101 protein-coding genes, 1 tRNA gene and 1 other annotated feature (1 of these 103 running past the window's edge) are annotated in these 115,343 nt (G+C 39.1%); of the genes, 56 read left to right on the forward strand and 46 right to left on the reverse strand.

The features are described 5' to 3' along the window. Nucleotides 1-501: 501 nt before the first annotated feature. The 4 genes from SJ312_RS04650 (at nucleotide 502) to SJ312_RS04665 (ending at nucleotide 2,504) form a co-directional block, all read left to right on the forward strand. A complete protein-coding gene (locus SJ312_RS04650) occupies nucleotides 502-780 on the forward strand; it encodes a hypothetical protein (protein ID WP_319867069.1) in 279 nt (92 codons plus the stop codon). Between the two features lie 241 nt (nucleotides 781-1,021). Next, the gene (gene ydfG, locus SJ312_RS04655; protein ID WP_110591739.1) at nucleotides 1,022-1,771 is read left to right on the forward strand and encodes a bifunctional NADP-dependent 3-hydroxy acid dehydrogenase/3-hydroxypropionate dehydrogenase YdfG; all 750 of its coding nucleotides are present in this window, start codon (nucleotides 1,022-1,024) and stop codon (nucleotides 1,769-1,771) included. 82 nt (nucleotides 1,772-1,853) lie between these two features. Next, nucleotides 1,854-2,225, forward strand: a complete 372-nt coding sequence (locus SJ312_RS04660) for a DUF1283 family protein (protein ID WP_036957730.1) — start codon at nucleotides 1,854-1,856, stop codon at nucleotides 2,223-2,225. Nucleotides 2,226-2,270: 45 nt separating this feature from the next. Further along, the gene (locus SJ312_RS04665) at nucleotides 2,271-2,504 is read left to right on the forward strand and encodes a DUF1161 domain-containing protein (RefSeq protein ID WP_036957728.1); all 234 of its coding nucleotides are present in this window, start codon (nucleotides 2,271-2,273) and stop codon (nucleotides 2,502-2,504) included. A gap of 71 nt (nucleotides 2,505-2,575) precedes the next feature. Here SJ312_RS04665 and bioD read toward each other — a convergent pair whose 3' ends face one another. The 3 genes from bioD to SJ312_RS04680 all read right to left on the reverse strand — a co-directional run bounded on the left by bioD (nucleotide 2,576) and on the right by SJ312_RS04680 (nucleotide 5,607). Then, complete coding sequence (gene bioD, locus SJ312_RS04670) at nucleotides 2,576-3,250, reverse strand: dethiobiotin synthase (protein WP_004254308.1); 675 nt, start codon at nucleotides 3,248-3,250, stop codon at nucleotides 2,576-2,578. Between the two features lie 142 nt (nucleotides 3,251-3,392). Beyond that, complete coding sequence (locus SJ312_RS04675; protein WP_319867071.1) at nucleotides 3,393-4,604, reverse strand: ROK family protein; 1,212 nt, start codon at nucleotides 4,602-4,604, stop codon at nucleotides 3,393-3,395. 91 nt (nucleotides 4,605-4,695) lie between these two features. Next, complete coding sequence (locus SJ312_RS04680; protein ID WP_036957727.1) at nucleotides 4,696-5,607, reverse strand: LysR family transcriptional regulator; 912 nt, start codon at nucleotides 5,605-5,607, stop codon at nucleotides 4,696-4,698. Between the two features lie 125 nt (nucleotides 5,608-5,732). Between SJ312_RS04680 and SJ312_RS04685 the strand changes: the two genes are divergently transcribed. From SJ312_RS04685 to tus, 3 genes are all read left to right on the forward strand, one after another. Continuing rightward, entirely contained in the window at nucleotides 5,733-7,004 is a 1,272-nt protein-coding gene (locus tag SJ312_RS04685) for an MFS transporter (protein ID WP_004254299.1), read from the forward strand. Between the two features lie 84 nt (nucleotides 7,005-7,088). Next, the gene (locus tag SJ312_RS04690) at nucleotides 7,089-7,667 is read left to right on the forward strand and encodes a lytic polysaccharide monooxygenase (protein ID WP_153673386.1); all 579 of its coding nucleotides are present in this window, start codon (nucleotides 7,089-7,091) and stop codon (nucleotides 7,665-7,667) included. Between the two features lie 142 nt (nucleotides 7,668-7,809). Continuing rightward, nucleotides 7,810-8,724, forward strand: a complete 915-nt coding sequence (gene tus, locus SJ312_RS04695) for a DNA replication terminus site-binding protein (RefSeq protein WP_319867073.1) — start codon at nucleotides 7,810-7,812, stop codon at nucleotides 8,722-8,724. Nucleotides 8,725-8,783: 59 nt separating this feature from the next. Here the strand turns inward: tus and fumC are convergent, their stop codons facing one another. Next, the gene (gene fumC / locus SJ312_RS04700; RefSeq protein ID WP_036957725.1) at nucleotides 8,784-10,181 is read right to left on the reverse strand and encodes a class II fumarate hydratase; all 1,398 of its coding nucleotides are present in this window, start codon (nucleotides 10,179-10,181) and stop codon (nucleotides 8,784-8,786) included. A 179-nt stretch (nucleotides 10,182-10,360) separates the two neighbouring features. Between fumC and manA the strand changes: the two genes are divergently transcribed. From manA to add, 3 genes are all read left to right on the forward strand, one after another. Next, entirely contained in the window at nucleotides 10,361-11,536 is a 1,176-nt protein-coding gene (gene manA / locus SJ312_RS04705; protein ID WP_096863809.1) for a mannose-6-phosphate isomerase, read from the forward strand. Nucleotides 11,537-11,642: 106 nt separating this feature from the next. Then, nucleotides 11,643-13,289 (forward strand): YdgA family protein, encoded by a 1,647-nt coding sequence (locus SJ312_RS04710; RefSeq protein WP_319867076.1) that lies wholly within the window; start codon nucleotides 11,643-11,645, stop codon nucleotides 13,287-13,289. Between the two features lie 211 nt (nucleotides 13,290-13,500). Continuing rightward, nucleotides 13,501-14,502 (forward strand): adenosine deaminase, encoded by a 1,002-nt coding sequence (gene add, locus SJ312_RS04715; protein WP_004254279.1) that lies wholly within the window; start codon nucleotides 13,501-13,503, stop codon nucleotides 14,500-14,502. A 252-nt stretch (nucleotides 14,503-14,754) separates the two neighbouring features. Here the strand turns inward: add and SJ312_RS04720 are convergent, their stop codons facing one another. After that, a complete protein-coding gene (locus SJ312_RS04720) occupies nucleotides 14,755-15,732 on the reverse strand; it encodes a bile acid:sodium symporter family protein (RefSeq protein ID WP_094960550.1) in 978 nt (325 codons plus the stop codon). Nucleotides 15,733-15,792: 60 nt separating this feature from the next. Beyond that, on the reverse strand, nucleotides 15,793-16,836 hold the full coding sequence (locus SJ312_RS04725) for an oxidoreductase (protein ID WP_153673384.1): 1,044 nt from the start codon (nucleotides 16,834-16,836) through the stop codon (nucleotides 15,793-15,795). A gap of 127 nt (nucleotides 16,837-16,963) precedes the next feature. Here SJ312_RS04725 and SJ312_RS04730 point away from each other — a divergent pair, with 127 nt between their 5' ends. The 12 genes from SJ312_RS04730 to nadS all read left to right on the forward strand — a co-directional run bounded on the left by SJ312_RS04730 (nucleotide 16,964) and on the right by nadS (nucleotide 27,181). After that, nucleotides 16,964-17,404 (forward strand): DUF2569 domain-containing protein, encoded by a 441-nt coding sequence (locus SJ312_RS04730; RefSeq protein ID WP_094960548.1) that lies wholly within the window; start codon nucleotides 16,964-16,966, stop codon nucleotides 17,402-17,404. 84 nt (nucleotides 17,405-17,488) lie between these two features. Continuing rightward, nucleotides 17,489-18,070 carry an electron transport complex subunit RsxA gene (gene rsxA / locus SJ312_RS04735; RefSeq protein ID WP_004254254.1) on the forward strand — a complete coding sequence of 194 codons (582 nt, stop codon included), beginning with the start codon at nucleotides 17,489-17,491 and terminating at the stop codon, nucleotides 18,068-18,070. Next, entirely contained in the window at nucleotides 18,070-18,684 is a 615-nt protein-coding gene (gene rsxB, locus SJ312_RS04740; protein WP_004254251.1) for an electron transport complex subunit RsxB, read from the forward strand. Before rsxA ends, rsxB begins: the two co-directional genes overlap by 1 nt. Then, nucleotides 18,677-20,794, forward strand: a complete 2,118-nt coding sequence (gene rsxC, locus SJ312_RS04745; RefSeq protein WP_319867079.1) for an electron transport complex subunit RsxC — start codon at nucleotides 18,677-18,679, stop codon at nucleotides 20,792-20,794. The genes rsxB and rsxC overlap by 8 nt, the downstream gene beginning before the upstream one ends. Before the next feature lie 11 nt (nucleotides 20,795-20,805). Further along, nucleotides 20,806-21,891 (forward strand): electron transport complex subunit RsxD, encoded by a 1,086-nt coding sequence (rsxD, locus tag SJ312_RS04750; RefSeq protein WP_004254245.1) that lies wholly within the window; start codon nucleotides 20,806-20,808, stop codon nucleotides 21,889-21,891. Between the two features lie 10 nt (nucleotides 21,892-21,901). Beyond that, on the forward strand, nucleotides 21,902-22,531 hold the full coding sequence (gene rsxG / locus SJ312_RS04755; RefSeq protein WP_036957719.1) for an electron transport complex subunit RsxG: 630 nt from the start codon (nucleotides 21,902-21,904) through the stop codon (nucleotides 22,529-22,531). Further along, entirely contained in the window at nucleotides 22,531-23,247 is a 717-nt protein-coding gene (locus SJ312_RS04760) for an electron transport complex subunit E (RefSeq protein ID WP_319867080.1), read from the forward strand. The genes rsxG and SJ312_RS04760 overlap by 1 nt, the downstream gene beginning before the upstream one ends. A 19-nt stretch (nucleotides 23,248-23,266) precedes the next feature. Continuing rightward, nucleotides 23,267-23,908 carry an endonuclease III gene (gene nth / locus SJ312_RS04765; RefSeq protein WP_004254236.1) on the forward strand — a complete coding sequence of 214 codons (642 nt, stop codon included), beginning with the start codon at nucleotides 23,267-23,269 and terminating at the stop codon, nucleotides 23,906-23,908. A gap of 139 nt (nucleotides 23,909-24,047) precedes the next feature. Next, nucleotides 24,048-25,991 carry an exoribonuclease II gene (locus SJ312_RS04770; RefSeq protein WP_004254232.1) on the forward strand — a complete coding sequence of 648 codons (1,944 nt, stop codon included), beginning with the start codon at nucleotides 24,048-24,050 and terminating at the stop codon, nucleotides 25,989-25,991. 201 nt (nucleotides 25,992-26,192) lie between these two features. Further along, complete coding sequence (gene osmB / locus SJ312_RS04775; protein WP_036957717.1) at nucleotides 26,193-26,411, forward strand: osmotically-inducible lipoprotein OsmB; 219 nt, start codon at nucleotides 26,193-26,195, stop codon at nucleotides 26,409-26,411. Nucleotides 26,412-26,562: 151 nt separating this feature from the next. Beyond that, nucleotides 26,563-26,895 (forward strand): type II toxin-antitoxin system RelE/ParE family toxin, encoded by a 333-nt coding sequence (locus SJ312_RS04780; protein WP_036957715.1) that lies wholly within the window; start codon nucleotides 26,563-26,565, stop codon nucleotides 26,893-26,895. A 1-nt stretch (nucleotide 26,896) separates the two neighbouring features. Then, nucleotides 26,897-27,181: a NadS family protein gene (nadS, locus tag SJ312_RS04785; RefSeq protein WP_036957713.1), complete on the forward strand. Its 285-nt coding sequence runs from the start codon at nucleotides 26,897-26,899 to the stop codon at nucleotides 27,179-27,181. 72 nt (nucleotides 27,182-27,253) lie between these two features. On the opposite strand, the gene yciH is transcribed toward nadS, so the two are convergent. The 5 genes from yciH to SJ312_RS04810 form a co-directional block, all read right to left on the reverse strand. Further along, on the reverse strand, nucleotides 27,254-27,580 hold the full coding sequence (gene yciH, locus SJ312_RS04790; RefSeq protein ID WP_187710350.1) for a stress response translation initiation inhibitor YciH: 327 nt from the start codon (nucleotides 27,578-27,580) through the stop codon (nucleotides 27,254-27,256). Continuing rightward, a complete protein-coding gene (gene pyrF / locus SJ312_RS04795; protein ID WP_153673381.1) occupies nucleotides 27,577-28,302 on the reverse strand; it encodes an orotidine-5'-phosphate decarboxylase in 726 nt (241 codons plus the stop codon). The genes yciH and pyrF overlap by 4 nt, the downstream gene beginning before the upstream one ends. Before the next feature lie 44 nt (nucleotides 28,303-28,346). Then, nucleotides 28,347-29,519, reverse strand: coding sequence for a lipopolysaccharide assembly protein LapB (gene lapB / locus SJ312_RS04800; protein ID WP_004254221.1), 1,173 nt, complete (start codon nucleotides 29,517-29,519; stop codon nucleotides 28,347-28,349). Between the two features lie 6 nt (nucleotides 29,520-29,525). Then, nucleotides 29,526-29,843, reverse strand: a complete 318-nt coding sequence (locus SJ312_RS04805; protein WP_004254219.1) for a LapA family protein — start codon at nucleotides 29,841-29,843, stop codon at nucleotides 29,526-29,528. Nucleotides 29,844-29,988: 145 nt separating this feature from the next. Next, nucleotides 29,989-30,711, reverse strand: coding sequence for a phosphatase PAP2 family protein (locus SJ312_RS04810; protein ID WP_110591751.1), 723 nt, complete (start codon nucleotides 30,709-30,711; stop codon nucleotides 29,989-29,991). 213 nt (nucleotides 30,712-30,924) lie between these two features. Here SJ312_RS04810 and ribA point away from each other — a divergent pair, with 213 nt between their 5' ends. Both ribA and hemB read left to right on the forward strand, forming a co-directional pair. Further along, a complete protein-coding gene (gene ribA, locus SJ312_RS04815; RefSeq protein WP_094960627.1) occupies nucleotides 30,925-31,521 on the forward strand; it encodes a GTP cyclohydrolase II in 597 nt (198 codons plus the stop codon). Between the two features lie 189 nt (nucleotides 31,522-31,710). After that, complete coding sequence (gene hemB, locus SJ312_RS04820; RefSeq protein ID WP_036957706.1) at nucleotides 31,711-32,688, forward strand: porphobilinogen synthase; 978 nt, start codon at nucleotides 31,711-31,713, stop codon at nucleotides 32,686-32,688. A 110-nt stretch (nucleotides 32,689-32,798) separates the two neighbouring features. Here the strand turns inward: hemB and SJ312_RS04825 are convergent, their stop codons facing one another. The 3 genes from SJ312_RS04825 to cysB all read right to left on the reverse strand — a co-directional run bounded on the left by SJ312_RS04825 (nucleotide 32,799) and on the right by cysB (nucleotide 37,460). Then, a complete protein-coding gene (locus SJ312_RS04825) occupies nucleotides 32,799-33,242 on the reverse strand; it encodes a hypothetical protein (protein WP_036957705.1) in 444 nt (147 codons plus the stop codon). A 295-nt stretch (nucleotides 33,243-33,537) separates the two neighbouring features. Beyond that, nucleotides 33,538-36,210: an aconitate hydratase AcnA gene (gene acnA, locus SJ312_RS04830; protein WP_319867087.1), complete on the reverse strand. Its 2,673-nt coding sequence runs from the start codon at nucleotides 36,208-36,210 to the stop codon at nucleotides 33,538-33,540. Nucleotides 36,211-36,485: 275 nt separating this feature from the next. Continuing rightward, complete coding sequence (cysB, locus tag SJ312_RS04835; protein ID WP_004254202.1) at nucleotides 36,486-37,460, reverse strand: HTH-type transcriptional regulator CysB; 975 nt, start codon at nucleotides 37,458-37,460, stop codon at nucleotides 36,486-36,488. Nucleotides 37,461-37,775: 315 nt separating this feature from the next. Here cysB and SJ312_RS04840 point away from each other — a divergent pair, with 315 nt between their 5' ends. Further along, nucleotides 37,776-39,809, forward strand: coding sequence for a M13 family metallopeptidase (locus SJ312_RS04840; protein ID WP_110591753.1), 2,034 nt, complete (start codon nucleotides 37,776-37,778; stop codon nucleotides 39,807-39,809). A gap of 319 nt (nucleotides 39,810-40,128) precedes the next feature. Here SJ312_RS04840 and sodC read toward each other — a convergent pair whose 3' ends face one another. Both sodC and topA read right to left on the reverse strand, forming a co-directional pair. Then, complete coding sequence (sodC, locus tag SJ312_RS04845; protein WP_004254197.1) at nucleotides 40,129-40,653, reverse strand: superoxide dismutase family protein; 525 nt, start codon at nucleotides 40,651-40,653, stop codon at nucleotides 40,129-40,131. A 315-nt stretch (nucleotides 40,654-40,968) separates the two neighbouring features. After that, nucleotides 40,969-43,575: a type I DNA topoisomerase gene (gene topA, locus SJ312_RS04850; RefSeq protein ID WP_004254195.1), complete on the reverse strand. Its 2,607-nt coding sequence runs from the start codon at nucleotides 43,573-43,575 to the stop codon at nucleotides 40,969-40,971. 290 nt (nucleotides 43,576-43,865) lie between these two features. On the opposite strand from topA, the gene SJ312_RS04855 reads away from it, so the two are divergent. After that, nucleotides 43,866-44,123, forward strand: a complete 258-nt coding sequence (locus tag SJ312_RS04855) for a DUF2498 family protein (protein ID WP_094960535.1) — start codon at nucleotides 43,866-43,868, stop codon at nucleotides 44,121-44,123. 96 nt (nucleotides 44,124-44,219) lie between these two features. Here SJ312_RS04855 and sohB read toward each other — a convergent pair whose 3' ends face one another. Further along, entirely contained in the window at nucleotides 44,220-45,266 is a 1,047-nt protein-coding gene (gene sohB / locus SJ312_RS04860; RefSeq protein ID WP_165879319.1) for a protease SohB, read from the reverse strand. Between the two features lie 177 nt (nucleotides 45,267-45,443). Here sohB and SJ312_RS04865 point away from each other — a divergent pair, with 177 nt between their 5' ends. The 4 genes from SJ312_RS04865 (at nucleotide 45,444) to SJ312_RS04880 (ending at nucleotide 52,115) form a co-directional block, all read left to right on the forward strand. After that, nucleotides 45,444-46,208, forward strand: coding sequence for a YciK family oxidoreductase (locus SJ312_RS04865; RefSeq protein ID WP_110591757.1), 765 nt, complete (start codon nucleotides 45,444-45,446; stop codon nucleotides 46,206-46,208). 5 nt (nucleotides 46,209-46,213) lie between these two features. After that, nucleotides 46,214-46,804 (forward strand): cob(I)yrinic acid a,c-diamide adenosyltransferase, encoded by a 591-nt coding sequence (gene cobO / locus SJ312_RS04870; protein ID WP_165879384.1) that lies wholly within the window; start codon nucleotides 46,214-46,216, stop codon nucleotides 46,802-46,804. 556 nt (nucleotides 46,805-47,360) lie between these two features. Further along, nucleotides 47,361-49,508: a filamentous hemagglutinin N-terminal domain-containing protein gene (locus tag SJ312_RS04875; RefSeq protein WP_165879315.1), complete on the forward strand. Its 2,148-nt coding sequence runs from the start codon at nucleotides 47,361-47,363 to the stop codon at nucleotides 49,506-49,508. 498 nt (nucleotides 49,509-50,006) lie between these two features. Further along, nucleotides 50,007-52,115: a filamentous hemagglutinin N-terminal domain-containing protein gene (locus SJ312_RS04880; RefSeq protein WP_319867092.1), complete on the forward strand. Its 2,109-nt coding sequence runs from the start codon at nucleotides 50,007-50,009 to the stop codon at nucleotides 52,113-52,115. Nucleotides 52,116-52,609: 494 nt separating this feature from the next. Here the strand turns inward: SJ312_RS04880 and aphA are convergent, their stop codons facing one another. The 4 genes from aphA to rnm all read right to left on the reverse strand — a co-directional run bounded on the left by aphA (nucleotide 52,610) and on the right by rnm (nucleotide 56,501). Further along, complete coding sequence (gene aphA / locus SJ312_RS04885; protein ID WP_004254174.1) at nucleotides 52,610-53,323, reverse strand: acid phosphatase AphA; 714 nt, start codon at nucleotides 53,321-53,323, stop codon at nucleotides 52,610-52,612. 393 nt (nucleotides 53,324-53,716) lie between these two features. After that, nucleotides 53,717-54,634 (reverse strand): 23S rRNA pseudouridine(2605) synthase RluB, encoded by a 918-nt coding sequence (gene rluB / locus SJ312_RS04890; RefSeq protein ID WP_036958116.1) that lies wholly within the window; start codon nucleotides 54,632-54,634, stop codon nucleotides 53,717-53,719. 200 nt (nucleotides 54,635-54,834) lie between these two features. Beyond that, nucleotides 54,835-55,455 carry an L-threonylcarbamoyladenylate synthase gene (locus SJ312_RS04895; RefSeq protein ID WP_036957701.1) on the reverse strand — a complete coding sequence of 207 codons (621 nt, stop codon included), beginning with the start codon at nucleotides 55,453-55,455 and terminating at the stop codon, nucleotides 54,835-54,837. 146 nt (nucleotides 55,456-55,601) lie between these two features. Continuing rightward, nucleotides 55,602-56,501, reverse strand: coding sequence for an RNase RNM (rnm, locus tag SJ312_RS04900; RefSeq protein ID WP_405127817.1), 900 nt, complete (start codon nucleotides 56,499-56,501; stop codon nucleotides 55,602-55,604). Between the two features lie 139 nt (nucleotides 56,502-56,640). After that, nucleotides 56,641-56,742: a sequence feature (Trp leader region), on the forward strand. A gap of 26 nt (nucleotides 56,743-56,768) precedes the next feature. Between rnm and SJ312_RS04905 the strand changes: the two genes are divergently transcribed. The 8 genes from SJ312_RS04905 (at nucleotide 56,769) to SJ312_RS04940 (ending at nucleotide 68,272) form a co-directional block, all read left to right on the forward strand. Further along, nucleotides 56,769-58,343 (forward strand): anthranilate synthase component 1, encoded by a 1,575-nt coding sequence (locus SJ312_RS04905; protein WP_096863782.1) that lies wholly within the window; start codon nucleotides 56,769-56,771, stop codon nucleotides 58,341-58,343. Further along, entirely contained in the window at nucleotides 58,343-58,954 is a 612-nt protein-coding gene (locus SJ312_RS04910) for a glutamine amidotransferase-related protein (protein ID WP_153673376.1), read from the forward strand. The genes SJ312_RS04905 and SJ312_RS04910 overlap by 1 nt, the downstream gene beginning before the upstream one ends. 21 nt (nucleotides 58,955-58,975) lie before the next feature. Beyond that, nucleotides 58,976-59,977, forward strand: coding sequence for an anthranilate phosphoribosyltransferase (gene trpD / locus SJ312_RS04915; RefSeq protein ID WP_004254164.1), 1,002 nt, complete (start codon nucleotides 58,976-58,978; stop codon nucleotides 59,975-59,977). 1 nt (nucleotide 59,978) lies between these two features. Next, nucleotides 59,979-61,370, forward strand: a complete 1,392-nt coding sequence (gene trpCF / locus SJ312_RS04920; protein ID WP_165879311.1) for a bifunctional indole-3-glycerol-phosphate synthase TrpC/phosphoribosylanthranilate isomerase TrpF — start codon at nucleotides 59,979-59,981, stop codon at nucleotides 61,368-61,370. A 47-nt stretch (nucleotides 61,371-61,417) separates the two neighbouring features. Next, a complete protein-coding gene (trpB, locus tag SJ312_RS04925; protein WP_094960531.1) occupies nucleotides 61,418-62,608 on the forward strand; it encodes a tryptophan synthase subunit beta in 1,191 nt (396 codons plus the stop codon). Next, the gene (gene trpA / locus SJ312_RS04930; RefSeq protein ID WP_094960530.1) at nucleotides 62,608-63,414 is read left to right on the forward strand and encodes a tryptophan synthase subunit alpha; all 807 of its coding nucleotides are present in this window, start codon (nucleotides 62,608-62,610) and stop codon (nucleotides 63,412-63,414) included. Before trpB ends, trpA begins: the two co-directional genes overlap by 1 nt. A 493-nt stretch (nucleotides 63,415-63,907) precedes the next feature. Next, on the forward strand, nucleotides 63,908-66,055 hold the full coding sequence (locus SJ312_RS04935) for a filamentous hemagglutinin N-terminal domain-containing protein (RefSeq protein WP_319867095.1): 2,148 nt from the start codon (nucleotides 63,908-63,910) through the stop codon (nucleotides 66,053-66,055). A 534-nt stretch (nucleotides 66,056-66,589) separates the two neighbouring features. Beyond that, nucleotides 66,590-68,272, forward strand: a complete 1,683-nt coding sequence (locus tag SJ312_RS04940; RefSeq protein WP_004254154.1) for a ShlB/FhaC/HecB family hemolysin secretion/activation protein — start codon at nucleotides 66,590-66,592, stop codon at nucleotides 68,270-68,272. Nucleotides 68,273-68,604: 332 nt separating this feature from the next. On the opposite strand, the gene ompW is transcribed toward SJ312_RS04940, so the two are convergent. Next, complete coding sequence (gene ompW, locus SJ312_RS04945) at nucleotides 68,605-69,255, reverse strand: outer membrane protein OmpW (protein ID WP_094960528.1); 651 nt, start codon at nucleotides 69,253-69,255, stop codon at nucleotides 68,605-68,607. A gap of 404 nt (nucleotides 69,256-69,659) precedes the next feature. Between ompW and SJ312_RS04950 the strand changes: the two genes are divergently transcribed. Beyond that, nucleotides 69,660-70,412: a YciC family protein gene (locus SJ312_RS04950; protein WP_153673370.1), complete on the forward strand. Its 753-nt coding sequence runs from the start codon at nucleotides 69,660-69,662 to the stop codon at nucleotides 70,410-70,412. Between the two features lie 91 nt (nucleotides 70,413-70,503). Here the strand turns inward: SJ312_RS04950 and SJ312_RS04955 are convergent, their stop codons facing one another. Next, complete coding sequence (locus SJ312_RS04955; protein WP_319867096.1) at nucleotides 70,504-72,264, reverse strand: SulP family inorganic anion transporter; 1,761 nt, start codon at nucleotides 72,262-72,264, stop codon at nucleotides 70,504-70,506. A 225-nt stretch (nucleotides 72,265-72,489) separates the two neighbouring features. Between SJ312_RS04955 and SJ312_RS04960 the strand changes: the two genes are divergently transcribed. After that, the gene (locus SJ312_RS04960; RefSeq protein WP_004254142.1) at nucleotides 72,490-73,047 is read left to right on the forward strand and encodes a septation protein A; all 558 of its coding nucleotides are present in this window, start codon (nucleotides 72,490-72,492) and stop codon (nucleotides 73,045-73,047) included. A 59-nt stretch (nucleotides 73,048-73,106) separates the two neighbouring features. Here the strand turns inward: SJ312_RS04960 and SJ312_RS04965 are convergent, their stop codons facing one another. Continuing rightward, nucleotides 73,107-73,304 (reverse strand): YqaE/Pmp3 family membrane protein, encoded by a 198-nt coding sequence (locus SJ312_RS04965; RefSeq protein WP_004911118.1) that lies wholly within the window; start codon nucleotides 73,302-73,304, stop codon nucleotides 73,107-73,109. A gap of 290 nt (nucleotides 73,305-73,594) precedes the next feature. Between SJ312_RS04965 and yciA the strand changes: the two genes are divergently transcribed. Continuing rightward, nucleotides 73,595-74,029, forward strand: a complete 435-nt coding sequence (gene yciA, locus SJ312_RS04970) for an acyl-CoA thioester hydrolase YciA (protein ID WP_004254136.1) — start codon at nucleotides 73,595-73,597, stop codon at nucleotides 74,027-74,029. An 82-nt stretch (nucleotides 74,030-74,111) separates the two neighbouring features. On the opposite strand, the gene SJ312_RS04975 is transcribed toward yciA, so the two are convergent. Beyond that, nucleotides 74,112-74,819 (reverse strand): TonB family protein, encoded by a 708-nt coding sequence (locus SJ312_RS04975; RefSeq protein ID WP_319867098.1) that lies wholly within the window; start codon nucleotides 74,817-74,819, stop codon nucleotides 74,112-74,114. A gap of 127 nt (nucleotides 74,820-74,946) precedes the next feature. Continuing rightward, a complete protein-coding gene (locus SJ312_RS04980) occupies nucleotides 74,947-75,120 on the reverse strand; it encodes a YciY family protein (protein WP_004254127.1) in 174 nt (57 codons plus the stop codon). 287 nt (nucleotides 75,121-75,407) lie between these two features. On the opposite strand from SJ312_RS04980, the gene cls reads away from it, so the two are divergent. Both cls and SJ312_RS04990 read left to right on the forward strand, forming a co-directional pair. Further along, nucleotides 75,408-76,868, forward strand: coding sequence for a cardiolipin synthase (gene cls, locus SJ312_RS04985; RefSeq protein WP_319867100.1), 1,461 nt, complete (start codon nucleotides 75,408-75,410; stop codon nucleotides 76,866-76,868). 22 nt (nucleotides 76,869-76,890) lie between these two features. After that, nucleotides 76,891-77,223: an HI1450 family dsDNA-mimic protein gene (locus tag SJ312_RS04990; RefSeq protein WP_004254123.1), complete on the forward strand. Its 333-nt coding sequence runs from the start codon at nucleotides 76,891-76,893 to the stop codon at nucleotides 77,221-77,223. 90 nt (nucleotides 77,224-77,313) lie between these two features. Here the strand turns inward: SJ312_RS04990 and oppF are convergent, their stop codons facing one another. From oppF to SJ312_RS05025, 7 genes are all read right to left on the reverse strand, one after another. Beyond that, nucleotides 77,314-78,315: a murein tripeptide/oligopeptide ABC transporter ATP binding protein OppF gene (oppF, locus tag SJ312_RS04995; RefSeq protein WP_004254119.1), complete on the reverse strand. Its 1,002-nt coding sequence runs from the start codon at nucleotides 78,313-78,315 to the stop codon at nucleotides 77,314-77,316. Next, nucleotides 78,312-79,301, reverse strand: coding sequence for an ABC transporter ATP-binding protein (locus SJ312_RS05000; protein WP_036957694.1), 990 nt, complete (start codon nucleotides 79,299-79,301; stop codon nucleotides 78,312-78,314). Before SJ312_RS05000 ends, oppF begins: the two co-directional genes overlap by 4 nt. A gap of 10 nt (nucleotides 79,302-79,311) precedes the next feature. Continuing rightward, nucleotides 79,312-80,220 (reverse strand): oligopeptide ABC transporter permease OppC, encoded by a 909-nt coding sequence (gene oppC, locus SJ312_RS05005; RefSeq protein WP_004254117.1) that lies wholly within the window; start codon nucleotides 80,218-80,220, stop codon nucleotides 79,312-79,314. Nucleotides 80,221-80,234: 14 nt separating this feature from the next. After that, the gene (gene oppB, locus SJ312_RS05010; protein WP_094960523.1) at nucleotides 80,235-81,155 is read right to left on the reverse strand and encodes an oligopeptide ABC transporter permease OppB; all 921 of its coding nucleotides are present in this window, start codon (nucleotides 81,153-81,155) and stop codon (nucleotides 80,235-80,237) included. A 71-nt stretch (nucleotides 81,156-81,226) separates the two neighbouring features. Then, the gene (gene oppA / locus SJ312_RS05015) at nucleotides 81,227-82,867 is read right to left on the reverse strand and encodes an oligopeptide ABC transporter substrate-binding protein OppA (protein WP_036957693.1); all 1,641 of its coding nucleotides are present in this window, start codon (nucleotides 82,865-82,867) and stop codon (nucleotides 81,227-81,229) included. 93 nt (nucleotides 82,868-82,960) lie between these two features. Further along, entirely contained in the window at nucleotides 82,961-84,574 is a 1,614-nt protein-coding gene (locus SJ312_RS05020; RefSeq protein ID WP_413776480.1) for an ABC transporter substrate-binding protein, read from the reverse strand. A gap of 531 nt (nucleotides 84,575-85,105) precedes the next feature. Continuing rightward, entirely contained in the window at nucleotides 85,106-85,750 is a 645-nt protein-coding gene (locus tag SJ312_RS05025; RefSeq protein WP_004254112.1) for a YchE family NAAT transporter, read from the reverse strand. Between the two features lie 482 nt (nucleotides 85,751-86,232). On the opposite strand from SJ312_RS05025, the gene adhE reads away from it, so the two are divergent. Continuing rightward, a complete protein-coding gene (gene adhE / locus SJ312_RS05030) occupies nucleotides 86,233-88,938 on the forward strand; it encodes a bifunctional acetaldehyde-CoA/alcohol dehydrogenase (protein WP_004254110.1) in 2,706 nt (901 codons plus the stop codon). Between the two features lie 196 nt (nucleotides 88,939-89,134). On the opposite strand, the gene SJ312_RS05035 is transcribed toward adhE, so the two are convergent. Beyond that, nucleotides 89,135-89,764, reverse strand: coding sequence for a thymidine kinase (locus tag SJ312_RS05035; RefSeq protein WP_004254108.1), 630 nt, complete (start codon nucleotides 89,762-89,764; stop codon nucleotides 89,135-89,137). Nucleotides 89,765-90,306: 542 nt separating this feature from the next. On the opposite strand from SJ312_RS05035, the gene hns reads away from it, so the two are divergent. Next, on the forward strand, nucleotides 90,307-90,717 hold the full coding sequence (hns, locus tag SJ312_RS05040) for a histone-like nucleoid-structuring protein H-NS (RefSeq protein ID WP_004254106.1): 411 nt from the start codon (nucleotides 90,307-90,309) through the stop codon (nucleotides 90,715-90,717). Nucleotides 90,718-91,183: 466 nt separating this feature from the next. On the opposite strand, the gene galU is transcribed toward hns, so the two are convergent. Together galU and rssB are read right to left on the reverse strand one after the other, a co-directional pair. Continuing rightward, nucleotides 91,184-92,104 (reverse strand): UTP--glucose-1-phosphate uridylyltransferase GalU, encoded by a 921-nt coding sequence (galU, locus tag SJ312_RS05045; RefSeq protein WP_036957689.1) that lies wholly within the window; start codon nucleotides 92,102-92,104, stop codon nucleotides 91,184-91,186. A 159-nt stretch (nucleotides 92,105-92,263) separates the two neighbouring features. Beyond that, nucleotides 92,264-93,274, reverse strand: coding sequence for a two-component system response regulator RssB (gene rssB, locus SJ312_RS05050; protein ID WP_110591769.1), 1,011 nt, complete (start codon nucleotides 93,272-93,274; stop codon nucleotides 92,264-92,266). Between the two features lie 125 nt (nucleotides 93,275-93,399). Here rssB and SJ312_RS05055 point away from each other — a divergent pair, with 125 nt between their 5' ends. The 3 genes from SJ312_RS05055 (at nucleotide 93,400) to SJ312_RS05065 (ending at nucleotide 95,070) form a co-directional block, all read left to right on the forward strand. Next, complete coding sequence (locus SJ312_RS05055) at nucleotides 93,400-93,879, forward strand: YchJ family protein (RefSeq protein ID WP_004254092.1); 480 nt, start codon at nucleotides 93,400-93,402, stop codon at nucleotides 93,877-93,879. Nucleotides 93,880-93,974: 95 nt separating this feature from the next. Continuing rightward, nucleotides 93,975-94,823, forward strand: coding sequence for a formyltetrahydrofolate deformylase (purU, locus tag SJ312_RS05060; RefSeq protein WP_004254090.1), 849 nt, complete (start codon nucleotides 93,975-93,977; stop codon nucleotides 94,821-94,823). Nucleotides 94,824-94,985: 162 nt separating this feature from the next. Next, a tRNA-Tyr gene (locus SJ312_RS05065) sits at nucleotides 94,986-95,070 on the forward strand. A 1-nt stretch (nucleotide 95,071) separates the two neighbouring features. Here the strand turns inward: SJ312_RS05065 and SJ312_RS05070 are convergent. Then, the gene (locus SJ312_RS05070) at nucleotides 95,072-95,947 is read right to left on the reverse strand and encodes a LysR family transcriptional regulator (protein ID WP_094960519.1); all 876 of its coding nucleotides are present in this window, start codon (nucleotides 95,945-95,947) and stop codon (nucleotides 95,072-95,074) included. Between the two features lie 565 nt (nucleotides 95,948-96,512). On the opposite strand from SJ312_RS05070, the gene xthA reads away from it, so the two are divergent. Further along, on the forward strand, nucleotides 96,513-97,325 hold the full coding sequence (gene xthA / locus SJ312_RS05075; RefSeq protein ID WP_004254084.1) for an exodeoxyribonuclease III: 813 nt from the start codon (nucleotides 96,513-96,515) through the stop codon (nucleotides 97,323-97,325). Nucleotides 97,326-97,390: 65 nt separating this feature from the next. Here xthA and SJ312_RS05080 read toward each other — a convergent pair whose 3' ends face one another. From SJ312_RS05080 to SJ312_RS05090, 3 genes are read right to left on the reverse strand one after another with little or no spacing between them, the layout of a single operon-like run. After that, the gene (locus SJ312_RS05080; protein WP_110591770.1) at nucleotides 97,391-99,316 is read right to left on the reverse strand and encodes a DNA topoisomerase III; all 1,926 of its coding nucleotides are present in this window, start codon (nucleotides 99,314-99,316) and stop codon (nucleotides 97,391-97,393) included. 3 nt (nucleotides 99,317-99,319) lie between these two features. Further along, on the reverse strand, nucleotides 99,320-100,363 hold the full coding sequence (selD, locus tag SJ312_RS05085) for a selenide, water dikinase SelD (RefSeq protein ID WP_004254077.1): 1,044 nt from the start codon (nucleotides 100,361-100,363) through the stop codon (nucleotides 99,320-99,322). An 11-nt stretch (nucleotides 100,364-100,374) separates the two neighbouring features. Beyond that, nucleotides 100,375-100,926 (reverse strand): NAD(P)H nitroreductase, encoded by a 552-nt coding sequence (locus tag SJ312_RS05090; protein WP_004254072.1) that lies wholly within the window; start codon nucleotides 100,924-100,926, stop codon nucleotides 100,375-100,377. Between the two features lie 471 nt (nucleotides 100,927-101,397). Between SJ312_RS05090 and sppA the strand changes: the two genes are divergently transcribed. The 3 genes from sppA (at nucleotide 101,398) to pncA (ending at nucleotide 105,090) form a co-directional block, all read left to right on the forward strand. Further along, nucleotides 101,398-103,254, forward strand: a complete 1,857-nt coding sequence (sppA, locus tag SJ312_RS05095) for a signal peptide peptidase SppA (RefSeq protein ID WP_319867108.1) — start codon at nucleotides 101,398-101,400, stop codon at nucleotides 103,252-103,254. A 167-nt stretch (nucleotides 103,255-103,421) separates the two neighbouring features. Further along, nucleotides 103,422-104,441 carry an asparaginase gene (gene ansA, locus SJ312_RS05100; protein WP_004254063.1) on the forward strand — a complete coding sequence of 340 codons (1,020 nt, stop codon included), beginning with the start codon at nucleotides 103,422-103,424 and terminating at the stop codon, nucleotides 104,439-104,441. Nucleotides 104,442-104,463: 22 nt separating this feature from the next. Then, nucleotides 104,464-105,090: a bifunctional nicotinamidase/pyrazinamidase gene (gene pncA / locus SJ312_RS05105; protein WP_004254059.1), complete on the forward strand. Its 627-nt coding sequence runs from the start codon at nucleotides 104,464-104,466 to the stop codon at nucleotides 105,088-105,090. A gap of 127 nt (nucleotides 105,091-105,217) precedes the next feature. Here the strand turns inward: pncA and SJ312_RS05110 are convergent, their stop codons facing one another. Both SJ312_RS05110 and msrB read right to left on the reverse strand, forming a co-directional pair. Beyond that, nucleotides 105,218-105,523, reverse strand: a complete 306-nt coding sequence (locus SJ312_RS05110) for a YeaC family protein (protein WP_004254056.1) — start codon at nucleotides 105,521-105,523, stop codon at nucleotides 105,218-105,220. Between the two features lie 114 nt (nucleotides 105,524-105,637). Beyond that, a complete protein-coding gene (gene msrB, locus SJ312_RS05115) occupies nucleotides 105,638-106,051 on the reverse strand; it encodes a peptide-methionine (R)-S-oxide reductase MsrB (RefSeq protein WP_004254053.1) in 414 nt (137 codons plus the stop codon). 355 nt (nucleotides 106,052-106,406) lie between these two features. On the opposite strand from msrB, the gene gapA reads away from it, so the two are divergent. Together gapA and SJ312_RS05125 are read left to right on the forward strand one after the other, a co-directional pair. Continuing rightward, nucleotides 106,407-107,402: a glyceraldehyde-3-phosphate dehydrogenase gene (gene gapA / locus SJ312_RS05120; RefSeq protein ID WP_319867110.1), complete on the forward strand. Its 996-nt coding sequence runs from the start codon at nucleotides 106,407-106,409 to the stop codon at nucleotides 107,400-107,402. Nucleotides 107,403-107,632: 230 nt separating this feature from the next. Further along, nucleotides 107,633-108,514, forward strand: a complete 882-nt coding sequence (locus SJ312_RS05125; RefSeq protein WP_004254046.1) for a D-hexose-6-phosphate mutarotase — start codon at nucleotides 107,633-107,635, stop codon at nucleotides 108,512-108,514. A gap of 112 nt (nucleotides 108,515-108,626) precedes the next feature. Here the strand turns inward: SJ312_RS05125 and SJ312_RS05130 are convergent, their stop codons facing one another. The 4 genes from SJ312_RS05130 to fadR form a co-directional block, all read right to left on the reverse strand. Then, nucleotides 108,627-109,379, reverse strand: coding sequence for a MipA/OmpV family protein (locus SJ312_RS05130; RefSeq protein WP_004254041.1), 753 nt, complete (start codon nucleotides 109,377-109,379; stop codon nucleotides 108,627-108,629). 133 nt (nucleotides 109,380-109,512) lie between these two features. Continuing rightward, nucleotides 109,513-110,592 carry an alanine racemase gene (alr, locus tag SJ312_RS05135; protein WP_110591773.1) on the reverse strand — a complete coding sequence of 360 codons (1,080 nt, stop codon included), beginning with the start codon at nucleotides 110,590-110,592 and terminating at the stop codon, nucleotides 109,513-109,515. A gap of 61 nt (nucleotides 110,593-110,653) precedes the next feature. Next, nucleotides 110,654-111,955, reverse strand: coding sequence for a D-amino acid dehydrogenase (locus tag SJ312_RS05140; protein WP_110591774.1), 1,302 nt, complete (start codon nucleotides 111,953-111,955; stop codon nucleotides 110,654-110,656). Between the two features lie 462 nt (nucleotides 111,956-112,417). Further along, nucleotides 112,418-113,134, reverse strand: a complete 717-nt coding sequence (gene fadR / locus SJ312_RS05145; protein ID WP_094960513.1) for a fatty acid metabolism transcriptional regulator FadR — start codon at nucleotides 113,132-113,134, stop codon at nucleotides 112,418-112,420. Nucleotides 113,135-113,355: 221 nt separating this feature from the next. Here fadR and nhaB point away from each other — a divergent pair, with 221 nt between their 5' ends. Together nhaB and dsbB are read left to right on the forward strand one after the other, a co-directional pair. Further along, nucleotides 113,356-114,906: a sodium/proton antiporter NhaB gene (gene nhaB / locus SJ312_RS05150; protein WP_004254031.1), complete on the forward strand. Its 1,551-nt coding sequence runs from the start codon at nucleotides 113,356-113,358 to the stop codon at nucleotides 114,904-114,906. A gap of 151 nt (nucleotides 114,907-115,057) precedes the next feature. Continuing rightward, a protein-coding gene (gene dsbB, locus SJ312_RS05155; RefSeq protein WP_004254030.1) for a disulfide bond formation protein DsbB crosses the window boundary here: on the forward strand, nucleotides 115,058-115,343 show its 5' portion. The gene runs 230 nt beyond the window's last position; the window shows 286 of its 516 coding nt (coding positions 1-286); its start codon is at nucleotides 115,058-115,060; the stop codon falls past the right edge of the window.

A 115,343-nucleotide genomic window follows, 5' to 3' on the forward strand; every position in this document is an offset into this window, starting at 1 on the left:
TAAATATATTCACCCACATGAAAATTTCCAAGAACATTAAGCTTATCATTGCCTTAAAAAAATCAGCCATGCTACTTACCTGATACCATTAGTTATTTTAATTAATATATTAAAAACCAAGTATAAATCATCTGAAAATACCATATAAGGAGCCTGAAACCCAACCGTACGAAAACGTACGACAAGTACAAAAACATAATCTCTGACTATATTGCAGGTGGCTTTAGATGCATTCCAAACGAAATTAAGAAAGAATATCGTTCATGCATTGTAAAATTAGATGATATTCTTGGGAAAGATAGCCCCACAAGAAAGATAAATATTAAGATACTTTCAAAAGCAATGTCTTAAATAACAGCCATATAAAATGCTTATGTCTTCATTTATAGGCATTTTTCAAATAAAAAATATATCCAATTTAAGTTTATTGAAAGACCACCGCTTTTTTGGGGAAAACACAAAGCAAACACTCGAAGAATCAGCCCAAATATTCGTCAGCAGATGTCTAATATTTTACAAGAGCAACAAAAACACCAGCTGGAATTAGTTGAACTGCAAGAAAAAGCCACGTTATTGCAGACAAAAATTGAGGAAAATATGCCCTCTTCAATTGGCGAACAAAGCCAAATTGTCTTATCTATCGATGCGAAAAAGCCAGTTAGTGAAAAGAAGAAGACAATCAATTCAGGTATAGCAGACTTTGTTACAACGTCTAATAACAGTATCAATTTAAATTACCAAATCGCCCTACCTTACTCACTAAAAAGCACGAGTAAGTGAGGATAGCGATATAAAAGTGTCTGCAATAGAGGATAAAATGCGGTCACCAACAAAAGCACCGGTGAAATAACATGGGATATCACCTTAGAACCTAATGAAGAAAAGCAAATCTCATTCAGTTATACATTGAGCTACCCAAAAGACAAACAAATATTGGGGTTGTAACAATTTTTGTGGTTCCCAATAGATAGCGTTAAAATGAAATCACGCTAGCACGACAATAACAACTATGAGGTTTTCAATGATTATTTTAGTAACGGGTGCTTCTTCTGGTTTTGGTGAATCAATTGCCCGTCGATTTATCAAACATAATTACACTGTTATTGGTACAGGACGTAGAACAGAGCGTTTAGAAGCCCTCCATAAAGAGTTAGGTGATAAATTTTATCCGTTAACTTTAGATATCCAAGATAGAAAAGCCATCCATAATGCGATTGCAAATTTACCTGCACACCTCAAAAAAATCGATGTTTTAGTGAATAATGCAGGTTTAGCGTTAGGTTTAGAACCCGCATTTGACGCCAATCCTGATGATTGGGACGTTATGATTAATACAAATACTAAAGGTTTAGTGAATATGACTTATGAAGTGCTGCAAAACATGGTAGCCGAAAATCATGGCCATATTATTAATATTGGCTCTACGGCGGCGAGCTGGCCTTACAAAGGTGGCAATGTTTACGGTGCAACCAAAGCCTTTGTTAAACAGTTTTCACTTGGTTTGCGTGCTGATTTACAGGGGAAAAAAATCCGAGTGACTGATATTGAACCAGGCCTAGTCGGTGGAACAGAATTCTCAAATATTCGCTTTAAAGGAGATGATGATAAAGCGGCTAGTACTTATCAAGGCGCTGACGCTCTAACCCCTGAAGATATCGCGGAAACGGTATACTGGGTTGCCACATTACCTGCACACATGAATGTAAATACATTAGAATTGATGCCTGTTTGCCAAACTTTTGCAGGTTTAACAGTACATAAACAGATTTAATTTTTAGTACTATTCTATACAGACGCACTGACACTTTTTTAGCTATACTCAGGTTATCGGTCCTGTTTAGTAAGGAATTTACATGAGTTCACACAAAATGTTGAAAACTGGCTTAACTGCGATTTGTTTATGTCTCCCTTTACTTTGGGCTACATCGTCTTCTGCGGCACAATCCACGACATCATGCACTGCAGGCAGTACTTGCGTTTCTGTGGGCAAAGGCGATGACTCTCTTAATAAAGAGCAAGCGCGTCAAGAAAAGGAACAATGGGATGATACCCGTATGTTGCGCAAAAAGGTTAATACTCGTACCGAAAAAGAGTTTGATAAAGTAGATCAGGCTTTTGATGCAAAAGATAAATGCGAAAAAAGCCTCAATCTAAATGCTTACTGGGAACCGAGCACTAAACGTTGCCTTGATGTAAGTAATGGCCGTCCAATTAATAATCCATAACCTTATAATAGGTTGTCTTATGGAGCTGTTGATCAAGGAGAGAAGATGAAAAAGAAATTGTTGTTACCCTTATTTGCACTGGTGCTAGTGCCAGTTTTTGCCCAAGCTTCATGTGAAAGTGTGATTGAGGAAATCAAACAAAAGATTATCAATAATGGCGTTCCTGCTGATAACTTTAGTTTGGTTGCAGTGCCTAATGATGAAGTTGACTCGTCTAAAGGCCAAGTTGTCGGGCACTGCCAAAATGATTCTTATAAAATCATTTATACTCGTCACTAGGTTACAATTTAGATAGAATCAAGGGCGCTATTTGATGATGGCGCCCTTTTTCTTTATTGCTTATTAAGCAATTAGTTAGGAATAGCGATAAGTTCTTGCAGTTTATCTGTATTGAGGTAATGCCCTAACTCTTTTTCTTCAGGGCGCAATAAATATGGAATTTCTCCAATTAATGGAGCCTTAATATGATGTTGCAACCGGTCAATTATTTGGGCGTAGTGTGCCAACCCTGGGTTGATGCGGTTTGCCATCCAACCTATTAATGGTAACCCATCGGCTCGAATTGCATCAGCGGTTAATAATGCATGATTAACACAGCCATGTTGAATACCGACGACTAAGATAACACCGACCGGCTGATCTTTTAACCAGTCCGCATAAAAAGTATTATCATCAAGTAGATAGCGCCATCCCCCATTACCTTCGATAACAACCATATCGCATTGATGATGTAAATGGTCTAACCCATGCTTTATTTTATTAAAATCAATGCTATTTTCATGACTGTAATTATCTGTGATACGTACAGGATTAACTTCATCATAGGAAACAAGGTCTTGAGAAACACTGTGGATTAGCAATGCATCTTTATTTCTGATTCCTTCAGGGGTATCAATGCATTGATCCGCAATAGGTTTATAGCCCACGGCTTTAATTCCTTGGCTATTTAGTGCTTGCAGGATGGCAAGCGTCGATACTGTCTTCCCGACATCTGTATCTGTCCCGGTAACAAATAGATTGATCATGGTCTTTTTCTATCCTGAAGTGACAGACTTATACAGCAATAAGCTGCAAAAATGATATGGATTCAGTTTATTGGAATGGGTAAGTGAGAAGTTTGCGTTAGCTCAATTTTGTGTACGATAGTATAAATATTATCGAATTGTTTTAGCCTTGTAATAGTTGTAGTAGTAGAGAACCATCATATAACGCTCTCTGTATTAATGACGTTTCACTATCCTTAACGGTAAATATGGATTTTTCTATTACTAAATTAGATGAATATAGAGGGATCGTATGTTTGTTTATATGATTATGTAAACATTCTAAAAATAACTCAGAATCTTGATTCAATGGGGAGTTTACCAAAATTAGCTCGCTCCCCAATAAATTCACCATCAATCCTAATGGTTTTGCCAACCGTTGAGCAACCTGATTAATAAGATAAACACAAAGGCTATCGTTTGATATTGCTCCAGAGCAAATGTTATCAATTGAGATATTTTTCTGATGAAAATGCGAATCAGGGTAGTTTATTAGCAAACTTTCAGCTAGGTGTAATATTGCAGGAATAGAAGTTTGGGTTTCTAAGCAACCATCGCTACCACAATAGCAAAAGTTATGGTTACAAGGTTCACATTGGGTATGGCCGAATAAAATAGGCCGATGGGTATTTGTATCTAATGTTGTTCCATGGCTTAGCACCATGACATTAACAACATCTTGTAGCTGTAAGTAAATAATATTTTTTTCTTTTCTTTTCTCTTGATGAGAGAAATGATCCATTAACGCTAAAGCATCCACAGGAGGGTGTAAATAAACAGGTAAACCGGTTTGCTTGGTAAGAGATTCCGCTATGGCCAGTTGGTGGATTTTAAAAGATGGATGCTGATAAATAACACCTGTATGAGGATCTAATATACCATCAATAAGAATGCTAATTGCAGTGACTCTTTCTAATATTTTTTGATGGCTAGCAAAAAATTGACTGATTAATTCAGTAAGCGAATCCATGAATTCACTATTGCCTAACGGTGTGAATGGATATTCTGTTTGAGCCAAGGTAACTGCGTTAATTTCTTTCAAGGAAATAATCAGTTTCTGGCCTTCAATACGGATCGCTAGAAATTGCCACCCTTCACTTTCAATTACCAGCCCTACTGCTGGACGCCCACGTAAACCAAGCACTGGAAACTCTAACTCTTTGATTAAGTGAGCATCCATAAGTTCACGTGTAATTTTAGTGATACTGGCAGGCGCAAGCTGAGCCTGTTTTGACAAGGCAATACGCGAAATTGGACCATGTTGATCAATGATACGATATACAATACCCGTATTTAACTGTTTGATTTGGTCAATGTGACCAGTTTGATTCACCATGGTAATAATTCAATTCCTTTATAAAGCAATGAGTTATTATGCCTTAATCTGTGTATGAATGATTTCGTTTACATTGAAAATGTGAACTAGCTCACTCTTGGTTGCCAACAATGTTGGCCATCAAAAGATTTGTTAATTTTTTGGCTACGGCAGGTAACGTTCTACGAGTATTGTAGACTAACCAAACTTCAGATGAAGCATTAATATTAGTGAGTTTTAAGTATTTTACACCATCAATTTTCATTCGTGTGAAGGATTCTGTTATCACAGAAATTCCCATTCCCGCGGAAACTAATCCTAAAATGGTCATGGCTTCCCCCGCTTCTTGAGAAATGGTGGGTACCACTCCCGCAGATGTTAACAATTGATTTATTTCATCATATAGTGCGGTACCAACATCACGTTCAAAGAAAATGAATGGATAATCAGCAAGTTGTTGAATATCAACACCAACATCAATAAATTCTAATAATGGATGGCCTTCATAGACGGCAACCATAAATGGTTCTTTAAATAATAGTTGGTAATCCAATTGTTCTGGTAACACTGTATTTCTCATAATACCAATATCAATTCGCCCCGTAATTAATGGCGCTATCTGTTGTTTGGTATTCATCTGATGCATATGAATAGAGACTTCAGGGTAAGCTTCCCGATACTGCCGTAAACTCATGGTAACTTTGTGCATAAATGGCGTAGTTGACGTAAATCCAATAGATAACTCCCCAAGTTCGCCTTTTTCCATGCGAGCTGCTTTTGTCGCAGCCGCATCGACTTGAGCTAAAATTTGATATGCCTCTTTTAAGAACATTGCCCCCGCGGGCGTTAACGCAACGTTTCGATTATTCCTTTCTAACAATTTTGCATTAACTTTCTCTTCAAGCATTTGTATTTGCTGGCTTAAAGGGGGCTGTGAAATATGCAGACGTTCAGCTGCCTTGCCAAAATGAAGCTCTTCAGCGACAGCAATAAAGTATCGAAGATGTCTAAGTTCTATACTCATCTTTTGGTTAATACCCATTAATATGTTTAAAGTATTATTATTAATAATTAATATATTAGACAAAAAACTAGAAAGTTTCTATTCTTTGATCGAAATCAAACGTGTTGGTATGACAAGGAATAAACATGGAACACTCACAAAATAGCCTCACATCTGAGCGGCCTAATGAAGGAATAAGAACACCCTTGCAGGGAAATACCACACCCAAAAAACATTATATACAAAGAGATGATGCGCTGTATTTACGTGTAACCTTATCTTTTTTTACGGTGGGCTTTGCCACATTCGCTTTGCTATATTTTGTTCAGCCAATATTACCTATGCTGTCAGAGGATTTTAATATTTCCCCTGCAACTGCAAGCTTATCATTATCACTGAGTACTGGCTTGATGGCATTAGGTTTACTGATTACCGGGCCAATTTCAGATGCAATAGGTCGCAAAAATGTGATGGTTATTGCATTGGCTTGTGCTGCACTATTTACTCTGCTCAGTTCAGTCATGCAGAGTTGGCAAGGGATCTTAATTGCGAGGGCATTAGTTGGTTTATCGTTAAGTGGCGTTGCTGCTGTCGCTATGACTTATTTGAGTGAAGAGATCCATCCAAGTTATGTTGCGTTATCCATGGGGTTATATATTAGTGGTAATTCATTGGGTGGAATGAGCGGCCGTTTGGTGACGGGAGTGATTGCTGATTTTTATTCATGGCGTGTTGCCGTTGTGATTTTAGGTTCGTTAGCTTTGATCGCGGCTATTGGTTTTTGGCGCTTATTGCCCCCTTCTCAGCATTTTCGTGCGAGTTCTTTAAAACCTAAGAATCTATGGGTTAATTTGCATCTACACTTTAGAGACAAAGGCTTACCTTTTCTATTTATTGAAGGCTTTGTTTTGATGGGTGGTTTTGTCACAATGTATAACTACATTGGATATCGTTTACTTGAAGCGCCTTACTCTTTTTCTCAGTCTACTGTTGGCTTGTTATCCGTTATTTATTTAACAGGGACTTACAGTGCGACTAAAACGGGAAGTTTAATTCACAAGTATGGACTTGGACGAGTGCTCATAGCGTCTATTACTATGATGTTAGTTGGTATTTTAATCACACTATATTCAAATGTTTGGTTAGTGCTGCTAGGAATGACAATACTAACAACGGGCTTTTTTGCAGCGCACTCTGTAGCGAGTAGCTGGGTGGGACGCAGAGCTAAACGAGCACGTGGACAAGCGTCTTCTCTGTATTTATTTAGTTATTACGCTGGGTCAAGTATTGCAGGTACGGTTGGTGGCTTATTTTGGCAACACTTTGGCTGGAATGGCGTTGCGCTATTTATTGCTGGAATATTATTTATCGGCATAGTCATTGCTTACCGTTTGAAATCAATTTGTTATAACCAGTAGATTAGGAACTAATAAAGGTTAAACTACCATACCTTCTCGTGATTAGTAGATGATAAAAAAGTCTATTAATTACGAGGAAACCCAATGAAACCATTCTCTATAAAACCATTTTTAATTGCCCCATTACTCCTATGCTGTAGTTCTTTTGTTTGGTCCCATGGCTATGTCGAATCCCCTGAAAGTCGTTCATATTACTGCAAGCAAGGGGTAAATACCCACTGCGGAGCGGTGCAATATGAACCGCAATCTATTGAAGGCCAAAAAGGTTTTCCTCAATATGGCCCAGTTGATGGAAAAATTGCTAGCGCCGGTATTGCTGCTTTTTCTCCCTTAGACATACAAACTGCGAATCGATGGCAACGGGTTATCTTAAATTCACCTGATGTTAGGTTTAAATGGCGCATCACGGCAAAACATAAAACGACAAAATGGGAATATTTCATAACTAAGCCAGACTGGCAGCCAAACGCCTTGCTATCTCGTAATCAATTTACACTAACGCCATTTTGTAAATTTGAACGCGTAGAGTTTCCAGAAGAGACTGTTGAGCACAAGTGTGTATTGCCAAAAAATCAAAAAGGTTACCATGTCATTTTAGCCATTTGGACGATAGATGATACGCAAAATGCGTTTTATCAAGTTATTGATACAGAAATAAATTAACGTCAAAGGAAAGCTTATATAAGAAAGGGGCAAGTGTTAAAATACCCCCACTTGCCCTTTTTGACTCTGATTTTCTTATAGATAAACACGAGAGTTTATGTTATTTATTGTTTATTACCCTCTTGAATGTTGTAACTAAATTATGAAAAAACAAGATTTAATTAATACGTTCAATGAATTGGAATCACAAATAAACCAATTTAGCCTCTTGTTATTAGAACAATCAAAACAAGTTCCATTTACAGCGCATGTCTTCCAGTTACCCTCAGTAATTAAAGGTGAAGAGAATAACAAGATAGAACAAGTCCCAGTACAAACATTAGTTGGCTATGATGCAATAAGTGAAACAATGAAGTTAATTAACCTATTGTTTTTACAAGACAAACCTGATGAGGTCAGCAACAAAGCCGCTATCCGTTTACCGGGTGTTATATGTATACAAACTAATGTGCAAACTTATCGTGACTTTAATTCCTTAATTTTAAAGGTCAATGCATTAAAAATTCGAATAAAAGAGATTGTTACGCAAGTTAACGAACCTCATCGATTCGAATTTATCCGTGATAGTTTACATGGTCTGCTTACATTGAATACCTACCGAACCCTCACCTCATTGATTGATGTCGATACGATAAATTTTGGCTGGGCGAATAAAAAAGTTATCAATAAAGTCACAAAAGAAGCAATGCTAGACCGCTTGCAAGCAAGTTTAGAAAGTGGCCGCTGCCCTATTCATTTACCGAGAGAACACTGGCGCTTACAATTGGAAAATGAAATTCGCTTAATTGACTCCCTACCTCACAATGCAGTTTTGAAAACTCAGCGCCCAGTCAAAGTTCAGCCAATCGCTCGTGTGTGGGATAAAGAACAACAGAAACAAACTCAGTTTGCTTGTGCAACTCCGTTATTTGTTTTTGCGCTCGAAAAAGTGGTGTCAGAAATTAAAGTCGGTGAACTTCCCGATTACCATGCCAATAACATTGCTATCCGTAATCGGCCCAAAGCAAAAGCAGTTGAACTATTAATACCACGTTTAAATTTGTATATTGAACGCTAAAAAAACACCCATCTGTAAAACAGTATGGGTGTTATATAAAACCAGTTTAATAAGCTAGCTTAAGATTTCATGCTGCCAACCATATCTTCTGGACGAACCCAATCATTGAACTGTTCTTCTGTTAAATAGTTTAATTTCAATGCGGATTCTTTCAGCGTCAGTCCTTCTTTATGCGCTTTTTTAGCGATTTCTGCGGCTTTATCGTACCCAATATGAGTATTTAAAGCTGTCACTAACATTAGCGATTCATGAAGTAATTTTTCAATACGCTCACGATTTGGTTCAATTCCAATCGCACAATGCTCATTAAAGCTACGCATACCATCAGCTAATAAGCGAACAGACTGTAAGAAATTATCAATTAGCATTGGGCGGAATACATTCAGCTCAAAATTACCGGATGCCCCACCAATGTTAACAGCAACATCATTCCCCATAACTTGTGCACATAACATAGTCAGTGCTTCACACTGTGTCGGGTTTACTTTACCTGGCATGATTGAACTGCCTGGCTCATTTTCTGGGATAGATATTTCACCAATACCGCAGCGAGGACCAGATGCTAACCACCTAACATCATTGGCAATTTTCATTAAAGAGGCAGCTAAGCCCTTTAAAGCACCATGTGCATGTACAAGGCTATCGCAAGTTGCTAATGCTTCAAATTTATTAGGTGCAGTAACAAAAGGTTGGCCAGTTAATTCTGCGATTTTTTTCGCAACACGTACCGCATATTCAGGATGCGTATTTAAACCAGTCCCTACTGCTGTACCACCTAGCGCTAATTCACACACATGAGGAACAGAATTTTCAATGTGTTTTTCATTATGCGCTAACATTGCAGCCCAACCTGAAATTTCTTGGCCTAGCGTCAACGGGGTTGCATCTTGCAAGTGAGTACGACCGATTTTTACAATATCTTTAAATTCTTTCGCTTTTGCATCTAATGTTTGATGCAAAATTTTCAGTTCAGGGAGAAGATGTTCGCGGATTGCGACGACCGCAGCAACGTGCATTGCCGTTGGGAAAACATCATTTGAACTTTGACTTTTATTCACATCATCATTAGGGTGAATAAGACGATCATTACCACGTTGACCACCGAGAATTTCGCTACCACGGTTAGCTAAAACCTCGTTCATGTTCATGTTACTTTGCGTACCAGAACCGGTTTGCCAAATAGCTAGAGGAAATTCCGTTGGATGTTTACCAGCTAAAACTTCGTCAGCAGCAGCAATGATTGCATCGCCGCGCTCTTTAGCTAATAATCCAAGATCCATATTAACACTAGCAGCGGCTTTTTTAGTGATAGCGAGTGCGTGAATTAACGCAACAGGCATTTTTTCTACAGATATACGGAAATGTTCTAAAGAACGCTGCGTTTGCGCGCCCCACAATTGGTCAGCAGGTACTTCAATTGGTCCCATTGAGTCTTTTTCAATGCGAGTGGCTGCCATTACTATCTCCTTAGGTACATACACAGAATAATTGATTTTAGAATCATCTGCTTGCAGGTAAGCAAATAACCGAGCAGTATAATGCCACAAATTGAATTTCATTTATGAGACTTGGTCGAGCTTATTGTATTGTAGTGAAAAGGAAATCAGTTGATTTTTATGAAAAAGAGAATTTTGCTATGCTTAAAATGATAAACAAAGTCCAAAACTATGACTGGGGCAGTAAAACGGCCCTGACTAAGTTATATGGGATTTCAAACCCTGGTAGCTTACCTATGGCTGAACTTTGGATGGGTGCTCATCCAAAAGCAAGCTCCGAAGTTCTCGATGCGGAAAAAAATCAAAGTATTCCACTTAACGCCTTAATTGAAAGTGATCCTGAAGCCTACTTAGGTCAGCATGTCGCACAAACTTATCATCGTTTACCTTATTTATTTAAAGTGTTATGTGCTGCTCAACCGTTGTCTGTTCAAGTACATCCAAACAAAACTTATGCTGAAGTTGGTTTTGCTAAAGAAAATTCGGCTGGCATCCCACTAGATTCCCCAATACGCAATTATAAAGATGACAACCATAAACCTGAATTAATCTTTGCGTTAACACCTTTTAAGGCAATGAACGCGTTTCGCCCACTGAATGAAATCGCGCAATTACTGGATTTTGTTTCAGCTGCACATCCTGATATCCAATTATTTGTTCAAGACCCAACAAAAGAAAAGTTATCTCGTTTATTTGCACAAATTCTTAATTTAACAGGTGAACAAAAAGATTTAGCACTTGGCGTATTGAAAGCCGCTTTAAACAGCCGACAAGGCGAGCCATGGAACTCAATAAAGCAAATGGTTAGCCTATATCCTGAAGATAATGGGCTATTTACCCCTCTTCTTCTTAACATCGTTGAATTAGAACCTGGTGAAGCGATGTTTTTATATGCCAGAACGCCACATGCATATCTAGAAGGTGTTGGGTTAGAGGTGATGGCAAACTCAGATAATGTACTGCGTGCTGGGTTAACAAATAAGCACATAGATATCCCAGAGCTGATTGCTAACATTGACTTTAAGCCTACGTTTGCAAAGGATTTATTAAGTATTCCCGAAAAATCTGGAAATATCTGGAAATATAATATTCCAGTAGAAGATTTTGCATTTAATATATATTCTATAACCCACTCGGAAGTTGCGCTATCTAACAATAGTGCCTCAATTTTGTTCTGTATTGAAGGCCAGTTAGTTTTACATTCAAGTAATGATGAAATATGCATTAATTCAGGTGAATCTGTTTTCTTACCTGCTTATGAGAAAAGCATAACCATCAATGGCAGTGGCAAACTAGCCCGGGTATTTAACAAATAGTGTCATATTCTGTATTTAACCGTCTTCATTGTATGAAGACGATTATATAAAACTTTTATAAATTTATAAGTACGGCAATAACGTGCTGAAAGGATGGATGTTTATAATGAAAAAGTCATTAGTCGCGGTTGGTGTTATTGTTGCTCTGGGGGCAGTGTGGACTGGAGCTTCATGGTATACAGGTTCTAAAGTAAAAGATGAACTTGATAGAGTAATTCTCAAAACCAACGATTTTTTTGCTGTAAATGTGCCTGAGTCAGGTTTGAATTTTAAAGTAGAAAATTATGAAAAAGGTGTTTTTTCATCTAAAGCAGATATCGTAATCACCTCTGCGGATTCAGTATCACCAGAAGACTCAATTGTATTCAAAACGAATATTGACCACGGTCCATTCCCATTATCACAAGTCGCTAAGTTTAATTTATTACCAAAATTAGCAGCGACGCAAATTGAATTAGCTAACAACGCGACGACAAAAGAATTATTCGAAGCGACTCAAGGTAAACCATTTATTCATGGTTCTGCTGTCATTGGCTATAGCAAAAGTATTGATACCAATTTAGAGCTGATCCCTGTCGAGTATAAGAAAGATGACGTTTCATTATCTTTCAGTGGTTCTAAGTTTGATGTATCAACAACTTCTGATCTTGCTGCCGTTGATGCAACTTTAGTCACTGATAATTTAGTTATTGGTAAAAAAGATAACTCTGAATCTATGACATTAAAAGGCTTAAAATTAGTCTCTAATGTAACAAAATCACAATATGGCTTCTACACTGGAACCCAGTCATTTGTTATTGCTGATACAGATTTCAACATTCCTGAAACTAAATTTTCTTTTAAAGATTTCAAAATTTCAAGCGACACCTCTATTACTGGCGAAGATGTGAAAGGGAATATTTCTTATAGCATCTCTGACTTAAAGGCATTAGAGCAAAACTTAGGTTCTGGCGAACTGACTGTTGCTATTGAAAAATTAGATGCTAAAGCATTAGGTAAATTCGTTGAACAATATAATGAAGCATTAGCTCAAGGCTTAGCTAATGGTGACCCAACTGAAGCAACAGAGCGTTTAGCGATGGAAATGATGTCTACAACATTGCCAGAGCTAATGAAAAGCAAGCCTGTATTCACTGTTAGCCCCTTCTACTGGAAAAATGAAGCTGGCCAAAGTTCAGTTGACCTAAACATCACATTTAATAAATGGAACCAAGATGAAATTACTGCGTTAGCAATGTCTAACAAAGTTGATGAAGCTATCAAGCAACTCATTACTTCTTTTGATTTCAATTTAAAACTGAACAAGCCAATGATGATCGAATCAATGACTCAAGCAATGATTTTAGATCAAGGTGTTCCAGTTAATGCTGATACTAAGAAAGAAATGAAAGGTATGGTTACTTCTGAATTTGAAGGTGTTCAGCAAATGCTGACTTCAGATATGTTCTCTTCTCCATTTGAAGAAATGTTTATGACAGATGAAGAACGTGCTGAAAAAGCTAAACAGAAAAAATCACCTTGGATGATTGATAGCGAAAATGATTTAACTATGACTATCAAATTTGCAGGTAATGACCTGACATTCAATAATGACAAATATACCTTAGCTGAGTTCCTCACTAAGATGAAAGTGATGTCTAACCCAGAAGATGCATTAGAATATGAAGCTGTACCTGCTCCAGATGCAGAACCAGCACCAGAAATGGAAATTGAGCCTGAATTAGCACCACAAGATGCAGCGCCAGCTAACTAATTAATCTAATCGATACAATTTAGTCACAAAAGCCAGTTAATATGAAGTGAACCCATATAGCTGGCTTTTTTATTTGACACCCATTTAAGTGTGAGATACATCACACTTAAAATGTAATTATTGATCACGTTTCACATTTTTCGTGATTTGGAATTGCATTTGGAAAAATAAAAGCCAAAATGAGGATAGAAAATAGATAAAGGATCATTCCGTGATTAAAACACATTTACCTTTAACCGATTTACACCGCCACCTTGATGGCAATATCCGCCCAGAAACGATTCTTTCCTTAGCAGAACAGCATCACATTCAATTACCAGCGACAGAACTTGAAGCTTTGCGCCCTCACGTCCAAATTATAGGACAAGAAGCTGATTTAGTCGGTTTCTTAGCAAAACTCGATTGGGGAGTCGCTGTTTTAGCAGATTTAGAAGCATGCCGCCGTGTGGCATTTGAAAATGTCGAAGATGCTTTTAATGCTGGTATCGATTACGCAGAGCTACGCTTCTCTCCATACTATATGGCCATGAAACACCAGCTACCTGTAGAAGGTGTCGTTGAAGCTATTATTGATGGCGTGCGTGCTGGGTGCCAACAATTCGACATTAAAATTAATTTAATTGGAATTTTGAGCCGTACTTTTGGCCAACAAGCCTGTACAACTGAATTACAAGGACTATTAGCTCATCGTCATCACTTATGTGCTTTAGATTTAGCTGGAGATGAACTAGGTTTCCCTGGAGAGTTATTTGAGTCACACTTTATCAAAGCTAGAGATACAGGGTTAAATATCACTGTTCATGCAGGTGAAGCGGCTGGAGCGAACAGTATTTGGCATGCTATCAATGTATTAGGTGCACAACGAATTGGCCATGGTGTAAAGGCAATAGAAGACCCTGCTTTAATTGAATATTTAGTAAAACATCAAATTGGTATGGAAAGCTGTTTAACATCAAATATTCAAACAAGCACTGTGCCATCCCTTGCTCAACACCCATTAAAAACCTTTTTGCAACAAGGTGTATTGGCTTCAATTAATACAGATGACCCAGCAGTTCAAGGTATTGAGTTACGCTATGAGTATGAAGTTGCAGCCCCGCAAGCAGGTTTAACTTCAGCAGAAATAGAACAAGCGCAACGTAATGGCCTAAGTATGGCATTTTTATCTGAAAGTGAGAAAAAAGCGCTCTTACATAAAGCCGCTACCCGTTAATTTAAATGTTATCAGGGTATTTATTATAACCCTGATAACTCTCTCAAACATTTCACATCTCTTTACACACCAATAGACCGTCATCATTAACCAATCATTTCCCCCTCTAGTTAGCTTTTTTATACTTAACGTATAAACACTGTTGTTAATGTATCAATTATAAAGCTCTATTGTATGTTGTAACTAAATAAGTACCCTTATAAATAAACAGCAAAAAACATGAGGGGTTACTAATCCCCTCAATATTTGTGCTTATTTGGTCGATAATCGTTTAGCATAACGCTGTGCAAGTACAGCACTGACCATAAGTTGTATTTGATGGAAAATCATCAGTGGCAATAAGATGACCCCTACTGTCGCAGCAGGAAACAAGACGTTCGCCATTGGGACTCCGTTAGCTAGGCTCTTTTTCGAGCCACAAAACACGATAGTAATCTCATCTTCTTTGCTAAAACCTAGCAACCGTGCAGCCAATGTATTGAATACAATGATAATAAATAAAATAACGCAAGTGACAACCACAATCATAAAGAGTGAAAATGCGTCTATTTTCTGCCAAATCCCCTCGACAACCGCTTCACTAAATGCCACATAAACAACCAATAATATTGAAGACCGGTCAGTCATATTAACTAATTTTCTATTCCGGTTTATCCAATTGGCAATCAATGGTCGAGACAAATGCCCCACAACAAATGGCAGCATCAATTGCATTAAAATAGACCCTATTGCATTGAGCGTATCCATGGCTTGGCTGCCATCAGCATCCATCAATAAACCAACTAAGATTGGTGAAAGAAAAACCCCAAGAATGCTTGACGCTGATGCACTACAAATAGCCGCGGCAATATTTCCCCCGGCCACCGAGGTGAAAGCAATTGCTGATTGTACAGTTGCAGGTAAAGCACACAGGTATAAAAACCCCATATATACTGTAGGTGACATCCATTTAGGTACAATCACCGCAAGTCCTAAGCCTACGATAGGAAATACAATAAATGTACTCGCAAAAACCAAGAGGTGGAGACGCCAATGCCCTATTCCTGCCATTATTGATTCACGAGATAACTTAGCCCCATGCATAAAGAACAATAATGCAATTGCAGCAGTAGTTAAATATTGAAACCCCGTTTTTATATCGCCTTCACAAGGAAAAAGGCTGGCTAGAATGACAACGCCAATCATGATAAGTAAAAATGGGTCGATTCTCAGTTTAGCTAGCAAATTCATTCGATTATCCATAATAAAAGCCAGTTATGTTAACTGGCCTTATAGTGTGCGTTAATGACGTTAAAATATTGCTTCGATTGTGCGTTTTTCTTTTGCCGAACGTATACCTGCTTCAATAAGCTTCATAATATCTATTGCTTCACTCGGTGTGACGGGGTTTGGTTTACCATGGCGAATCGCATCATATATCCCTTGATAATAACCACCATAATTACCATGTTGGTTTGGCCACGATTGTGTTATAAGCTCATCACCTTGTGACAACGTCACGTTACCCATATTGGTATCAACTCCCCAATCAGCCCCTTCTGGTCGTTTGCCAGCTTTTAAACAGTCTTCTTGGGTATCTAAACCATATTTAACATAGCTACCATTCATTCCATGAATAACATATATCGGTGTTGGTGCAGCAGCTAATGTTGTTGCATGCAATACAACCTTCTTATCTGCATATTGCAAAACGGCATGAAAGTAATCCACTGCCTGTGCATTAGGGCGGATCATGGCAAGATCAACGTTGATCCCTAAAGGCCTACCAAAATACTGCAGGACTTGATCCAACAAGTGCGGCCCTAAGTCGTACCAAATACCTGCTCCAGGAATATCAGCTTCACGCCAACGTTGCCTAACTAACGGGCGATAACGGTCAAAATGTGATTCATAATATTTAATATCGCCTAGATTACCTTCTTCTAATATTTTTTTAACTGTTAAAAAACCTGAATCCCATCGGCGGTTATGATAAACCGACAATAATTTTCCTGCTTGCTCCGCTTGTTGTTTTAATTGTTCTGCTTGTGAGACATCTAATGTAAATGGTTTATCGACAACGACGTGCTTCCCTGCTGCTAATGCCGCTTGAGCAAGAGGAAAGTGAGTATCATTAGGCGTAGGAATAACGACTAGTTCGATATCTTTATCAGCAAAAACAGCTTCCGGAGAGGCGGCAACATGAATATTTGGCCAATCTGCCTTAACCTTACTCGGGTCACTGCTAGAAATCGTTGTTAAATCATACCCTTCTAAAATACCAAGGAAGGGAGCATGAAATGTTTTACTGGCATAGCCATATCCGATGATCGCGACTTTAATTGGTTTAGACATTTAGACCTCATACAACGATAAACTCAGGTAGAGATAAAAAGTACCATCAGAAGGAATGAAATGGCAAATAAATCTATGATAGGATTGTAGATTGTCCAGCGAATTTGCCAAAATGGTTTGATTAATTATGACTTCAGTTTATGACGCTAACCGCATCACTGGCTGGCTATTAGTTCCAGCGATCTATTTGTTATTAACCTTTTTAGCTGTTTGCAGTATGACTGTTATGTATTGCATTAAATTTTATGAGATTGTCACGACTGTTGATCATTGGACAAGTTTTATTCCTGCCGCTTGGTATCTGTCATTTGCCATCGCTGTTGGGATGACTATTTTCAGTATTCATGTACTGCAACTGATGTTTTCCCGCTCAAAGCATTTCCCCCGCCGTTTTATTATTTGGCTACTCATTTTGTTATTATTAGGTATAAAAACCTTCGCATTTTCACCTATTGACGATGAAACCGCTTTGCAGGTCTTAGCATGGCCTTTAATTGGCGCGGGTTTCTTTGTCCCTTATCTAAAACGCTCTCAACGTGTGAAAATGACTTTCACACAAGATCGATAAGCATCACATAAATTGCTTGATATCATAATGATAGTTTAACTGGCTTCGGCCAGTTTTTGTTCTTTTTTCATTTCAGGCAATAGCATGACTGATTATCTATTACTCTTTGTTGGAACAGTGCTGGTTAACAACTTCGTTCTCGTTAAATTCCTTGGCTTATGCCCTTTTATGGGCGTCTCAAAAAAACTCGAACCGGCCATTGGAATGGGCTTAGCAACGACGTTTGTTATGACATTAGCATCAATCAGTTCTTGGTTGATTGACACACTTGTCCTTATTCCTCTCGATCTTGTCTATCTGCGGACGCTAAGCTTTATTTTAGCGATTGCTGTTGTTGTACAGTTTACTGAAATGGTAGTCAGGAAAACGAGCCCAACGCTTTACCGTTTACTCGGTATTTTTCTGCCTTTAATTACCACCAACTGTGCGGTTCTTGGTGTTGCCTTATTAAATATTAATATGTCTCATACTTTTATGCAGTCTGCCGTGTACGGTTTTGGCGCTGCTGTGGGTTTTTCATTAGTTATGGTTTTATTTGCCGCTATTCGCGAACGTTTAGCTGTTGCCAATGTTCCTGCCCCTTTTAAAGGGTCATCAATTGGGTTAATTACAGCTGGCTTAATGTCTCTCGCGTTTATGGGCTTTAGTGGTTTGGTGAAATTCTAATGATGTCTGTATGGATTGCTATCGGTATATTAGCCGTTTTTGGCCTGATATTTGGGCTGATGTTAGGTTACGCCTCATTACGCTTTAAAGTTGAAGCAGACCCTATTGTCGAACAAGTTGAAGCAATATTGCCTCAAAGCCAGTGCGGTCAATGCAGTTATCCTGGCTGTCGCCCTTACGCCGAAGCGGTTGCAAATAATGGGGAAATGATCAACAAATGCGCCCCTGGTGGCGAGCAAGTCATGCTAAAAATCGCTGAGTTGCTTAATGTCGACCCTCAGCCGATTGATGGCGATGAAGCCGCGCAAAACCCCGTTCGTAAAGTGGCTATTATCGACGAAGAAAACTGCATTGGTTGTACTAAATGCATTCAAGCTTGCCCTGTTGATGCCATTGTTGGCGCAACCCGCGCCATGCATACTGTGATTGAAGACTTGTGCACAGGCTGCGACTTATGCGTCGCCCCTTGTCCTACAGATTGTATTGAGCTTGTTCCTGTGAAAACGACTACAGCCAATTGGAAATGGGATTTAAACACTATCCCAGTAAAAAATATTAGTGTTGAACCCAATGAACAGCTTGTCACTAAAGCAAGAGGTGAAACTCATGCTTAAGCTCTTTAATTGGTTGAAAAAAGATAATATTTGGGATTTTAAAGGTGGGATCCATCCGCCTGAAATGAAGCTACAATCTAGCCAAACACCGATGCGTATTGCATCAGTGCCCAATGAGCTGATTATCCCATTACAACAACATTTGGGCCCTGAGGGAGAGCTAATTGTTCAGGTTGGCGACTCCGTATTAAAAGGCCAGCCATTGACTAAAGGGCTTGGGCGTACTGTACCTGTTCATGCATCAACTTCAGGGGTGATCACTGCAATTGAACCTATGGTAACGGCACACCCTTCAGGCTTAAAAGAATTGTGTGTGCGTATTGCAGCCGATGGCCATGATACATGGTGTACTTTGTCCCCAGAGCCTAATTACGTTCAACTAACCCGTGCTGAATTACTGCAAAAAATTGAACAAGCTGGGATAGCCGGCCTCGGTGGTGCAGGTTTCCCAACCGCATCAAAATTGGCCGGTGGTCAAGATGCGATTAAAACATTAATCATTAATGCAGCTGAATGTGAGCCTTATATCACAGCTGATGATAGGTTAATGCAAGAACACGCACAGGAAGTCATTGAAGGCTGTCGTGTTTTACAGCATTTATTGAACCCTGACCAAATATTAATTGGTATTGAAGACAATAAACCCGAGGCTATCCGTGCCCTAAAAGATGCTGTCACCTCGCAAGACAAACAAATATTCATCCGAGTTATACCAACAAAATACCCATCAGGTGGTGCCAAACAGCTGACAAAAATTTTGACGGGAAAAGAAGTGCCATCCGGTGCGCGTTCTTCACAAATTGGTGTGTTGATGCAAAACGTCGGTACTGTCGTCGCCATTAAACGCGCGGTTGTTGATGGCCAGCCATTGATTGAGCGTGTGGTAACCGTTACTGGTGAAGCCATCAGTAAACCGGGTAATTTTTGGGCGCGTTTAGGCACTCCGGTTAAACATCTATTACAGCAATCAGGTTTTAACCCAGAGCCAGAACAAATGGTGATTATGGGGGGGCCTTTAATGGGCTTTACCCTACCCGACCTGAATGTCCCTGTCGTAAAAATTTGTAACTGTTTACTGGTTCCCACAATGGAAGAAATGGGACCTAAAGCACTAGAAGAAGCGTGTATTCGTTGTGGGTTGTGTGTCGATGCCTGCCCAGCCGGGTTACTTCCTCAGCAACTTTACTGGTTCAGTAAAGGAGATGAACACGAAAAAGCGCAAAAACATAATTTATTTGACTGCATAGAGTGTGGTGCATGTGCTTATGTGTGCCCAAGTAATATTCCGCTAGTGCAATATTATCGTCAAGAAAAAGCAGAAATTCGTGAAATAGCTCAAGAAGAGCGCCGTGCCGCTGAAGCAAAATTGCGTTTTGAAGCAAAACAGTTGCGTATGGAACGTGATAAGCAAGCGCGGGAAGAACGTCATAAAAAAGCTGCTGTACAGGTAGATAGCGCTGATAAAGATGCCGTTAATGCAGCTTTAGCCCGGGTTAAAGCCAAACAAAGTGCGACAACCGAACCAATTAAGATTGTTTCCGGTGAATTACCAGACAATAGTGCTGTGATTGCTGCTCGCGAAGCCCGTAAAGCACAAGCACGTGCTAAACAGGCGGAAAAACTGGCCAATACACCAGTAGAACCTACTGATATAGAGGCCACGGATGATCCTCGCAAAGCAGCTGTCGCAGCTGCCATTGCACGAGCGAAGGCCAAAAAAGCCGCACAAGCGCAATCTGCAACTGAGCCAGTTGCTGAAACGGTCACTAACGCTGAGGTTGACCCACGTAAAGCGGCTGTCGCAGCTGCCATTGCACGAGCGAAGGCCAAAAAAGCCGCACAAGCGCAATCTGCAACTGAGCCAGTTGCTGAAACGGTCACTGACGCTGAGGTTGACCCACGTAAAGCGGCTGTCGCGGCCGCCATTGCACGAGCGAAAGCCAAAAAAGCAGCTCAAGCAGAACAACTCGCACAAGAAGAGCTTACACCCGCCGCTGAACAACCCATTGAAGAGGAAACCGACCCTCGAAAAGTTGCCGTTGCCGCTGCGATCGCGCGAGTAAAAGCAAAGCAAGCACAAAAACAACATGAACAAACGACTACAGAGTAAGTGATAACGAGATGAAATTTAGGCCAATTGATGCGAAAAATCGCCGTTTAAAAATTGCTAGCGCACCATTTACTCATAACAATCAAAGCACCAGTTTAGTGATGCTTTGGGTACTTTTAGCAGCAATACCGGGTATTGCTGCTCAAGTTTATTTCTTTGGCGTTGGCACCTTATACCAAATTATTTTAGCGGTGCTAACAGCGGTTATCACAGAAGCAGTTTCTATTCGTTTACGCCAACAACCTGTGGTTCCTGTACTAAAAGATAATTCCGCCATTGTGACCGCATTATTATTAGCTATCAGCCTACCTCCGCTCTCACCTTGGTGGATGATCGTATTAGGGACATTTTTTGCTATTACGATTGCTAAGCAATGTTATGGTGGATTGGGGCAAAACCCTTTTAACCCTGCGATGGTGGGTTATGTCGTTTTGCTAATATCATTCCCTGTTCACATGACAAACTGGCTACCTCCACATGAATTACAAAATATGTCGATTTCTGCACTTGATAGCCTATCCATTATTCTCAGTGGCCATACTCCAACAGGTATTACCCTCGAGCAACTACGTACAGGCATTGATGGCATGAGCCAAGCGACCCCGCTTGATAGCTTTAAAACGGGCCTACTGACTCATTCTATTTCTGAAGTATTACAACAACCTATTTTACAAGGTTCCTTAGCGGGAATTGGTTGGCAATGGGTGAATATTGGCTATTTAGTGGGTGGTTTGTTCTTATTACAGCGCCGTATTATTAGCTGGCATATTCCGGTTTCGTTCTTAGGTACATTGGCAGTTTTATCTATTGTTAGTTATTTAATTGATGATAGCCAACATGCGTCGCCATGGGTTCATTTATTGTCTGGTGCCACTATGCTAGGGGCATTTTTTATTGCGACTGACCCTGTCACCGCATCGACAACGCCTAAGGGACGGATTATTTTTGGTGTGATTATCGGTTTTCTTGTTTGGGTGATCCGTGTATACGGTGGTTACCCTGACGCTGTTGCTTTTGCCGTGTTACTCGCCAATATTACTGTTCCATTAATTGATTACTATACGCAACCTCGTGCGTACGGTCATGGACATAAGTAAGGATAACCGTATGTTGAACACGATGAGACGCCATGGGGTAACGTTAGCCATCTTTGCAGCAGGAACCACTGCGCTTAGCGCTGCGGTGTACACGTTAACGAAAGAGACCATTGCTGAGCAAGCTGCTATTGTTCAGAAAAAACTACTCGACCAAGTGATACCAAGTGATTTATATGACAATGACCTCGCAAAAGAGTGTTATTTAGTCACTAATGAGGCCATACTGGGTAATAAACAACCTAGGCGCTTGTATCTAGCCCGTAAAAATGGCGAACCTGTTGCTGCTGCCTTGGAAACAACAGCATTAGACGGCTACTCAGGCGCTATACATTTATTAGTCGGTACAGATTTTCACGGTACAGTACTGGGAACTCGTGTTACAGAACATCATGAAACACCTGGGCTTGGTGACAAAATTGAGACACGAATATCTGATTGGATTACTTATTTTAGTGGTAAAAAAATAACCTCTGATAATGACCCTAAATGGGCAGTTAAAAAAGATGGAGGTGAATTTGATCAGTTTACTGGGGCAACAATTACACCCAGAGCAGTCGTCAATGCCACTAAACGTACTGCGGTATTTATGCAACAAATTCCACAACAATTATCGAATTATCCACGCTGTGGGGACGAATAATGAGCGATACATCTAAAGACTTATTAATGCAAGGTTTGTGGAAAAACAACTCTGCATTGGTTCAACTATTAGGGCTTTGTCCGCTGCTCGCTGTTTCATCAACAGCAACAAACGCATTAGGGCTAGGCTTAGCGACAACATTAGTCTTAGTTTGTACTAATGTTGCAGTTTCTGCTTTACGTCGTTGGGTACCATCAGAAATTCGCATCCCTATCTACGTGATGATTATTGCCTCTGTTGTTAGTGCGGTACAAATGTTAATCAACGCATATGCTTTTGGTTTATATGAATCTCTCGGGATCTTTATTCCGTTAATCGTTACCAACTGCATTGTGATTGGACGCGCAGAAGCCTATGCATCTCGTAATCCTGTTGGGCTATCTACCCTTGATGGGTTTGCTATGGGCTTATGTGCAACCGCGACCTTGCTTGTTCTAGGAGCAATTCGTGAAGTTTTAGGGAATGGGACCTTATTTGATGGCGCTGACTTGTTACTCGGTTCTTGGGCTACCTCCCTTCGTATTGAAGTATTACATCTTGATTCTCCATTTTTACTCGCTATGCTACCGCCTGGTGCCTTCATTGGCCTAGCACTACTATTAGCTGCGAAATACTTAATTGATGAAAAAATGAAAAAAAGAGCCGCACGACAATCTGGTATTCAACCAGAACGTGAATATGAAAAACAGCAAGGTTGCGGCAGCCATATTTCTTAACAACGATATTTTGTGAGCAATGAATAAATCAAAACGCATTGAAATTCTAACTCGTCTACGGGATAACAACCCACACCCTACAACGGAGTTAGAATTTAACTCCCCTTTTGAGCTATTAATCGCCGTTTTATTATCAGCTCAAGCTACTGACGTGAGTGTCAATAAAGCGACAGCAAAGCTATATCCTGTAGCTAATACGCCTGAAGCTATTATGGCACTCGGTGTGGATGGAATAAAAGAGTACATTAAAACCATTGGCTTATTTAATACCAAAGCTGAAAGCGTCTATAAAACCTGTCAAATTTTAATCGAAAAGCACAACAGCCAAGTCCCTGAAAACCGAGAGGCTTTAGAAGCTTTACCGGGTGTTGGCCGCAAAACGGCAAATGTGGTTCTTAATACCGCATTTGGCTGGCCGACTATCGCCGTTGACACGCATATTTTCCGTGTCTGCAATCGTACTAACTTTGCTCCTGGTAAGAATGTCGTTGAAGTTGAAGACAAACTCCTTAAAGTTGTACCTGCAGAGTTTAAAGTAGATTGTCACCATTGGTTTATTTTGCATGGACGTTATACTTGTATTGCCCGCAAACCCCGCTGTGGCTCTTGTATTATCGAAGATTTATGCGAATTTAAAGATAAAATATATCCAGAAGATTGACCAAGATACTATTTTGAATAGGTTATAGATAAACGATACTTTTAATCATGAATCTAGCCGGTAACGCATTTTTTCCTTGCTCTAAGACTTTGTCTTACGTAACAATAGAGCCAAACCCAATATTAATTAAACGGTAAGTATGTTCCAAGACAACCCACTGCTCGCACAGCTTAAACAAAAACTACATGCCCAAACCCCACGCGTCGAAGGGCTGGTAAAAAGTACAGAAAAAGGCTTTGGCTTTCTCGAAGTTGATGGCCAAAAAAGCTATTTCATTCCGCCTCCTCAAATGAAAAAGGTCATGCATGGTGATCGTGTTATTGCTACGGTTCATACCGATAAAGACCGTGAATTTGCAGAACCAGAAGAACTGGTAGAACCTTTTTTAGATAGGTTTGTTGGGAAAATACAAAAGAAAGAAAATGATAACCGTTTATTTGTCATTCCCGATCACCCATTACTGAAGGATATGATTTCTTGCCGTCCTATCAATGGCATTACTCATGAGTTTAAGCAAGATGATTGGGTTGTTGCACAAATGCGACGCCATCCATTAAAAGGCGATAAAACCTTCTACGCTGAAATTACTGAGTTTATCACTGACGGAGATGATCATTTTGCACCATGGTGGGTAACGTTACGCCGTCACCAATTAGACCGTAATGAACCGCAAATGGTTGATAGCGAACGTGATGACCAAGGTATTGAACGAGTTGATTTAACTCACTTGCACTTTACAACCATAGACAATGCAAGTACTGAAGATATAGATGACGCACTCTATGTTGAAAAAACCGATAATGGTGACTTAAAACTGTATATCGCTATTGCTGACCCAACAAGCTATATACCAGAAGGTAGCGAACTCGATAAACTGGCTTTAGCCCGTGGCTACACCAACTATTTACCGGGTTTTAATATTCCAATGCTACCGCGCAAATTATCTGACGACCTGTGCTCTTTGCGCCCAAATGAACGTCGCCCTGCTTTAGTCTGCATTGCACTCATCAAAGAAGATGGTCGCATTGACGATAATATTGAGTTTTTCAGCGCTTGGGTCGAATCAAAATCTAAATTAGTTTATGACGAAGTCTCTGATTGGCTTGAAAATACAGGCAGTTGGCAGCCAGAAAATGACACTGACAAACAACAAATTTTGCTGCTTAAAGAAATGGCAGATAGGCGTTTACTATGGCGCGAAAACAATGCACTCGTGTTCAAAGATCGCCCTGATTACCGCTTTGTATTAGATGACAAAGGAATTGTGGTTGATATCGTGACTGAACGTCGCCGCAGCTCTAATCGCATTGTTGAAGAAGCCATGATCACCTCTAACCTCTGTGCTGCCGCAGTACTGAAAGAAAAATTAGGATTTGGCGTATTTAATGTGCATATGGGCTTTGAACCCCTACAAATTGACCAAGTCGTGCAAACGCTTAAAGATAATGGCATTGAAACAACGGCTGAATCATTATTATCACTAGAAGGCTTCCGCCAACTACGCCGTCAACTAGATGCACAGCCGACCCAATTCCTCGATAGCCGCATTCGCCGTTACCAAACTTTCGCAGAAGTCAAAGCTGAGCCCGGCCCGCATTTCGGTTTAGGGTTTGAAGCTTATGCGACTTGGACTTCACCAATTCGTAAATATACCGATATCGTCAACCACCGTTTAATCAAATCCATTATTGCTGGTAAACCTTCAACGAATAAGCCATCCGAAGAATTATCAATCAAGTTAGCCGAACGTCGTCGTGCAAACCGCATGGCTGAACGTGATGTGGGTGATTGGCTCTATTCTCGTTACTTAAAACCTTTTGAAGGTACGGATACCAAATTCCCAGCTGAAATTATTGATATCACTCGCGGTGGCGTAAGAGTCCGTTTGGTAGATAATGGTGCTGTAGCTTTTGTTCCTGCGCCTTTTATTCATAGTGTTCGTGATGAGATCCAATGTAGCCAAGAAACAGGTAATGTACTTGTTAAAGGTGAAATAGCTTACCAACTTAACGATATTATCAATGTCACCATTAATGAAGTTCGTATGGAAACACGTAATATCGTCGCTAGACCAGCCGAATAACAGCTTTTCTGCTACTCTTTAAAGACCATAGTTTGAAACCTATGGTCTTTTATTTTTCTATCTACTTTTTTACAACCTAAAATTCGCATTAAACGTTAAACTGCAAACACTTTTCCATATTTTTTCCTGATTATTCTTATTCGTAAATTTACCTATCATGATATTTTGTTAACTGTTAAATCTGTATTAAGGGTCATTAAAATGAACACAGTAAGCAAACGTATTTTATCATTCATGGTGATAGCTACTGTCGCTATCAGCGTCAGTGCCTGTTCAAATATGTCTAAACGCGATAAAAACACAGCGATTGGTGCCGGTGTAGGAGCTGTTGGTGGCGCGGTATTGACAGGCGGAAGTTCCATAGGAACCGTAGGTGGTGCGGCTATTGGCGGAATTATTGGACACCAAGTAGGCAAATAAATCTCATAATATCCTTTAGTCGCTCTCCTTAATCTAAAATAGCGTTCAGTATGAACGCTATTTTATTTTTTATATCCGATAATCTATTAAACTATTGACGGCAAAAAGTGTACAAAGTACACTTGCAATTAATACAAAGGGAGGGAACCCTGTGAGTCACGCAATTGAATTTATTGAAACCAGCTTTTTTACCAAACAAATCCAATCTATCGCCACACAAGAAGAACTTAGGATATTACAAAATGAACTTATCGCATGGCCAGATAAAGGCGATATCATCCAAGGAACGGGTGGGCTTCGTAAAATTAGGATGGCAACTGGTAATAAAGGAAAAAGTGCAAGTGTACGAGTTATTTATTTCCTAGCTACAGCAGAAATTATTTATTTTATAATGGCTTATCCAAAAAATGTCAAAGATACGCTAAATGACTTAGAAAAAGCAGAATTAAAGAAACTAACGAAATTACTAAAAAATGAGGTATAAAATGAGTATATTCAACGAATTAAAAGCCTCTTTAGAAGAAGCTGTTGAAATAAAACAAGGCTATCAAAAAGCCGCTAATGTTACTCGTTACGAAATTACTGATGTCAAAGCTATTCGAGAACAACTGAATGTTTCCCAAAGCGAATTAGCTCATGCACTAGGGACTAGCCTCGATACAATTAAAAGTTGGGAACTTAAACGACGGAACCCAACAGGGCTAGCAGCTAAAATACTCATCGCCATTAAACGTAACCCAGCTTTATTTGCTGAGTTAGCAGCAATTTAACCACTTCTTCGTTATAAAATGAGTGGCTTTCTAAGTAGCCACTCATGACAAACAGTAAAATTTTCGAACCTATCAGCCACCAGCTAACTTAACTTGAAAACCTTTCGCCTCAAGGTACTGTTTGATAACATCACGTTTATCGCCTTGAATTTCAACGTTACCGTCTTTGACAGCTCCGCCACAGCCACACTTCTTTTTAAGATCAGCCGCTAATTTAACTAATTCGCTGTCTTCAAGGTCAAGACCAGTTACAACACAAACCCCTTTTCCTTTACGGCCTGATGTCTCACGGCGGATCCGCACAATACCATCACCTTTAGGCCTTTCAATTTTGGGTTTATCTTCAGCAATACGCCCTGTTTCTGTACTGTAAACAAGACGACTATTTGAATCACTCATAGCAAACCTTCAATAGACTGATTGATTTGTTGTAATGTGGCAGTTGGGTTTTCACTACGCGTAATCGGACGACCAATCACCATATAATCCACACCCGCCTTCACTGCATCTTGTGGTGTCATAATGCGGCGTTGGTCCCCAACATCACTTCCCGTTGGGCGAATACCTGGGGTAACTAATTTGAAATCGGCACCACAAATTTGTTTTAAACGTTGGGCTTCATGAGCAGAGCAAACAACACCATCTAGCCCGCATTGTTTGGTTAATAAGGCCAAACGCTCTGCATGAGCAGCTGGTGACAGATTAATCCCAACACCAATGAGATCAGATTCATCCATACTCGTTAATACGGTTACTGCTGTGAGTAATGGCGCCTCTTTACCATAAGGCTCAAGAGATTGGCGTGCCGCCTCCATCATACGAGCACCACCACTTGCATGAACATTAACCATCCATACCCCCATTTCAGCCGCAGCTGCAACCGCTCGAGCAACAGTATTTGGAATATCATGAAACTTCAAATCTAAGAAAATATCAAAACCACGATCATGGAGTGACTTAACAAATTGAGGACCATTAAAAGTAAACATTTCTTTGCCTACTTTTAAGCGACAATCACGTGGGTCAATGCGATCCACAAAAGCCAAAGCCTCATTAGCATTTTCATAGTCAAGTGCCACAATAATTGGTGAATGTGTGTGGTTCTCAGTTGAGGAAATCATTTCTTAGCCTTTAAAGAGTCGTTATTATTTAAAAAGTGACGCTGTCACTGCCCATCTAGCCCACGAATAGGTTTAATCGTGTCCCACGAGCGACAAGATGGGCAATGCCAATATAATGCACGTGATGTAAACCCACATTTATGGCAACGATAATCGGGTTTGGTACGAATTTGCTCCCCTACCATTTTTCGTAGCAAAATCAAACTTTCTTTTGCCCTTCCATCTTCAGCTTCTTCAAGATGGTAATCCATTAAACGATAAAATAAACGCATGGTAGGATGACGTTGAATTTGGTCATTAATATAATTTGCAGCGGCTTCGTGATTTTGCTTTTCAACAATAATATCCGCTAAATAAAGCTCTGCAATAGCCCCTGAGTTACCCGCAACACACTGACGTAGGTAATCTTCCCACTCATCGGCTTGGCCAGTATGTTGGTAGCAATCAAACAGCAAAGGTAGCGTTTCAGCGACGAGCTCTCTATCTTGCTCATAGACTTGTTTTAGAACATGAATTGCTTTGTCGTAATTACCTTGTTCGATGAACAACCGCCCTTTCATAATTGAGACCCGAGCGCAGTGGTTGTCGGCTTGCTCTGCCTTATTTAAAAAGATCAGTGCATCTTCGAGATCATCGCTAGCAAGTTGTTGAGTCGCTAGTTCACAATAAAAATGTGCAATTTGCTCACGTAGCTCTGTATGCCCTAATTTAACCAGTTTACCTGCTGTTTCAATAGCTTTTGTCCAATCACTAGTTAATTGATAAATATTTAACAGGGATTGTAAGGCACTTTGTTTGAAATCGACTTCGTCCGTCAATTGTTGAAACATGTTTTCTGCTCGGTCATAAACACCAGCAGCCATGTAATCTCGACCGAGTTGTTGGGTTGCTAGCAAGCGTTGTTCAAATGATAAAGCGGCACTTTCCACCAGCGACTGGTGAATGCGAATGGCGCGTTCAACTTCACCACGAGAACGGAATAAATTTCCCAACGTGAGATGTGCTTCAAAAGCAGAGCTATCTTCATTTTTCAGCATATCGAGGAATAAATCGACAGCTTTATCTTGTTGATTAGACAATAGGAAGTTAACGCCTGTCACATAATCACGTGACAAGCGATTCGCATGTTGTTGCTTATCTTGTTGAGCACTTCTGCGCCCCATGTACCAACCGTAAGCAGCAGCAACTGGTAGCAGCAGAAACAGCAACTCGAACATACAGGATTATTCCTTGTTCTGAGTCGTCACTAATGAGGTTGAATCGGAAATATGACTTTCTCCAGCACCTAATTGTGATTCTAAACGTCTAATTTTACGACGTGCGTTTTTCAGGCTAACAATGACTCGTAAATAAAATACAGCACAAACTAGCCAACCTAGCACAAAACCGACACCAAAAAGTGATGCAAGAAGGGTCGATAATGAAAAATCCCCTTTTGCAATCAGGTAGTTAAATGTAATAACCTGATCATTGCTTGAACCTAGCGTAATCGAAATAATAAAAAAAGCGACCGCTAGTAATAAAATCAGAAAATATTTCACATTTATTCCCGTTATCAGTTCTATTCATCCAATAATATCTACCTGTTAAGGTAGCATTTCCAACGCATTCAGACAAAGCAATTTATTTTATACAATGAGAGATTTAAGTCAGATCTCCCCTAATAATGGTTAACTTGATGAAAGATTAATCGGTTTTACTCAGTATTCCCCATGCTCGCAAAATATAATAACCAAATAAGGCAAAACACGCACTGATGATCACTGAAGTAATTATATCAATAGGCCAATGCATGCCCAACAACATACGACTAAATGCAATACCCTCAGCCCAAATAGCGAGCCCTATCGATAAAACGTATAAACGTTGTTGCCAAAAAATCGCAATTAAAAACAATGCCCAGCCAGCCGCAAATAACATATGACCAGAAGGAAAAGAATATCCGGTTTCTGCTTGCCAGTGTTTACGCTGCCATTTCGCTATATATTCATCTTGTTTGACGGTGTCTTTAATTAATTTTGCTCGTTCACTACGTTTTAACGCATAAAAGTCTGATGAAGGAATTTGATATTCGGTTGCCAGCCATTCCACATAAGGGCGAGGCTCTTTAAACGTACTTTTTAATGCCGTCTTCAAACCTTGCTGCAGTAATACAATACCAACAAGAACAAGCAATATTTTCAGTTGCTGTTTTTTTTCTGAACGAAAAATAAATGCAACTGCGCCAAGAAATAACAGAGACGTTAAAATACTATAAGGTGCTCCCGCAGTGTCTGTCAGCCAGAGTATCCATTTCATTGAGTTAAACTGGGTTTCTGGTGACCAATGCCACCCTGTAACTATCATCACCATGGGAGGCATAATTAATAACAATGCAAAAGTACAAACGACCAAAACAGTTTTTTTCATTCAACGTGTTCCAAATAAAGTTCTATTAAATATACAAATATTCCATTCACCTATTATTAACTCTGTTATAGTAATACAGCGTTGGTCGTGTGCAAAGAATACCAACCTCTATATGCTAAACGTCATATAGCATCGATGTATTATAGTTAAGCTACTTTATATCGATAAACGTTATTAATTAAGCAAGAGTTACTTTAACTAATGAAAGAAAATATGCAGCTAAAACGCGTTGCCGAAGCAAAACTTCCTACACCTTTTGGTGAATTTTTGATGGTGGGTTTTGAAGAAATCGCAACCGGTCGTGATCATGTAGCGTTAATTTTTGGCGATATCTCAGGAAGTGAACCGGTACTCAGCCGGATCCACTCCGAATGTTTAACAGGAGATGCGTTATTTAGTCTACGTTGCGATTGTGGTTTTCAATTAGAAGCCGCACTCTCTCAGATTAGTAAAGAAGGCCGAGGGGTATTACTTTACCATCGTCAAGAAGGCCGAAATATTGGCTTGCTGAATAAAATCCGAGCTTATGCATTGCAAGATCAAGGCTTAGATACGGTTGAAGCTAACATTAAGTTAGGCTTTAAAGCGGATGAACGTGATTTTACCTTATGCTCTGATATGTATAAGTTATTGGGGATAAATGAAGTCCGCTTATTGACGAATAACCCGAAAAAAATCGATATCATGCGTGAAGCTGGAATTAACGTGGTAGAACGTGTTCCGTTGATCGTTGGCCGCAACCCAAGTAATGAACATTATCTTGACGTTAAAGCAGAAAAAATGGGCCATATGCTATTTAAGCACCAATGACCTCAGCAAAGGAAGAGTGTTCTGCTCTTCCCTTTATTTTTCCTATTTCATTATCACCATTCAAAGTGTGCCATTTATCCACGGCTATATTCACTTTCTTTCCATAAGGTTTATACTGTTAGCCATCTGATTACCCTGACGAATAAACTGAGTTTTTGAGGTTTATTCCGCATACTACCAGGAGATACTGTGAACAACCTGCATTCCATTCAACGCATGAGAAGATTGCGTAAAACTGAAAAACTCCGCACTTTATTCCAAGAAACTCACCTTTCTATTAATGACCTTTGCTTGCCAATTTTTGTTGAAGAAGAACTCGACGATTATATGCCAATCAACAGCATGCCGGGTGTTATGCGTATTCCTGAAAAACGCCTTGCTTATGAAATTGAGCGTATCGCAAATGCAGGAATAAAATCAGTGATGACCTTTGGGGTTTCCCATCATCTTGATGATAATGGTAGTGATGCATGGCAAGAAAATGGTTTAGTGGCACGTATGTCACGTATCTGTAAAGAAACCGTCCCTGAAATGATAGTGATGTCTGACACCTGTTTTTGTGAATACACTTCCCATGGTCACTGTGGTGTCATGCACGGCCATATCGTTGATAACGATGCAACCATCCATAACCTAGGTTTACAAGCGGTTGCCGCTGCACGTGCAGGTGCTGATTTTATTGCCCCTTCTGCGGCAATGGATGGCCAAGTTGCCGCAATTCGTCATGCACTTGATGAAGCTGGTTTTACAGACACCGCCATTATGTCTTACTCCACAAAATTTGCTTCAGCACTGTATGGCCCATTCCGAGATGCAGCGGGTTCATGCCTTAAAGGGGATAGAAAAACGTATCAGATGAACCCAATGAACCGCCGTGAAGCACTACATGAATCACTAATTGATGAACGTGAAGGTGCTGACGCGCTAATGATTAAACCTGCTGGGGCTTATTTGGATATTATTCGTGATTTACGTGAGCATACCCAATTACCTATCGGTGCTTATCAAGTCAGTGGCGAATATGCACAAATTAAATTTGCTGCTCAAGCGGGTGCAATTGATGAAACTCGTGTGGCTCTTGAAACACTGGGGTCAATCAAACGCGCAGGTGCTGATCTTATTTTCACTTATTTCGCTTTACAATTAGCCGAAGCCAACGCGTTATAATCTCATTCAGTTAAAGAAACCCACACCACTGTATAAAATTACAGTAGTGCGGGTTTTTGTCATTTTTGTTGAATAATAATACTTAAATCGACCAATTAACAACCAAATGGCTATTTTGCTCTTTGCAATTCAAGTTGTTGAGTTAGTGTTTGCGCATAATGCTGTGCTTGCTCTGCCGTTGCCAAACCAGCAATCAATAAATCTTGTTTACCCGCAGATGTTGTTGCGACCACTCCCCAGTAATCAACTTCAACCGTAATACTTTCAGGGTTTTGATCGGGCATCGGCAGAATATCAAAGTAGTCTTGTAATGGCGCAATGGTAATGGCGGTATAATCTGCATTTAAGCCGAGTGGAAATTCTTTGTCTGCATATAAACGCAAATCATGGACTTCCGTTTCAGGTGTTCTCATCACAATAGAATATAAGTTAGGTATGTGCTCCAAAATGTCACGAACCTCTTCGTTCGCACCATCAAAATGGGATGTGGTTAATAAGATATCTGCTGCCCACAATGCCCCTTTATAGAAATCGGTTTCATTGATATCTGCCATACTCATTTCCTTAATAGTGTTTTCGATAAGCTAGTCACATGGTGCCCCATGTTGAAGCTATTACATTCAATTATTTTGCACAAAGAAACTTATTTATGGCGAACTTCACCCTATTTTCATTTAGCCTAGTTGCGACTATTTTCTCCTTTAATTTACCGTCTATTTAACACCATAACGTAGATTGCCATCAAAAATATTGAGAAAAAACAAGATTGATAAATAAGATTAAATATTAAAAAATAAAAACGCCCGTAGGATACAATCTTACAGGCGTTGAAGTGTCATAATTTAATGATTAATGTAGCATCTGTCTTATTACATAATGCAAAATACCACCATGACGGTAATAATCCATCTCCGTTGCGGTATCAATACGACAGCGAGTTATAACTTCTTTTATATCCCCATTACCATAAGTGATTTTTACCGTGATATCCTGCCCTGGGGTAATTGACTGAAGCCCTGTGACATCAATGCGTTCATCACCTTTTAACCCGAGAGTTTTACGAGATACCCCATCTTTAAATTCTAAAGGTATAACCCCCATGCCAATCAAATTAGAACGGTGGATACGCTCGTATGATTCAGTAATGACAACTCTCACACCTAATAAATTCGTGCCTTTAGCTGCCCAATCTCGGCTAGAACCTGAACCATATTCTTTACCGGCGATTATAGCTAATGGGCGATTTTCTTGTTGATACTGCATTGCCGCATCATAAATCGCCATTTGTTTGCCTGTCGGTATATGTAAGGTATATCCCCCCTCTACACCTGGCACCATTTCATTGCGAATACGAATATTTGCAAATGTTCCTCGCATCATCACTTCATGGTTACCACGACGCGAGCCATAAGAGTTGAAATCTGCAACAGCAACGCCGTGTTCTTGCAGATAACGCCCCGCTGGACTCTCTTTTTTGATATTCCCTGCAGGAGAAATATGGTCAGTAGTTACCGAGTCGCCGAGGATCGCTAAAATATTTGCACCATGAATATCTTTGACCGGTGCTGGCTGAATTTGCATACCTTCAAAGAAAGGTGGATGGCGAATATAAGTTGAGTCTTCTTGCCAGTGATAAGTTGAATAGCTTTCAACTTTCAATGCTCTCCAAGCGTCATCACCTTCAAAGACCGCATTATATTCTTTGCGGAACATGTCTGTTTTAACTTGCTGTACAGCTTGGGCAATTTCAACACTCGATGGCCAAATATCTTTCAAATAAACATCGTTACCTGATTTATCGACACCGATAGGATCGGTTTTCAAGTTGATATTCATGTTACCCGCCAGAGCATATGCAACAACAAGTGGCGGTGATGCTAACCAGTTGGTTTTCACCAATGGATGAATTCGCCCTTCAAAGTTACGGTTACCCGATAACACAGCGCCAACGGTAAGATCCGCTTGTTTAATCGCCTCTTCTATTGGTTCTGGTAATGGGCCTGAGTTACCAATACAGGTTGTGCATCCATATCCGACAAGATTGAATCCGAGCTTATCTAAATAAGGCGTTAAACCCGCGACAGCAAGATAATCAGTGACAACTTTTGAACCCGGTGCCAATGATGATTTAACCCATGGCTGACGGACTAACCCTTTTTCAACGGCTTTTTTCGCTAATAGTCCTGCAGCCATTAATACACTTGGGTTCGACGTATTCGTACAAGATGTAATTGCCGCAATAACGACTGCACCATCGGTTAACTCAAAAGTTTTATTTTGATATTTAACAGAAGGATAGCTCGATTGAATTTTTTTATTAACTTCTAACTCTACTGCACCGCGAAATGCTTTTGGTACTTGGCTGAGTTCAACTCTATCTTGCGGACGTTTAGGGCCTGCTAAGCTGGATTCAACCGTCGACATGTCTAACTCAAGTGTACTGGTAAAAATAGGTTCATCACCTGCATAACGCCACAAACCCTGTTCTTTGCTATAAGCTTCCACCAGCGCAATTTCATCATCACTGCGCCCAGTTAAACGCATATAAGATAGCGTCACTTCATCAACAGGGAAAAAACCACAAGTTGCGCCATATTCTGGTGACATATTCGCAATCGTTGCTCGGTCTGCTAATGGTAAATCCGCTAGGCCATCACCATAAAATTCAACAAATTTACCCACAACACCATGTTGACGTAGCATTTGTGTTACCGTCAATACAAGGTCGGTTGCTGTTATCCCTTCGGATAATTTCCCTGTTAATTTAAAACCAACAACATCAGGGATCAGCATTGAAACCGGTTGGCCTAACATCGCGGCTTCAGCTTCAATACCACCGACACCCCAACCTAACACACCTAACCCGTTGATCATCGTCGTATGAGAGTCCGTACCCACTAAAGTATCGGGATAGGCATATAATTTACCGTCAATTTCTTCATACCATACTGCCTTGCCAAGGTATTCTAAATTAACTTGGTGACAGATACCGGTACCCGGCGGCACTACTTGAAAACGATTAAATGCTTTTTGGCCCCAACGTAAAAATAAATAACGTTCATGGTTACGCGCCATTTCAATTTCAACGTTATCGCCAAATGCTGATTCGGTTGCAAACTCATCCACCATCACCGAGTGGTCAATCACTAAATCAACAGGTGACAACGGGTTTACTTGCTCAACATTGCCGCCAAGGGATTTAACTGCTTCACGCATAGCGGCAAGGTCAACAACAGCAGGAACACCCGTGAAGTCTTGCATGAGAACACGCGCTGGGCGATAAGCAATTTCTCTATCTGCATGCGCGTTTTTTTGCCAGTCAATTATTGCTTGTAAATCTTGTTCGACAACTGAGGTGCCATCAATATGACGTAATAAATTTTCGAGTAAAACTTTTAATGACTTAGGTAATTTAGTCCCCTCACCGAGCTTTTTTTCAGCAAGCGCTAAACTGAAGTAATTATACTGCTTGTTTCCAACATTGAGTGTCGAAGCACTCGTTGTTTTTAGACTCAACGACATAACTCCTCCTTGGTTTTTATGGCTATGGCAATATTTGTATTTACCACCATTATTTTTTGTTAACCAATTGTAATCATAGTTGCTCTAGAAATTTGATTTATAGATTTTGTGCCAAATATTGAATTTTTCTCTATTAATAATAGGAAATTTAAGATAAGAAGGGAAATAAGTCAGGAAAAAACCAAGTACACCAACTCGGTAATAATAAAAACCCTAGAAATACGATCACTAGGGTTCCTACTTACAAATTATGACAAGGCAAAAATATAAAGAAATTAAATGATAGGCAGTTTCATATCTTTAAAAAACTCTTCAATTTCTTCATTGTTACGTATAGCAACCGCTTTATCGACCACATCACGGGTTAGATGCGGTGCGAAACGCCACATAAAATCATACATATAACTACGCAAGAAACTAGTACGTTTAAAACCAATCTTGGTTGTGCTATAGCTGAACTTATCACGCATATCAATCACAACTAAATCGCTATCACTAACAGGGTCAACGGCCATACTCGCGATAATACCGATCCCTAACCCTAATCTAACATAGGTTTTAATCACGTCAGCATCGGTTGCAGTAAAAATAATTTTGGGCTCAAGACCAATTTTCTGAAATGCCACATCTAATTCTGAACGGCCAGTAAACCCATGAGTATAGGTTACAATTTGATATTCAGAGATATCTTCAATAGTGACATTTTTTTTCGTTGCAAGTGGATGGTCTTTTTGCACGACCACACAGCGATTCCAATGGTAGCATGGCAACATAATCAAATCGTTATAAAGGTGCAATGCTTCGGTTGCTATCGCAAAATCACTGTTACCTTTGCACACTTCCTCAGCGATTTGCGTTGGTGACCCTTGCTGCATATGCAATGAAACATGTGGATAACGCTCAATAAAACCTTTTATTGTCGGAGGTAAAGCATAACGAGCTTGTGTATGTGTCGTGGCAATACTCAAGCTACCTCTATCTGGATAAGTATGCTCCCCAGCAACCGAGCGGATCGCTTCTATTTTTGATAGCACTTCTCGGGAGATCCGTACCACTTCTTCCCCTGCGGGAGTAACATGCGTTAAGTGCTTACCACTACGCGCAAAAATTTGGATCCCAAGCTCATCTTCAAGCATCCGCACTTGTTTACTGATACCGGGCTGTGACGTAAAAAGCCCCTCAGCGGTTGAGGAGACATTCAAGTCATGGTTAACCACTTCAACAATATAACGTAATTGCTGCAATTTCATATTTCAGTCTACCTCATACAGGAATAATGTGCATTTGCTATCTATAGCTAAAGAATATTACATATAGCTAATAGTTATAATTGATTTATTTGATATAACCAATATAACATCATTCTCTGAAGAATAAACAGTATGATGATAAAATTTCATCTAAATCCCCTCTACAATGAAGAAAAGCAGTAAGGTACTGCAAAGACGGATTAACTTTATTTCATTATGTGGTTCAATAAGTGAAATAAATTTTGCAGAACACTCGCTCCAAGGTTTAACGTATTAGAGTGGATATCGTAATTCTCAACGAAGAGAGGTGGTTACATGCGTTTAAATGTTTTGGCTTTAATTATTGGTATGTCGACTATTTCTTTTGCCCCGTCACTATTGGCAAAAGAAGTTAGTTATGGACAACAAAAAATTGTTTTGTCTGACACGATTGAACCCGGCAATGATTTTTACCGTTATGTGAATGAAGATTGGGTAAATAAAGCGCAAATCCCTACCGGTATGCCACGTATTAACTCTTTTGTGGAATTATACTTAAATACAGAAAAACAAATTCAATCGATAATTGACCAGCTACAGCAGATCCCCGAAAACAAACTTACGCATAATCAACGAAATATTCGAAATTTATATCTTAGTTACCTGAATGAAACGGCTATCGAGCAGGCAGGAATTACCCCAATAAAATCCGATTTAGATGCCATTAAGAAAGCTAAAAGCCATAGTGATATTAGCCAGTTAATGACCCAACCCGACTACAAATCATTGATTTCTTATTGGGTAGACTTAGATGCTAAAGCACCGGATACCTATGTGCTTTATATCGGCCAAGGCGGCTTAGGGCTACCTAATCGGACTTATTACCTCGATAACACACCGCAAATGGAAGATATTCGAAAAAGTTATATCGCTTATATCGCTACCATGTTAGAGCTAGCCGGTGAAAAAGATGTCACACAAAAAGCACAGAAAATTTTTGATTTAGAAAAAGCGATTGCAACTGTACATTGGAGCCCTGAGGCCCGCCGTGACACTATCAAAAATTACCATGCAATGACCTTAGCTGAAATGAAAAACCATACCCAAGGTTTTGATTGGGATAGCTTTATTACTAGCCGCAAGTTAACTGATAAGCAACTTGCGAAAGTGGTCGTTGAAACGGACAGCGCAGTTGAACAAACTGCAAAGATTTTTGCAGATACCCCAGTTTCGACATTAAAAGATTACTTAACCTTTCAGTATATTAGTGAGCACGCACGTTATTTAAACCAAACCATCGCAGATGCACAGTTTGATTTTTACTCGAAAAAACTCAATGGTATTGAGAAGCAACGCACCCGCCAAGAGCGCGCTTTGCAAACCGTTAACTCACTCCAAGGTGAGCCATTAGGGCAAATTTACGTCGAACAATATTTCGACCCTCAAGCTAAAGAAAAAATTAAAGATTTGGTTAGTTATGTGAGAGGAACATTTAATTCACGCTTAAAAGTCAATGACTGGATGGATGAGCCTACTCGCCAAGAAGCCCTTAAAAAATTGGAACAATTCACGGTTAAAGTGGGTTATCCAGACCAATGGAATGATTTCAGTGAGATTAACCTCAAGCCCGATTCATTATTAGAGAATTATAAGCAAGTTTTAGCTTGGTCATATGATGATATGATTGGCAAAATTGGTCAGCCTGTTCGTCAATGGGAATGGGGAATGACGCCACAAACAGTCAATGCCTATTTCAACCCTGTTCAAAATGAAATTGTGTTCCCTGCTGCAATTTTACAAGCACCGTTCTTTGACCCTAATGTTGACCCAGCCTATAACTATGGCGCAATAGGTGCAGTCATCGGCCACGAAATGGGCCATGGTTTTGACGACCAAGGCAGTTTATATGACGGAACCGGGCAGTTACGTAATTGGTGGAGTGAGAGCGCTAAAACCCACTTTAAAGAGAAAACCGCTAAGCTTGTTGAACAATATAACGGCTTTACTGTTGATGGCTTAAAGGTGAACGGTGAGCTTACATTAGGGGAGAATATTGGTGACCTCGGTGGGTTAAATATTGCCTTAAGTGCTTATAAGCAATTTGCCAAAGAAAACTACCCAAATGGTGAGGCTCCAATTATTGACGGAACAACTGGGTTACAGCGTTTCTTCATTGCTTGGGCACGCACGTGGCAAGAGCTGTCAAATAAAGAATCTGAACGTAATAAGATTATGACGGACCCTCATAGCCCTAACCAATTTCGCGCAAATGGCGTAGTACGCAATATTGATGACTGGTACGAAACATTCGGTGTTGATAAAAATAACGCCCTGTATTTGGCACCAGAACAGCGTATTCGTATTTGGTAATTTATCAATGACAAAAGAAGGCTCGAAATTTAGCGTGAGCCTTCTTTTTATGACTAGGCATTAAGCGGCGCTGAGCCCTAGGAGCATACATCAGTATGTAATTAACATTAGTAAGTCCAGATAACAATTCTGCTGTTTAAATCATATTCTAATCAATGCAATACTGTCTTTTAAACTACTTTATAATCAATACAATACGCTAAATAGTTCAAGTTGTGGCTAGGCAGCAAGCGGCGCTAAGCCCTAGGAGCATACATAAGTATGTGACTAGGGTTAGCAAGCGCAGCTAACAACGCCACAGCTTGAAATATGACGCGTATTATTTGATGACGCCGCAGGCCATCCTAGCCCCACCACCGCCTAACGCTTCTGGATTATCAGAATAGTTATCACCACCCACATGCACCATCAATGCGCGGTCTTGAACATCTTTGAGTGATTTTAAACGTGGCGCTAGTACCGCATAATTAGCATTACCTTGACTATCGGCAACTAAGCCGGGTAAATCGCCTAAATGCCCTGTGTTATCATAAGGGCCTTTATGAACGCCTGTTTTGGCTGGGTCTAAATGACCACCCGCTTTTAATGCAGGTACCGATTTACCGTCTTTTTCTGCAGGTTCGCAGCTTGGGTTCTCATGAATATGGAAACCATGAATGCCTGCTTGTAGTCCTGTTAATTTAGGCGTGAACAGTAATCCATATTCCGTTTCTGAGATAACAACCTCACCTATTGCTTTACCATCACCTGTGGGTGTCGCTTCTTTTAATACAACAGTAGACTGAGCAGCGTACGCTGTCCCCGCTGTCAATAATGCAGCCAGTAAACACATTTTTAACTTCATTTTGCCTCCGGTGGATAACTTTTATCTATCATTCCATCGACTTACCTAAATATTTCAGCAAGGTAAGGATTATTACTGCCAATTGATAACTACAACGACTCTATCTTAAGTTAACACAAATTAGTTATCACTTTGGTGCTACATTTGAGTTTAGTTAAAAATTGGTGGCTGTATCACAGTGAGCGATAAGAAATAAAGGAATGGACAGTATAACAGCGGGTTATTCACTGATAGGCATTGATATGAAATTGACAAGTTAAAAAAGCCAATCTAATTAAATGATTGGCTTTTTTGTTTGGAAACAAAGGAGAGCGATTATTTCTCTTTTACTTCCCACTTACCGTCAACGTAGAATGCACTCCAACCCGTTGCTTTGCCGTTTTTCTCTGAAGAAACATATTGTTGTTTCGTTTTACGACTAAAACGGACGACAGTTGGGTTACCTTCACCGTCTTCAGCCGGTGCTTCAGCTAAATAAGCGAGTTTTTCAGGTAAACGGTCTTTAAAACGCTGTAATTCTGCCACTAGTGGTGCACGTGTTTCTCGTGATTTAGGGAATGTATTCGCCGCAAGGAAAACGCCAGCAGCCCCATCACGTAACACAAAATACGCATCAGATTTTTCACATGGAAGTTCCGGCAATGGCACTGGATCTTCTTTCGGTGGTGCCACTTCACCACTTCGTAAGATTTTACGCGTATTTTTACACTCTTCGTTGGTGCAACCCATGTACTTACCAAAACGCCCCATTTTCAGGTGCATTTCTGAACCACACTTGTCACACTCAATGACCGGGCCGTCATAACCCTTAATACGAAACTCGCCTTCTTCGATTTCATAACCTTCACACGCAGGGTTATTACCACAAACATGTAATTTACGGCCATTATCAATCAAATAGCTGTCCATCGCGGTGCCGCATTTTGGACAACGACGTTTGGCTCTTAACGCATTAGTTTCCGCATCATCCCCTTCAAGGACATTAAGGACTTCGTCTTCAGGGATAAGATTGATCGTTTTTTTACAACGCTCTTTGGGTGGTAATGCGTAACCAGAACAACCTAAAAATACCCCAGTTGATGCGGTACGAATGCCCATATGGCGTTCACAATCAGGGCAGGTAATTGAGGTAATTACCATTGGGTTGGTGCGCATTCCCCCTTCCTCTGGTTCTTTTTCAGCAACATCGAGCTGCTTACTAAAATCAGAGAAGAATTCATCTAATACGGCTTTCCATTCGGCATCATGGTTTGCAACATGGTCCAATTGGTCTTCCATACGTGCAGTAAAATCATAGTTCATCAGATCATTAAAGTTTTCCTCTAAGCGGTCTGTGACGATTTCACCCATTTTTTCTGCATAGAAACGACGGTTTTCAACTTTGACATAACCTCTGTCTTGGATCGTCGAAATAATCGCTGCATACGTTGAAGGACGGCCAATACCACGCTTTTCTAACTCTTTAACTAAGGACGCTTCACTAAAACGTGCCGGCGGCTTGGTAAAGTGCTGGCTAGGCAATAGCTCAACCAAAGACAACTCCGCACCAACTTGTATTGGTGGCAGCGTTTTGTCTTCATCATTTTTACGCAGTGCAGGCATGACTTTCGTCCAACCATCGAAGCGCAGAGTACGCCCTTTGGCTTTTAGTTCAAAATCCCCTGCTTTGACTGTTAAGGTTGTTGAATCATATTTCGCAGGTGTCATTTGACAAGCCACAAACTGATTCCAAATCAATTGATACAACCTTTTCGCGTCGTTCTCCATGTCTTTTAGTGACTCAGGTAAAACATCGACACTAGAAGGACGAATGGCTTCGTGTGCCTCTTGCGAATTGTCTTTGCTACTATACACATTGGCATCTTTTGGCAGGTATTTCGCGCCAAAATTATCATTAATATAGCCACGAACCATGTCGAGTGCATCTTGACTCAAGTTTGTTGAGTCAGTACGCATATAAGTGATGTAACCCGCCTCATAAAGACGCTGAGCCATCATCATGGTTTTTTTCACGCCGAAACCTAAACGGGTACTAGCAGCTTGTTGTAGCGTTGACGTGATATACGGTGCGCTCGGTTTACTGGATGTCGGCCTATCTTCACGGTCAGTAACCGCAAAACGGGCATTTTCCAGTAATTTAACCGCCGCCTCTGTTTGCGCTTTATTGACTGGCTTAAATGCCTTACCACCTTGTGAAGTGACTTCCATACGCAAATTAGCGATATCTTTATCGGCTAAGTCGGCATGCAGTTCCCAATATTCTTCAGGAACGAAGGCTTTAATTTCCCGTTCACGTTCAACTATCAGTTTCACTGCAACTGATTGAACACGACCAGCAGATAAGCCACGAGCCACTTTTTTCCACAACAGTGGAGAAACCATGTAACCCACAACTCGGTCCATAAAACGACGCGCTTGTTGTGCGTTAACTCTATCTATATTTAATTCCCCAGGGCTATCAAATGCCTGAGTGATCGCATTTTTGGTGATCTCATTAAATACAACACGACTAAAACGAGAATCGTCTCCACCAATCACTTCACGTAAATGCCACGCAATAGCTTCCCCTTCGCGGTCCAAGTCCGTTGCGAGGTAGATGTGATCAGCATCCTCCGCCAGTGATTTAAGTTCAGAGACCACTTTTTCTTTACCTGGTAGAATTTGATAATTCGCTTTCCAACCATGGTAAGGGTCAATCCCCATGCGCTTAACTAATGCGTCACGCGGATCTTTTTTCACTTTCTTTGTTTTGTCGGTAGATGAGCCTGTACTCTTTTGTGAGCCGGTTTGTGAACCAGAGCCGCTTTTCGGCAGATCACGAATGTGGCCAACGCTGCTTTTTACAACGTAGCCACTGCCAAGATACTTATTAATCGTTTTGGCCTTTGCCGGGGACTCCACTATAACAAGAGCTTTACCCATATTTACCTTTACCTAAATATCAACAATGGCGCATTTCTACATTAAAATGCGCAAAATGAGAATCTCTTTTTTATATTGCGACACAATCACAATATATCAATATATTTTTAAACAATTATTTGTGTTGAAACAAAACTTATAAACTCAATCACGTTATTCTAAAAGGCACAAAGTGTCTTCTAGTCGACTGATTTTAACCATATAAAGATGTTTAGTCACAATTGAAAACCACACACTCTACCTGATAAAATGCTAGAAGCAACCAATTATTTTTTCAAGGAAGCCAAGTTATGCAAGACAATTTACCGTTCATCACAAAAAAAGAGTTACTTGAAAAAGCTAATGATATCATAAAGAAACATGATGATTATATTCATGGTATGTTTGTTGATACTGTAGAGCAGCATCGAGGTACATTGGTATTTAAAGGGGAGTTCTTCTTAGATGAAAACAATATCCCTACCTTAAAGAGTACCGCTGCTTTTAATATGTACAAACACCTTGCTCATGTACTATCAGAACAATACCAATTGAGTGATAATAACTAATTAACACGTTTGCTCTTTGTATATAATTTACCGGCTAAAAAGCCGGTAAATTAATAGTAGATTTAAAAACGCTTATTCGCTAGGCAAAATTCGAAATTACAAGAGTGGTTTTTGCCCACGCTGCCACCAGCGCAATAATAAATTATCCACGCTCTTTGCCGCGCTTCCCATAAACTTATCCATCATTTTTTTACTTAATACATAACGGATACTAACTATTTCCTTAGTATCAATCGCATTAATAATAAAATCATCACTCACACCAATATTATCCACAAGCCCTTTATCAAACGCCTGTGAACCATACCAATACTCCCCTGTTGCAACTGCAGAAATATCTAAAGATGGGCGATTTTGATGAACAAATTGTTTAAACAATTCATGTGTTGAATTTAAATCTTCAACAAATTTCTTACGACCTTGCTCCGTGTTCTCACCTAACATGGTCAATGTACGTTTGTATTCGCCAGCGGTGTGAAGTTCAACATCAACATCATGCTTTTTTAATAACCGATGAATATTTGGAATTTGAGCGACAACACCAATCGAACCAATAATGGCAAATGGCGCTGCGATAATTTTATCTGCGATGCATGCCATCATATAGCCACCACTCGCAGCGACTTTATCTACCGCAATAGTCAGTGGGATATTTTTTTCTTTGATTCTTAGTAATTGCGAAGCCGCTAAGCCATAACCATGAACCATCCCACCTGGGCTTTCAAGTCTTAACAAAACCTCATCTTGTTGGTCTGCAACAGCGAGAATTGCACTGATCTCTTCACGTAAAGAGGCAACTTCACGGGCATCCATACTACCTTTGAAGTCTAAGACATATAAGCAAGGCTTTTTAACCCCTGTTTGGCCTAATTTAGCCCCAGTTTTCTCACTTTTTGATTTTGCTTTTTGCTGTTTTTTAAATGCTTTTAGCCATGCCTTATGTTCTGATTCATTCATTTTTACCTGTTGCATTTGGCGCTGACGCTCACGATAGCTTTCACCTAAATCTGTGATTTTCAACGCACCTTTTGCTCCTTGTCTGCGCATACCTACGCCAAACACAAAAACAGCCAGCAAAACCACCGCTACCAAAATCGTAACGACTTTTGCTAAAAATAGCCCATACAATGAGAAATACTCCACAATCTGATCCTTTTGATATTTATCTTCAATACAAAAATAATCTCACGATTACGCGCAAACAACCAGAAAAAAACAGAGTTGGCACGACAAACCTTGTTAATACTATGTTAGATTAGCCAATTATCACAATCAGTGCGATGATAACCATACATGCTAATCACAATAGTAGGAAAGAATATGCTCCAATATCAGCCTAGACAAGACCTATTGAAAGGTAAAACTATTCTCGTGACAGGTGCCGGTGATGGCATTGGCCGTGAAGCCGCTCTCACTTATGCGCGCTATGGTGCATCCCTTATCCTTGTTGGTAGAACACTGCATAAATTACAATCAGTTAGTGATGAAGTAGCGGCTTTAGATGGAAAGAATCCACCTTGCTTTGTATTAGACTTATTAACCGCAACAATTGATGACTGCCATACACTCGCTTCGCAAGTTGCGTCAATAACGCCTTATTTAGATGGCGTTTTACACAACGCGGGAATACTTGGTGTAGTAGCCCCTATCTCTGAGCAACCCAGTGACCTATGGCATGATGTGATGCAAATAAATGTTAATGCCACATTTATGCTAACTCAAGCTTTGCTCCCTCTATTACTTAAAGCGCCTAATGCCTCGTTAGTTTTTACCAGTTCAAGTGTAGGTAAACAAGGTCGAGCCGGTTGGGGAGCTTATTCTGTCTCTAAATTTGCGACAGAAGGTTTAATGCAAATTCTATCCGAAGAGTATAAGCACAGTAATCTTCGTGTAAATTGTATTAATCCAGGTGGAACTCGAACCTCTATGCGAGCAAGCGCGTTCCCTGACGAAGATCCACTTAAATTGAAAACTCCTGCTGATATCATGCCTATTTATATCTATTTGATGGGTGATGATAGTCTGCGTAAAACAGGAAGTAGCTATGATGCACAACCCGGACGCAAGCCCGGTGCTGCGGAGTAAAAATGATGTCTCAAAACCGACACGAAGAACGTCAACAACGTTTAAAAGAAAAAGTGGATGCACGAATTGAAGCCGCTCAAATTGAACGGGGTATCGTTATTGTCTTTACTGGAAATGGAAAAGGCAAAACGACAGCGGCATTTGGTACTGTTTGCCGGGCAGTAGGCCATGGTAAAAAAGCCGCTGTTGTTCAATTTATTAAAGGCGGCTGGGATAATGGTGAACGTGGGCTGTTAGAACCCCAAGGCGTTCCCTTCTATGTTATGTCCACAGGGTTCACTTGGGAAACTCAAAACAAAGAGACAGACACCCTCGCCTGTATAGAAACTTGGCACTACGCCAAACAATTATTAAGTGACCCACAGTACGATTTAGTTATTTTAGATGAACTCACCTACATGGTAAGTTACCATTATCTCGAATTAGCAGAAGTGATCCAAGCATTACAAAGCCGTCCTGCCAATCAATCTGTTGTGATCACTGGCAGAGGTTGCCACCGAGATTTAATCGAATTAGCTGATACAGTAACAGAAATGCGCCCAGTGAAACATGCATTTGATATTGGGATTAAAGCTCAAAAAGGGATTGATTGGTAATCATCCGATAACAAAGTGCAATAATAAGGCGTTATTTTTTATTATTGCACTTCTAATCTATTTCACTAGCTATTTTTCTAACTAAGCCATCAGTTAACCTATAAAAAAGTTATTTAATACTTTTCATTGGTAACACTAATTTAGTGTGAACTCCATATTGGAAATATATTTTTTGGTAGTATGAATTTTTTTGCTAACTTTTGTTCATCAAGTATCACAATTATTTTATAACGATAAAGAATAAATATAAAAATAATTAATGCTATTTATTGAAAACCTCCTCTTTAATTAAAATGATTACGTATTGCTACGTGAGTAAAATCCTCCTAACAGGCTAAAAATGCGTAAACACAACCTATTGATAAAAAACAAACTAATCTATAAAAATAGATATTACTCCGCTTTTATTCAGTTTTAGTTAGTTATCAATGAATAACGATATATTTACCCATGTTAACATTATTAATTTTATTTAGTTTTCTATTTAAGCATAATTAAACTGCAATAATGGATTGTTAGTTATCTTAGATTTTTCTATTTTATTTAAGGGATATATATGAAAAACGTTTCAAATTCTCATTTGAATTTCACAAAAATGAAATTTAATTCACTCTTTTTATGTGTTTCAATAATCGTTGGAACTACTACTGTTGCTCAAGCGGCAATTACACCAACTAATGGGGCTGGTATATTAAATCAAGGTAATGGACCGACTGTCGTTTATATTAATAAACCAAGCCAGGCTGGTGTTTCCCATAATACCTATAGCCAATTCGATGTTGACCAAAAAGGCGTTATTTTAAATAACAGTGCAAAAAATTCTAATACGCTCATTGGCGGCAAAATTGGTGGCAATACCAATGTTGCTGGCGGGCGAGCTAAAGTTATCTTAAACGAAATAAATTCAAATGCGGCAACCACATTAAATGGCATGATTGAGGTTGCAGGCGGCAAAGCGCAAGTAATCGTTGCTAATGCGTCCGGAGTTACATGTAACAACTGTGGCTTTATCAACACCAATCGTACAACACTGACAACCGGTAAAGTAGAGCTAGCAAATGATGGCTCCATTGCTAACTATAATGTGCAGCAAGGTAAAATTGCCATCAATGGGAGATTAGATACCAATTCTCCGACAGATTTAATTGCACGTTCGGTGGCCATTAATGGCATTATTGATACACAGCGCATCAATGTGATAGCTGGAAGTAATCACGTCAATTCGGCTGGGGATGTGACGGGTACAGCCGCTGCAATTGGAACAAAACCCACTGTTGGGATTGATGTTTCGTCGATTGGCGGTATGTATGCCAATAAAATCTCATTAATAGCCACTGAAACTGGCGTTGGTGTCAGTAATTTAGGGGATATTGGTACCTATAATGGCGCAATTTCTATTGATACCGCAGGAACGGTGAATAATACCAATGGTAATATGAACGCAGCGGGTGATATTGATATTAAAGCAGCAAGCCTTACCAATAACGGTCGCATTGCGGGTAATAAAAACGTCAATATTACCGTTGCAGGAACGGGTGTAATTAATAATGATAATGGTGATATCACATCCTATAACAATGATATTAATCTAAGTACATTAGGTACACTAAGCAACAATCGTGGTTCGATAATCGCTCTGCAGAATGTTAATACACTCTCTGATTCATTTGTAAATGATAATGGTATCGTTCAGTCTACTAAAGGTAATATCGACATTCATTCCATGAGTACAATTTACAACAGGGACAATCTCGCCAATCCAAATGATCCAGTAAAAGGATTCAATGCTGGGCGTGATATAACGATTAATGCCGTTCGTGTTGTGAATGAAAACTCCAATATTACTGCAGGGCGAGATAGCAAAATCAGCACGCAATCCGCAATTGATAACACATCAAATAGCAAAATTACTGCACAACGCCATGCAGACATCAGTACGATGTACTTAACGCAAACTAATTCTGAAATAAATGCCATTGATGGCCAGATGAATTTAGATGCGTCGGTATCACTCACTAATGCGGGAACGTCAACCATTCATAGTGGTCGCTTGATGAATATCAGTACTAACCAGCTCAATAACACTGGAGCGATTGTTTCAAATAACGGCAAATCCGTTATTAATGCTAATTCAATGAACAACCGTTCTGGCTATATCAAAGGACAAAATCTTACGATTAAAGCCTATAGTATTGATAACCAAGCAGGGTTAATTAATGCTGAAAATAATCTGGATATTGAAACCAGTTATTTGAACAACAGTTACAGTAGTGACTTTAAACTCATTAATACTAAATTTGGACTAACAAACCAAAATGGTGGCCTACAAACCAATAATGGAACTATTAAAGTTAAAGGTGATACGTTACATAATACCTATGGTTCTATTGCTGCAAATGTAGAAAATAATACCGCTGCACGTAATGATATTGACGTTAAGCTCAAAGCAACACTCAATAATAATTATGGGGAAATCAAAAGCGCTAATAGCCAGAAACTGGATGTTGGCACATTAGAAAACTATTCAGGAACAGTGGCCGCAGGGAAAAATCTCACCATTGATTCAAAAAATCGTATTAACAACCAATATGGTGCTTTACGCTCTACTAACACGACTAAAGTCACCAGCCCTATAGTAAGTAATGGAACGACTGGAAGCATCACGGGTAACCGTGTGATTATTGATGCAGTTGTGACAAACTAATATATTACAATCATAACCACTCGCATAGCGGGTGGTTTATTCTAGCCCTATAAGGGCTTATTACCGACCGCGCCTAAATAATATTCTCACACTATATCTACCGAAACAAACACAAACAAATAATTAATAAGTGGCGAAATTAAAACCTAATATATAACAGCCAAATGCCACTACCCAACAACAATAATAATAAGTGTTAAACATATCTTATCTATGCTTATTGTAAAGTCACAATAGATAGGAGAACTCACTTAAGTAATAACGTATACGATCTCCATTTTAGAGTAAAGTTTACATATTGAATATACAAGGAAATTTTACAAGCCAAGTGATAAATACCCATTTTTTCACCTTTATAGATATAACATCTAATTGACGTCAATTGCATAGTCTTAAAAAGAATTAATTTTTATTTAAATTTTTATTAACGTACAATCCTATAGCTTATTTTATTTATCATCTACGTATTTTATATCTATCGATAAATTAGAGATTAATATGAAACAAAATAACAAAGAATATTACAACCATCCTACCCTAAAATTAAAACCTGTTTTTTTAGGAATTTCCATTTTTTTAGGTACAGTTTCTATTGCGCAAGCAGATATTGTTAACACCAATGGCGCTGGTGTCATTAAAGCACCAAATGGCGCAACTATTGTAAATATAAAGACCCCATCTAATAATGGTGTTTCTCATAATATTTATAGTAAATTTGATGTTGACAAAAAAGGTGTCGTACTCAATAACAGTAAAGCAGATATTAATACGCAATTAGCGGGTAATATTAAAGCCAACAGCAATCTTCAAGGTAATGTTGCAACTGTTATTCTAAATGAAGTTAATTCTAATAAAGCAACCCAATTAAATGGAATGATTGAAGTTGCTGGTAATAGTGCTCAAGTTATTGTTGCCAATGCTTCAGGTATTACTTGTAATAATTGTGGTTTCATTAACACAAATAGAGCAACACTCACGACAGGGAAAATAACACCACAACTTAATGGTGATTTCACTATCAATGTTGACAAAGGTCAAATCGTCATTACTGATAAATTTAATTCAAACTCACCTACTGATATCTTAGCAAAAACAGCTGCTATCTCGGGTAAGATGAATGCTGATGAGATAAATATAATTACAGGTACCAATGTTATTAGTAAAAATGGACAACTTATAAAATCTGCAAGTTCCAATACTAACACTCCAAATATTGCTATCGATATTTCAGCATTAGGTGGCATGTATGCAGATAAAATCACGCTGATATCCACTGGAAATAATAGCGCTATTAGCAACAAAGGCATTATCTCCGCTGGTGATGATGGTTTACGAATTGCCAGTAATGGTAATATTTTCAATTATAAAACAATGGATGCTATTAGTGACGTAAATATTACCGCAACCAGTAATCCTGCCTATGCGCACAATTTAAGCGGAATTGAAAATACAGGGGCTATTAAATCAAAAAACAGCGATATTAATATCAATACTGATGGCTATATCCTTAACTATTCTGGTGGCGAGATCACTGCAAATCAAAATTTAAATGCTGACGCTAACATGATTGGCAACTATGGCGGTAAAATACAGGCCACCAAAGGTGATATGAACATCAAAACAGTTAATAATGTTGAAAATTCATCCAATATGTTTCCTAATTCTATTAAAAGTGTAATTTCAGCCGGTAATGAATTAAACATTAATTCAGGTAGCATTGTTTACAATAATGATGCTTTACTTACTGGTCGTGATATTACAATTGAGGCGGCTGTTTCTATTGAAAACAAAAATAATGCGTTAATCAATGCAAAAAGACGTATGAACTTAAAAAGTGAGGAAATAAATAACCACACTTCTTCAATCAAAACCACGAATGGAAGAATGGATCTAATTGCAGAAAAGTCATTAACTAATGGTAAAGACTCAGCGATTGAAAGTGGTCGTCTTTTAACTATCGAGACACCATCACTTATCAACTCTGGTGCTATTATTTCCAAGGCAGGTAAATCTACCATCAATACCGATAAATTAGATAACACTGCAGGTTATATCAACGCAACTAATTTAGATATCAATGCAGAAAATAAAATAATTAATAAAGAAGGCTTAATTAGTACAAATGGTAATTTAGTAATCAAAACAAACGAACTAGACAACCGTTGGAGTTCAGATTTTTCCAATCATGCCCAAAAATACGGTGTCACAGATGATAAAGCAGGAATAAATGCAGTTGATGGTTCTATCAATATTAAAGCAAATACCTTTAACAATTATATAAGAGAGGTTAAAACTAACTGGACTGAAAAAGCGTTAGCTTCTGGTGATGTTCAAATGAATATCAATGAAAATCTGTATAATTCAAACGGTACAATTTCAGCTTTTAATAATTTAAAATTAAATGCAGATATTATTGATAACGGATACCACGGCTTAATTAGTGCTGATTATAACGCAACTATAAATGCAAAAACTGCTTTATTTAATCCTTACGGTACTATTTCATCAAAAAATCAAACTCGCGTCACTGCACCTATGGTTTATAACAGCCCAGATGGTAAAATATTAGGCGGTGAAGTAATCATCAATACAGATAATTATTATTAAGTTATGCAATAAAGGGGTAATTTACCTAATGCCGATCAGTTAAGAGTTAAATAATCAGTTTAACGACCCTACCGATCTACAAAAATCCGTAATTATCCCAAGATTACGGATTTTTTATGTTACTTAGCCAGCTTTCGAGTCTGTTCAGGCTTTCCCGCCAAAATAATTTACAGCCCTTTTCTGGCCTCCTTTCTGCTGCACTCATTGATGAACATGTCGTGGATACTGGGGTTATTACAATAAGAAAACATCGTATTCCGATGGAAATGATGGTATGAGCTGTAATAGGAATGCCCCTTTTTCGCTCACTTTCCATGGCTCAACTCGTTCTCCATCTAGAAATTGTTTTATCTAGTAAATGACCTTACGTTTCACCAGGTGATGTTGTTCAGGCTCGCCAACGGTTAGGGGAAGATTCTATTCGTAGAGTGTTTGAATAAATATCCTCCGGCATTAGTCGGAGGATATTTATTATTTGCATTGCACTTGTTGAATTAATATTCTGAATTAATCACAACCTCTTCACCAAAGCGACCTGCTTTTGGTAATGGTTGGTAAGATGAATTTGCCGCACGTAGAATACGAACACCGCGAATACCTAACTCATGTGCTGCTGCGATATCGGCATCAGCATCACCATAATATATGGTAAGTTTGTGATCACGCATCCAGCTCACTTTATTATTTTGCCCTGGTTCATCACCCGCAAAAATAACAGGTTGCATTTTATCCGCAGGTATCGCTAAACCTTCTTGAACATATTTCGTCACTGTTTCCGTTTTTGTTTTCGTACGGCCAGTAATGAAATAAACAGTGTCACCGCGCTCTAAGTGCATTTTGACTAAATCAATACCCACTTGTTTTGGCATACTGAATTTGTCCCACTCATTATTCATTTTTTCCCAAAATTGTTGATTTTTGAGGTAGCTAAAATCATTAGGTGAGAACTCTAATTTACCACGGTAAAAACCTGGACTTGAAAATAACACCGTATCATCGATATCAAACCCAACAGCCATAGGTGCTTTCCCTTCTAGGCTTTGTTTAATTTGTTCGATGGAAACCCAATGAATAGGCTGTTGTTGAGCAAGTTCAACAACGGTAACGCCGGGGCTTACGGTTTCTGGCATTGGAATTTTTGCTTGAGAGGTTGCCGTAAAACTCAATGCCAATGCAATCGCACTCAAAGTCAGTGTTATTTTTTTCATGTTTTGTCCTTATTCAGGTTTATCCACTTAAACCATTCTTTATTTATCTGGATAAACTGGGTAAGTAATAGGTTTATCTGTAAATTTGTCTTTATTATCAGTTAGCAACTCAACATTTTGTGAGTTACATCCCATAAGAAGGGGCATACTAAGACTTTTTATTACATTAAAATGAGACGAACATCTCATAAACATTATCTATTATTGATAGGTTTCATAATAATGTGAACTAGACCATTAATTTTCTAATTATCTATGTGGCATATAACTGTTACTGAAAGATGAGTTTATAAGATTGATGATTACTTGAGTGGATGATTATTGGCGTGATCACATAAAAAAACGCAGAGAAATTACGCTCTGCGTTTTTATACTGAATAAAGAATAGCAAATTTAGATGCGAGTACGACGTTTCGCCGTTGGTCTTGATGATTGACGTTTTGATGCCGGACGCGATGCGACTTGTGTATGGCGTTTAACCGCACGGCGAATTTGGTTTGCTTTAATGCGACGTTGATCGCGCTCAACCGCAACCTTACTTTCCGTTTCCACCGGCAGTTCCACCAGCTCACGGAGATAGTTGGTTTGCTCTAAACCAAGTTCCGTCCATCCTCCACGCGGTAAGCCTTTAGGTAAGTCGATATCACCATAACGCACACGGATTAAACGGCTGACTTGTACACCAACAGATTCCCAAAGGCGACGAACTTCGCGGTTACGTCCTTCAGTTAAGGTGACATTAAACCATTGGTTCATCCCTTCTCCGCCACGGTAAGAAACCGTTTTAAAAGAGGCTGGGCCATCTTCCAACTGTACACCTTGTGTTAATTGACGAATTTTTGCATCGTTAATTTCACCAAACACACGCACTGCATATTCACGTTCAACTTCACGGCTAGGGTGCATTAAACGGTTAGCGAGCTCACCGTCTGTTGTGAATAACAATAAACCACTAGTGTTAACATCCAAACGGCCAACAGCAATCCACCGCGCCCCTGTTAACCGTGGTAAACGGTTAAAAACAGTTGGACGCCCTTCAGGATCATGACGTGTGCATAACTCACCTTCTGGCTTGTAGTAAGCCATTACACGACAGATTTCCTTTTCAGGCTCTTTGATTGCTAATAAACGACCATCTAAACGAATTTTTGTTGCTGGTGTGACTTCAACACGGTCCCCTAGTGTAGCAATTTTGCCATCAACACTAATACGACCCGCTTGCAGGAATGTTTCGATTTCTCGACGAGAACCATGCCCTGAACGAGCAAGGATTTTCTGTAATTTTTCAGTTTTTTGCGGTTTTACGCTCATGTAACCCTCTGCTGTCGCCTTCACAGGCGTCAAATATCTTTTTGGCGCGCTATTTTTGCCGCGCCAAACAATAATGAATTTGAAAACCCGCGCATTATACACAGGTTTGTCCTGAACCCCTATTACTTATCTGTATATTGCACATTCAATACAATTTTAGTTAGTTCAGTACTGAATCTTAAGCTTCGATATATTTATACCTACTCAAAAGGCGTTGGATCCCCTGTTCCGACTCGCGCCACAACAGGCGTATCATCAGTAAAGTCAATCACAGTTGTTGGTTTTTGCCCAATATAACCACCATGTATCACCAAATCGACTTGTTTATCGAGTAAATCGCGGATTTCCTCAGGGTCTGATTGAGTGAAATCATCACCTGGCATAATCAAACTAGTTGACATCAACGGTTCACCAACAGCTTCGAGTAAATCTCGAGCAATCGGGTTCGACGGTACACGTAAACCAATAGTTTTACGTTTTTCATTCATTAAACGCCGTGGAACTTCTTTCGTTGCCCGCAAAATAAAGGTGTAATTACCTGGTGTATTATTTTTAATTAAACGGAAGACAGTGTTATCAACATGCGCATAATTCGATAGCTCAGAGAGATCTCTGCACATTAATGTGAAATTATGGTTAGCATCAAGCTGACGAATCCGACAGATACGTTGTAAAGCATCTTTTTCTTCTAAACGGCATCCAATGGCATATCCTGAATCTGTAGGATAAACAATCACTCCGCCTTTATTTAAAATTTCAACACTCTGGCTAATAAGTCTTGCCTGAGGATTGTCCGGATGGATATAAAAAAACTGGCTCATACATACCTCTAATTTTTGGGTATCGACAGCATCACCCGGCAAAAATACCTATAAATGCTACTATCTTTGAATTCCATAAGATGACTTACTCATTAATAAATCATCACTTATAATAATTATTTTACACTGCATTATTAATACATCAATTAATTAGCTGTTTTTACTGTATCCCAAAGTGTCCAAACAGCCTTGTCATCATCGGGCAACCATAAATTTCTGCCAAGCTCTATCCAAGAGCAAGGCCGATGAAAATCTGAACCAACGGATGTATACAAATTAGCATTATTGGCCAATTCTGCTAAATATTGCTTTTCATTTGGCGGTTGCTGGCAGTGAGAAACCTCCATAGCATCACCACCGCACTGTTTAAAATACGCAACCAACCGTTTTAACCATTTATTGGATAATTGATATTTAGACGGATGCGCTAATACCGCAATTCCCCCTGCGGCATGGATTGCGTCAATTGAGTCTTGAATTGTGCACCACTTCGCAGGCACATACCCTGTTTTCCCTTTCGATAAAAAACGTTTAAATACATTATTAATCGTTTTTTCTTTACCTATTTTCACTATATATTGTGCAAAATGTGCCCGCGTTACCTGCCCACCACCAGAAATACGTTGTGCATTTTCCCATGCATCGTCAATGCCTGCTTTTTGTAACCGCCTGCCCATCTCAATACCACGCTCTAAACGATGCTCAGATTGTGTTTTTAACAATTGAACCATCGCGGGATGTGAAGGCGAAAAATTTAAGCCCACTATATGTATTTCAATATTCTCCCAAAGTGTCGAAATTTCAACGCCATTGACTAGCTCAATTGGCCGCTCATGTTCAGCAAGATAGCGGCGAGCCTCTAATACACCTTCACAGGTATCGTGGTCGGTAATCGCTAAAATATTAACCCCTTTTTCCACTGCACGTTCGATTAACTCAGCAGGAGTGAGGTCACCATCCGAAGCATTCGTATGGCTATGTAAGTCATAGCGAGTCACTAATGGCGACGAGGCTGTCGGCATATTGATATCTTCTCCTATTTCCATGAAAAACTATTTTTCCTAATAAATTAATAAAGTCCTTGACATAAATAGCGCGATCCAGTTAACTAGTACGCAAGACGGCTAAAGCTAAAAATAATCAGTTTATCCAGTGAGGCATACAATGACTTTATTAAACTTATCAAATCGTTGGTGGCGTGACTTCCCAAATTGGGCGGAAGCCGCACGCGCATAGTTATTGTATGTTTCAGTGCCAAACCCGCCCTTCCTAGGCGGGTTTTTTTATGTCAAAAATTAGCGTAAGGCAACATAATGAACGAACAAAACACCACATTAGCACATTTTAAGTATCTGGATAGCCCAATTAATTATCAGCCTGACCCAACATTATTATTTAATCATTTGTGTCATCAAGTTCCATCAACAATGCTGTTGGAATCCGCTGAAATTAATAATAAAGCCAACTTGCAAAGCTTATTGATTGTCAACAGCGCGCTACGTATTCGTGCTTTTGGCCAACAAGTTGAAATAGAAGCGTTGACGCCAAATGGCCAGGCCTTATTACCCAAACTGTTAGCTCAATTAACAGATTTAATCATGCATCATAGCATGCAAGAAAATAGTTTGACGGTAACGTTCAGCCAGCCTGCACAAGATTTAGACGAAGACAGCCGCCTGAAGGCTGCATCTAGCTTAGACGTTTTACGTGCACTACCCGCTCTTGCACAAGCCTATTCCACAAAACCTGAAAATCTGTTTGTTGGTGGGTTGTTTGCTTATGATTTAGTCGCGAGCTTTGAAGATTTACCCAAGGTAAATACCGTTAATCACTGCCCTGATTACTGTTTTTTTGTTGCTGAGCATTATTTAGTGATCGACCATCAAAATCAGGCTGCACGCCTAAAAAGTTGCCTATTTACGCAAAATGAGCAAGATGTCGAAACAGTTACGCAGCGTCACGCACAAATTATCGCTTCGTGCCGTCCATTCTTGCCAGCACTTCCTTTAGCAACTGCGCCTGAATTTGCCGTCTCGGTAAACAAAAATGACCCAGAATATGGGGAAATTGTCACCTCACTAAAAGAAGCCATATACCGTGGGGATATTTTTCAGGTTGTGCCTTCTCGTAAATTTACGATGCCGTGCTCACATCCCTTAATTGCGTACCAAAAACTCAAAGTACAAAACCCAAGTCCTTACATGTTCTACATGCAAGATGACGCATTTACACTCTTTGGGGCTTCCCCCGAAAGCGCACTCAAATATGCGACAGCAAATCGCAAAGTAGAAATTTATCCAATCGCCGGAACCCGCCCTCGTGGACGAAATGCCCAAGGTGAATTAGACCTTGATTTAGATAGCCGAATTGAGCTTTCCATGCGTTCTGATGAGAAAGAGCTTGCTGAGCACATCATGCTCGTTGACTTAGCACGTAACGATTTAGCACGTATTTGTGAAGCAGGTAGCCGTTATGTTGCCAACCTAACTAAAGTTGACCGCTATTCTTTCGTGATGCATTTGGTTTCTCATGTCGTGGGAACATTACGCCAAGATTTAGATGTTTTTCATGCATATCAAGCCTGTATGAATATGGGAACGTTAACGGGTGCACCAAAAGTAAAAGCAATGCAGCTGATTGCGCAATATGAACAAGAGCGCCGAGGATCATACGGGGGGGCTGTGGGATATTTTCAAGGAAATGGTGATTTTGATACTTGCATCGTTATTCGCTCCGCCTACGTAGAAAATGGTATTGCCACTGTACAAGCGGGAGGTGGTGTCGTTCTAGACTCCATACCTCAAGCTGAAGCCGATGAAACCCGTAATAAAGCACGTGCGGTGATCCGTGCAATTGCCCAAGCACACCAAGTTAAGGAGTTATTCTAATGGCGAATATTTTACTGCTCGATAACGTTGACTCCTTTACTTATAACCTGGTAGACCAACTACGTGCGGGTGGACATCAGGTGGTTATTTATCGTAATACCGTCAGTGCAGAACATATTTTATCTGTATTAAATCAAATGGTTTCACCTATTTTAGTCTTATCACCCGGTCCAGGAAAACCTAGTGAAGCAGGTTCAATGCCAGAAATATTGATGCGCGTAAAAGGCAAAATTCCTGTTATCGGTATTTGCTTAGGTCACCAAGCTATTGTTGAGGCCTATGGTGGAACTGTCTCTGCTGCAGGTGAAATTTTGCATGGTAAATCCTCAATAGCCACACATGATGGATTAGCCATGTTTAACCATCTTGAAAACCCAATATCAGTGGCTCGCTACCACTCTCTTGTTGGTAGCCAAATTCCGAAGAGCTTGACCATTTGTGCCCAGTCAAATGGCATGGTCATGGCTGTACGTAATGATAGCGATAGAATTTGTGGATTCCAATTTCACCCAGAATCCATTTTAACAACTCAAGGTAAACAGTTGTTAGAAAACACCGTGGCATGGGCTCTTTCTACTCCCAATGCAATCGAATCCACTCATTCGCACTAACGGAATACTAAAGAGCCAATTATGCAAAATATTTATGATAAATTATTTAAAGCGCAGCCGCTAACTCAACAAGAAAGCCAGTACTTGTTTAATGCCATTATTCAAGGTGAATTAACAGAACCTCAGTTAGCCGCTGTGTTAATCAGTATGAAAATGCGTGGCGAACAACCACAAGAAATTGCGGGTGCCGCTCTAGCTTGTTTAGAAAATGCACAACCCTTTCCCCGCCCTGACTACCTATTCAGTGATATTGTTGGTACAGGGGGAGATGGTGCAAATAGTATTAATATTTCAACAGCAAGTGCCTTTGTTGCTGCTGAATGTGGTATTAAAGTAGCCAAACATGGTAATCGTAGTGTTTCGAGCCGTTCAGGTTCTTCAGATTTACTGGCTGCTTTTGGTATCGCTCTTGATCTCAGTGCGCAAAGCGCTCGTGACGCATTAGATGAGCTTGGTGTTTGTTTTTTATTTGCACCGCAATACCATAGTGGTTTCCGCCATGCGGCCCCTGTACGCACTCAATTGAAAACCCGAACGTTATTTAATGTATTGGGGCCATTAATTAATCCAGCTCGTCCGCCAATTGCCCTTATCGGTGTTTACCAAGAATCATTAGTAAAACCGGTGTCTGAAACATTACAGATGCTTGGTTTCACCCGTGCAGCTGTGGTACACAGTGGAGGGATGGATGAGGTTTCATTACATGCAGTAACTCAAGTCGCTGAATTAAAAGATGGCAAAGTACAACATTACCAATTAACTGCAGATGATTTTGGGTTAGAACCGTATCAATTACGTGACTTAGAAGGCGGAACACCAGATGAAAACCGCGTGTTACTTAGTAACTTGCTTCAAGGCCATGGGCAAGCTGCTCACGAAGCTGCTGTAGCGGCCAATGTCGCCATGTTGATGCGTATTAATGGCCATGAAGACTTAAAACAAAACAGCGAACACGCACTCGCAATTATTCGTAGCGGTAAAGCATTTGACCGCGTCACAGCACTCGCGGCAAGGAACCAATAAAATGAAAGCGACAGTCTTACAAAAAATTGTTGATGATAAAGTTGATTATTTAATCGAACGCAAAGCCAAGCAGCCATTAGAAAGCTTTATTGCTGGTATTCAACCTAGCCAGCGTAGTTTCTATAACGCACTAAGCGCAAAACGCCCTGTATTTATTTTAGAGTGCAAAAAAGCATCGCCTTCAAAGGGGTTGATTCGTGCTGACTTCGATCCTGCAGTGATAGCTAAAACTTATGCGCCCTACGCATCCGCGATTTCCGTTCTTACTGATGAAAAATATTTTCAAGGGAATATGGATTACTTAACGATTGTCAGTAATACCGTAAAACAACCGGTGTTATGCAAAGATTTCATTATTGACCCATACCAAATCTACCTTGCACGTTACTACCAAGCGGATGCCATTTTACTCATGTTATCTGTCTTAAATGATGATGAATATAAAGCGTTAGCAGAGGTCGCTCATCAACTTCATATGGGAATATTAACGGAAGTCAGTAATGAAGAAGAATTAGAGAGAGCAATTCGGTTACAAGCCAAGGTTGTTGGTATCAATAACCGTGATTTACGTGACCTTTCTATTGATTTAAACCGAACTCGTGAACTCGCACCCCGCTTAGCGAAGGGTACCATTGTGATCAGTGAGTCAGGTATTCATCAACACCAACATATTCAGTCGCTGAAACAATTTGCGAATGGTTTTTTAATCGGTAGCGCCTTAATGGAGCAAGCTGACCTAGATAAAGCCATTCGAAACTTGTTAGTGGGAGAACATAAAGTCTGTGGTTTAACCCGCGAGCAAGATGCAAAAGCCGCATTTGAAGCGGGAGCACACTATGGTGGATTAATTTTTGCTGAAACTTCCCCTAGAAAAGTGACATTGTCACAAGCGCAGAATATCATCCATGCAGCGCCTTTAAAATATGTCGGTGTTTTCCGCAATCAGTCCGCGGATTTTGTTGCTCATATCGCCAAGCAACTTGCATTATCTGCGGTACAATTACATGGTGAAGAAGATACTTCTTATATCAATACGTTAAAAACATTTTTACCAAACTACTGTGAAGTTTGGAAGGCGCTTGATATGTCACGAACAACTCTAAATGACTACGATACACAAGGTATTGATGTGTTATTGCTGGATAATGGCTCTGGTGGTACTGGCAAAACCTTCGATTGGTCAGCAATCCCCTCGTCCACAACACAGAAATTAATGATAGCGGGGGGGCTTACCCCTGATAACTGCCTAGACGCAGCTAAGTTATTGTGCAACGGATTAGACTTTAATTCAGGGGTTGAAATTGAACCAGGTATAAAAAGTCAACAAAAAATAAATTTGGTGTTGTCAACGTTGTTAGCCAAATCAACGGCTCATCAATACACAACGAAATGAAAGACTCCAACACCAATTAATGTAACTGATAAAATGGACAATAAATAATGAGCAAATTAGATCCGTATTTTGGCGAGTTTGGTGGGCAATATGTCCCAGAAATTCTTATTCCTGCATTAAACCAATTAGAAGACGCGTTTATCGACGCACAGAATGATGATGAATTTATTCGTGAGTTTCACGACTTACTAAAAAACTATGCAGGTCGCCCTACTGCGCTAACGTTATGTAAAAATCTAACCGCAGGTACAAAAACAAAATTATATTTAAAGCGAGAAGATTTACTGCACGGCGGTGCCCATAAGACTAACCAAGTATTAGGCCAAGCACTACTTGCTAAGCGAATGGGGAAAACTGAAATAATTGCAGAAACAGGCGCTGGGCAGCACGGCGTTGCGACAGCACTGGCTTGTGCATTACTGAACATGAAATGCCGTATTTATATGGGCGCCAAAGATGTAGAACGCCAGTCTCCCAATGTATTTCGAATGAAATTAATGGGCGCTGAAGTTATTCCAGTTTACAGCGGTTCAGCCACATTGAAAGATGCCTGTAATGAAGCATTAAGGGACTGGTCTGGCAGCTATGATAAAGCTCATTATTTATTAGGAACCGCGGCGGGGCCACACCCTTACCCAACAATTGTACGTGAGTTCCAACGTATGATTGGTGATGAAGCAAAACAACAAATTCTCGAAAAAGAAGGCCGTTTACCTGATGCTGTCGTTGCCTGTATTGGTGGTGGTTCAAATGCAATCGGCTTATTTGCCTCTTTTATTCCAGAAGAAGATGTGAAACTAATCGGTGTGGAACCTGCTGGATTAGGTATTGAATCCGGCCAACATGGTGCCCCGTTAAAACATGGCCGTGTCGGGATTTATTTCGGTATGAAATCGCCAATGATGCAAACCAATGAAGGTCAAATTGAAGAATCCTATTCTATCTCTGCAGGATTAGATTTCCCTTCTGTCGGCCCTCAGCATGCCCATTTAAACAGTATTGGTCGTGCTGAATATGTTTCCATTACCGATGATGAAGCCTTAAATGCTTTTAAATTATTATCACGTAAGGAAGGAATTATTCCTGCATTAGAATCATCTCATGCACTCGCTTATGCATTAAAAATGGCAGAGCAAGAACCTAATAAAGAACAGTTATTAATCGTCAATTTGTCTGGCCGTGGTGATAAAGATATTTTTACGGTACATGATATTTTAGCCAGCAAAGGAGAAATCTAATGGAACGCTACACCCAACTTTTTGAACGTTTAGCTCAGAATAACCAAGGCGCATTTGTTCCATTTGTCACTTTAGGTGACCCAGATGCTGAGTTATCATTAAAAATTGTCGATGCTTTGATTGCTGGTGGTGCTGATGCATTAGAGATTGGTATTCCATTTTCTGATCCACTGGCAGATGGCCCAACTATCCAAAATGCAAATTTGCGTGCATTTAAAAGTGAAATTACCCCAACAATTTGTTTCGAACTACTCCGTCGTATTCGAGAAAAACACCCTACTATTCCTATTGGCTTATTAGTCTATGCAAATTTAGTTTTTACGAATGGTATTGAAAATTTTTATATTCGCTGCGAAAAAGCAGGTGTTGATTCTGTATTAGTTGCAGATGTCCCTATGTCTGAATCAAAACCATTTCGCGAAGCGGCGCTAGCTCACAATATTGCACCCATTTTTATTTGCCCACCAAATGCTAATGATGAGCTACTGCAACAGATCGGGAAATATAGCCAAGGTTATACTTATTTATTATCTCGTGCAGGCGTGACAGGTACTGAAAAAAGAGCAGAAATGCCATTGACTCACTTATTGAGTCAATTAAACCAATATAAAGCGGCTCCCGCCCTACAAGGTTTTGGAATATCAGAACCTGAGCAAGTCGAAGAAGCGATTAAAAATGGTGCTGCAGGCGCAATTTCAGGTTCAGCTGTGGTTAAAATTATTGAAAATAACCTACATCGCCCTGACGTTATGCTTAAATCATTAACTGAATTCGTTGCAAAAATGAAAGCAGCAACACAAAAATAGATAAGGAATAAATAGTAATCAAGTCATATTTAAAATTAATGGCTTGGTTACTTAAAATTATAAAAAATAGTCTTAAATAAACTTTACCTAGCCTTCTATAATTAAATTTCAAACCAATTTAAATATAATAGATATCAATTAACTATTAATTAGCTATTGATTAAATATCTAAAATTTAATAATCATAATATTTACTAATCGAATCCATTAATATCAAAAATAATACTTACGTATTTACACACTGGTAAATCCCCCTATCAAATCCACAGCAGAGTAAACCTTATCTATTGATTTTACTAACAATAATCAGTCACTAAATATAAAACACCATTTATATCAGAATATAATTATTTTAAGCTATTTGCACCCGTATGATTCAACTTAAGTACAATTAAATTTTAATAAAAACAAATATCACGGATAATCTTCATGCTTTAATGGAATTTTATTTAGCTATTTTTAATTTTATCTATAGTCTATTTTAGGGATATTTATGAAACAGCCTACCACTCATCCTATGATGAAAATCAAACCACTCTTTTTAAGTGTATCTGTTATTTTAGGGTCAATATCTGTTGCTCACGGCGCCGTTGTTAATACAAATGGTGCTGGTGTAATAAATCAAAGTAATGGCCCGACTATCGTTCATATTAAAGGAGCTAGTGACAAAGGTGTCTCACATAACATTTATAGCCAATTTGATGTTGACCAAAAAGGGGTTATTTTAAATAATAGCGCAACAAATACGAATACCAGTTTAGGCGGACAAATCAATGGAAACCTAAATTTAAATAATGGTAATGGCCCTGCAAAAGTCATTTTGAATGAAGTTAATTCATATAAGGCAAGTACCCTAGGCGGAATGATTGAAGTTGCAGGTGATAAAGCACAAGTTATCGTTGCTAACGCATCTGGTATCACATGTAATAATTGTGGTTTTATCAACACAGACCGAGTAACTCTAACAACGGGTAAACCAATTGTTGCTGGCGGTGAAGTTCTTGGCTATAACGTTGAAAAAGGCCAAATTATTATTAATAGCCGCTTAAAATCAGACTCCCCGACGGATATCATCGCTCGTTCTGCGGTGATCCAAGGTGATATCCACGCTAAAGAAATTAATGTCGTCGCAGGTAATAACTTTGTCGATGCCAAAGGTAATTTCGTGACTAAAGTTCAAGGCGTTGGAAATGCAACTCGAATTGGTGTCGATGTAGCCGCCATGGGTGGTATGTATGCTGACAAAATTACCTTAATTTCAACTGAAAGTGGAACTGGTGTTTCCAATAACGGAAACCTAGCTGCCGGAATCGGTGGAGTTAATATTGATTCAACTGGCTTAGTGTATAACCAACGCGGAAAAGTAAATGCCAATGGCAACATCAATATAAAAGCCAATGGTTTATATAATAATTCCACTATTATAGCTAATGGCGATGTTGATATTGATTCTCAAAGATTAGTTCTAAGTAATGTGAATGGACAGATTAAGTCTAATGGCGGTAATCTCAAACTCGCTTCAGCTTCGAGTATTGATAACCGAAATGGTATTGTCCATGCTAAAAAAGACATGAATATCTCAACTGCAAATGTTGTTAATACTAATGGTTCAATCAAAACTAATAGTGGCGATATTGCAATTCGTGCAACAGGGAAGATTGATAACAACTATACCTTACGTAGTAATGTTGTTAATGCAGACGAACGAGGAATTCGAGCAGGTGGTAATGGTAGTTTAACTATAGAAACAACCACCCTAGCAAACGATAACTCAACATTATTAGGTCGTGATATTACAATAAATGCTCGTAATACTATCACTAATAATAATAACTCTCAAATTTCAGCAAAAAGAAGAATCGATATAGATACTATTACGTTACAAAATAGTAACTCATTGATTAAATCTAACAATGGCCCAATCAATATCACCTTGGGAAGTAACCTAGTAAATAATGGTTATTCTTCAATTGATAGTGGAAAAGCCTTAAATATTAATGCTCATGTTGTTAATAACCAAGGTTCACTAATTTCTGGTGCAGGTAAGTCCAAGTTTGATGTGTATTCCCTTAACAACCAATATGGTTTTATCAAAGGAAATAATATAGACATTAAAGCAACTTACTTAAACAACCTCAGAGGTTTAATTACTGCTGATTCTAATGTCGTAGTTAATGCAACAACTGTAGATAACAGCTATGCTAGCGGTTTTAATGCTTATGCTAGCAAATACGGTGTTTCCGGCCAAACGGGTGGTATTTATACCAAAGATGGTTCTATTACTATCAAAGCAAATGGCATAAATAACAACTCTGGTGTGATTGTTTCAGATGCACAGGAAAAGGCTGGAAATAAAGGCGATATTAATATTACACTAAGAAATGACCTTGATAACCGTAGTGGAAAAATTCAAGGTGCTAATGATGTCAATTTAGATCTTAATAAGCTAGATAATACCAAATCAGGTTCAATTCATGCTGGCAAAGATTTAAACATTGATGCCTTTACTCGCGTAGATAATAACACTGGACGCTTAAGTTCAATGAACAAAACTACGATTACAAGTCCTATAATTTACAATAGCCCTACTGGACAAATCCTAGGTTCAATGATTGTTTTAAATACACCTTATTATTATTAATTAGGTCAAATAAGGAGGCTACTAGCCTCCTTATTTTATTACGCCAATACAGAGTGATATTAAAATAGTATACACCATTATTTTAATATCATTGACAAACCTTAAAGCTTTCTAATGTTTACTTATTTTTAAAGCAAGACAAAATAGTTTAACTCTAAGTAAAAAAACTTATTTAATCTAATTTAGTGTATTTACTAGACATTGATTTCATTAAGAATTAATCAAACCACCAAAGATTAAATTATATTAGTTATATTTTCAGTAGTAATCCCCAAAAGCATTTACACTAACTCAATCAATTTAATTAATTTTTATTTATTATAAATTTAACGCATAATTAAATTATGTAAAATAAGAAAATTAGCAATAGGTTTATTATAGGGATATACATGTACTCATTTCAAAACAAAGGACTGATGGAGATTAAACAAGAAAATTCTGATGTATTTAATTAATAAATAATCACATCGGCAATTTATTAGTCTTTATATCATAAAAATAACTTTAATCTTTATTAAAATTAATGTGGTGCACATGAATTTTCGATTTATTTTTTTATTATCAACTTTAACTTCTTTGCCTTTAGCTGCATCAGCTAATACCGCACAAATTATTGACCAACAAATTAATAACCAAGCTAGCCAAGATCGTTCTCGCCAACAACAGACTCAATTAGAAGCTAAAGATGCCTTAGGTAAAACTAGAGAGCGTTCAAATAATATTTTAGTTTTTGATGATGAGAAAGATTGTTTTCAAATGAAACAGGTTATCTTACTCTCTGAGCCTAAACTCCCTTCTATGCGACCTCTAGAAGCTTATGCAAACCAAGTTGTTGGTGTATGCATTGGTATTAATGGCGTTGAAACTTTAGCAAAGGGCTTACAAGATAAAATAATTAAATCAGGCTATGTCACAACACGAGTTAATATTCCAGAACAAAATATCAGTGAGGGTATTTTAACGCTCCAAATTATTCCAGGTAAAGTTGCGAATGTAAAACTTGCAGAAGGTAGCGACACTTATATTACATTAGGTGCGATTATGCCTGCTAAAGAAGGGGATATTCTGAATATTCGTGACATCGAACAAGGCTTAGAGAACCTTGAGCGGATACCGGGTGCTAAAGTGAATATAGAGCTAGCACCGGGTAAAGAGTTTTCCACATCTGATATTTCCATACAAAGAGAAAAATCATCTCACTTTAACGTAGGTGGATATTACAATAACTCAGGAAGCCGCCAAACGGGTAAAGATCAAGTCGGAGTGACTTTGTATGCTAACAATTTAACGAGTTTAAATGACACAATATATGTTTCAGCAGGAAAAAATTTAAAAAACCAAGCCCGCTACAGCACCAGTAATACTGCAATTTATTATGCCGTACCTTACAACTACTGGCTTTTTTCATTGTATGCAAGCAAAAGCGACTATAAACAAACTATTAATGACTCCGTATTTAGCTATAAGTATTATGGTGATAGTAAATATTATAATGCTACGGCGAGTAATGTTTTCTTGCGTGGGCAAACGTTCAAAGACACTGCATCAATTCAACTAATTAAAAGAAAATCAAAATATAAATTAGAGGATGTCGCCCTACTTTCCCAACAGCGTGACCTTACCAGCCTTAAGCTCGGTGTTAGCCACCGTCAAAACATCAATAATTCAACTATCGATGCTTCAATATATTATCAACGTAATGTACCTTGGTTTGGTGCCGAAGAAAGCTGGGATATGAAATATGGTGATGTCAGCAAAATGAGCCGTGTTTATACTGCCGATATTTCAGGAATGTTCCCCTTCGCCTTTGATAATTTTATTATGAGTTATAATCCACAACTGTTTATACAATACTCACGAGACCGCTTAACCATTCAAGATCAATTTTCGTTAGGTAACCGTTGGACGGTTCGTGGTTTTGACGAAGAATTTTCCCTAATAGGTGATAAGGGTTTTTACTTACGCAATGAGTTTAACTTTTATATTCCTGGCTTCTCCATCTATCCATACTATGCTCTTGACTATGGACGTGTATTCGGCGGTGTTTATCCGTTAGGTCTCTATTCTGATGACCAATTATTAGGAATGGCTATAGGCATGAGAGGTAATGTTAATATATTTAGTTATGACTTATTCTTAGGTGCCCCACTTTATAAGCCGGATGAATATGAAACCAGTAGCGTCAATGCTGGGTTAAACGTGCAATGGTTTTGGTAATTTAATATTGTAAATTTGAATAATATCTTAAAGCTGAATACGCCCCTGTATTCGGCTTTTTTATTTCAAGGTAATTAGTCTCAATATTTTTATTAATTACCCTAAATAAAGATAATCAATAAGTACCTTTACTTTATTATCACTCTATAACACTAATTAATATATTATAAATATCATTATCATAATTTGTTTTTTATGATGACCATTTGTTAAATATATGTTTAAGCTTAATGGTAATTGAAAAATCCGAGAATACGAATATTCTCGGATTTCCTACTTATCTCTAGTCCTTCAGAATTCAGGTATTACCTGTATTGCATCCTATCAAATTCTTAGAAACGGTAACCCGCACCGAACATAAATACAAATGGGTCTAAACGAGTATTAACTTTATACTGTTCACCACCCGCTTTAAATTTCACATCACTCTCAATATTCATCCACCAAAGAGAAGCGTTTAACATCCAGTTATCTGTCAGCATGTAATCCATACCTGCTTGTGCCGCGAAGCCCCACGAGCTTGATAGATCTAGATCAGACAAGCCTGCAGTTTTTCCGGTAGAGTTAAATTTCTCATCAAAGAAGAAAGTATAGTTAACACCGGCACCTAAATAAGGACGTAATTTATCTTCTTTACTACCAAAATAATACTGCGCCATTAATGTTGGTGGTAAATGTTTTACCGTTGCAATATTACCTGTAGGGCCTGTACCAACTTTATGTTCAAACGGAGTTGCTGCTAATAATTCCACACCGATATTATCAGTGATCATATACCCAAAAGTTAAACCTAATTGAGTATTATTATTCGCATCAAAGGTACCTAAATTACCTAATCCATTAATTTTAACATCATCTCCTCCGACATTAGGTCTGACTGTTGCAGTACCCGCGCGAAAAAGAAAATCGCCAGCTTCATGAGCAATAGAAACTGCTGGAGCTAAAGTTGCAGCAGCTAATACAAGCGCAGTGAGTTTTTTCATTATCAATCCCATTCCTATGTTTTTATTTTAGGAAAATATACCGCATTATTTAAATTGATGTTCAAATCAAGATCACATCTTTTACTAATTTATAGGTAAACCAATAAATATGGATTTATTATTTCATTTATTGTTTTTTTATTTTTGATTTAAATCAATTTTTATAAAGTAACTAACAAAATAAAAATTTGATTTCTAAATATAGATATTTATTTCAAAATTTAAACATGCATAAAAAATACAATTTATATAAATTCATTTCTTGGGTTAATTACATTCGATCATCATGAGCAATATATTTTTCTTAACCTCCCGAATTTTCTTATCTTTCTCTACCTCTAGGCGTGATACTCGGTTACAATTAGATTAAAATTTTGATCCCGTTTGTAGATAGGAGCAGTGTCATGTCCATTTCGGCCAACTCACTCATCAGTGATAGTATCAATTTCTTTAAAAACCAATTGAGTGGCCTCTTCACCATTGTGCTCTTAGCCACCGTGGTAAGCCTTGTCATCTATGCGATGATGATCCCTAGTGAACAGATGATAGGTGTTCTTGCTCAAGCACAAAGTAAAATGATTGAATCTGGTAATTCGGGGTTACAAGACTGGATTCTAAATCTATCTGAAGAAGATAAAAGTAGTATTTTGCGTGTTTCTTTTGGATTGATTCTCTCCGTCACTCTTGGCAGTTTGTTCCTTATTTGTGGCACATTATCCTATATCTCAGGGATGTCTCGTGGCGAAGATATGACAGGACTTCAAGCGATAACATCATCACTGAACAAAGCGCCTTCTATGTTTCTTCTGTTGGTCGTTTGCTCGCTGCTTATCCAATTAGGCATCACAATTATGGTTCTACCTGGTATCGTGCTAGCCATTGGTTTTTCCTTAGCGCCAGCAATTTTAATGACAGAAAATACCAACCCATTTAGTGCGATGGGAAAAAGCTGGAAATTGGCTTATGCAAATTGGCGTGTCGCTTTACCGATGATTTTAATTTGGATGGCCGTTCAAATGCTTATCAGTGTTCTATTGGGTAACCTTAATATGAATCATATTGCGATTAATGGTATCTCCTTTTTACTCAATAATGTTGTAGCCGCATTTGCTTTAATTTACTTTTATCGTTTATATATGCTAATCACAAAAAATTGATCTCGCTGATAAAAAGGTATCATTTGATACCTTTTTATTTACGTTATTTTTAAACTTTATCTGAGTTAATATTCGTTGGTCTAATTCGATTTTAGCAATCATATTCTAATGAGCCTGGGTCCTTCCCGCTCTCTTGTGTCTTTCTTCCTTCCACACATTTCATTTGAATTTGCTGCTTACTTTGAATTAAACGGATCGCAAAATAAATATCCGGTACCACTAATAAATCATCATCTGAACGGTTGATTTTATTTTGTTCTAACCAACGATTAAGAGAAGTTCTACGCCCAGCTAATACCAAAGTCACCCCTTTCGCCTTCAAAGATGTCACAATATCATTCAATGTGGAAAATACGCTCACATCATTATGCGTAAAGCTGACAGCAGCATCAACAATCACCCAAGCGGGTCTTTTACGTTGATTATCTAAATGTTTATTTAGCCGCTCTTTAAAGTAATTCACATTAAAATAGGTAAGCGGAGAATTGAAACGATAAATTAGGACACCATCAACTTCTTGAATATCATTTTCTGATGTCATCGAGTGCAACATACCATGCTCATCAACGCCTAATAGTTGATCTGTTGGCCTAAATATAATTCGGATAAACTGTAATAAACCTAATAAAACGGCTAAGCCTACACCACTAATCAAACCAACTACCAACACTGCGCATAAAGTAAAAACACATAAGAAAAAAGCTTCTCTATTGCGTTTACGCATTGATAAAATACTGCGGAAACTGAGCAAGGAATAAGTTGAAATAATTAAAACCATCCCTAAAGCAGGCATAGGGATATATTCCAATAAATTCATAGAAAAAAGTAAAACAGCTAAGATGGTCACCGCGGCAACGAGGGAAACCAACTGTGTTTTCCCTCCCATCATATCATTAACTGCTGTACGGCTGCTCGCAGCACTCACTGCAAAACCTTGGCCAAAAGCAGAAGCAATATTTGCCATTCCTAATGCTCTTAATTCTTGGTCTGCATCCACGGTATAGCCATTTTTGCTTGCAAAACTTCGCGCTGTCATCATAAAGCTTACAAAGCTAATCACTGCTAAGTTTAATGATGGAATGACAAGATCTCTGAGTAACCCTGGCGGAAAATCAGGCATAGGTATATAAGGAAGTCCTTCACCTAAATCCCCAACCGTGCTAATGCCATATTGCTCAAGATTAAATAGAATACTGGCTGCTGTAGCCAAAACCATTGCAATTAATAGGGACGGCCACTTACTCCTTACTCGTTTAATCACTAAGGTGATTACCAATGTTGCAATAGCTACTAATAATGTCGGAATATGTGTTTCCATTAGCGCTAATGGAAACGCTATTAAGCGTTCAATAAACCCTGAAGGTAAAGTCGTAATACCAAATATTTTACTGATTTGGCTGACTATAATCGTAAGAGCTACCCCATTTAATAAACCTTGCAATATCGGTCTCGATAAAAAATCAGCAAAGGTACCTAAACGAAACCTTGCTGCAATCAAGCACCAAACCCCAGTCATAAAACTCATGACAATAATCAGTTGCCAACGAACGGTTTCATCCCCCATTGCGAGTGGTGCGACTGCGGCTGCAATTACAGCACATGTTGCGGCATCAGGCCCGATAATCAATTGTTTCGACGTACCAAATAACGCATAGAAAAACATCGGTAAAATACATGAGTATAATCCGACAATGGCATTCACCCCCATTAATTCGGCATAGGCAATAGCCACTGGCAAAGCAACTGCAGCGACAGACAAACCCGCTTTAACATCAGGGCCTAAGTCTGTACGTTGATAGTTAAATAGCGTTTTTAAACCTGGCATCCAGACAAATAGCTTTGCCTTTATCATGGGAGAAAAGTACCTATAAATTAGCAAGTTAAATTATTTTATGTATTACTTATATCCGAACTAATAAAGTTTATCTAGAAGTAAGTCAAATAATCGTAAAATAGTGCAAATATGATTGGTAACAAAACATGTTTATTGGTAAAAAGGTGCAAACTTTTAACAATTAAAGCCAAAATCGGTTAAACTACTCCATTATCTTTACGTTGAGGCGCTGTATTCACTGTTATGAAACAACTTATTGATTTTATTCCTTTGGTAATCTTTTTTATAGTCTATAAAAGATACGATATTTTCTATGCGAGTGGCGCACTAATGGTTACCACTCCCTTAGCGTTATTAGCAACCTACCTTATTTATAAAAAAGTTGAGAAAGTTGCAAAAATCACCTGTGCAATTGTGATGAGTTTTGCTGCGTTAACCCTTATTTTCCACAGTGATGCATTTATTAAATGGAAAGTCACTATCATCTATGCTGCGTTTGCTGGCGCATTACTCTTTAGCCAATGGTTTACTGAAAAGCCCCTAATTCAGCGCATGTTAGGCAGTAATCAAGAAATAAAATTAGCAGATAGTTATTGGAACAAACTCAATAGTGCATGGGCAATATTCTTTATTTTCTGCGCATTACTGAATATTTATGTTGCTTTCTGGATGGCGCAAGATATTTGGGTGAATTTCAAAGTCTTTGGTCTGACAGCGGGAACATTAATATTTACAGTACTGAGTGTGGTCTATATTTTTAAAAATATGGTTAAAGAGCCTGCAGAAAAACACGAAGAATAATTAAAAATTAGAGTTAAAAACCTGCTAATTGTCTATCGATTAGCAGGTTTTTTTTCTTATTAATAGCGCTTGTCACCAAATGCTTTTTCAATTTTTTTATCTGTATTGTACTGTGATAATGCGTATACCGACCATATGGCAGCGGGTAGCCAACCAATTAACGTGATCTGTAGAATTAAGCAAATGATCCCAGCAAAGGGGCGCCCTATCGTAAAAAATTGCAACCAAGGTAATAATATTGCCAGTAACAATCTCATTTCATACCTCTAAATTAATCAATAAAATTTATATTATTGAGTATAGCCAATTCAATCAATTGACTAAATATAAAAAACACTTCTTGCTTTTTCTTTGCAAAAGTTGATCTTTTTACCAAGAATTAGACACCGTTTATTAATAATGGGTACCATATTTGTCTTATTTTTGCAGCAATTCAATCAAATAGCTATTATCAATCAATAACTGTATGGTTCAGGTTTACTATTGCATATGTAATTTGTTATAAATGCAAAATCAAAAGTAATAACCCTTTTAATAAGAGTCAGATATGCAATTGCCGAACGGTGAGTTGGTTTTACGTACATTAGCCATGCCCGCAGATACTAATGCGAATGGTGATATTTTTGGTGGCTGGTTAATGTCACAAATGGACATTGGTGGGGCTATCTTAGCAAAAGAAATAGCGCTCGGACGAGTTGTTACTGTGGCAGTTAATGGCATTAAGTTTCAAAAGCCCGTTGCAGTTGGTGATGTTGTTTGCTGCTATGCACGTTGCTTAAAAACAGGAAAAAGCTCAATTACCATTAATATTGAAGTTTGGGTAAAAAAAGTCGCAACGGAGCCTGTTGGGCAACGTTACCGTGCTACTGATGCGGTATTTACTTATGTCGCAGTTAATGATGATAGTACCTCACGTTCATTACCCAAAGAAAAACAACATTTTCAGTTAGCGAGTTCAGATCAAAAAACTAACGAAGCATAAGTTTTTTGCTCCACTCATTATGTAAAAACTAAAAAGCACCATCATTACTGTGGTGCTTTTTTATACAACCTAATGTTAACCATTAGACTTGGCTAACAGTGCCATCTAATTTGAAATAAATTTCAGTCACGTAGCCTTTTGCAGGTTGCTTTTCAAAAGTCCAACGGTTCATTGCACGTTTAACATCCCGCTCGAATAAACCTTTAGGTGAGGCTTCGACAAATTCAATATTTGTCACTCGTCCACCATCATCAATATCATAACGAACTTTCACATATCCTTCTTTACCTAAGCGACGCGCGCGTTCAGGATAGGAAGGAGCTTGTTTATGCAGAGCCCTCGGGCCGCCTTTCTTAGTCGATTGACTATTACTTGCCCCTGTATTGTTTGCAGTTTTAATTGGACTGTTATTCGTTTTCGGCGCAGTAACGTCTGATTTAAGATTATTCATCGCCAATTGCTTTTCAACTGGCTTAACATCTTCTTTAATTTTTTTCTTTTCTTCCTGTTTTGGCTTAGGCTTTTTCTTTACCTCAGGTTTCTTCTTGGGTAATGCAATAACAGGTTCAACTACCGGTTCGGGTTCAGGTTCTATAACGGGCTCTGGTTCTGGCTCTACCGGTGTTTCAACCTGCTCAACGGGATCAGGGGCGGCAAAAGCAATCATAGAAATCGTCAATGGTTCAGGGTCTCTGACCAAGTTAGGTTGATTAAAAATCCATGCCATTGCAAGACCCGCATGAATAGATAATGAAACGACGATAATTAAAGTCCAACGCATCCAACGCATATGCAATTTCTACCCTACACCTGTCTACCAAAAAAGAATATGACTGATAGTTTAAATGCAAATAGCAATCATATTCAATAAGGTTTGTCATACAAAGTGAAAAATGTGAGTGTACGCTGTAATAACCTTACTCAATCCATTGGGTAAAAAGCAGGGAATGCCGACGATGGTAAATGTCAATTTTACGCATTGCATAGATGCGCATGTTTCGCCTTGAATGCCCTTCTAGCCAGCGTCTACGGCGACGTAGGGATTGTCTTAACATACGCCAACGCCCTACTTCATGCCTACTACGTCTCATTTAATTGTGTCCTTTTATCGTCTAAAAGTTATTAGAAAAAAATATTATATTCCTTTGAAAAAAAGAACCAAGAGGAACTTTTTATGTCATTTCGGTGCACTGCTTTTAATTTCATGATGATAAAATCAATTAACGAAACTATTTTTCCTAACAAATTACTCTATTTCACGAAGCTTTTACTGCAGAATTTTGCTAAATTCTATTAAGTTGATATTTTACTAACAGTTTTTTTAGCTAATCTATCTTTTTTTGAACCTTTTTCTTATCAGTGAGGCATCTGACCCGTTATGGCAACCGTCTATACACTTATGAGTTGGCTTCTGTTCTTCCTATATTGGCTAATTATTGCAGCAATTACAGTCCGCATTTTAGTCAAAAGAAGGCCGGTCACCTCAGCCATGACATGGCTCCTGATCATTTATATTCTGCCATTAGTCGGGATTATTGCCTATGTCGCCTTCGGTGAACTTCACCTCGGTAAACGTCGAGTCGATAAAGCTCATGATATGTGGCCTTCCGTTGCGACATGGTTAGAAAACTTACGAACTTCAAAACATATCTTCGCCACTGATAATAGCCCCGTCGCTGAACCATTATTTCAGTTAGTTGAAAAACGCCAAGGTATTGCTGGTGTTAAAGGCAATAGAATTCAACTTTTAACTACCTGTGAAGACTCATTAAAAGCGATAGTCAACGACATCAACAATGCCCAGCACTCGATTGAAATGGTCTTCTATATTTGGCAACCGGGTGGTTTAGTCGACGGTGTTACCGAAGCCTTACTTAATGCCGCTAAACGCGGTGTTAAGTGCCGGATTATGGTGGACTCCGCGGGAAGTTGGCATTTTTTCCGTAGCGATTACCCCGAAAAAATGCGTGCTGCAGGTATTGAGTTTGTAGAGTCATTAAAAGTTAATTTGATGCGTTTCTTCTTGCGTCGAATGGATTTACGTCAACATCGTAAAATAGTAGTTATCGATAACTATATTTCATATACAGGCAGTATGAATATGGTTGACCCTCGTTATTTTAAACAAGATTCAGGGGTTGGTGAATGGGTTGACATTTTAGTACGTATGGAAGGCCCTGTGAGTACCACATTAGGTATCGTGTATGCTTTTGACTGGGAAATGGAAACCGGCCAACGCGTACTTCCACCACCGCCTGACAGTAATATTATGCCTTTTGAACAAGCGAATGGGCATACAACACAAATTATCGCCTCAGGACCGGGCTTCCCTGATGAGTTGATTCAACAGTCACTGATGACCGCGATGTTCTCTGCGCGCAAACAACTGATCATGACCACCCCTTATTTTGTGCCTAGTGATGACCTTTTGCATGCAATTTGTACAGCAGCAATGCGAGGTGTCGACGTCAGTATTATTATGCCAAGGCAGAATGACTCATTCCTTGTTCGCTGGGCAAGCCGCTCATTTTACAGTGAATTATTAGCTGCTGGTGTTAAGATTTATCAATTTGAAGACGGTTTATTACACTCGAAGAGTGTTTTGGTTGATGGCGAGCTTAGCCTTGTTGGTTCAGTAAATCTTGATATGCGCAGTTTATGGCTCAATTTTGAAATAACAGTGGTTATTGATGATAAAAGTTTTGGTAGCGATCTCACGCTAGTTCAGTATGATTATATTGCGCGTTCAACTCGTTTAGAAATTGAAGAATGGGAACAACGTCCGTTCTGGAACCGTGTCGTTGAACGCATTTGCTACTTCTTTAGCCCATTGTTATAAATTAAGTTAATTAGGAAAGGTCATGACTGAAATACAAAATACACCTTTAATCGATGAAGATGACATCATTGAAATGGCTTATGACCTTTTTCTTGAAGGGGCAATGGATAATTTAGAGCCCGCTGACCAATTAATTTTTGCTTTGCAGTTTGAAGAGTTAGGTGCCGCAGAAATTGTTCCTGTTACCCTTAATTGGCAAGAGATGATTACTGAAGAGCTTAATTTAAACCAATTAAGTGAAGTGGTTATTGGATTAGCTCAAAGCCCTGACGCCGAATTAGACGATATTTTTGCTCGCGTATTAATTAGCCGCCACCCTTCTAAACCGTTTCACCATATTTTTTGGAAGAAATAGTTGATTAAAAGGGACATTTCGTCCCTTTTGGATTAATTAAAGTAGAAGCCCCCTAAACGCCATTCCCTTTCGCCCATCACGAGAAAACAATCACAATGGGTCAATTTTCAAACAAGACACCGCATGTTTGAAACTCCCTTCTAATAATGGCCTTGTTTTTGCACACTCTTCATCCGCTAATGGGCAACGGGTTCTAAATACGCAACCTGAAGGTGGGTTAATGGGTGATGGCAATTCACCCTCTAAAAGTTCTATTACCTTATTTTTTTCTTTATCGGGATCAGGAACGGGCACTGCTGACATCAATGCGCGTGTATAAGGATGTAAGGGATTATTGTATACCTCATCATAGGTACCAAGCTCTACGGCATGCCCCAAGTACATCACTAAGACACGGTCAGAAATATGCTTAACAACCGCCAAATCGTGCGCGATAAAGATTAGCGATAATTTCATTTCGCGTTGTAATTCTTGCAATAAATTAACAACTTGTGCTTGAATTGACACGTCTAATGCAGAAACTGGCTCATCGCAAATCACGAGTTTAGGTTCTAAAATCAATGCTCTTGCGATACCAATACGCTGGCATTGCCCTCCCGAAAACTCATGGGGGTAGCGGTTAATCAAATTTGGTAATAAGCCAACCCGCATCATCATTTTTTTCACTTTTTCTGTGATTTGTGATGGTGGCATTTTAGGATGATAGGTTTTTAATGGCTCAGCGATAATGTCACCGATGGTCATTCGCGGATTAAGCGAAGCCAGTGGATCTTGGAAAATCATTTGAATATCACTGCGAACACTGCGCCACTCTTTATCAGTTTTACCTAATAAATTCTGCCCAAGCCAACTTACCGTACCATCCGTCGCTTTAACTAACCCAATAAGTGCTCGAGCAAAAGTGGATTTACCGCACCCTGATTCCCCGACTACACCTAATGTTTCACCTTCATATAAACGAAGTGTTACGCCATCTACCGCTTTAAGGCTTTTGTTTGGTTGCCAAAACCACTGTTTTTTATCTCGAATCTCAAAATGGACTTTAAGGTCATTCACTTCGAGTAAAACTGGCCTATTTTCATGGGTACTCATACCAATTCCTCCAGTGGCTTAAAGCAGGCACGTAACCGCGTTTGACCAAATGTGGTTAATGCAGGTTCTTGGTCAACACATTGCTGAACTGCATATTGGCAACGAGGTGAAAATGGGCAGCCTTTGGGTAAACGTAATAAATTAGGCGGATTGCCGGGAATGGTAGCTAAACTTTCGTCATCACCATCGAGGCGCGGAACAGCAGCTAACAAGCCAAGTGAATATGGATGAGATGGATGATAAAAGATATCCTTCGCAGTACCGTACTCCATCGTACGTCCTGCATACATCACTAGGACTTTATCGCATACCCCTGCGACGACCCCAAGGTCGTGGGTGATCAAAATAATTGCAGTATCAAACTCTTGTTTTAACTCATTGAGCAACGTCATGATTTGCGCTTGTACAGTCACATCAAGTGCTGTCGTGGGTTCGTCAGCAATTAACAGCTTTGGTTGGCATAACAGGGCCATTGCAATCATGACGCGTTGTCTCATTCCTCCTGAAAACTCATGTGGATACATATTCATACGCTTACGTGCCTCAGGCATTTTAACGGCATCTAACATACGAACTGATTCTTCGAAAGCTTCTCTTTTACTCATGCCTTTATGTAACATGAGAACTTCCGACAGCTGTGTACCAATTTTCAAATAAGGGTTCAATGATGTCATTGGGTCTTGAAAAATCATTGAAATCTCTTCCGCTCGCATACGGTTTAATTCTTTTTCTCTTAAATTCAAAATCTCACGGCCATTAAACATGGCAGAGCCATTAATTCTGCCATTTTTGGCGAGTAAGCCCATGAGTGCGAAAGCAGTTTGTGATTTTCCTGAGCCTGATTCACCAACTATGCCAAGCGTTTCCCCCGCACTTAATTCAAAGTTCAATTTGTTTACGGCGGTAACCTCACCATCTTGAGTTGCAAATGTCACACTGAGATCTTTCACGGATAACAGAGGGCTTTTCATTGAGTTATTTAACATATTATTCCCTCTAGCGATCTTTCGGGTCGAGCGCATCTCGTAGCCCGTCACCGATGAAGTTAAAACAAAATAGCGTAATGACTAAGAAACCGGCTGGTATCAGTAGCAACCATGGCGTCACTTCCATTGAGTTCGCCCCATCACTTAATAACGCTCCCCAGCTACTTAACGGCTCTTGTGTGCCTAAACCTAAAAAGCTTAAGAATGATTCAAACAAAATCATACTTGGAACTAATAATGACGCGTAAACGACTACTACACCTAAAACGTTAGGTACAATATGACGTAGAATAATCTGCCGCGTACTAACACCACAAACAAGCGCTGCCTCAATAAATTCCTTACGCTTTAATCCGAGTGTTTGTCCGCGAACAATACGCGCCATATCCAACCAAGACACCATTCCTATCGCCACAAATATCAGTAAAATATTGGTCCCAAACAACGTGACAAGGAGGATCACAAAAAACATAAATGGGAAGGAATTTAAAATTTCTAATATACGCATCATGATGGAATCCACTTTTCCACCCACATAACCCGCTAATGAACCGTATAAAGTGCCTACCACGACTGCGACTAAGGCTGCGGCAACCCCTACCATTAAGGAAATTCGCCCACCTATCGCGACACGCACTAATAGGTCTCGGCCTGAAGCATCCGTACCAAAATAATGCCCGGTTGCCATATCCGGTGGCATTGACATCATTTCCCAATCGGTGTCGTCGTACAAAAAAGGCGACATCATAGGAGCAAAAATCACAAATAGAGTAATTAACAACAATACGCATAAGCTAAATATTGCCGCACGGTTGTGCATAAAACGGCGCCTTGCATCTTGCCATAAACTGCGCCCTTCAATATCTAGCTGCTCTGAAAAGTTTGCCAGAGCTTCACTATTTTTTTGGTTCGATAGCATCGTGTTTCTCCGACTTAATAACGAATTTTAGGGTCAATAACTGCGTACAAAACATCGACAATCGCATTAAACGTAATTGTCAGTACCCCAACTAAAATTGTTAAACTCAATACCAGTGAGTAATCACGATTAAGTGCGCCGTTAACAAAGAGCTGACCGATCCCCGGTAACCCAAAAATAGTTTCAATTACCATCGAGCCAGTAATAATCCCCACAAAAGCGGGACCCATATAGGAAAGCACAGGAAGCAACGCTGGTTTAAGCGCATGGCGTAAAATGATAGTTCTTAGTGGTAACCCTTTAGCACGTGCAGTACGAATAAAATTAGAATGCATAATTTCGATCATTGAACCGCGTGTAATACGGGAAATACTTGCAATATAAGCAAGTGAAAGTGCAACCATTGGTAGCACCATGTGTTTTAGGTTTCCACCATCCCACCCACCACCAGGGAACCATTTCAAATGAATGGCAAAAATCAGCACCAATAGAGGTGCCACAACAAAGCTTGGGATAACAACCCCCGTCATGGCAAACCCCATGACTGTAAAGTCCCATTTGGTATTTTGGTTGAGTGCGGCTATCACCCCTGCAGAGACCCCAAATAGAACAGCAACAATGAATGCCGTTGCCCCTAATTTTGCAGAAACAGGAAATGCTTTAGCCACTAAATCATTAACACTGTAGTCCTTGTATTTAAATGATGGGCCAAAGTCACCTTTGGAAAGCTGAATTAAATAATTAAAATACTGCTTATACATGGGATCATTTAAATGATATTTAGCTTCAATATTTGCCATCACTTCCGGTGGCAATTTCCGTTCACCCGTAAACGGGCTCCCTGGGGCTAATCGCATCATAAAAAATGAAATGGTAATCAGAACCAAAAGAGTCGGAATGGCTTCTAACAACCGACGAATAATAAATTTCAACATCGCTCTTTCCTACTTCTATTGCCTAAATAGGCGAACATCTGGCTCCAATAAATGGAGCCAGAACAACTATATTAGTGTTTAATAATGTACAGATCTTTAGTATGCAGGTTATCTAATGGATCTTTGCCACTATACCCCCCCACATAAGGTTTCACTAAACGCGTATTAACATAGTAGTAAAGAGGAACAATACCTGAGTCTTTATCGAGTAATTTTTCGGCTTGTTGATAGAGTTCAGCACGTTCATCATCCGTTTTGACTTGCAATGTTTTTTTCATCACTGCATCAAAATCTGTATTTTTATAATGAACAGTATTATTACTGCTGTAGGAAAGTAACATATTGAGGAAAGATGAAGGTTCGTTATAATCCGCACACCAGCCTGCGCGTGCCACATCATAGTTACCTTGATGTCGGCTATCTAAGAATGTTTTCCATTCCTGATTTTCTAGTTTCACTTCTGCGCCAATATTTTTCTTCCACATAGAAGAAGCGGCGATGGCAATACGCTTATGTAAGTCTGAAGTATTATACAATAAATTGAATTTTAGAGGGTTGGCTTTGTTATATCCCGCCTCTTCTAGCAGCTGTTTCGCTTTTTCATTACGCTGCTCTTGGGTCATATTCGCATACCAATCCGGTTTTTCTGTTTTCATTCCACTGGTAAATGGTGGAGTGAACCCATACGCAGGAATATCCCCTTGGGCTTTGACTTTATACGTAATCGTATCTCTATCCATAGATAGTTTTAATGCTTCACGAACACGAGGGTCATTAAATGGCGGTTTTTCATTATTAATTTCATAATAATAAATACATAGATATGGGTTCACACGTAACTCATTCGGCATGTTTTGCTGTAAACTTTTGAACTGCTCAATAGGTAAGTTACTGTATGTCATATCAATTTCGCCACTGCGGTAGCGGTTTACATCAGTGACTTCTGAAGAAATCGGTAAAAAAGTCACTTGGTCAATAATGGTATTCGCATTATCCCAATAGCTTGGGCTACGCTCTAATACAATACGTTCGTTTACCGTCCAATCCTTTAATTTATATGCTCCATTACCTACAAAGTTTTGTGGTTGCGTCCACTTAGCACCATGTTGCTCAATGACTTTTTTATTGACTGGCGACATGGATGAGTGAGCTAATAATTTAGGAATATAAGGAACGGCTTCACTCAGTGTAATAACTAAAGTTTTGTCATCAAGAGCTTTAATACCAAGTTCTTCAGGTTTTTTCTTCCCAGCGATAACATCGTCAATATTACTAATATGGGCATATTGTAAATAGCTTGCATAAGGCGATGCAGTATCAGGGTCAGCCAATCGTCGCCAACTATACACAAAATCTTCTGCCGTGACAGGGTCACCATTAGACCATTTCGCGCCATCGCGAATTTTAAATGTCCACTCTGTAAAATCTTTATTTTCCCAGCTTGTTGCCGAGCCAGGTAAAATTTCGCCATCAGGCCCCACTATTGTGATCCCTTCGAAAAGGTCTCTTGCTAAAGCAGATTCCGGCACCCCTTCTATTTTATGAGGGTCTAACGATTGCGGCTCAGAACCGTTGTTGCGAACCATCACTTGCTTTTCAGCCAGTTCAACGCCCGCAGGAACCGTTGCTGCAAAACTTGTTGCTATAGAGCCCATTGCCAGCCCAGCCGTTACGCTAAGCGCAATAATCGATTTATTGATTAACTTACTCATCTTATCGGTTACTCCCATACATAATTATTATGATTGTGTGTTGATACATGTTCACCCAGTAGATGAACACTTTTTATAATTATTTAGATATTATTAATTAGGTTCACTTATATATAACCGTTTAATATCCGTATAATCAAGAGGGTCATTACCTTTAAATCCACGAACACTCGGTTTTATCATTCGAGCACTGACGCGATAATAAACAGGAACAATAGCCGAATCATTGTCTAGCAAGGCTTCCGCTTGCTGGTAAATTGTATGGCGAGATGAAGAGTCCGGTGCTGTTAGCGCTTGCTCAAGCAAGGCATCAAACGCTGGATTATTATAAAAAGTGGTATTATTACTATTTTGAGACAGCATCATGTTCAAAAATGCGGTTGGCTCGTTGTAATCGGCACACCACGTTGCTCTGGCAACATCATAATTTCCTTCATGGCGGCTTTGTAATGATGTTTTCCATTCTTGGTTTTGCAGCGTCACTTGCGCACCAATATTTTTCTGCCACATGGACGCCGCAACAATAGCTTGCTGCTTATTTTGATCTGATGTGTTGTACAGTAAAGCAAATTTCAATGGGTTTTCTTTAGTATATCCGGCCTCAGCAAGCAAATCTTTAGCACGTTGATAACGTTGTTCTGCTGATAAATTTGCCCATTCCGGTAAGGTAAAATTACCATTATTAATAAAACTTGGCGTAAAGCCATAAGCGACTTTTTGCCCTTGAGCGATAATTTTATTGGTTATTGTTTCTCTATCTAATCCTAACTTTATTGCTTCACGCACTCTTGGGTCATTAAACGGGGCTTTTTGATTATTTATCTCATAATAGAACGTGCACAAATAAGGCCGAACATACAATTCATTCGGCCTCTCTTGCTGCATTTTTTTATATAAAACAGGTGGGATTGCAGAGTTAGAAATATCAATTTCACCGCTACGGTAACGGTTAATATCACTCACTTCGGAGCTAATCGCTAAAAAGGTCGCTTGCTCAATACGGCTATTTGGGTTATCCCAATAAAATGGATTTCGTTTGATAACAATACGTTCATTTACTACCCAGTTATCCAATACGTATGCCCCATTTCCAATAAAATTCTTGGGTTGGGTCCATTTATCACCATGTCGTTGAATTGCTGACTTATTCACGGGCTTCATAGACGTATGAGAAAGCATATCAACGAAATAAGGCACTGGGTGGCTCAACGTAACTTGTAAATGTTGCGGGTCAAGCGCTTTCACACCCAGCGCTGTTGCCGGCATTTTTCCCGCTAAAATCGCATCTGCATTTAAAATATACGCATTCTGTAAATAACTGGAGTATGGGGAGCCAGTATTTGGGTCAGATAAACGCTGCCAGCTATACACAAAATCTTCAGCGGTTACAGGTGTGCCATCACTCCACTTTGCATCTTCCCGCAAAGTAAAAGTCCACGTAGTGAAATTTTCATTACTCCAACTTTTAGCAACCCCAGGAACTGCTTTACCGTCTATATCGGTATACACTAAACCTTCTAATAAGTTTAATATCACATTGCCTTCAGGAACCCCTTCCACTTTATGGGGATCAAGTGATGTCACTTCTGAGCCATTGTTAATTGTAATAACCTGTTTTACTTTTTCCGTGGCACTAGCCTGTAATGTAACAACTAATAAAGAAAGTACACCAAAACCAAGTGTTGATTTGAACATTCTATCCCTCATGATTCATCAATAGCGCTATAACCTCATTTGCAGCCATCTTTACGCTGATATTTAAGCCCTGGTACCGCTATTTCCTTATGGGCAATCCACTTCATGAACTCAAACAATTAAAACAATTAATTAACATTGAACAGTTAAAAATTTTAAGTAAATTTTAAAAAAATAGACGTGAAATTTTAATTTTTCTTATATTTCAATACACTAAAATCAATTTAGCTATCCACCATAAAATAACCTCCAAGCTATTTTCCAAACATATCATTAACAAACACCAATTAGAATAGTGAATAAATTTACGTAGCTCACAATTCCTTACTTTTTATCCCTGTTTTAGCAAAAAATGCCACATATAATTACAGGTATCATTTTTTTTATGTGTGATTATTAATAGCTAAAGTTTTATTAAGCCATTTAAGAAAGAGAAATGTGCTATCTGTATAGCAAAATTGATGTGTGTAATATGAGGTAATTAGCGGCAGGTATGGCTGCAAATAGATATAGTTTGCAGCCATTAAAAGAAAAGAGATTAGATTACAATAAGCCCGGGAATATGGCCTTAACACCTGTCACAATAAACTCTATACCCAATGACATCAGTAATAGACCCATGATACGCGTTACTACGTTGATCCCTGTTTGACCTAAGTAACGAACCAATAAAGACGCTGAGCGGAATAATAGCCAACAACAAAAGGCAAATGCGATACTCGTCAACGCTAAGCCTAAAAAGTTTTGCCACCCATGCCAGCGAGATGACCAAACAATACAAGAACTTATTGCACCAGGCCCTGCCATTAGGGGTAAAGCCAAAGGCACAACACCAATGCTATCTCTAACCGCAGTTTCTGTTTTTTCTTGTTTATTTTGTTTGTCTTCCCCAATTTTACCGCTGATCATTGACATCGCTATTGTGACGATCAAGATCCCACCAGCAATACGGAAAGAATCAATTGAGATACCAAACAATTGCAATATTGAGTCACCAATTAATAGTGATGTACATAAAATGATAGCAACTGATGTATTTGCAATAGTATTGGTTTTATTTCTCCCCGCATTACTTTGATAGTTTGTCATACTAATAAACACAGGCAATATGCCAACTGGGTTTACGAGTGCAAACAAACCAATAAAAAATTTAATATATCCCGATAAATCAAGTAATGCGCTACTCACCCATTCATTTCCTTAAGCAGTTCTCTTTAGAGATTTATTGATATCTTTTATAATTTTACCACCGATGTCATTAATTTCCTTGAGCAAAACAATATTTTCTTTAACTTGCTAAATTTGCTTAGTATTTAGTTAGATATACATAAATTATCTGCACAAGTTGTTTTGATAATATTAAATTAAGTAATAGATGAACAACATTTATTCAACTTGTGCATAAATACACGTGCTGAAAGGAGTCAGCCTGACATTTTCGTGACCTAGATCACTTTATTTAATTACCGTTTTGTTAATCTACTCTTAACTGATAGACAGAGCTAATTAGGATATTAACTCAGTACGGAATAAGGTTTTTAAGCCAATAGGCGATCATGAGCAGCGTTATTATAGATAACATCTATACTTTTATCTTTAAGCATTTCCTTGTTCTATCGATGCATTGCTCATTGGCTTAAAAAGTTTAACATTTATCAGGAGTAATCTATATGTCCGTAACTAACGTTACCGAACTCAATGAACTCGTTGCTCGTGTCAAAAAAGCTCAACGTGAATTCGCTACTTTTTCCCAAGAAAAAGTTGATGAAATCTTTAGAGCCGCGGCTCTCGCTGCTGCTGATGCACGTATCCCTCTAGCAAAACTTGCTGTCGAAGAATCTGGAATGGGTATTGTTGAAGATAAAGTAATTAAAAACCACTTCGCTTCAGAGTACATCTACAATGCTTATAAAGACGAAAAGACCTGCGGCACGCTATCTGAAGACCCAACATTTGGGACAATCACCATTGCTGAGCCGATTGGTATTATCTGTGGTATTGTGCCAACAACTAACCCAACTTCAACCGCGATTTTTAAATCACTTATTAGCTTAAAAACGCGCAATGCTATTATATTTTCCCCACACCCTCGCGCTAAAATTGCTACCAACCGCGCGGCACAAATTGTGCTTGATGCTGCGATTGCAGCTGGTGCGCCGAAAGATATTATTGGTTGGATTGATTCCCCTTCTGTTGAGCTATCCAACGCTTTAATGCACCACCCTGATATTAACCTGATTTTAGCGACCGGTGGACCAGGCATGGTCAAAGCTGCTTATAGTTCTGGAAAACCTGCAATTGGTGTTGGTGCTGGTAACACCCCTGTCGTTATTGATGAAACCGCAGATATTAAGCGTGCTGTCGCGTCTATCTTGATGTCAAAAACATTCGATAACGGAGTTATTTGTGCATCTGAACAATCCGTTGTAGTCGTTGATGAAATCTACAATCAAGTTCGCGAGCGTTTTTCAAGTCATGGTGGTTACCTGCTACAAGGAAAAGAGCTTAAAGCGGTTCAAGATATCATTTTAAAAAATGGTAACTTAAATGCCGCTATTGTTGGCCAACCTGCTTATAAAATTGCTGAAATGGCCGGTATTACCGTGCCAAAGACCACTAAAATATTAATTGGTGAAGTAAAAAGCATCGATGAGTCAGAACCGTTCGCACATGAAAAACTTTCACCATTATTAGCAATGTACCGTGGTAAAAACTTTGAAGACGCGGTTGCCAAAGCAGAACAACTTGTCGAAATGGGCGGGATCGGTCATACCTCTTGTTTATACACTGACCAAGATAACCAACACGAACGCGTTAACTATTTTGGCCAAAAAATGAAAACAGCGCGTATTTTAATCAATACGCCAGCATCTCAAGGTGGTATCGGAGACCTTTATAACTTTAAATTAGCCCCTTCTCTTACTCTAGGTTGTGGTTCTTGGGGTGGTAACTCCATCTCTGAAAACGTGGGTCCAAAACACCTAATCAATACCAAAACTGTGGCGAAGAGAGCTGAAAATATGTTGTGGCATAAACTTCCGAACTCAATCTACTTCCGCCGTGGTTGTCTACCTATCGCCCTTGAAGAGATTGCAACTGATGGTGCAAAACGCGCCTTTATCGTAACCGATGGCTATCTGTTCAATAATGGTTATGTTGATGAAGTGGTTAACGTTCTCAAAAAACATCACATTGAAACTGACGTTTTCTTTGAAGTTGAGGCAGACCCAACATTAACTGTTGTCCGTAAAGGCGCAGCACAAATGCAAGCATTCCAACCTGATGTAATCATTGCATTAGGTGGTGGTTCACCAATGGATGCGGCTAAAATCATGTGGGTCATGTATGAACACCCAGAGACTCATTTTGAGGAATTAGCATTACGTTTCATGGATATACGTAAACGTATCCACCGCTTCCCTAAAATGGGCGTTAAGGCTAAATTAGTTGCTATCACAACAACTTCAGGTACAGGTTCTGAGGTCACCCCATTTGCTGTAGTGACTGATGATAAAACGGGCCAAAAATATCCATTAGCAGATTATGCATTAACGCCAAATATGGCCATTGTTGATGCCAACTTAGTCATGAATATGCCTAAATCTTTAACTGCTTTCGGTGGTTTAGATGCTGTCACCCATGCGTTAGAAGCTTATGTTTCTGTTTTAGCTAACGAGTTTACTGATGGTCAAGCACTTAAAGCACTAAGCTTATTAAAAGATTATTTACCAGCAAGTTACCATGAAGGTGCTAAAAATCCTGTAGCCAGAGAACGCGTACACAACGGTGCGACACTTGCCGGTATTGCATTTGCAAACGCATTCCTAGGTGTATGTCATTCAATGGCACACAAACTTGGCTCAGAATTCCATATTCCTCATGGTCTCGCTAATGCTCTATTAATTTGTAACGTTATCCGTTTCAATGCTAATGATAACCCAACAAAACAAACTGCATTTAGCCAGTACGACCGCCCTCATGCGCGCCGCCAATATGCAGAAATTGCGGATCATTTGGGACTCACTAACGTCGGAGATCGTACTGCTGCGAAAATTGAAAAATTACTCACATGGTTGGAGGAAATGAAAGCCGATTTAGGTATTCCTAAATCTATTCGTGAGACTGGTGTTACTGAAGCTGACTTCTTAGCTCGCGTAGATAAACTTTCTGAAGATGCGTTTGATGACCAATGTACAGGAGCTAACCCTCGTTATCCTTTAATTTCTGAAATTAAACAGCTATTACTGGATTCCTATTATGGTCGCGAATTTGTTGAGCACCAAGACGCGCTTGTGATTGAAAAAGAGGAAAAAAAAGCCCCTCAGAAAAAATCAACCGTAAAAAAAGAAGCAGAAAAGAAAAACACTAAGAAATAATGTTTAGCACATAATTTAAAAATAAAGGCACTGCAATAATTGCAGTGCCTTTTGTTTCGTTATTTAAAATCAATTGCTATAAAAATGTAGAAATCAATATCATATAAAATGATTTAACTCACTGAGTTATATCATTAATAGCCATAATATCCGATAACTGAATCCTGTTTTATTCTCTACACTAGATTATTTCTGTTTACCTAAAATGGAGTGGTTTCTTAGGTATAACACCTTCATTCATCAACTGAGCCTGTTTTATTGCTTCTGAATAGTGTTTACGACAAACAGAGATATACTTTTCATTACCGCCTATATCGACTTGTAGGCCTTCATATACAGGCACCCCATCACTTCCTATACGCAATACCTTACTCGCCTTACGTCCGCAATAACAAACTGTTTTTAGCTCAACTAATTTATCAGCCCAAGCAAGCAAGTATTGGCTGCCCTCAAATAATTGCCCTGCAAAATCGGTACGCAACCCATAGCATAAAACTGGAATATCCTCGTTATCAACTATGTCACATAATTCTTCAACTTGTTTTTTTGTTAGGAATTGGCATTCATCAATAAGAACACAATGGACTTTTTGTTCACTATTTTCTTTTTTTATCAGTTCAGCCATATTTGTTGTTGTTGAGTATAATAACGCTTCCGCTGATAAGCCTATGCGCGATGAGACTTTTCCTTGTTCAAAACGGTTATCTATCTCTGCTGTAAAAATAACCGTACGCATCCCTCTTTCATTATAGTTATACGATGATTGCAATAATGACGTTGATTTTCCCGCATTCATAGCTGAATAATAAAAGTAAAGCTGAGCCATTTGGCTGTTCCCTCAAAATTAATATACGTAATAATTTTACCATAAAACTAGCTTTAGGATTAACAATAATGGTGTAGATGCTGTTTACTTATTGAAAATTGAACTTTTCCCAGTTCAGTTTATACCTTATTGCTTATACCTTATTGCAAATATTGCTTAGCTTGCGGGCAAAAAAACCAATTTGATATTAACTATAAACAGTTTCAACTAAAGCACATTCCGCTAAAAAACATCATCAAAAAAAGAAAATTTAAGCGAGTCTATCCCTTCAATTCATTCCGAGTAAAAGTAAAATGAGACCCTCCTCTTCTTTTTTGAATTATTTAATCACTAAGATTTTAGCTTATTCCTATTTTTCGTTTAGTTCAGTTATTGATAATAGCTATATATATATCTACGAAAAGTTTATTTTTCTTTTGTAAAAAAATTGCATTCGTTAAAGATTACTTTTAAACTAAGGATGTAATTTAGCTATTGCAGAATTTAAAATAGCATTCTATTATTACTGTACACATGCCAACAAATAATTTGAGACCAGGAAAATGAGCGAATCATTAAAAGCGTTAAATAACATCCGTACTCTTCGTGCTCAAGCTCGCGAAGTAACTTTAGAATCTTTAGAAGAAATGCTGGAAAAATTAACCGTCGTTGTTGAAGAACGTCGTGATGAAGAAAGCCAAGCTCGCGCGGAATTAGAAGAACGTAACCGTAAATTGGAAAAAGTTCGTGAAATGATCCTTGAGCAAGGCGTAGATTTAAATGACCTTCTGCAAACAATGGATTCAGGTAAAAGCACTAGCACTCGTGCTAAACGCGCTGCACGTCCAGCTAAATATAAATATGTTGATGAAAATGGCGAAACCAAAACTTGGACAGGCCAAGGCCGTACTCCAGCAGTAATCAAGGTTGCCATTGAAGAACAAGGCAAATCTTTGGATGATTTCTTAATCTAATAGCCTCAACATGTATTTTAAACACCCTTTTATAAGGGTGTTTTTATTTAATCCTTTATATATTATTTATATTAACCTGCACTAAGAAAAAGCCCTTATCTATTATAGCTACAGTCTTTAGCACTAAAACCGCATAACTGCCGCTCCCTACTTCAATTAACTGTTCTGTTTTAAGCTGTTACGACGTATTACGCCATCTACCAAATAATCATGATAAATAAAAGCATAGCAGTAAAGATATGTAAGCTTAATTAGATAAACTTAAATATTTTTCAGTGATTCTATTTATGTAATGAAGTTGTATGCTAATTTTTGTACTCTCACCACTTATAACGTGTACAGACTGAACAGCTCAAGTCAGAGTGTTCCTCTTTATACTTGGTATTTTTGTTAATAATTTATTTATCTACGTATAAAAAAAGGCTAACAAATTAAGTTAGCCTTTAATAAAATTTATTGCGGAATTTTATTTTGCTGAATTCAATGATACTGATAATTTCTTCAGCCACTGGGTAAACTCATCTCCCAGTGCATCATGCTGCATTCCATATTCAACGAACGCTTTCATATAACCTAATTTATTTCCACAGTCATGACTTTTACCACATAAGTGGTAGGCCTCTACTGGCTCATTATTTTCCATCATTAATGCAATAGCATCGGTTAATTGTATTTCATCCCCAGCACCTGGCGCTGTTTTGGCTAATGCATCCCAAATCTTTTCAGATAAAACATAACGGCCAACAATAGATAAATTAGATGGAGCTTCTTCACGTTTTGGTTTTTCAACCATACGAATAATTCTTTTACTATCTCCAGGTTCTAACATTTCTCCATTACAATCCACAATACCATAGTTAGATACATCTTCTTCAGGGACTGGTTCAACTAAAATTTGACTTGCGCCTGTTGACTCATATTGTTCTAGCATTTCACGCAAATTAAATTTGGTTAAATCTGTACTGTAACGGTCTAAAATGACATCGGGTAAAATAACCGCAAAAGGCTCTTCACCGACTAAAGGTTTAGCACACAAAATTGCATGACCTAATCCTTTTGCTATTCCTTGTCGTGTTTGCATAATCGTTACGTGGCTTGGGCAAATAGATTGAACCTCATCCAATAACTGGCGCTTAACACGCGCTTCCAAGATAGCCTCTAACTCAAAGCTTGTGTCAAAGTGGTTTTCAATGGAATTTTTTGATGAATGTGTCACTAAAACAATTTCATTGATCCCAGCAGCGATACACTCATTAACAACATATTGAATAAGTGGCTTATCAACTATTGGTAACATTTCTTTTGGGATTGCCTTTGTTGCAGGAAGCATACGAGTCCCTAAGCCCGCAACTGGGATTACCGCTTTACGCACCTTGCGCTGTGTCATTTTTATCACTCCAGATATCATCTTAGCCTCTCGAATTACACTAAAGTATCAAGAGGCATTTTAAGTGCGCAGAAGTATATCAGGAAATGTTCATGAATAAATAGCGACGAGTCCGAATAGAGTTATTCAGATTAAAAGAGTATACATTTTAGGTGTTAACTATGTTTCGGGGTTAAACATTAGTTTTATTTTCTGGCTATTATTGCGAATTAAACACTGCCAAGCATTTCCTTTTACCTCTAAATGATTAGATTGGTAAAATTTCAACGCTCCTAAAGGAAGGCTTCTAGATAACTTAACATGCGCATTTTCTGTCGTTATATCCGCTTCTAAACCTGCACTCGCCATAATAATCGCTTTATTCCGTGTATTAAAATACCCCAATAATAGCGGAAACTGGCCACTAAACCCCGAATCTTCCAGTAAATAATTTATTTGGTTAATAATCCTATCAATATTGGGTAATTTTTTTTCTGGGTGGCTTACCGCACTTTTCAAGAGATCATTGAACACGACTCTAATCAAAAAAGCAGCCATAATGCCTTCTTGAGGAGAGCGCTCAGTATCAATGCAGTAAAAACCTATTTGGCTGTCTGAAATGGGCGCTAGGTCTAATAATAATCCAAAACGGTTAGCCTCATTAAGTTGGCGATAGTTAATTCGGTAATTATTTATAATTTGATGTACTGGTGGTTGTAACTGTTTTAATACCGCTAACAGTTCTTGAGTATCGTTTTGCATTAGTGTCGAAATCTGAGGGATTTCCTCTCCTAACAGCTCTGTTAGGTTATTTTGCTCAGGATACAAAGCAGAAAGGATTGTCACTTTAACTTCATCTAAATTTTTTATTGGCTTTAACAAAGCATCCTTTGCACCTAAGCGAAACATTCTATCTAACTGAGTGAAATCTGTTGTTGCTGTAATCACAATGACAGGAATATCAATATTACGCGCAACTAACGCTTTCATAAACGCTTCACCATTCATGACAGGCATATTTAAGTCACATAGAATGATATCAGGTTTGATACGGTCTATTGTTAACATCTCTATTGCTAATTGACCATTATCTGCGGTATAGATCTCAATACCCAGCGTTTCTAGGTAGTTTTTTAACATTGTACAGAAGGTGATTTCGTCTTCTATTATGAGTATTTTTCTATTTTTCATAAGATACCTACTGCAAAAGCCTGGTTTAATTAACAATACAATTATTCATACGATAAAATCATTTATTCGCCATCATTTAAGTATAGTGACTTTTCAATCTTATACTTATTTTTATAGAGAGTGTTATGAAATCACAAGTAGAAGATAGGTGTTACTGTGGCAACGAAGCACAATTTGAGCAATGCTGCGCTCCTTTTTTACAAGGGAAAGCTATTCCACAGACACCAGAGCAACTTATGCGCTCAAGGTATAGTGCTTATGTACACCAAGACGTCGATTATCTTATTAAAACATGGCACCCAGATTGCCATGCTCAAGAATGGCATCAAGAAATAGTCAATAGTTTTCCGAAAACACACTGGTTTGGTCTTCGTGTTATTAGTTCTTCTTATGCTAAAAATCCCAATGAAGCTTATGTCGAATTTTCGGCTTGCTTTATTGATGAAAAAGCTGATCATAAGCAGCTTATTCATGAACGTTCGCGTTTTATTAAGATGGATTCGTGTTGGTATTATATAGACGGCATTACCCCCAAAGTCGGTCGTAATGATTTATGCCCTTGTGGCTCTGGTCAAAAATATAAAAAGTGTGGTCATCCAGACTAATTACCCTTTATTTAATGCCTGTCTAATGAGACACATTTAATACTCAACCCGTCATTTTTTCATATCGCTTTGTTAGTTAAGGATTAGGCTGTTTCATGCAACACAAAATTGTACAGAAGAAAATTCTCAGGACAATTTGCCCTGACGCGAAAGGATTAATCGCGAAAATCACCAATATTTGCTATAAGCACCAACTCAACATTGTACAAAATAATGAGTTTGTTGATCATCACACTGGCCGTTTCTTTATGAGAACTGAGTTAGAAGGTATTTTCAACGATGAAACATTATTAGCTGACCTCGATGATGCATTACCAGTTGGGTCTCAACGTGAATTAAACACAGCGGGTCGTCGTCGTATTGTCGTTATGGTTACAAAAGAAGCACATTGTTTGGGCGACCTGCTCATGAAAAGTGCTTATGATGGCTTAGATGTTGAAATTGCAGCGGTTATAGGAAACCACGACACGCTAAAAAACTTAGTCGAACAATTTGGTATTCCATTCCACCATATTAGCCATGAAGGCCTAACACGCGAACAACATGACGAAAAAATGACAGCGCAGATTGACCAATATCAGCCTGATTATGTTGTCTTAGCTAAATATATGCGTGTATTAACGCCTGCATTTGTGCAGCATTATCCAAACCAAATTATCAATATTCACCACTCGTTTTTACCTGCATTTATTGGTGCCCGCCCTTATCACCAAGCTTATGAGCGTGGCGTAAAAATTATTGGGGCTACTGCGCACTTTGTTAATGATAACCTTGATGAAGGACCAATCATTACACAGAATGTGATTAATGTAGACCATACATTCACAGCCGATGATATGATGCGTGCAGGGCGTGATGTTGAAAAAAATGTACTAAGCCATGCTCTCTATTGGGTCTTAGCTCAACGTGTATTTGTATATGGTAATCGCACCATTATTTTATAAGCCAATAATATAGCGGCTTATTTAACAACACTTTGTTGATTTAACACGCATTAAGAATAAAAAAACAGCAAACAACCATTTTATTGAAAATTAATGCTTTACAGCGGCGCGTCATTTGATATGATGCCGCCCGCTGTCAATGATTACAGCAACTCAAAATCTGGTGGGATACCCAAGCGGCCAAAGGGAGCAGACTGTAAATCTGCCGTCACAGACTTCGAAGGTTCGAATCCTTCTCCCACCACCATTTAATTGATTTCACCTCCTAGTTTATCAACAACTCCCATAAAACGATTTAACACACTTGAGTGTGACTTTGATTTATAGATATAACACACACTTTTCCCCAAAATTTTATTCAATGGTATATAAATCAATGATTTATCAATCAATTCTTCTTCTGGATAATGGTCTATTATGCCTATAAAATCACCATCTTGAATGAAACTTTGGCAACAACCAATATTATCCATTTGTCTCACACTCGTTTTATTATCAACCGTTTCAATTTTTGCTAATAAATCACTCATTAATGAACTTTTATAAAATGCGGGATCACATAGCCATGTACTTTTTTGTAATAGTGTAACAAGGTCATAATGGAATTTTTCATAAAGTTCTTTCCTACAATAGATACCTAATGGTGAGTTTTCTATTATTTTTTGTAATGAAAATCGCTCACTGACAACTTGTTCAGAGCTAAGAATAAGTGTATTACCATCATAATCGACAATTTCATCTACTTCATCATAATTAAACCTTAATATATTTACTTGCACATTATTTTGATGTGCTGATTGATATAAATTAATTAAATGGCTTTCCTTACCCCAATCATAATAAATATTAGCCTCATTTATTATATAACCAGAAAAATGTTTTTTTGTTATTTCTTTCTCCTGTAAATAAAGATCTCTTAGATCGTTATAAAGTTCTTGGCCATCCTTAGTTAATGTCATTCCAAATTTTTCTCGTTTAAAAAGCCGTTTTCCTAGGCTTGTCTCAAAGTCTTTGATTGACTTCGCGATGGGAGGTGTCGTACGGTTCATCACTCTTGCAGCCTTGCTTAACGAGCCATTCTCAACAACCGCCATAAACGCCTCTAATTTTCTTGAAAAGAACATATCTATGACCCCATTCAGTTTATTAAAATATTAATCAACATACTTAACTTTCTCATTAATAATTATATTGATTAACCCAGAAATTAATTCACAAAATAAAAAATCAAACTTGATTTTTTATTGAATGATTAACAATATTTCATAAAAGTATTTTTATAATTTCCATCATTACAAAGCAATATATTATATTGTTTCGATTGATTATTTTTTATTCCCCCACTATTAAATCACATTAAAATATAAATAACCAATTGACTTTAAATGAAATTAAAACTAGTTAATAATGATATTATTAATTTAGCTTTAATAGAAAACTAAACTCTAGCACCCATAATAAATTTAATTAGCCATAATATTTTTTGATTAATTAAATTTATTATTATTTTTATATTAACCACTGAATTTTGATACTATACCAAGAATAAGTTAAGCCATGAGCATTTTTATCATAGCCATTATCGTCTTTAAAACAATCTAACCGTTGAAACATGCTACGCGGGGTTACAGTATTGCTACCATCTGGTAGAATAAGCATAATAATCATAAAACTAGGTGATAAAAAACCATGAAATTCATATCGTTCAATATTAATGGCCTTCGAGCTCGCCCTCACCAACTCGCTGCAATCATCGAAAAACATCAACCTGAGGTTATTGGCTTACAAGAAACCAAAGTCCATGATGATATGTTTCCTTATGAAGAAGTTAGTCAGCTCGGCTATCATGTTTTTTATCACGGTCAAAAAGCGCATTATGGCGTGGCTCTATTAACTAAAAATGAGCCTCTTGCTGTCCGTAAAGGTTTTCCAACTGACGATGACGATGCACAGCGTCGCATTATCATGGCTGATATCCAAACAGATCGCGGCCCATTGACGGTTGTAAATGGTTATTTTCCTCAAGGAGAAAGCCGTGACCACCCAACAAAATTTCCGGCAAAAGAAAAATTTTATCAAGATTTACAAAATTACATCACATCAACACAAACGGCAGAGTCACAGTTGCTCATTATGGGTGACATGAATATCAGCCCAACCGACCTTGATATTGGTATCGGTGATGCAAACCGTAAACGTTGGTTAAAAACCGGAAAATGCTCTTTTTTACCCGAAGAGCGTGAGTGGTTAGCTAAATTATTAGGCTGGGGTTTAGTCGATACATATCGTGCAAAAAACCCTGATATTTCTGATTGCTACTCATGGTTTGACTACCGTTCGAAAGGCTTCGATGATAACCGTGGCCTACGTATCGATTTATTACTGGCCTCCAATAAACTCGCTGAGCGTTGTATTGCAACGGGTATTGATTACGAAATCCGCGGGATGGAAAAGCCATCAGACCACGCACCTGTATGGTCTGAATTTGACCTCTCAAAGTAAACTTTCTTACTTGTCATAATGCAAAAAGGCGCCTTAAGCGCCTTTTATTGGTTTACCAGACTCAACTAATCCTGTTTCTTTTTTGTTTTCTTACCCGCTTTTACTGGTTTTTTCCCCGTTTTTACTGATGGAGCGGGGAGTTCTCGAAATGCCCTCAAATTTGTAAACTGACGTGCATGATGAATTAATTGCATTAGCGTTTGGCTTAGTGGATGCATAAAATCATCATAACGTGATTGTTTTTCACTAATTTGGGTTAATACTGACTCCCAATGGGCTGTCATATCTGGTAATGTTGCCATATCGGGTAAAACATGAATTAGAGCCCTTCCCGCAGGCGAGGAATGAATATAACGCCCTTTTTTGTAGAGAAATTGGCGTTTGAATAGTAAGTCAATGATACCGGCTCTAGTCGCTTCTGTACCAAGCCCATCCGTTTCTCGCAATACTTTTTTTAATGCTTTATCTTGTACAAAACGAGCGATCCCAGTCATTGCTGATAATAACGTTGCATCCGTAAAAGGACGTGGAGGCTGCGTTTGCCGTTCAACCACTTCCCCTTTTTCACATAACAACTCATCATTCTTACTCACAACTGGCAGTGGCATACCATCGTTTTCAGCATCGCGCTCTTTATTGCCCAATACGACTCGCCAACCTGCTTCAGCAAGAAATCGAGCTTTTGCAATAAATTTACCCTTTTCAATTTCTAGATCAATTGTACACTTACGGTAAACCGCATCGGGCATAAACTGAATAATATATTGACGCGCAATCAATTGGTAAATTTTACTTTCATTCTCAGTTAACTTTACTGCTGCCGTTTTTGCTGTTGGGATAATGGCATGGTGAGCATCGACTTTTTTATCATCCCAACACCGGTTCTTTTTATCCAGCTCAGGCAATTCAAATTCAGTGAGGTCTGGTTGATGCACCGCAATTGCATTCAAGACACTGTGTCTCCCTGCAAAATGTTCATCCGGTAAATAACGGCTATCTGAACGTGGATAAGTAATCAACTTATGTGTTTCATATAAACGTTGGCAAATGTCCAATACTTCTTGAGCGCTCAACGCATATTTTTTGGCAGCTTCAATCTGCAAAGAAGATAAAGAGAAAGGCAACGGTGCAATTTCTGATTCGCGCTTGTCCTGATATTGCGTCACTATGGCAGGTTTGCCCTCAATACGCGATACCACATGCTCTGCAAGCGGCCGATGGAATAAACGCCCTTCTTCATCCTGATAGTCAATACAGGAGTCGCTTGGCTGCCATATCGCTACAAAGCGCTCATCCTTTGGCGTAACAATATGAGCTTTAACCTCAAAATAGTCTTTAGGTACAAAGTTTTCTATTTCTTCGTCGCGCCTAACAACTAACCCCAATACCGGAGTTTGAACCCGCCCTACAGAAAGAACGCCTTGATAGCCTCCTCGTTGCCCTAATAACGTATAAGCACGGGTCATATTGATGCCATACAACCAATCTGCCCGTGCTCTTGCTAAAGCAGAGACACAAAGAGGAATAAACTCACGATTTTCTCTCAAACGCTCAATTGCCCGCTCAACGGCTTGTGGGTTAAGGTCATTGATTAAACAACGTTTTACTTCTTTGCGTTTTTCAGGGTCGAGCTTCAAAAAGTCAAGCACTTCGTCCACCAGCAATTGACCTTCTCTATCGGGGTCCCCTGCATGGACAACTATTGAGGCTTGCTTCAGCAATGTTTCAATAGTTTTTAATTGTTTAGTTACTGCGGGACGGGGCTTCAATTGCCACTTATCAGGGATAATTGGCAAATCCTGAAGATTCCATCGTGCATACCGAGGTTCATAAGCATCGGGTTCCGCCTGCTCTAAAAGATGGCCAATACACCATGTTACAGTTTGGCCATCACCACATTGAATAAAACCATCACCTCGTTTGTGGGGCTTTGGTAATACATCTGCAATGGCCCTTGCAAGGCTCGGTTTTTCCGCAATAAACAAACGCATAAATTAATCTATCACTTCAACTAAAGGAACATTATCCTGATGGGGTAATAATTTACCGATAGACTGTAACAAAACACCTTGCTGCTGTGCAATCTCTTTAATTTTAGAGACTTCGGAAGGTTTTACTGCAATAAGTAAGCCGCCAGAAGTTTGAGGATCACACAGTAGTTGACGCTGCATATCACTCATAGGGCCAATAAGGTGCCCATAACTGTCAAAGTTACGAGTGGTTCCCCCAGGAACACAACCTGCTTCAATATATTTTTCGACATTGGCTAATTTAGGAACTTTACTAAAGGAGATTTCAGCACGAACTTTAGACCCTTCGCAAATCTCACTTAAATGACCTAATAAACCGAAACCAGTCACGTCAGTCATTGCCGTCACACCATCTAAAGGCGCAACCACCGCACCTAGCTTATTCATTTGACACATGGTTTCTGCCGCTAAGTGTTGATGTTCCGGCGCAAGTACCCCTTTTTTCTCTGCTGTTGTCAAAACACCAATTCCAAGCGGTTTCGTCAAAAACAATTCGCACCCCGCTGTTGCGGCACTATTTTTCTTCACATACTCCGTATTCACAACACCCGTAACCGCCAAACCAAAAATAGGCTCAGGTGCATCAATAGAATGGCCACCAGCTAACGAGATACCCGCATCAGCACAAGCTGCACGTCCACCTTCAATCACCTCACGAGCCACTTCCGGTGGTAACTTCGCAATTGGCCAGCCTAAAATAGCAATGGCCATAATTGGCTTACCACCCATTGCAAAAATATCGCTAATCGCGTTGGTTGCTGCAATCCGACCAAATTCAAATGGGGAGTCAACGATCGGCATGAAAAAGTCTGTTGTGCTGATGATGCCTATTCCATTACCTAAATCATAAACGGCCGCATCATCTTTAGTTTCATTACCAACTAACAAATGTGGATCATGAAATTTTGCTTGCTCTGTGTGTAGAATTTGCTCTAATACTTTCGGTGCAATTTTACAACCGCAACCAGCACCATGACTATATTGAGTTAATCTAATTTTTTCAGTCATTATTATTCTCTTTAGAAGTGAGATACATAGCCTGTCATATCAGGAGCTTGTACTTTTACTGGAGCTTTAAGCTCTGGAGTTCCTAAATAAAGGAACCCAACAATGCGGTCGTTATCTCCACAACCTAATCCGGCACGAACCACAGCATCTTCTGTCCATGAACCTGAGCGCCATATACCGCCAAAACCTTGAGCTACTGCTGCCATCTGCATTGCTTGTACCGTACAGCTCGCAGCAACTAATTGTTCCCATTGTGGTATTTTCGGATGATCTTTTAATTTAGCGATCACAGTAATAATTAATGGGGCACGAAAAGGGGCATTACGAGCTTTTTCTTGTACCTCTGCGCCTAATTGCCCTTCAATTGCTGCTTTTTCCAATAGCTCACTGAAGCGTTTAATCCCCTCATTTTGCATAACAACAAAATGCCACGGCTTCAAAGCACCGTGATCAGGTGCTCTCATCCCCGCAGCAAGTATATTGTCGAGTTCTTCGCCTTGCGGTGCTGGTGTTGTAAGTCTTGAAGCTGAACGGCGGTTCAACAAAAGGGTCAAAGCATCCATATTTGTCTCCGTTTAAGAGTAAACTGATATGATAATCATTCAATTAGATAATTATACCCACGCTATCTATTGTTTAAGCTTAAAGGAAAATCGCTTACACTAATACAACAATAACAGTTATTCGTTAGGTAAAATTACGTTATAAATTCATTGAATTGTATCATTTGTCACATGTGAAAAATATCATTGAAGCATTGTACCTTGCGTATCATAATTTTGTTATGCATAAAAATAGCCCGCTATTGCAACTAATTGTATTGATACAACTAAGATATCAAGTGTTCGATGTGGTGATCGGGTAACAGATTTGCTTTTGAGTATATTGTTGTTAATTCGTGCTACAGGCTGAAGTAACCCAACTGTAGAAAGAACTATTTATGTAATATCCAAAAATAGTTTGTGCCATAAGTCAACGGCAAACAAATGAAGCCAACACCCTTGTGGTGCAGAATATGCAGGATAGGAGAAAACATGCGTCAACTATGGGACATCATCGCTACCATTTTTAGAATTAGCTGGCGAGCACTGAACTTTATTAGGGAATTCGTTTTCAACACCATTTTCTTAGTATTATTTTTTGTTGTTATTGGGTCGATTGCTCTTTATCAGACAGAGACTCAACCCGAAAAAAATTATTTTGGTGCTTTGTATGTGGATTTACAGGGGGTTATCGTAGACCAAGTCTCTACTCCAGACCCATTTGGTCGTATGAGCCGTGAATTACTTGGTACCTCAAACAGCCGTATGCAAGAGAATTCACTATTCGACATCGTTGACACCATTCGCACCGCTGCAAATGATGACCGCATTACAGGGATGGTATTACGCTTAGATGATTTAGCTGGAGCCGATCAGCCCTCTCTCGCTTATATCGGTAAAGCAATTAATGAGTTTAAAAGTTCAGGAAAACAGGTTTACGCCATTGGTAACAGTTATAATCAATCGCAATACTACCTCGCCAGTTACGCTGATGATATTTACCTCACACCGCAAGGTGCTGTTGGGGTATATGGCTTTGCAACAAATGGGCTCTACTACAAGTCACTGTTAGAAAAACTTAAAGTTAGTAGCCATATTTTCCGTGTTGGTACCTATAAATCAGCGGTTGAACCATTAATGCGTGATGAGATGTCCCCTGAAGCACGTTTAGCCAATAAACAGTGGCTGGATGCCCTTTGGAACAATTACCTCACAGAAATCGCCAAAAACCGCAATACGACCAGCACACAAATTTTTCCTGGGGCTGATGCTATTTTAGAGAAATTACGTTCAGTCAAAGGCGATAGCGCACAATACGCGTTAAAACAAAAATTGGTTGATAAACTTTATACTAACGAACAAGTTGAAGATTTACTCAGTAAACACTTTGGCTGGAATAAAGAAGATAAACAATTCAATAATATTAGTATCTATGATTATTCCACTAAAATAGCAGATACCAATGCTAATCAAAGTGGCAATATCGCCGTGATTGTCGTTCAAGGTGCTATCATGGATGGCCCACAAACGGCTGGGATTGCAGGAGGCGATACCATCGCAGCACAAATTCGTGACGCTCGCCTTGATGATAATATTAAAGCGATAGTTTTGCGCGTTAACAGTCCAGGTGGTAGCGTAAGCGCTTCTGATTTGATCCGCAGTGAACTGGCTTCTGCTCATGCTGCAGGTAAACCTGTTGTTGTATCTATGGGGGGAATGGCTGCATCTGGGGGGTATTGGGTCTCAACTCCAGCGGACTATATCATTGCCAGTCCAAACACGCTGACTGGTTCGATTGGTATATTTGGCGTAATTAATACCTTTGAAAAATCTTTAGATTCTATAGGGGTATATACTGATGGCGTATCAACGTCGCCATTAGCCGATATTTCTTTGACTAAAGGGATCAGCCCACAATTTGCTGACATGATGCAAATTACCATTGAGAATGGCTATGAGACATTTATTGGCTTAGTGGCTAAATCTCGCCATAAAACACCGGCAGAGATAGACCAAATCGCTCAAGGCCGTGTATGGATTGGGCAAGACGCGCTTAAAAATGGTCTTGTAGACCAACTAGGTGATTTTGATAATGCCGTAGATAAAGCTGCTGAGCTCGCTAAACTCACTGACGTTAAGTTAGATTGGATGAAGCCTGAGTTGACCTTTATGGATCAATTGTTACTTGAATTAACGACAAACGTTCAAGCCGCCATGCCGGATGTGCTACACGTATTTTTACCACCAGCAGTCGCGACGGATATCCGCCAACAAGCGCAATTTTTCTTAAAAATGAATGACCCACAAAACCGCTATGCTTTTTGTTTAAATTGCGCGGAAATTAACTAATCGCTGAATCCCCTTCAGATTCAATGAAGGGGATTTCTCTCACAAACCCATCAATAACCTCATATCAATCTAACTATTCGCAAGTTAACGATAGTAATACGCTAACAAATACGTCAAAATCCTGATAATCACTCTCCTTCGATAAGTTGGATAAATTAGGTAATAAGATGCAGAAGAAATCAATTTATGTTGTTTACACTGGTGGAACAATTGGCATGCGCCATTCACCACAGGGATATATTCCTGTTTCCGGCCATTTGCAAGCTCAGTTAGCTCAGATGCCCGAGTTTCACCGCCCTGAAATGCCTGAGTTTACGATCCGTGAACATCAGCCTTTAATTGATTCATCTGATATCACTCCTGAAGACTGGCAACTTATCGCTGATGATATACGTGAGAACTATCCACTTTATGATGGGTTTGTCATATTACATGGCACTGACACGATGGCTTTCACCGCCTCAGCGTTATCTTTCATGTTTGAAAACTTGAAAAAACCCGTAATAGTGACAGGGTCACAAATCCCTTTAGAAGCATTACGTTCTGATGGGCAAACTAATCTACTAAATGCATTATATTTAGCAGCAAACTACCCCATTAATGAGGTGGGATTATTTTTCAATAATAAATTATATCGCGGTAACCGCACTGTTAAGGCCCATGCAGATGGCTTTGATGCATTCAGTTCACCTAACTGTTCGCCATTAATGGAAGCTGGCATTCATATTCGCTCATTTAATACGTGCCCTGCACCTATTGGTATAGGCGAATTTAAAAGTCACCGAATTACACCTCAACCTATCGGCGTGGTGACACTTTATCCAGGGCTATCAATTGAAATTGTACGCAACATTCTCCAACAACCCGTTAAAGCGCTGATATTGCGCTCTTACGGTGTCGGTAATGCCCCTCAGCAGCCTGAATTACTGCGCATACTCCGTGAAGCAACGAACCGAGGGATTATTGTGGTGAACCTGACACAATGTATTTCTGGCCGTGTTAATATGGAAGGCTACGCCACAGGACACGCACTTGCAGAAGCGGGTGTGATAAGTGGATATGACATGACTTTTGAAGCCGCCTTAAGTAAATTGCACTACTTACTGAGTCAAAATTATACCCCTGCTTTAATCCGTGAGTTAATGCAGAATAATTTACGCGGCGAGTTGAGCTATGCTGATGAATAACAGATAACATACTGAGGACATAATGAAAGCAGCATTACTGTTAGTCGATTTACAAAACGATTTCTGCACGGGTGGCACATTAGCAGTAAATGAAAGCGAACATGTTATTGATGTTGCTAATAAAGCGATGGATATTTGCCAACAAAAACAGATAGACATCATTGCAAGCCAAGATTGGCACCCTGCGACACACCTTAGTTTCGCGGCCAATTCAAATACTCAAATTGGCGAAGTCGGTGAGCTAAATGGTATTACACAAGTTTGGTGGCCTATTCATTGCGTACAAGGTGAACATGGCGCTGAATTACACAAAAATTTAAATCAATCGCTTATTAGTGCAATTTTTACCAAAGGGGAAAACCCCCAGGTTGATAGCTATAGTGCCTTTTTTGATAATGATAAAATTAGCCAAACGCGCCTACATACGTGGCTACAAGAACACCATATTTCGCATTTAATTATTATGGGAATTGCGACGGATTACTGTGTCAAGTTTACCGTGTTAGATGCGTTAAAATTAGGTTATACCGTAGATGTTTTAGTCGATGGGTGTAGAGGCGTCAATCTCGGGGCCAATGACAGCCAAGAAGCTTTAGTCGAAATGCAAAATCAAGGTGCGAGGTTAATTACATTAACCGACCTGCATTAGGACATGTTTTATGGACAAGTTTTCTCATGTAATAATTGAAAATCTAGTAATTGAGAAAACTTGTTTTAGTGACACTGTCACTATGCAGCATCATATTGAATAAACAAGCTATTCTCTAGAGCAACCGCTATTCATCATTATTTTGCGGTTTTAATGTTGCTAACATCTCACCTTGAAACAACGTTTTTAGCTCTTGCTTGCTCTTCATCGTAATTTCACCATTAGTCCCTACCGTCATATGCTCAGGGTCATGGTTATGCCGTGACTGCCACAATAATACCATTTGTAAGCTATGTTCTTTTTGTTCTGGCGTTAACATCACACCATCTGGCCATTTACCGAGCTCAACAGCGGTCACAAGGCGTTCATAAATTTCAGGGGTCATCACTGCTAATAATTGTTCAAGTTGCTCAGGACTGACTTCAACGCTCACGGTAAAGCTCCTTCAAATACATAATTCACTCATTATTTTATTATTCTTGATTTCAGCCAATAGCTGAATCGTTTTTGTCATTCTAAAAAAATGGCTTCAGCACGCTTCAGCTATTTATCCACGCGTCTTTTCACCGCTATCGTCATCAATAAAGCTTAATGATGCTGAATTAATGCAGTAACGCTGACCAGTAGGCTGAGGACCATCTGGAAACACATGCCCTAAATGCGCATTACAGTGTTGACAGCGAACTTCAATGCGGTGCATCCCATGAGAGAAATCCTCAATGTATTTGATTGCCTCTTCATTGACGGGTTGGTAAAAACTTGGCCACCCACAACCTGCATCAAATTTGGTCTCAGACATAAATAAAGGTGAACCACAGCATAAGCACTCGTACACACCTTCTTTACGGTTATGCAATAATTGGCCACTAAATGGCGGCTCGGTACCCGCTTGCTGTGTAACGTAACGCTGCATCTCATTTAATTCTGAAATATCAATAGGTTGTTTATCTTTACTTGACATGTCATACCTAAATATTTAAATAACTAAAGTGGTTGATGGTTATCATACATCAATTTCAATCAACAAAAAATTAACAACATTTTCTGTAAAACTATTCTAAACTAAGAAGCATCTTACTTTCCGTTTTGATTTGTGAACCGTATCACATATATCACTGATAGATGGTTTCATTATGCCGTACAATCCCGATAATACGTGCGGCTGTATTTGCCGCTGAAGTGGCTGACAAATAAGCAATTGGTGGTATCAGAATTGATTTTTTTCAATAATTGACACGATTCCGCTTGACGGCTGGCAAGGTTTTGGTAACTTTAACTACAACTTAATTCACGAATAAATAGCTGGTGGAAATACTATGACTATCAAAGTAGGTATTAATGGTTTTGGTCGTATTGGCCGTATCGTTTTCCGTGCTGCACAAGAGCGTTCTGACATCGAAATCGTTGCTATCAACGACCTGCTCGATGCAGAATACATGGCATACATGCTGAAATACGACTCAACTCATGGTCGTTTCAACGGTACTGTTGAAGTTAAAGATGGTCACCTAGTTGTAAACGGCAAAAACATCCGTGTAACAGCAGAAAAAGATCCTGCAAACCTGAAATGGAACGAAGTCGGTGTTGACGTCGTTGCTGAAGCAACAGGTATCTTCTTAACTGATGAAACTGCACGTAAACACATCCAAGCTGGCGCTAAGAAAGTTGTTCTGACTGGCCCTTCTAAAGATGATACTCCTATGTTCGTTATGGGCGTTAACCACAAAGCTTACGCAGGTCAAGAAATCGTTTCTAACGCATCTTGTACAACTAACTGCTTAGCTCCACTGGCTAAAGTTATCAATGACAAGTTCGGTATCGTTGAAGGTCTGATGACAACAGTTCACGCAACAACTGCAACACAAAAAACTGTTGATGGTCCTTCACATAAAGACTGGCGTGGTGGTCGTGGTGCTGCTCAAAACATCATCCCTTCATCAACCGGTGCTGCTAAAGCCGTAGGTAAAGTTATCCCTGAGCTGAACGGTAAACTGACTGGTATGTCTTTCCGTGTACCTACTCCTAACGTATCAGTTGTTGATTTAACTGTTCGTTTAGAAAAACCAGCAACTTATGCTCAAATCTGTGATGCTATCAAAGAAGCAGCTGCAGGCGAACTGAAAGGAGTTCTGGGTTACACTGAAGATGACGTTGTATCAACTGACTTCAACGGTGAAAAACTGACTTCAGTATTTGATGCTAAAGCAGGTATCGCACTGAACGACAACTTTGTTAAATTAGTTTCTTGGTATGACAACGAAACGGGTTACTCTAACAAAGTTTTAGACCTGATCGCTCACATCTCTAAATAAGAGCTGTAATGTAATCTGTCTAACTGAGCCGCCAATTTGGCGGCTCTTTTGTATCGTATCCAATAACAAATTAACACTTCATATTTTCTGCAATATCGCTTATGGTTGATCTTCTATTGGATACGCTATAAACATGACTTATTTTAGAACGAATACGATTCACTGCGGCTTTAAGTATGCCACATAGGAACTTCTAAATAATTTAAGTGAATGAACACAGGCCTAATACCATGCACGACAAACTTTTTGCACTACCAGTCATTAAACAAGTCTCTGCTTACATTACTCAACGCCAACTCGATGAGCTCCCACTTATTGTTATTTCACATCCCAAAGTACGTGGTGCTGTCAGTTTACAAGGCGCTCAACTTATTGATTGGCAACCCGCGGGGCAAAAACCTTGCTTATGGCTAAGTTCAGAAAGTGCCTTTAAAGAAGGCGTTGCTATTCGCGGTGGTATTCCTATTTGTTGGCCTTGGTTCGGTCCTGTTGCCAGTCCTAGTCATGGTTTTGCACGAATTTTACCTTGGCAATTCACCGCACATAATGAACATGAAGATGGTGTTATTTTAACCTTCACGTTAACGGATACCGACTATACCCGTAAATTATGGCCCCATGAGTTCACCCTGATCTTACGTATGAAACTTGGGGAAACATGTGAACTTGAATTAGAAAGTTATGGAGATTTCGAAACGACTGCCGCATTGCATAGTTATTTCAATATCAGTGATATCCAAAAAGCCACCGTCTATGGGTTAGGCGGCCACTACTTCGATAAAGTCGCAGATAAAGAAGCTTATGTGAATGAACCACTCAAATTTAATAAGCACACCGATCGTATTTATTCAGAACCGGAAGAATACAGCTTATTACGTGATGATGGCTGGGCACGTACAATAGAAATTCACCATTACCATAATAGTGATGTTGTCTGTTGGAACCCTTGGGCAGAATTATCATGTAGCATGGATGACATGCCAAATAATGGGTACAAACAAATGGTTTGTGTAGAAACTGCAAGGATCAACGTCCCGATGAAAAGTGAAGCACAACACCCTGCTCGTCTTTCTTTAGTGATGGTCAGTCGCGATAATAAGCCGCAAGATTAATTATCCATTCTAAGAATATAAATTTTCTAGGTAGATAACTAGATAGATAAAATTAGCCCCTGATAATTGTAAGAATATCAGGGGCTAATTAATTTAATTTTCTATCACAAACTTAGAATGTGTAAGTGACACCTGTCCACATAATGGCGGAAACATCTTTATTTACCATTGGGCTATCTTTCACTTCACTTGGTAGACGGTCAACACGGCCCATTGCGAATACAGTCCAATTTTCATCAAAACGGTAATTTCCTGTCACTTCAATGTATGGTGTCCAACTTGAACCTGGGTTATAACGTTTTAAACCGCTATTACGTGATTCTTTTGAAGACACGCCATATTCATAACGGTTTTGGTTCTTACTATCCCATTTAATACCAAGGCCTGGAGTGATTGACCATTTATCACCTTCAAAACCATACAGGTAGGCAAACTCACCACGAATACCATTACTGATACCTAAGATATCACCAGAAATATTCGTTCTTAGTGTACCCCAATCAGCTTTATGACGATAAGTCAGACCAGTCATCACCGTATCACGGCGACGGTCTAATTCACGCATTGCTTTATCATCATTGTCTTTAGGTTTAAAAAATTGTGGGTAATAATAAGCATCCAATGATAACTGGTCTTGTGTATCATTCCATAGATAATAACCAGCTGCTAATGTATGAAAATAGAAATTCTCACTATCATAATTAACTATAGGCACTGGCGTGACATAATCACGGCTCTTAATTCCTTTATAAGGTGTTGACTGTGCTAATACTGAACCACCAACTGACCAAGTTCCTGCAAAGGCGGCCCCAGATAACACACTCAAAGCCACCGCAAGTGTCGTTAATTTAATTGCTTTTGACATATATTCAACCTAAAAATAATGAGAAATAGATCACAGCTATATGTTATAACAATATAGCTATAATCCCAATATGCTTAATCGAAATCACATTTAAAGCTAAATTTTAACTGTTTTTAGCGTGACTGATTAATATTTATTCTACTTTATTTTCATAAGAAACAGGAACTCTTTTTGCTAGCGCACAAAGTAGCTCATAACCAATTGTCCCCGCAGCTTGTGCAACCTCATCAACCGGTAAGTTTTGCCCCCATAACTCCACTCGCTCACCAAGCTTAACATCGCCACAGTCACTGATATCAATTGTCAGCATATCCATTGAAACAGCCCCCAGTAGCGCACAACGCTTTTCTTTGCACCATACAGGCGTTCCATTGGCAGCATGTCTAGGGTAGCCATCTGCATAACCACACGCTACTGTCGCAATACGCATAGGTTTAGTCGATGTAAACCGGCTACCATAACCAATTGATTGACCTGCTGGAATTTCATGGATAGCGATCACTTCTGACTGTAAGGTCATCGCCGCCTTCAAGTTCAACCCAGATATATCAGTAGATTTTCCACTTGGAGAAGCTCCATACAACAAAATACCTGTACGAATCCAATCATATTGTGTGTGTTTATGCCACAGTGTTGCCCCTGAATTTGCGATACAGGTTTCTAAAGATAAGTGTTCAAATTGCTGGATCTGTTGAAAAGGTTCAGTAACGCCCGTTTTGGTATCTGAATTAGCAAAGTGACTCATTAACGTTAAACTGCGTACATTCGGCATTTTAGATAACCGTTGTACCACACTTTCGTATTCGCTCGGTGAAAAACCTAATCGATTCATGCCGCTATTTAGTTTTATATAGACTGAAATAGGTGATGATAATTGTGCATTTTCAATAGCAAACAATTGCCACTCACTATGAACGCTGGTTGTTAAATTATACTGGTCAATCAATTGTAAGTCTTGTGGCTGGAAGAAACCTTCTAACAACAGAATTGGCCCTTTCCACCCTTCTTTTCGCAATAAAATGGCTTCATCAAAATCCAATACCCCAAAACCATCCGTTTCTTTTAATGCCGGCCAAATCTGCTTGATACCGTGACCATAACCGTCTGCTTTCATGACTGACCAAATTTTCGATTTTCCAACATGTTGCCGTACAATAGCCAAATTATGTTGTAAATTTTGTAGATGAATAACAGCACTTATAGGGCGCGGCATTTTAATTCCTTAGTACATTTAATTAATTCTAAAATTACAATGATGCCAAAACATCAAACGCTTAACGTGCTGGAGTTAAATCACCATGAGTAACCAGTTTGGTATTAAAACCATCAAGGTACCTAAATACCGATAAATCATCAGACGCTATCTCTGGTGTATTCCCTGAAATTAAATCTGCTAGCAGTTTTCCTGCACCACAAGCCATTGTCCAGCCCAGCGTCCCATGCCCTGTATTTAAATATAAATTACTGTATGCAGTCGGCCCAACTATTGGGGTACCATCCGGTGTCATTGGGCGCAGCCCCGTCCAAAATTGCGCTTGTGCAATATCACCACCACCTTGATATAAATCTTGTACCACCATTTTTAATGTTTCGCAGCGTTTTTTCAGGATATTCAAATTAAACCCAACGACTTCAGCCATTCCACCGACACGAATGCGCTTGTCAAACCGCGTTACTGCAATTTTGTATGTTTCATCCAAGATAGTAGACATTGGAGCACGCTGTTCATCAATAATTGGCATCGTCAATGAATAGCCTTTGAGTGGGTAAACCGGAATTTGAACCAGACTTTGTAGCATTAAAGTGGAATAAGAGCCCATCGCTACCACATATCGGTCCGCTTGCAAAATTTCACCATCAATTTTAACGCCGCTAACTTTGTTACCTTCGGTTAAAATCTGTTCAACTCGGCTACCAAATTTGAATTGGACTCCTGCATTTTCCGCCATTTTAGCCAGTTTTTTGGTGAACTGCTGGCAATCCCCTGTTTCATCATTGGGTAATCGCAACCCCCCTGTAAGCTTGTGCTTGACAAACTCTAATGCAGGTTCCGCTTTAACTAATTCATTAGACGTCAATAATTCGTATGGAACACCTTCTTGCTGTAAGACCGCAATATCATTCGCTGCATTATCAAACTGCTCTGCCGTACGAAAAAGCTGTAAGGTGCCACCTTGGCGAGCTTCATATTCAATCCCCGTATCCACTCTTAATTGGCGAATACAATCACGGCTGTATTCTGCAATGCGCACCATACGGCTTTTATTCATCGCATAATGTTGGATATCGCAGTTTTTTAGCATCTGCCACATCCAACGCAGTTGAAATAGCGTACCATCTGGACGTATTGCCAAGGGCGCATGTTTTTCAAACATCCATTTCACGGCTTTAAGGGGGATACCAGGAGCCCCCCATGGGGTTGCATAGCCAGGGGATACTTGCCCTGCATTTGCTGCGCTTGTTTCCTCTGCTACATCATGTTGTCTATCCACCACCAGCACTTCGTGCCCTTCTTGTGCTAAATACCATGCTGTTGTTACACCGATCACTCCCGCACCTAACACTAGAATTTTCATAGCTTCCCCGCAAAATAAAAATATGCATCATTTATTTTAGGATAATATTCTAGAAATTATTTGCCAATGTGGTGGATTAACATTTTTAACAATAAAGTTAAAAAATTTAAATTTCATCACATTTGTTTTACATGTCGATATTAAATACTAGACTAAAACTTCAGCATGAATTTAAATTCTTATAATTCAATTGGATAAAATAATGGCAATTTATCTATTTTGTTAATTCAGAGTTTTCTATCGATTCAAGTGATGCGCCCAATAAAATATGTTTATTTTATTAAACCAATTCGAGGGGTTTTGTCAGTATTAAATTTCAAAAAACCAATAAAAATTGGTTTTTCCGCTTCATTTTCGTATTCGGTGGCTATGTGACTAAAAACTGTCAATCATTAACGATAAAAAAACCAGCATGCAGATTCAATGCAACATGCTGGCCTTAAGTGTTTAACTACTAATTAATTAGCGACTTTGAGCTAAATCTGAAGGCATATTGCTTTGCATACTATGCCAAATTATTCCACTTTCTTTCCCATAATTACGCACACAATCCATAATACGGTCATAGGCTTGTTCACGGCAAAGATGGCTTAATTGTTGATAGAAATTTAACGCTAAACGCCTAGCTTCTGGGTTCGAAAAATAATAGCGACCAACACGGGTATAAAGCCCTTTTAAGCCGTTAATAATCAAGCCATAGATCGGGTTACCGGATGCAAATGCAAGACCACGGAAAATGTTATAATCCAAATCACTAAATGCATCTGAATTATCTTCAACCTTTTCCCGCTCAGCTAATACTTCTATTGATTTCTCGGGGTTATTTCGAAAGGCTGTACGGATAAAAATAGCTGCGATATTGGTACGTACTGCCAATAAATTATCGATTAGCTGGGGCACCCTATCGTGATCTAGCCTAGCCAATGTCTCCAAAATATTTAGACCAGACGTTTCCCAATAGTTATTCACTTTAGTTGGTTTACCATGCTGAATGGTTAGCCAACCGTCCCGAGCCAAGCGCTGTAACACTTCACGTAAGGTTGTTCGTGTCACACCAATTAATTCCGAAAGCTCACGCTCCGCGGGTAAAATTGAACCTGGTGGAAAGCGGTTGTTCCATATGCTCTCAATAATATACTCTTCCGCGAAACCAGCCGGACTTTGAGCTTTAATAACCATATTTTTATTATTCCAAACATTTAGACGGATATTGGGCAAATCATACCAGATTGTCATCGTCTGATATAGTTAGACTGAAAATAAAGAGTGAGGCAAATCATAGAATTTCCATATAATTCATAAGCTCTCAATTAGCAAATAAGCTTAAAATCCGCAAAAGATAAGAGTAGTATGTATAGCACAATACACGACATCCGCATAAAAGAGGATAACGAATCATAATGGATTTTAGTTTAAAAACTGCTTTTTTGAAAAATTTCCTGGGAAATTCACCTGATTGGTACAAATTAGCAATTATTGTATTTTTAATAATTAACCCTATTATCTTTTACTTCATCAGCCCCTTCGTTGCAGGCTGGCTATTAGTTGTTGAATTCATATTCACATTAGCAATGGCTCTTAAATGTTACCCATTGCAGCCAGGTGGTCTTTTAGCCATAGAAGCCGTTATTATTGGTATGACCACCCCTGCCCAAATTTCACATGAAATTAGCAATAACCTTGAAGTCATCCTGTTACTGATTTTTATGGTAGCTGGTATCTACTTCATGAAGCAATTACTGTTATTTGTTTTCACCAAACTGTTGATAAACGTGCGCTCTAAACGCATTCTTTCCCTTGCTTTTTGTATGGCAAGTGCATTTTTATCCGCATTTTTAGACGCATTAACCGTTATTGCCGTCGTCATTAGCGTCTCAATTGGCTTTTATTCTATCTATCACCAATATGCCTCTAACCAGCCCAGCAACACTGACCTACAAAATGATGGTTTCATTAATAGTGCGGAGCAAAAGCAAACCCTTGAGCAATTTAGGGCATTTTTACGTAGCTTAATGATGCATGCTGGTATTGGTACCGCGCTTGGTGGTGTCATGACCATGGTTGGTGAACCACAAAACCTTATCATTGCAAAGCATGTTAATTGGGACTTCATTACTTTTTATATTCGTATGGCTCCTGTGACCATACCTGTTTTTATTTGTGGCTTGGTTGTCTGTTTTGTTGTTGAAAAGTTCAAGCTATTTGGTTACGGTGCTGAGCTTCCTGACTCTGTACGTCAAATTTTGACTGAGCACGATAAAAAACTGACGGCTAAACGTACCAAAAGAGATCTTGCACAGTTAGTCGTTCAGGGCTTAATTGGCGTGTGGCTAATCGTTGCTCTTGCTTTCCATTTAGCGGAAGTTGGCCTTATTGGTCTTTCTGTTATCGTGCTAACGACCGCATTTTGTGGTATCACAGAAGAACATGCATTGGGGAAAGCCTTCGAGGAAGCGTTACCCTTTACCGCATTATTAACAGTCTTCTTTAGTATTGTAGCCGTAATCATTGACCAACAACTATTCACCCCATTTATTCAGTTTGTACTGCAATCCTCTGAGTCGTCACAATTATCATTATTCTATCTATTTAATGGCCTACTCTCTGCCGTATCAGATAACGTATTCGTAGGGACTGTTTACATTACTGAAGCCTTAAAAGCAGCGAATGAAGGTTTGGTATCAATGGAACAATACCAATTCTTAGCCGTAGCAATTAATACAGGTACTAACCTGCCTTCTGTTGCAACACCTAATGGGCAAGCTGCTTTCTTATTCTTATTAACCTCAGCGTTATCTCCACTAATCCGTTTATCCTACGGTCGTATGGTTTGGATGGCTCTTCCATATACCATCGTAATGACTATTGTCGGGTTATTAGGGGTAGAGCTCTGGCTAGTACCAATCACTCATTGGATGGAAAGTATCGGTTTGATTACATTCGCCCAGTAACTATACTTTAAAACAATTAGCCATATACCAATATGGCTAATTGTAATGTTAGGTAAAGCCTTATCTGAAATTGCATTATTTCACTTTAATTGCTTTTTTTATCGAGCTGATAGAGGCAAAATGTGCGCATTACTCAATTAGGATACTAAGTATGTTCAGATTTTTTAACTACTGCTCGCAAGGGAGAGGCGCCTGGCTACTCATGGCCTTTATTGCCTTTATGCTCGAGTGTGCGGCCTTATATTTTCAACATGTGATGAAGCTACAACCCTGTGTTATGTGTGTCTATGAACGTGTTGCATTACTTGGCATTATGGTTGCTGGCTTAATTGGGGCAATAGCACCACGGAATATGGTAATACGCTGGGTAGCAATTCTTATTTGGGTTTACTCTGCTTGGCGTGGCTTAGACCTTGCATGGGAACATACCATGCTAC

This window comes from Providencia sp. CIM-Carb-044 (assembly GCF_033901115.1).
Taxonomy (GTDB): domain Bacteria; phylum Pseudomonadota; class Gammaproteobacteria; order Enterobacterales; family Enterobacteriaceae; genus Providencia; species Providencia hangzhouensis.

Coding starts and splice junctions, on each gene's coding strand:
- SJ312_RS04725 (WP_153673384.1), bottom strand. CDS start 16,836: ATGTCTAAACCAATTAAAGTCGCGATCATCGGATATGGCTATGCCAGT.
- SJ312_RS04760 (WP_319867080.1), top strand. CDS start 22,531: ATGAGCGATACATCTAAAGACTTATTAATGCAAGGTTTGTGGAAAAAC.
- SJ312_RS04730 (WP_094960548.1), top strand. CDS start 16,964: ATGACTTCAGTTTATGACGCTAACCGCATCACTGGCTGGCTATTAGTT.
- trpA (WP_094960530.1), top strand. CDS start 62,608: ATGGAACGCTACACCCAACTTTTTGAACGTTTAGCTCAGAATAACCAA.
- rssB (WP_110591769.1), bottom strand. CDS start 93,274: ATGAAAAATAGAAAAATACTCATAATAGAAGACGAAATCACCTTCTGT.
- topA (WP_004254195.1), bottom strand. CDS start 43,575: ATGGGTAAAGCTCTTGTTATAGTGGAGTCCCCGGCAAAGGCCAAAACG.
- trpCF (WP_165879311.1), top strand. CDS start 59,979: ATGAAAGCGACAGTCTTACAAAAAATTGTTGATGATAAAGTTGATTAT.
- SJ312_RS04710 (WP_319867076.1), top strand. CDS start 11,643: ATGAAAAAGTCATTAGTCGCGGTTGGTGTTATTGTTGCTCTGGGGGCA.
- SJ312_RS04690 (WP_153673386.1), top strand. CDS start 7,089: ATGAAACCATTCTCTATAAAACCATTTTTAATTGCCCCATTACTCCTA.
- SJ312_RS04825 (WP_036957705.1), bottom strand. CDS start 33,242: ATGGCAGATATCAATGAAACCGATTTCTATAAAGGGGCATTGTGGGCA.
- SJ312_RS05080 (WP_110591770.1), bottom strand. CDS start 99,316: ATGCGTTTGTTTATTGCGGAAAAACCGAGCCTTGCAAGGGCCATTGCA.
- SJ312_RS04965 (WP_004911118.1), bottom strand. CDS start 73,304: ATGAGATTGTTACTGGCAATATTATTACCTTGGTTGCAATTTTTTACG.
- fumC (WP_036957725.1), bottom strand. CDS start 10,181: ATGGCAGCCACTCGCATTGAAAAAGACTCAATGGGACCAATTGAAGTA.
- galU (WP_036957689.1), bottom strand. CDS start 92,104: ATGACACAGCGCAAGGTGCGTAAAGCGGTAATCCCAGTTGCGGGCTTA.
- SJ312_RS04910 (WP_153673376.1), top strand. CDS start 58,343: ATGGCGAATATTTTACTGCTCGATAACGTTGACTCCTTTACTTATAAC.
- SJ312_RS04660 (WP_036957730.1), top strand. CDS start 1,854: ATGAGTTCACACAAAATGTTGAAAACTGGCTTAACTGCGATTTGTTTA.
- aphA (WP_004254174.1), bottom strand. CDS start 53,323: ATGAAAAAAATAACACTGACTTTGAGTGCGATTGCATTGGCATTGAGT.
- SJ312_RS04895 (WP_036957701.1), bottom strand. CDS start 55,455: ATGAGCCAGTTTTTTTATATCCATCCGGACAATCCTCAGGCAAGACTT.
- nth (WP_004254236.1), top strand. CDS start 23,267: ATGAATAAATCAAAACGCATTGAAATTCTAACTCGTCTACGGGATAAC.
- xthA (WP_004254084.1), top strand. CDS start 96,513: ATGAAATTCATATCGTTCAATATTAATGGCCTTCGAGCTCGCCCTCAC.
- SJ312_RS04680 (WP_036957727.1), bottom strand. CDS start 5,607: ATGAGTATAGAACTTAGACATCTTCGATACTTTATTGCTGTCGCTGAA.
- SJ312_RS04865 (WP_110591757.1), top strand. CDS start 45,444: ATGCTCCAATATCAGCCTAGACAAGACCTATTGAAAGGTAAAACTATT.
- oppB (WP_094960523.1), bottom strand. CDS start 81,155: ATGTTGAAATTTATTATTCGTCGGTTGTTAGAAGCCATTCCGACTCTT.
- SJ312_RS05000 (WP_036957694.1), bottom strand. CDS start 79,301: ATGTTAAATAACTCAATGAAAAGCCCTCTGTTATCCGTGAAAGATCTC.
- yciH (WP_187710350.1), bottom strand. CDS start 27,580: ATGAGTGATTCAAATAGTCGTCTTGTTTACAGTACAGAAACAGGGCGT.
- adhE (WP_004254110.1), top strand. CDS start 86,233: ATGTCCGTAACTAACGTTACCGAACTCAATGAACTCGTTGCTCGTGTC.
- sodC (WP_004254197.1), bottom strand. CDS start 40,653: ATGAAGTTAAAAATGTGTTTACTGGCTGCATTATTGACAGCGGGGACA.
- SJ312_RS05090 (WP_004254072.1), bottom strand. CDS start 100,926: ATGGATGCTTTGACCCTTTTGTTGAACCGCCGTTCAGCTTCAAGACTT.
- nadS (WP_036957713.1), top strand. CDS start 26,897: ATGAGTATATTCAACGAATTAAAAGCCTCTTTAGAAGAAGCTGTTGAA.
- ribA (WP_094960627.1), top strand. CDS start 30,925: ATGCAGCTAAAACGCGTTGCCGAAGCAAAACTTCCTACACCTTTTGGT.
- SJ312_RS04855 (WP_094960535.1), top strand. CDS start 43,866: ATGCAAGACAATTTACCGTTCATCACAAAAAAAGAGTTACTTGAAAAA.
- SJ312_RS04720 (WP_094960550.1), bottom strand. CDS start 15,732: ATGAATTTGCTAGCTAAACTGAGAATCGACCCATTTTTACTTATCATG.
- SJ312_RS04955 (WP_319867096.1), bottom strand. CDS start 72,264: ATGATAAAGGCAAAGCTATTTGTCTGGATGCCAGGTTTAAAAACGCTA.
- SJ312_RS05140 (WP_110591774.1), bottom strand. CDS start 111,955: ATGAAAATTCTAGTGTTAGGTGCGGGAGTGATCGGTGTAACAACAGCA.
- SJ312_RS05035 (WP_004254108.1), bottom strand. CDS start 89,764: ATGGCTCAGCTTTACTTTTATTATTCAGCTATGAATGCGGGAAAATCA.
- pyrF (WP_153673381.1), bottom strand. CDS start 28,302: ATGATTTCCTCAACTGAGAACCACACACATTCACCAATTATTGTGGCA.
- rluB (WP_036958116.1), bottom strand. CDS start 54,634: ATGAGCGTAAAACCGCAAAAAACTGAAAAATTACAGAAAATCCTTGCT.
- rsxD (WP_004254245.1), top strand. CDS start 20,806: ATGAAATTTAGGCCAATTGATGCGAAAAATCGCCGTTTAAAAATTGCT.
- manA (WP_096863809.1), top strand. CDS start 10,361: ATGCTTAAAATGATAAACAAAGTCCAAAACTATGACTGGGGCAGTAAA.
- SJ312_RS04975 (WP_319867098.1), bottom strand. CDS start 74,819: ATGCGTTGGATGCGTTGGACTTTAATTATCGTCGTTTCATTATCTATT.
- ansA (WP_004254063.1), top strand. CDS start 103,422: ATGCAGAAGAAATCAATTTATGTTGTTTACACTGGTGGAACAATTGGC.
- SJ312_RS05055 (WP_004254092.1), top strand. CDS start 93,400: ATGAAATCACAAGTAGAAGATAGGTGTTACTGTGGCAACGAAGCACAA.
- SJ312_RS04665 (WP_036957728.1), top strand. CDS start 2,271: ATGAAAAAGAAATTGTTGTTACCCTTATTTGCACTGGTGCTAGTGCCA.
- SJ312_RS05020 (WP_413776480.1), bottom strand. CDS start 84,574: ATGAGGGATAGAATGTTCAAATCAACACTTGGTTTTGGTGTACTTTCT.
- SJ312_RS04990 (WP_004254123.1), top strand. CDS start 76,891: ATGACTGAAATACAAAATACACCTTTAATCGATGAAGATGACATCATT.
- rsxG (WP_036957719.1), top strand. CDS start 21,902: ATGTTGAACACGATGAGACGCCATGGGGTAACGTTAGCCATCTTTGCA.
- SJ312_RS04960 (WP_004254142.1), top strand. CDS start 72,490: ATGAAACAACTTATTGATTTTATTCCTTTGGTAATCTTTTTTATAGTC.
- SJ312_RS04935 (WP_319867095.1), top strand. CDS start 63,908: ATGAAACAGCCTACCACTCATCCTATGATGAAAATCAAACCACTCTTT.
- acnA (WP_319867087.1), bottom strand. CDS start 36,210: ATGTCGTTGAGTCTAAAAACAACGAGTGCTTCGACACTCAATGTTGGA.
- sppA (WP_319867108.1), top strand. CDS start 101,398: ATGCGTCAACTATGGGACATCATCGCTACCATTTTTAGAATTAGCTGG.
- hns (WP_004254106.1), top strand. CDS start 90,307: ATGAGCGAATCATTAAAAGCGTTAAATAACATCCGTACTCTTCGTGCT.
- SJ312_RS04840 (WP_110591753.1), top strand. CDS start 37,776: ATGCGTTTAAATGTTTTGGCTTTAATTATTGGTATGTCGACTATTTCT.
- trpD (WP_004254164.1), top strand. CDS start 58,976: ATGCAAAATATTTATGATAAATTATTTAAAGCGCAGCCGCTAACTCAA.
- cls (WP_319867100.1), top strand. CDS start 75,408: ATGGCAACCGTCTATACACTTATGAGTTGGCTTCTGTTCTTCCTATAT.
- gapA (WP_319867110.1), top strand. CDS start 106,407: ATGACTATCAAAGTAGGTATTAATGGTTTTGGTCGTATTGGCCGTATC.
- pncA (WP_004254059.1), top strand. CDS start 104,464: ATGAAAGCAGCATTACTGTTAGTCGATTTACAAAACGATTTCTGCACG.
- fadR (WP_094960513.1), bottom strand. CDS start 113,134: ATGGTTATTAAAGCTCAAAGTCCGGCTGGTTTCGCGGAAGAGTATATT.
- SJ312_RS04875 (WP_165879315.1), top strand. CDS start 47,361: ATGAAAAACGTTTCAAATTCTCATTTGAATTTCACAAAAATGAAATTT.
- oppF (WP_004254119.1), bottom strand. CDS start 78,315: ATGAGTACCCATGAAAATAGGCCAGTTTTACTCGAAGTGAATGACCTT.
- cysB (WP_004254202.1), bottom strand. CDS start 37,460: ATGAAATTGCAGCAATTACGTTATATTGTTGAAGTGGTTAACCATGAC.
- SJ312_RS05070 (WP_094960519.1), bottom strand. CDS start 95,947: ATGTTCTTTTCAAGAAAATTAGAGGCGTTTATGGCGGTTGTTGAGAAT.
- ompW (WP_094960528.1), bottom strand. CDS start 69,255: ATGAAAAAACTCACTGCGCTTGTATTAGCTGCTGCAACTTTAGCTCCA.
- SJ312_RS04685 (WP_004254299.1), top strand. CDS start 5,733: ATGGAACACTCACAAAATAGCCTCACATCTGAGCGGCCTAATGAAGGA.
- SJ312_RS04650 (WP_319867069.1), top strand. CDS start 502: ATGTCTAATATTTTACAAGAGCAACAAAAACACCAGCTGGAATTAGTT.
- selD (WP_004254077.1), bottom strand. CDS start 100,363: ATGACTGAAAAAATTAGATTAACTCAATATAGTCATGGTGCTGGTTGC.
- SJ312_RS04980 (WP_004254127.1), bottom strand. CDS start 75,120: ATGAGACGTAGTAGGCATGAAGTAGGGCGTTGGCGTATGTTAAGACAA.
- SJ312_RS04905 (WP_096863782.1), top strand. CDS start 56,769: ATGAACGAACAAAACACCACATTAGCACATTTTAAGTATCTGGATAGC.
- oppC (WP_004254117.1), bottom strand. CDS start 80,220: ATGCTATCGAACCAAAAAAATAGTGAAGCTCTGGCAAACTTTTCAGAG.
- SJ312_RS04675 (WP_319867071.1), bottom strand. CDS start 4,604: ATGGTGAATCAAACTGGTCACATTGACCAAATCAAACAGTTAAATACG.
- bioD (WP_004254308.1), bottom strand. CDS start 3,250: ATGATCAATCTATTTGTTACCGGGACAGATACAGATGTCGGGAAGACA.
- SJ312_RS04940 (WP_004254154.1), top strand. CDS start 66,590: ATGAATTTTCGATTTATTTTTTTATTATCAACTTTAACTTCTTTGCCT.
- SJ312_RS04880 (WP_319867092.1), top strand. CDS start 50,007: ATGAAACAAAATAACAAAGAATATTACAACCATCCTACCCTAAAATTA.
- SJ312_RS05130 (WP_004254041.1), bottom strand. CDS start 109,379: ATGTCAAAAGCAATTAAATTAACGACACTTGCGGTGGCTTTGAGTGTG.
- alr (WP_110591773.1), bottom strand. CDS start 110,592: ATGCCGCGCCCTATAAGTGCTGTTATTCATCTACAAAATTTACAACAT.
- trpB (WP_094960531.1), top strand. CDS start 61,418: ATGAGCAAATTAGATCCGTATTTTGGCGAGTTTGGTGGGCAATATGTC.
- oppA (WP_036957693.1), bottom strand. CDS start 82,867: ATGAGTAAGTTAATCAATAAATCGATTATTGCGCTTAGCGTAACGGCT.
- rsxA (WP_004254254.1), top strand. CDS start 17,489: ATGACTGATTATCTATTACTCTTTGTTGGAACAGTGCTGGTTAACAAC.
- rsxB (WP_004254251.1), top strand. CDS start 18,070: ATGATGTCTGTATGGATTGCTATCGGTATATTAGCCGTTTTTGGCCTG.
- purU (WP_004254090.1), top strand. CDS start 93,975: ATGCAACACAAAATTGTACAGAAGAAAATTCTCAGGACAATTTGCCCT.
- cobO (WP_165879384.1), top strand. CDS start 46,214: ATGTCTCAAAACCGACACGAAGAACGTCAACAACGTTTAAAAGAAAAA.
- lapB (WP_004254221.1), bottom strand. CDS start 29,519: ATGTTCGAGTTGCTGTTTCTGCTGCTACCAGTTGCTGCTGCTTACGGT.
- rnm (WP_405127817.1), bottom strand. CDS start 56,501: ATGGAAATAGGAGAAGATATCAATATGCCGACAGCCTCGTCGCCATTA.
- osmB (WP_036957717.1), top strand. CDS start 26,193: ATGAACACAGTAAGCAAACGTATTTTATCATTCATGGTGATAGCTACT.
- SJ312_RS04810 (WP_110591751.1), bottom strand. CDS start 30,711: ATGAAAAAAACTGTTTTGGTCGTTTGTACTTTTGCATTGTTATTAATT.
- SJ312_RS04950 (WP_153673370.1), top strand. CDS start 69,660: ATGTCCATTTCGGCCAACTCACTCATCAGTGATAGTATCAATTTCTTT.
- SJ312_RS05125 (WP_004254046.1), top strand. CDS start 107,633: ATGCACGACAAACTTTTTGCACTACCAGTCATTAAACAAGTCTCTGCT.
- nhaB (WP_004254031.1), top strand. CDS start 113,356: ATGGATTTTAGTTTAAAAACTGCTTTTTTGAAAAATTTCCTGGGAAAT.
- rsxC (WP_319867079.1), top strand. CDS start 18,677: ATGCTTAAGCTCTTTAATTGGTTGAAAAAAGATAATATTTGGGATTTT.
- ydfG (WP_110591739.1), top strand. CDS start 1,022: ATGATTATTTTAGTAACGGGTGCTTCTTCTGGTTTTGGTGAATCAATT.
- tus (WP_319867073.1), top strand. CDS start 7,810: ATGAAAAAACAAGATTTAATTAATACGTTCAATGAATTGGAATCACAA.
- yciA (WP_004254136.1), top strand. CDS start 73,595: ATGCAATTGCCGAACGGTGAGTTGGTTTTACGTACATTAGCCATGCCC.
- SJ312_RS04770 (WP_004254232.1), top strand. CDS start 24,048: ATGTTCCAAGACAACCCACTGCTCGCACAGCTTAAACAAAAACTACAT.
- msrB (WP_004254053.1), bottom strand. CDS start 106,051: ATGTCAAGTAAAGATAAACAACCTATTGATATTTCAGAATTAAATGAG.